Below are 115,343 nucleotides of genomic sequence, written 5' to 3'. Positions count from 1 at the left end.
AGATCACGTTCGAGAAGTTGAGCGAGCCGTCGGCCTTGAAGACGCCGGTGGCGCCGGTGAACAGCGAGTTCGTGTTGCCGGCGCCGGTCGCGACCAGGTTGAAGCCGTTGATCACCAGCGTGGCGGCCGTGCGCTCCGAGAACTGGGTCGACAGCGTCGCCGTGGTCGCGGTCAGGATGTTGAGGCCCTGGTAGGTCGTGTCCTTGACCAGCTGGGCCAGCTGCTTGGCGATGTTCTTGAACTGGGTCGTCGCGGCGACGCGCTGCGACAGAACGGCGCCGCGAGCGCCTTCGAGCACGCCTTTGAGCTGCTTCAAGAGACCGTCGACGGCCGAGGTGGCGTTGAGCGCCGCGGTCACGGCCGACACGCTCTGGTCGATGTTGCCCTTGCGGGTATCGAGCGCCGAGGTCCGGTCATAGAGCGAGGTCGAGCGGAAATAGGCGACCGCATCGTCGACGACGCCGTTGACCTTCTTGCCAGTGTTGAGCCGCTCCTGGGTCCGGTTGAACAGCTGCGACGCGTTCTGCAGCTGGAGCAGCGTGTCCTGCTGGACGGCGGTCAGAGTAATGTCAGACATGGCTCACTTCCTTTAAGGACTGCGGCCCGGCGCGTCGCTCTTTCATAGGCGCGCTCGAACCCGGTTCGACACCACACTCGGGACGTACCGTTGACGTCGCTTCCCGGGACCTTTCGCCCGGTCAGGACGGCAACGGAACGTGCCGAGCCCTTGTCGGACCAATCGGCAAGGGGTGTGCCAGAGCCTCGGAAGCAAGGCGACATGCGCCGTAACTGTCTGTAATTAAATGATTTTATAAAGAAATTTTCGGCCGTCGATGCCACGCTCGGCGGGAGATGCCAGCCGGTCGATTTGTCCCCGCCCGGCAAAATCTACCGGGACGAGCCTCGCCGGATCCGGCAGATTCTGCTGGGCGCAAAAGAAAACGGGCGGCATTTCTGCCGCCCGTCCCTGTCGCGTCGAAGGGTTTCGACGGATTACTTGGTCTTGCCGCTGCCGATTTCCTCGTCCCACTTGTGGAACGCGGCGACCATGGCGTTCGCCTCGAGCGGCGTCTCGATCTTGTTGTTCTTGATCAGGTCGTCGTATTCCGGCCGGCCGTATTCGGCGATCGCGTCCTGGCTTTCCTTGGGCGCCATGCTGAGCGGCACGTCCTTGACCGCGGGGCCTGGGTAGAAATAGCCGTCGTCATAGGCGTAGGCCTGGGCGTGCGGCGTCATCATGTAGGCGATGACGTCGAGCGCCACCGCCAGATGGTCCGGCGAGATACCCTTCGGGATCGCCAGGTACTGCGCGTCGGACACCCAGTGGAAACCCTTGAGCGTGCCGACCTTGGCGCTCTTCGGCACGGTGCCGAGCACGCGCGGATTGATGTCCCAGCCAGTGGTCGACACGATCATGTCGATCGAGCCTTCGCCCAGCTGCTTCATCGTGACGCCGGTGCCTGACGGATAGTACTCGACGTACTGGCCGAGCTCCTTCAGGTACGCCCAGGTCTTGTCCCAGCCCTTGATCGGATCCTTCGGGTCCTTGTCGCCCAGCAGATAGGGCAGGCCCATCAGGAAGGTGCGGCCTGGGCCGGAATTGGCGGGCCGAGCGTACATGAACTTGTTCGGATGCGCCTTCGCCCAGGCGAGCAGCTCCTCGGTCGACTTCGGCACGTCCTTGACCCGTTCCGGCGCGTACTCGATGAGCGGGCCCGACGGGTAATAGACGACGGTGACGCCGTAGCCCTGGCCAAGCTTGTGCATGTCGAGCGCCGCCGGCAGGTAGTTGGCGGCCAGGTTGCCTAGTTTGCCGTCGTAGTCCGGATCGAGCTTCAGCCACAGTTTCTGATCGATGCCGGCGGCCAGGCCGTCGAGCCCGGTCAGCACGATGTCGATGTCGAGGTGGTTGGCATCCTGCTGGGCCTTGATCTTGCCCGCGAGCTCGGGTGCCGGCGCCTTGGTGTAGTTGAACTTCGCGACCCGGTCGGGATGGGCCTTGCGATAGTCCTCGAAGCCTTTCTGCGTCAGCGCCAGCGCGCCGCCGACGTCGATGATGTTGATCGTCTGGGCCGATGACGGCAACGGCGGTGCGTCGGCGGCATGGGCCGGCATTGCGCCCGCAGTCAGCAGCACGCCCAGCGCCACCCCGCTGAGTGCCACTCCGCCGAGCTGCCGGCGCGTCAGTTTCATTCCCTGCTCAGCCATAGAATCCCCTCCCCACGGTTCTTCGAACGACAAATCGGCCACGACTCTCAAGGGTCGCGTGCAGTCGGACGCGACCGTTCCATCTTTCCGGCGACGGGTCAATTGGTAATGTGGTCTGGCCAATTTCGTCGCACCGCGATTGTACGATGATTTCACTTGATCTCGGCCCGCCGTCGCGACAGCGTAAAGTCAGACAAAAGAACAAAAGTTCTGATCTGCAGGGGGAAGCGACCGATGAAGAGGGGGCATGTGACGGCCTGCGCGATGATCGCGCTGGCGCTGGGTTTCGGCGGCGCTGCGGCGTCGGCCGGCGAGATCAAGATCGGCATGGTGACGCCGATCACCGGGCCCGCGGCCGAGTCCGGCAAGTACGCCCAGATCGGCGCCAAGATGGCGATCGACGAGATCAACGCCGCAGGCGGCGTCAACGGCAATACCTTGAGCCTCGTCGTCGAGGACGACCAGACGACCAATCCGGGCGCCGTCGCCGCCTTCTCGCGGCTTGCGACCCAGGCCGACATCCCGGTGTTCCTGGGCTCGATCCGCTCGACCCAGGTCGATGCCATGTCGCCCGACATCCTGAAGCTCGGCAAGCCGGTGTTCATCGGCGGCACGGCGCCGCAGCTGACCCACCAGGGCAATCCGTGGCTGTTCCGCTGCCGGCCGAACGACAGCTATTCGGCGCGCGTCATCGCCGATTTCGGCGTCGATACGCTGGGCTTGAAGAAATGGGCGATCGTGCATTCGACCGACGCCTTCGGCAGCGGCGGCATGAACGCGCTGACCGCGGCGCTCAAGTCGCACGGGCTCGAGCCGGCCCTCGTCCAGGGTTATCCGAACCAGTCGGCCGACTTCTCGGCCGTGGTCCTCGCGGTGAAATCGTCGGGCGCGGACATCATCGGCAGCTATTTCACCTTCGAGAATGACCTCGGCATCTTCGCCAAGCAGCTCCGTCAGTTCGGCGTGCAGGCGAAATGGGTGGGCTCGCCGTCGATCACGACCGCGACGGCGCTCAAGCTCGCCGGCCCAACCTTGAACGGCACCTACGGCATCGCCGACTTCGCCGCGGATTCGAGCCCGGAGGCCAAGGCGTTCAACGCGAAATACGAGTCGATCGCCAAGGTCCCGGCCGACAATTTCGGGTCCTGGACGTTCGACGCGGTGCATATCGCCGCCAAGGCGATGACTGACGCCAAATCGACCGATCCGGCCAAGGTTCGGGACGCGATCCTGGCGATCAAGGGCTACAAGGGTGCGGAGGGCACCTACAACTTCGACCAGAACGGCGACGGGCTGCACGGCTACAACATCGTGCAGAACCAGAACGGCAAGATCAGCTTCACGAAGCACGTCGACTACACCGACTGATCGGCCCGGGTGCCGCGGGGCCGGCCTGGCCGGTCCCGCTCCCGATCTCCTCCGCTTCTGACAATCGTCGAGGATGCCGATGGCGATCTTCCTGCAATTGTTGTTCACCGGCATCGGGATCGGGGCGGTCTATTCCCTGGTCGCCCTGGGCTTCGTGCTGATCTATCGCGCGACCAACGTGGTGAATTTCGCCCAGGGCGAGTTCGCCATGCTGGGGGCCTATCTGATGGTGGTTCTGACCCAGGACCTGAACCTGCCCTACTGGGCCGCGATCCTGATCAGCCTCGTCGCCATGGGCATCATCGGCGCGCTGTTCAATCTCGGCGTCTATTACCCGCTCCGGCACCGCTCGTTCCTGCCGGTCGTGATCTCGACCATCGGCGCCTCGATCCTGCTGACCAACTCCGTGCTGGTCGGCTACGGTCCGTCGCCTGAGAACCTCGCGGGCCTGTTCGACTTCCCGGGCTTCCAGTTGGGCGGCGTCTTCCTCGACAGCCAGTACCTGCTGATCATCGGCGTCACCATTCTGCTCGTCGCCTTTCAGTATTTCTTCTTCGAGCACACGCTCATCGGCAAGAAGATGCAGGCGACGTCGCAGGACAAGGAGATGGCGAGCCTGCTCGGCATTCCCGTCGCCGGCATGATCATGCTGACCTTCGTCTATTCGGCGATCCTGGGCGGCTTGGCGGGGATCCTCGTGGCGCCGATCCTGTTCGTGTCGGTCGGGCTCGGCAGCCAGGTGGCATTGAAGGCCTTCGCGGCCTCGATCATCGGCGGCTTCGGCGACGTGACCGGCGCCATCGTCGGCGGGCTCTCGCTCGGCATCATCGAGACGTTCGGCGCCGCCTACGTCTCAGTGCCTTACAAGGACGGCTTCGCCTTCCTCGTGCTCTTCGCCTTCCTCTTGATCCGCCCGCAGGGCCTCTTCGGCGAGAAGGTGGCGCAGAAGGCATGACGACCCGCTCGATCCTCGTGCCGCTCCTGCTCATCGCGGCCGCCGCCTCCGTCATCTGGCCGCTCGTGCAGCCGATGAACGGCTATCTCCTCAACCTGTTCATGCAGGCCGCCACCTATGCCATGGCGGTCTTGGGCCTGACCGTGGTCCTGGGCTATGCCGGGCAGATCTCGATCGCCCAGGCCGCCTTCTTCGGCCTCGGCGCCTATGGCGTTGCCATCGGCACGACCATGCTGCACCTGCCGTTCATGCTGGCGCTGCTCCTGGGCGTCGCGGTCGCCGCCGTGTTCGGCGCGATCCTGGGCGCCTCGACGCTCAAGCTCGGCGGCCATTACCTCGCCATGGTCACGATCAGCTTCCAGCAGATCCTGACCCTGGTGCTGACCAACTGGATCGGCCTCACCAACGGGCCGGACGGCATCCGCAACATCCCGCGCCCGGCGCTGTTCGGCATCTCGTGGCAGGACTCGGACCGCTATCTGGCCCTCTGCCTCGTCGTGCTCTACGCCGTCGGCACCTTCGTCTGGTGGCTCAAAGGCACCAAGCTCGGCCTCGGCATGCAGGCGGTGCGCGACAACGAGCTCGCTGCCGAGGTCGTCGGCGTCGACACCTATCGGGTCAAGGTCACGGCCTTCTGCCTGTCGGCCCTCCTGGGCGGGCTCGGTGGCGGCCTCTTCGCCGGCGGCTTCGGCTATATCAGCCCGGACCAGTTCAGCTTCGGCGAATCGGTCGTGTTCCTGACCATGGTGCTGTTGGGCGGCGCCGACGCGGCGGTGGGTTCCGCCGTCGGCACGGCGCTCCTGATCCTGCTGCCGGAATGGCTGCGCTTCCTCAGGGGCGCCTATCTCGCGGTCTATGGCCTCGCCGTCATTCTCATCATGGTGTTCATGCCGACCGGCCTCTGGGGCGTGCTGTCGCGCCTCTTCGGTCCGCCCAAGCGTCGCGATCATGGTGTCGTCGAGGCGCTCAGCCTCGGCGACCCGGACGGGGAAGACGGTGACCTCCTGCTCGAGATCAAGGGGCTGGCGAAGCACTTCGGCGGCCTGAAGGCGCTCGACGGCGTCGACATTGCGGTCGAGCGCGGCAAGGTGCATGCGCTCATCGGCCCGAACGGCTCGGGCAAGACGACCATGCTCAATGTGCTGAGCGGCATCTATCGGCCGACCCGCGGCGAAGTCAGGGTCGATGGCGTCAAGGTCTCGGGCCTGCCGCCGCACGAGATCGCCGCAGCCGGCGTCGGGCGGACGTTCCAGAACATCCGCCTGTTCCACAGCCTGACCGTGTTCGAGAATGTCGTGATCGGCGCGCAGCGGCCGCGCAACCCGGCAGCCGCGACGCCGGACCAGGCCCGCCGCCGGGCGCTCGCCGCCCTCGAGTTCGTCGGTATGGCGGGGCGCGCCGACATCAAGGTCGCAAGCCTGCCCTATGGTCACCAGCGCCTGGTCGAGATCGCCCGCGCGCTGGCCGGCAACCCGACGCTCCTGCTGCTCGACGAGCCGGCGGCCGGGCTCAATCTCACGGAGAAGCAGGAGCTGGTCGGCCTCCTGAAGCGGCTCGCCCACCATGGGCTGACCCTGTTCCTGATCGACCACGACATGAACCTGGTCGAGCAGATGGCCGACCGCATCACGGTCTTGAACTTCGGCAAGCGCATCGCCGAGGGCACGCCCGCCGAGGTGCTGCGCCATCCCGACGTGATCGCTGCCTATCTCGGAGAGGTGCCCGACCATGCCGCTGCTTGAACTGGCTGGGCTCTCGGCGGCCTATGGCGCGGTCCAGGCGCTCAAGGACCTGTCGCTTCACGTCGGCGAGGGCGAGATCGTGGCGCTGCTCGGCTCGAACGGCGCCGGCAAGTCGACGACGCTGCGCACGATCTCGGGCCTGATGAAGCCGAAGGCCGGCCACGTGCTGTTCGATGGCAAGGACATCTCGGGCGTGCATCCGGAGACGGTCGTGCGCCTCGGCATCGCCCATGTGCCGGAGGGGCGGCGCGTCTTTCCGGGCCTGACGGTCAAGGAGAACATCCTGCTCGGCGCCTCCAACCGCAGTGGGCTCGCGCGCCGGCAGATGGAGGCTGAGGTCGACGAGATGTTCGAGCTCTTCCCGGACATCCGCCGCTTTTCGGGCGCGCTCGGCTGGACGCTGTCGGGCGGCCAGCAGCAGATGGTGGCGGTTGCGCGCGGCCTCATGTCGAAGCCGCGTCTGCTCCTGCTCGACGAGCCGTCCCTGGGCCTGGCGCCGCTCATCGTGCAACAGGTGTTCCGCATTATCGCCCGCATCCGCGAGCGCGGCACGACCGTGCTGCTGGTCGAGCAGAACGCGCGCACGGCACTCTCTGTCGCCGACCGCGGCTATGTGCTTGAAACCGGCCGGCTCGTGACCGAGGGCAAGCCCGACGAGCTCTGGAACAACGAGGAGGTGCGCGCGGCCTATCTTGGCGGGCGCGTCGTCGAGGGCGTCTAGGCGGGGTGCCGGGCGTCGAATAGCCGCGACATCGATGGAAATGAGCGTAGAGTGTCGGGCCGGAATGGCGCGGATCAGGGGCGCCTGGATCGCTCGGGCGCCGATCCGGGGGAGGCCGACGATGATTACGGTCCTCGACGAACGGGAAAGTTATTTTCTGGTCACGAACGGCAGCCAGTTCGCTGTGGTCGAGCGGCGGGCCGGCAAGTACTACAGCCTGCATGCCGGCGTGCGCCACGGCGTGGCACTCGATGACGCGGGCGTGCTGGAGCTGATCCACGAGGCGGGCGCCCACGACGAAAAAGCGGCCCGGCGCCTGTTCGACGAAGTGTCGGAGCAGTGGCGCGACATATTCGAACATCTGCGGTGAGCCGGCGAAGCCACTGTTGTGGCTCGCCGTCGGGGCATTCGGGCACTATCCGTCCTGCAGCCCGAGCTTGATCCGCGTCAGCGCCCACAGGCTTTCGATCGTCGGCACCGGCACCTGGCGGCGCCGGCCGAGCTCGATCACCGCGGTCACGATTGGGTCGAGCTCCAGTGGGCGGCCTGCCTCGTAATCCTGCAGCATCGAGGTCTTGTGGTTGGGTGCGCTTGGCGGCTTTGCGAGCTCGGCGTCGATGTCGTCGTCGAGCTCGACGCCCCAGGCGGCCGCGACCGCCTTGCACTCCTGCATCAGGCGACGGAGCGTGCCCAGGAGCGCCGGCTCGCGGCGGATCTCGCCCATGGTGCGGCCGGTGAGCACGCTCACCGTGGCCGAGGCATTGTTGAGCAGGAGCTTCGACCAGACCTCATGGCGGATCCGGTCGGTCGCGTTGCAGGCGATGCCGGCGCGCTCGATCGATCCGGCGAGTTCCGTGAGGGCGGTCGCATGGTCGCCGGCGCGTGGCGCGCCCAGGTGCAGGCGCAGCCGGCCGGCGTGATGCGCCATGCCCGGCTCGGGGATTGACGCCGGGATGTTGATGACGCCGCCGATCGCGCGTTCCGGCCCGATCGCGCGCCAGATCGTTCCGCCCCGATCGACCGTCTCGAACGGCGTGCCGGCTTCGGGGCCGTCGGCCCCGTAGAAATACCACCAGGGCACGCCGTTCTGCGCCGAGACGACGAGCGTGTCGCGGCCGAGGAGCGGCGTCAGGGTCGGCGCGAGGGCCGCGAGTGAATGGCCCTTGACCGTGACGATCAGCGCGTCCTGCTGGCCGAGGTCGCGCGGGTCGTCGCTGGCACGCGGCCGGCTCGTGAAATGCCTGTCGTTCGAATGGACGGTGAGGCCACGCGCCTGGATCGCGGCCAGATGGGCGCCGCGCGCCAGCAGGCTGACCTCGTGCTCGCCGCGGTCGAGCAGAAAACCCGCGATGACGCTGCCGACCGCGCCGGCACCGACGATGGCGATCCGCATGCTCTTTGCCTCCCCGTTATTACAGCCGTGACAATAAAGTACAGGAAGCCCTCTCGCTGACGCTCGCCCGACTTCCCAAATGAGGTGTGTGGAGTTGCCGCAGGGAGGACCTTGCCATGTTGATGCGATCGCTCGCTACCGCCGTTCTGGCTGGGGCCATGGCTTTGGCGGCACCCGTGGCCATGGCCGATGGCGGCCACGGTGGTGGCGGTTTCCACGGTGGCGGCGGTTTCCACGGCGGCTGGGGGAACGGTGGCTGGGGTCACGGCGGTTGGGGTCGTGGCGGCTGGGATCGTGGCGGCTGGGGCCATGGGGGCTGGGGCTGGCGTGGCCATTCCTCGGTCTTCATCGGCGGCGGCTTCGGTTTCTGGCCCTGGGGCTACGGTGGCTACGGCTACGATCCCTATTACTACGCGCCATCCTATTACTATCCGGCGCCGGTCTATGCGCCGCCGCCGGTCGCCTATGCCCCGGCGCCGACCGTCGACCAGTCCTATTGCCGGCAATATCAGTCGTCGGTCGTGGTCGACGGCGTCGCCCAGCCGACGAGCGGTGTCGCCTGCCGCCAGCCGGACGGTAGCTGGCGCATCGTGCAATAGGCATTGCCCGGCACCTCGGGCGAGCCGTCGCAACCGGGCATGGCAGCCCGCGCAAGTTGAGTGGGCTAGCCGGCGGCAAAATGCTTAGGATACTCTCTATCGAGAGAGTCATCCTTGTGCCGCGCCCGCCACGGGCGCGCCGTCCCGAGTGCCCATGGTCGATCTGCCGCGCAATCCCGCCCCGCCGGTTTACCGGACCGCGACCGAGCCCAAGCTCGGGCTGCTGATCCCGCTGGTCGTCGCCTGCGCGCTGTTCATGGAAAATCTCGATTCCACGATCATCGCGACCTCGATCCCGCAGATCGCGCGCAGCCTGAACGAGCCGCCGCTGCACCTCAATCTGGCGGTGACGAGCTATCTCTTGAGCCTCGCCGTGTTCATCCCGGTGAGCGGCTGGATCGCCGACCGGTTCGGCGCGCGCAACGTCTTCTGCGGCGCCATCGTCCTGTTCACGGTCGGCTCGGCGCTGTGCGGCCTGTCGACGAGCCTCGCCATGATGGTGGCGACCCGCATCCTGCAAGGCTTCGGCGGCGCCATGATGACGCCGGTCGGGCGGCTCATCCTGCTGCGCTCCTTCCCGAAGGAAGGGCTGGTGCGCGCCATGAGCTACGTGACGATCCCGGCCTTGATCGGCCCGACCATGGGGCCGATCGTCGGCGGTTTCCTTACCACCTACGCCTCGTGGCGCTGGATTTTCTACATCAACATCCCGATCGGCCTGTTCGGCATCTTCCTGGCGCTTCGCTATTGCGAGAACTACCGGATGCCGGCGCCGCCGCGCTTCGATTTCACCGGTTTCGTCATCTGCGGCGCAGCACTCGCCTCGACCGAGCTGGTGCTGGAGAGTGCCGGCCGCCACATGGTGCCGGCCTGGGGCGAGGCGACGCTCGCGGCCGTCGCCGTCGCCGGCATGGCGCTCTATGGCCGGCATGCCCGGCGTACGCCCAGCCCGGCGGTCGATCTCAAGGTCTTCCGCCTCCGGACCTTCCGCCTGTCGGTCCTGGCCGGCGGCGTGTGCCGAATGGGGCTCGGCGCCGTGCCGTTCCTGCTGCCGCTGCAGCTGCAGCTGGGCTTTGGCCTGACGGCGATGCAGTCGGGCGCCATCACCTTCGTCAGCAGCCTCGGCGCCATCCTGATGAAGTCGGCCTCGCAGCGTATCCTCAGGCGCTTCGGCTTCCGCAACCTCCTGATCGGCAACGGTCTCCTGGTGGGATTCGTGATCACGGGGCTCGCCGCCTTCACGGCCGCGACGCCGCATGTGCTGCTCTACGCCTACCTGCTGCTGTTCGGCTTCATGCGGTCGGTCCAGTTCACCTGCTTCAACACGCTGGGCTATGCCGACGTGCCGACAGACATGATGAGCCGGGCGACCAGCGTGTCGAGCGTGGGCCAGCAGCTGTCCATGAGCTTCGGCGTCGCCCTCGGCGCGACACTGCTCGGCCTGCTGGTCGGTCCGGAGGGCACGGTGACCGCGGCCGAGTTCCACATCGTCTATCCGCTGGTCGCGGTCCTGCCGTTCATTGGATCGTTGTTCTTCTTTCAGCTGCGTCCAAGCGACGGCACGCAGGTGAGCGGCTACCGGCCGCGCGATGCGGCGCTGCCCCCGATCGCCCAGCCCCAGGTCGCGAGCGCCAAGCCCGCGGCCTCGAGTAACGCGCCCGCCCCATAGATCGGCGGATAGGTGCCGAGCGCTGCGAAGGCGCTGCTGAGCGCGAGGCCGCCCGCGGCCTGTGCCGCGCTGAAGCCGAGCGTGGCCAGGCCCCAGGCCCGGCCGTGGCGGCGGTGATCCAGGAGCTCGAGCAGCCGGGCCGACACCAGCGCCGACATGCCGGGCGAGAGCGCCCCCACCAGGAAGGCCGACAGCATCAGGGGGGCCGGCGCGGTCGCGACGATGGCGAGCACGATCGCCAAGGTCTTGACGAGCAAGGCCACGATCAGGCTGCGGCCGAACCCGAGCCGGTCCGCCAGCACGCCGACCGCGACCGGACCCGCGAGCGCGCCGGCGCCGAAGCCCAGCCAGGTGAGGCCGCCCCACGGCCCGAGGCCGAGGGCGCGTGCGACATAGTCGACCCAGAAGATCGTGTGCGGCACGAAGCCGGCGCCGTCGAAGCCATAGGCGATGACAAGCAGCAGCACGGCCGGCCCGAACCGGGGTGCAGCGGCGAGGCTGGCGTCCGGTTCGGCGCCGGGGACGCGGCCGTCGCGCCAGGCCGGCCAGGAAAGCGCGCTCGCGACGAAGGACAGGCCGGCAAGCGCCAGCCAGACGAGGCGGACGTCCCGGTCCGCGAGCGGCCCGACCGCGGCGCTGCCGAGGATCACGCCGAGGCCGACGCCGGTCATGATGATGCCGGCCGCCCGGCCACGTGCCTCGACCGCGACGCGGCCGAGCGCCGTCGAGGCGCCGACCACCATCAGCACGCCGCCGGTCACGCCGGCGACGAGCCGCCAGAAGGCGAGCCACGGGAAGCCGAGCGGGGCGGCGGAGCCAAGAAAGCTCAGGATGGTGAGGAGGAGTGCTGCGCGGATGGCACGCCCGGCGCCCAGCGCGACGCCCAGGCGATGGGCGAGCGCGGCACCCACGAAATATCCCGCGAGATTGGCGGCCCCGGCATAGCCGGCCTCGACCGGATCGATCCCGGCCTGGGCCAGGAACGGCACGATCGGCGTGTAGGCGAAGCGCCCGAGGCCGACACCGACGAACACGGCAGCGAAACCGGGCAGGGCGGCAGCAAGCCAGGAGCGCCGCGGGGCGGGGGAATGGATCTTGGAGGCTCCCGGACCGATTGTTGTCGACCGATTGTTGTCGACCGATTGTTCTTGGGTCGGGAGCCTCGGCGGCGGCACCGGGTAAAGTCAACGGCCTTTCGCGTCGAAGCCCTTGGGGCCCGTCGCCTTTGTACCCTCAGTTGGCCGGATGGCTCGCCATGACCGCGGCGATCAGCTCGCGATAGGACTCGATGGGGCGGGTCTCGAGGCCCATGACCTTGGCCCGGTCGTCCCAGCGCCGGAGTCGCACGGCGTCCTGCGCCTGCGGCAGGTTGGCGAAGGCCTCGGCCTCGTCCGGGCTGAACACGCCGCCCTGCAGCTCCAGGCTCTGCTTCGAAGCGGGCGACAGGTCCTGCCAATAACCCTTGTCGATGGCGCAGAGGTAGCGTTTGGCCGGGACATGAAGCCGCACCGGCTCGACCACGGCCGGGCCGAACAGGCGGGCGAGGTACGTGGCGCCGATCGCCTCGTGGCGGGCGTCAATGCCGCGGTCGGCGATATCTTCGCCGCCGGTATGGATCAGGTGGCCGACGTCATGCAGCAAGGCGGCCACGACGAGCGCCGGCGCGGCACCTTCATCCTCGGCGAGGGCGGCGCTCTGCAGCGCATGCTCGGCCTGGGTGACCCGTTCACCGAAATAGCCGTCGCCGCCGTGGCGGGTGAAGAGCGCCACGAGAGCGTCGGTTTCGGCGTCGATCTTGGAGGTTGTCATGGGCATGACGGGGATGGCTCCGGGCTTGTGGCGTTGACCGATCGTATAGCCGGGTGCGATGACGCTTTTCCTGCAGGGGCCCACCTGCGCGTGGGCACACTACCGCGCGCCCGGCGCATGCGATAGTCTCCGCCACCGCTCGATCCCAGGGAACTTGCCCCGTGACTGAAAAGCTCCAGCCCGCCACCCGCCCCGTCGTCCTCTGCATCCTCGACGGCTGGGGCTACCTGCCGAACGGCGCGTCCAACTCGATCACGCTCGCCCATACGCCGAATTGGAACCAGCTGACCCGGACCGCTCCGCACGGCATCATCGAGGCGAGCGAGCACAATGTCGGCCTGCCGGATGGCCAGATGGGCAATTCCGAGGTCGGCCACATGAACCTCGGCGCCGGCCGCGTGGTGATGCAGGAACTGCCGCGCATCGATGCGGCGATCAAGGACGGCACGCTCGCGAAGAACGAGGCGCTCGGCAAGTTCATCGCCACGCTCAAGGAGACCGGCGGCACTGCCCATCTGCTGGGCCTGATGTCGCCGGGCGGCGTGCATGCGCACCAGCGCCATATTGCCGCGCTGGCTCATATCCTGACGGACGCGGGCGTCAAGGTCGCGGTCCACGCCTTCCTCGACGGCCGCGACACGCCGCCCAAGAGCGCCGGCGAGTATCTCGCGACCTTCGCCAAGGACGTCGCGGGTGCGAAGGGCGCTTCGGTCGCGACCGTGATCGGCCGCTTCTACGCCATGGACCGCGACAATCGCTGGGACCGGGTCGAGGCGGCCTACCGTGCGCTCGTTTCGGCCGAGGGTGCCAAGGAGACGGAGCCCGTCGCCGCGGTCGAGGCTTCGCACAAGGCCGACGTCACCGACGAGTTCGTGAAGCCGGTCGTCATCGGCGATTACGCCGGCATGAAGGACGGCGACGGCGTGCTGATGGCGAATTTCCGCTCCGACCGGGCGCGCGAGATCCTGGCGGCGCTGCTCGATCCGAAGTTCGACAAGTTCGACCGCGGCCCGTCCGTCAAGTTCGCGGCCGCGCTCGGCATGGTCGACTATTCGACCGAGCTCAAGAAGCTCATGGCCACGATCTTCGAGCCGGACGGGCTCGAGAACACGTTCGGCGAGATCGTCGCGCGTGCCGGCTGGAAGCAGTTGCGCATCGCCGAGACCGAGAAATATGCCCACGTGACCTTCTTCTTCAACGGCGGGCGCGAAGAGGTGTTCGAGGGCGAGGAGCGCATCCTGGTGCCGTCGCCCAAGGTCGCGACCTACGACCTGAAGCCCGAGATGTCGGCCTACGAGGTGACGGACAAGCTGGTCGACGCGATCGGCACCGGCCGGTTCGACGTGGTCGTGGTCAATTACGCCAATGCCGACATGGTCGGCCATTCCGGCAATATCGAAGCGGCGAAGCAGGCGGTCGAGGCGGTCGACACCTGCCTCGGGCGCCTGGCCGACGCGGTCGCCAAGGCGGGCGGCACGCTGCTCATCACCGCCGATCACGGCAATGTCGAGCAGATGACCGACCCCGAGACCGGCCAGCCGCACACGGCGCACACGACCAACCCGGTGCCGCTGGTGCTGATCAACCCGCCGGGCTGGGTCAAGGCGGTGGCGCCCAACGGCGGCAAGCTCGCCGACATCGCGCCGACGCTGCTGGCGCTCCTGGGCCTGCCGCGGCCGAAGTCCATGACGGGCAGCTCGCTGCTCGTGCCGTCCGCGGCACCAGCTGCTGCGCGTGCCTCGGCCTGATCTCCCGGCTATCGGCGCGGCCGTGGCGCTCCTCATCTGGGGCGCCGCGGCCGCGGCTGAAACCGCGCCCGACGAGAAGCTGCAGAACGAGAAATTGAAGGCGGTCGAGCAGAAGCTCGAGGCCGGCCGGCATGAGAGCGCGCAACTCGACAAGCAGGCGGCGACACTCGTGGCCGAGCAGGCCCGGCTGCAGGATGCGTCGGTCGCGGCGGCGAAGAGCGCCCAGGACTACGAGGAGCGGCTGACCGAGCTCGAGGGCCAGCTGAAGACGCTCGATGCCGAGGCCGCGGCGAAGCAGAAGGCGCTCGCGGCCGATCAGGCGCGCGAGGCGGGCCTGCTCTCGGCCCTCGAGAAACTGTCGCAGAACCCGCCGGAGGCGATGCTGTTCGGCCCCGCCTCGCCGATCGACCAGGTACGCGGCGCCATGCTCTTGGGTGCCGCCGTGCCACAGCTCGAAGCGCAAGCGAAGGAGCTGCAGGCGACCTTGGTGGAGGTCAAGCGCCTGCAGGCCGAGATTTCGGCGAAACGCAGCGAGATGACGCAGAAGCAGGCGGCGCTCGACGCGGAGCAGACGCGGATCGGCCTGATGCTCCGCCAGAAGGCGGCGCTCGAGGGCCAGACGCGCGAGGCCCAGGGCCAGACCCAGAAGACGCTCGCGACCTTGGGCGCTCAGGCAAGCGATCTCAAAGATTTGATCCAGCGGCTGGAGCGCGAGCGGCAGGAGCGGGCGGAGGCCGAGCGTAAGCGCGCCGAGGAGGCGCGGCAAAAGGCCGAGCGCGAGGCGGCGGCGAAGGCCGAGGCCCGGCGCCGGGAGGCTGAGGCGGCGACCCGCGACACTATGTCCGGCGGCGTCGCGGGACGCGACGTTGGGCCCGGGGGCGTCGCGGGACGCGACATCGGGCCCGCGACCGCGGCCATCACGGTCGCCCCGCCGGAATCACCCAAGGGGCGCGACCCGCTGGCGCCGCGCGGTGGGGGGCGAAAGCTCGAACCCGGCCATTACGCGGCGCCGGTCGCGGGCCAGGTCATCAAGCGTTTCGGCGAGAGCGACGGGTACCAGGAAGCCAAGGGCCTGACCATCCGCACGCGCGGTGCTGCGCAGGTCGTGGCACCGTTCGACGGCCAGGTTATGTTCGCCGGTCCGTTCAAGGGCTACGGCCAAATCTTGATCATCGATCACGGCGGGGGATATCATTCACTTCTTGCTGGAATCGATCAGATCGAAGCGACGGTAGGTCAAAGGGTTGTGACGGGTGAACCGGTGGGCGTGATGAAATCCGGCGATCCCGGCCCGAGCCTCTATCTCGAATTGCGGCGACAGGGTCAGCCTATCAATCCGCTGCCGTGGCTGGCGGCACGCGATGGAAAAGTGAGTGGATGATGCGGCGAGTTTTTCTGGCGGCTGGTGCCGCGCTCTTCGTCCTGCTGGAGCCGGCCGGCGCCGCCCCGCCGACCCAGTCGGGCAACGCCGATACCTTCAAGGCGCTCAACCTGTTCGCCGAAGTGTTCGATCGCGTGCGCCAGGACTATGTCGAACCGGTCAATGACCAGGAGCTGGTCGAGAATGCCATCAACGGCATGCTGACCTCGCTCGACCCGCATTCGAGCTACATGAACGCCAAGGCCTACAAGGACATGCAGGTCGACACGCACGGCGAGTTCGGCGGGCTCGGGCTCGAGGTCGTGCAGGACCAGGGCCTGGTCAAGGTCGTCTCGCCGATCGACGACACGCCGAGCGCCAAGGCGGGCATCAAGGCCGGCGACTATATCGTGGCCCTGGACGGCGACCCGATCGTCAACATGTCGTTGAACGAAGCCGTCGAGAAGATGCGCGGCGCGCCCGGCACCACGATCAAGATCACGCTGCGCCGCGAGGGCGAGCCGAAGCCGATCGACCTCACGCTGACCCGCGCCATCATCAAGGTCGCCTCCGTGCGCGGCCACCTGGAGCGCGACACGATCGCCTATCTCAGGATCTCGAGCTTCAAGGAGCAGACGGCGACCGAGCTCGAGGACACGTACAAGAAGCTCAAGGCCCAGGCCGGCAAGCTCACCGGCGTCGTGCTCGACCTGCGCAACGATCCGGGCGGGCTCCTCGACCAGGCGGTTGCCGTGTCCGACGACTTCCTCGAGCGGGGCGAGATCGTCTCGACGCGCGGCCGGCGGCCGGAGGACGTGCAGCGCTACAACGCCCATCCGGGCGAGATCACCAACGGCCTGCCGATCGTCGTGCTGATCAACGGCGGCACCGCCTCGGCGTCCGAGATCGTGGCCGGCGCGCTGCAGGACCATCACCGGGCCGTCGTGCTCGGCACCCGGTCGTTCGGCAAGGGCTCGGTCCAGACCATCATTCCGGTGCTGGGCCAGGGCGCCATGCGGCTCACCACGGCGCGCTACTTCACGCCGTCGGGCCGGTCGATCCAGGCCAAGGGCATCGAGCCCGACATCGTCGTCGAGCCGGCCAAGATCGAGAAGATCGGCGGGCCGGAGCGGCTGCACGAGGCCGACCTCAAGGGCGCGCTCAAGAACCCGGACGATCCGGCGAAGCCGGCTGCGGCCAAGCCTTCGGCGACCAAGGACCAAAGCGCCGGGAAGGACAAGGACCAGGAGGCCCCGCCGATGCCGGGCGACGTGATCGATCCGAGCGCGTCGGCCAAGGCGGACGATTATCAGCTGAGCCGGGCGCTCGACCTCCTGAAGGGCGTGGCGCTGTTCAGCAGTCGGGCGGTCGATTGAGCTTCAGGGCCGCCTGACCCATGGCGGAGCGTCGGCCGGTGCCGGACGCGGCGGACAGGGGCGTTGCCGCGCGCCGGATGATGCCGCTCGCGTTCGCCGCCGGCAGCCTCGTCGTTGTCGTGGCGGGCGGGGCCCTCTGGCTCACGCTCAGCGGCCCGCTGCCCGACCGCGGCGTGACGGTGGCGCTGCCGACGCCGGCCACGGCGCCATTGCCGACGTCGGCGGCACCCGAGCCCTCGGCCGCGGCACCCCAGCCCGCGACTGTCAAGGCCGAACCGCCGGCGGTTGCTACGCCCGCCGCCGAAACGCCCGCCGCCGAATCGCCCGCTGCGCCGGCTCCCGCGGCAACGGCATCGAACACCCCGGCATCCAACACCCCGGCATCAGACAAACCGGTGCCGGCTGCCGACGCGCCGCAGTCCCTGTTGCCGCCGCCGTCTGCGCAGGACACGCCGCCGGCCCCGCCGCCAGGCTTCAGCCATGGGCAGGCCTTGGCGGCGGCTCCGGATGCCGATCTGATCGAGCGTGTCGCGACGGGCTATCTGCCGGTCGTCGGGCGCGACGGGCGGCTGCCGTGGCAGGTCTATGCCCGGCCGTTCGACCTGGCCGACAAGCGGCCACGCGTGGCGATGATCATCACGGCGCTCGGCATGTCGGCGACCCAGACCGACGCGGCGATCAACCGCCTGCCGGCCGCCGTCACGCTCGCCTTCCAGCCCTATGCCCGCAAGCTTGGCGAATGGATCAACCTGTCGCGGGCGGCCGGGCACGAGGTGCTGCTGACCCTGCCGATGGAGCCGCTCGACTATCCGCGCAACGATCCCGGCCCCAACCCGCTCCTGACCGCGCTCGAGCCGGCCAAGAACCTGGAGCGCTTCAATTGGGTGATGAGCCAGGGCACCGGCTATGTCGGGCTCGTGGGCTTCGAGGGCTCGCGCTACACCGCGGCGCATGACGACATGATGCCGATCCTCGACGCGATGAAGCGGCGCGGGCTGCTCTATGTCGACAATCGCGAGACGCCGCAGACGGTGGTGCCGGCCTTGGCGGGCGAGCTCAAGCTGCCGTTCGCGTCGTCCAACCGCACGATCGACCGCGACGCGACGCGCGCCGGCATCGACAAGCGGCTTGCCGAGCTCGAGGACATCGCGCGGCGCAACGGCGCTGCCGTCGGCATCGGCTCGCCCTTCCCGGTCACGTTCGAGCGCGTCGCCGTCTGGGCCCAGGGCCTCGAGGATCGCGGGCTGGTCCTGGCGCCAGTTTCGGCCGTGATCGGCAAGACCAAGGAGCAGGTGCCCCAGAAGGGTGAACAGCAGAAGGGCGAGCCGCCCGCGGCCGGCCCAGGCGCCGGCAAGGAAGGCGAGGGTGCCGCACCCGCGAACAAGGACACGCCGGCGAGCAAGGACAGTGGCAAGGACACGGCCGCTGCCGGTACCAAGCCCGCTGCAGCCGCCAAGCAGGAATAGCACGATGTCGGTGACGCTACCGTTCGTCCCGGAGCCCGGGCCGGAATACCGCCGCAATGTCGGCCTGATGCTGCTCAATGCCCGGGGCCAGGCCTGGGTCGGCCGGCGGACCGACACCGACCTCGACGCCTGGCAGATGCCGCAGGGCGGCATCGACAAGGGCGAGAGCGCGGCCGCGGCGGCACTGCGCGAGCTCGAGGAGGAGATCGGCACCGCCAAGGCCGAGATCCTGCTCGAAAGCGACGGCTGGGTCGCCTATGACCTGCCGCCGGAACTCCGGGCCAAGGTCTGGGGCGGCAAGTGGCGGGGCCAGGCGCAGCGCTGGTTTGCGCTCCGTTTCACCGGCACCGACGCCGACATAGACATCGCGACCCGGCACCCCGAATTCAGCGCCTGGCGCTGGGTCGCGCGCGCCCAGCTGCCTGCGCTCATCGTGCCGTTCAAACGCCCGGTCTACGAGGCCGTGCTGGCGGACTTCGAGCCGAAGCTGAGGGCGCTGGGGCTGTGAGATAGCTTCCCGTCGCCATCCCTTTCCTCTGTCATCCCCGGGTCAAGCCCGGTCCCATGACGGAGGGGGGGAAGGGCAGCCGTAAAACAGAAAGGCGGCCCGCCGGCCGTTCACTCTAGATCACTGGGCCACGCCCAAGGACGCCGGACTGCCCGTTTTGCGCGGGTACGCATCCTCGGGCATACTGGCCCCTCATCCCCGGTGTGGGAGGAGGGGCCATGCGGCGCGGTCTCGTCCTGATCCTGGTTTCGCTCGCCCTCGGCCTGATGCCCGGCCGCGACTGGGGCGAGGATGCGCTGCCGACACCCGCCGTCGACGTGGCGCTGGTGCTTGCGGTCGACGTGTCGTCGAGCGTCGACGAGGGACGCTTCCACTTGCAGGAGGCGGGCTATGCCGCGGCGTTCCGCAATCCCACGGTTCAGGCGGCGCTCTTGAGCGGGCCCGAGCACGCGATTGCCGTCGCCTATGTCCAATGGGCGGGCGCCCGCTCGCAGCATGTGGCGCTCGCCTGGAGGCGTGTCGACAGCGAGGCGGCGGCGCGTGATCTCGCGGACCGGATCGGGGCGATCGAACGGCTGGACGAGGGCTCGACCTCGATCAGCGGCGCCATCGATTTCGCGATGACGCTGTTCCAGGCCATGCCCTATCGGGCGGCCCGGCGCATCCTCGATGTCTCGGGCGACGGCAGCAACAACAGCGGCCGGCTCGCCTATCTCGCGCGCGACGACGCGGTCAAAGCCGGCATCACCATCAACGGCCTGCCGATCCTGACGGTCGAGCCGGAGCTCGACCACTATTACCGCGACAATGTCATCGGCGGGCCGGACGCCTTCATGGTGCCGGCGACAGGCTTCGACACGTTCGCGACCGCGATCGCCTACAAGCTCGAGCACGAGGTGGCGGCGCGCCCGGTCAAAGGCACGCCGCCCTCATGACGTCTTAACGGGCGTGACGTCTTATCGGGCCCAGCGCAGCACCAGCGCGTCCAGCCGGCGCGCCACCTCGATGAGGCCGGCGCGTGTCGCCGGGTGGAGCGGGGCCAACGGCGCGCGCGGCGCGCCGCTTTCGATGATGCCGCCCTCCAGCATCAGCGCCTTGGCGGCGAGCAGGCCGCATTGCCGGTTCTCGTAGTTGATGAGCGGCAGCCAGCGATCGTAAGCGCGCTGCGCTGCTTCGCGGTTGCCGGCGAGATAGTCGCGCACGATCGGCACGATCCCGTCCGGATAGCCGCCGCCGGTCATGGCGCCGGTCGCACCGGCGTCGAGGTCGGCCATGAGCGTGATCGCCTCCTCGCCGTCCCACGGGCCCTCGATCGCGTCGCCGCCAAGCCGGATGAGCTCGCGCAGCTTACCCGCGGCGAACGGCACCTCGATCTTGAAATAGGCGACGGCCGCCACCTCGCGCGCGAGCTTGGCGAGGAAGGCGGCGGACAGCGGCGTGCCGGCAACCGGCGCGTCCTGGATCATGATCGGGATCGAGATCGCGTCGGAGACGGCGCGGTAAAATTGCTCGATGCCGGGCTCGGCGACGCGGATCGTGGCGCCGTGATAGGGCGGCATGACCATGACCATGGCCGCACCCAGCGCCTCAGCCTCGCGCGAGCGCTCGGCGCAGATCCTGGACGAGAAATGGCTGGTCGTGACGATGACCGGCACGCGGCCCGCCACGTGCTCGAGGATGGTGCGGGTCAGCACTTGGCGTTCCTCGTCCGAGAGCACGAACTGCTCGGAGAAGTTGGCGAGGATCGCAAGCCCGTCGGATCCGGCGTCGATCATGAAATCGACTGAGCGCTTCTGGCCGGCGAGGTCGAGCGCGCCGGTTTCGGTGAAGATGGTCGGGACGACCGGGAAGACGCCGCGGAAGCGGGGGGTGGCTGGCATGCTGGGATTCTCCATCCTCTCTCGCGAGGCTCACTTAAGGGGCGGCGGCGGGCACGGCATCCTCTGCCATGTCGCCGTCGGCGGCCAACTGTAGCTCGGGTCGGATGGTGAATGCCAATGCTGCGCCGACCAGCAGCAGCACGACCGAGCCGACAAATGGCGCGGTCCAGCTGCCGGTGCGGTCGATGATGAGGCCGAACAGGATCGGCGAGGCGATGCCGGCGACGGCGGCGCCTGCGTTGATGATGCCGCTCGCGGTCCCGGCATAGGCCGGCGCTACGTCCATCGGCACGAGCCAGATCGGTGCGATCGACATCTCGATGAAGAAGAACGCGGCGCTGAGTGCCAGCGTCATGACCGGCAGATTGTCGCTCACTACCACCGGGATCAGGCAGACGGCCGAGGCGACGAAGGTCGCCGCGATCAGCGCCGAGCGGGACTTGGTGAGGCTGCCGGTGCGCCGGAAGATCCGGTCGGCGACGATGCCACCCAGCGCGTCGCCAGCGACACCAGCGAAGAAGACGCCGGAGGCGAACACGGCCGAGCTCTTGAGATTGTAGTTGTAGGCATGGAGGAAGAAGCTCGGCAGCCAGGTGAAATAGAGCCAGCCGGTCCAGCCGTAGCAGAAATAGACCGCGGCCGAGGGCGCGATGCGCTTCAAGAGCCGGCGCCACGGGATCGGGTCGCGCCGCGTCGAGCCGGGCGCCACCGCGGTCTCGGGTGGCAGCCGGTCGAGCTCGGCCTTCGTGATCGCCCGGTCCTCTCGCGGATGGTCGCGGAAACCCCCGTACCAGAAGACGAGCCAGACCGCGGTGCCGATGCCGACGATGATGAAGGAGGCGCGCCAGCTCGTGACCGTGATCAAGGCCGCGATGATCGGCGGCGCCACCGCATTGCCGAAGCGCGAGAAGGAATGGGTGACACCTTGCGCTAAGCCGCGTTTGTCGACCGGGAACCAGTTGATGATCGCGCGCGCCGCCGCCGGCAGGGCGGCACCCTCGCCGATGCCGAGGGCGAGACGGACCGCGAACAGCGAGGCGAGCGAGCCGACGAAGCCCGTCGCGATCGTCGTCACGATCCAGATCGCGACGCAGCCGATCAGCGTCCAGCGCGGGCCGAACTTGTCGGCGATGACGCCGCCGATGATCTGGGTCACGAGATAGCTGTAGGCGAAGGCGGAGAAGGCGATGCCGAGCTCGGTGTTGCTCAAGCCCAGCTCCTTCTGCACGAAGGGCGCCGCGGTCGAGAGATTCACCCGGTCGAGATAGAGCAGGAAGCTGAGGCCGCACAGCAGCGCAAAGACTCTGGTCGTCGCTCGCAAGCGAAGCATGAACCCTTCTCCCTTTCGATGCCGGCGCCCTTCGTGGGGCGCTCTCGTGTGGTTGGTCGTGTTTTGACGTGTCAGGCGGCGAGGCCGCTTTCGCGGTAAGCCACACCCATGCGGGCGGCGAGCAGGAAGGCCTGCACGATCGCTTCGGCATTGGCCTTGTTCCGTCCGACGATGTCGAACGCGGTGCCGTGCGCCGGCGTCGCGATTGGCACCGGCAGGCCGCCCTGCACCGTGACGCCGCGCTCGAAGCCCAGGAGCTTGATCGCGACCTGGCCCTGGTCGTGGTACATGGTCACGACCGCGTCGAGCTCGCCGGCGCGAGCCTTCAGGAAGATCGTGTCGGCCGGGTAGGGGCCGAGGATCGGCAGGCCCTCGGCATTGAGCTCGCGTGCCGCAGGCTCGATCACGTCGATCTCCTCGCGCCCGCACGTGCCGCCGTCGCCGCCGTGCGGGTTGAGGGCGGCGAGCCCGATGCGCGGCTGCTCGAAGCCGGCTTGCCGCAGCGTCTTCACCGTCAGCGCCGCCGCCGCCTTGATGCGCTCCTTGGTGACGAGGCCGGGCACGGCCGAAAGCGGCACGTGGCTGCTGATGCGCGAGGTCCAGAGCGTGCCGAGCGTGTTGAACTCGCAGAAATAGCCGGTGACGCCCAGATAGTCGGCGAAGAAATGCAGCTCGTCCTCGAACGCCATGCCGCCCTTCTTCAAGGCCTGCTTGTTCATCGGCGCGAAGCAGACCGCATCGACGTCGCGCCGGCTGACCGCATCGAGGCAGAGCGTCACCGCTGCGCGGGCGCCCCGGCCGGCCGCAATCGTCACCTGGCCCGGCACGATCTCGCCCTCCGCGACCGTGTCGACGACAAGGAACAGCGGCGTGTCGCCCGTGGCCGTGCGCGCGGCCGTCCAGTCGGCGATCGGTCGGACCAGCGTGCCCAGCCCGGTGATGCGCTGTGCCGCGTCCCACACCCAGGCGTCGCCGACCAGCACGATCGTCGCCGCCGCACGCACCTCTGGCCGGGCCAAGAGTTTCGCCACCAGCTCGGGCCCGATGCCCGAGACGTCGCCGAACGTCACGGCAACGATGGGTTTCATGGACGACGCCATCGGCTCTCTCCCTTGAGGTCGCATCCGTCTCGGACGCTCTTCGCTGCTTTCGTTATCGCGGCGGATCGCTGGTGCTGCTTGAGGTAGGCCGGCGATCCTCGTCAGGGCGCAGTATGGCGGGAGATTCCGGAGCGGGACCAATTGGAAGATCGCATCGACCGATCACGTTTCGTGATCGATTTCGCTCAGGGCTTCCGCGCCCACGCCCGTATTTGACAAGCGGGTGCACCGTCTGGCCGAGACCGGCGGGCCGTTTGGATCGTGGATCGGTGTGGCCGATCTCCTATCAAAGCTTTGTGTAACACTATAAGTTGCAGCCGCTGCAGATCGACTTCGAGGTGCGCGGATGCTGGCCAGGTTCTGCTATGCGCTGGTTCTGGGCCTGCTGCTCGCCTCCGCCGGATTGGGCTGCCCTGCTGGGGCGGCGGATACGTCGACAGACAATGGCGGCATTTGCGTCGCCTGCATCGGCATCCGCGTCGGGCCGCCGCGGGTCGTGCGCGGCCCGGCGGCGGATATCGCCGACAATCGCTTTACCGAAATCGAGTTGCCGAACGGCACTTTTCGCGGCTTCGACGCCCATGGCGAGACGCGCGCCATCGACGGAAAGCATGCATGGGATATGGGAGCTTCGGGGCGTGTGGTCCTGGGGCCGGGGGCGTCGGGTAGCTTCGATTCCTGTGGGCAGTGGCTGAACCATGCCGAACGCGCTGGCGCCGCCACCCTGGGGTTCATTCATGCCGAGACGGCGTGCAACTACGCGGCTGGCCAGACCCACAAGTCCATGGCGCTGGCAACATCGAACGACGACGGGCTGACCTGGCGGCCCCTGGGACAGATCATTACCGGCACCGACAGCCCGACGCCGGGAAGAAACACCGGCGAAGGCGATTGCACGGCGGTCGACGGCCATGACGGCTACTATTATGCCTATTGCTTCCGGGCCCGGGACGGCAGCCTGATCGCGGCCCGCGCGCCGGTTTCCGACCCGGCGCCCGGCAACTGGCAGAAATATCTAAACGGAAAGTGGGATCAGCCGGGGCTGGGCGGCAACGCCACCCGTCTTGCGAACGGCGCCGGTGCCAGCGTCGCCCGCTGGACGACCACTGGAGACCTGGTCTTGACCGGCTGGGTGCCGGGTGGTCTTGGCCTGTTCCTCACCCGCGATCATGTCTCCCTCAAACCCATGCCGGCGCCGCTGCTGGTTGCAGATCCGGGAAACTGGCGCCGCCCCGCCGCTTCCGAGCTCATCGCCTATCCCGTCCTGCTCAATGCCCGGGACGGCAGCAACCAGCTCTCGGATAGCTGGATGCTGGTCTATGCCTATTGGCCGCCGGGCGGTGGGCACGCCGACAAGTACCTGGTCTTTCGCGATGTGACGGTCACGACCGCGGCGGCGGCCACGGGGCCGCAAACGGGCGTGCTGCTCGCGCGCTGGTACAACCCGGCGCTCCATGACCGGTGGTCGACCACGGGGCCCGTTCCCGGCAACGACACGGCCTACCGGCTGGAGGGGCGGTCGGGGTATCTGCTGACCGCCGCGCAGGGGCCAGTGCCGACGACCGAACTGGAGGATTGCGTCAGCAACCGGCCCGGTCACCCGGACCATCTCCTGGCGGAAAAGGGCTTCTGCGAGGCTCATGCCTACCAGCGGCTGCGCACGGCGGGCTGGGTGTATACCCAGGCGGGACCGGGGATGATTTCGCTCTACCGTTGCTATAATGCGAAGGAACAATCCCACTTTGCCTCGAACGCGCCGGACTGCGAGCAGCTCGGCGAGAGGGAGCAGCTGCTTGGCTATGCGCTGAGCCAGTGAAAATCCATGAAATTGTCCGCTCGTCAGGGGAATCGCGCATGACCTGCCACGTGCTCGCGGCTCGCCAAAGGCCATTTGGCGTGTCCTGGAAGCTTTCAATCCGGTGTGCTGCTCGTTCAATCGCCTTCGGCCTGTTGCTGGCTGTTCTTCTCGCCGCGGGCGCGGCCCAGGCGCGCGATGTGCTTCGCGGCGTCGACTTCGTGCATCCGCTGCAGTTCAGCGCGGCGGATCAGGATGCGAAGCTCTCGGAGCTGCAATCCCTCGGCGTGCATGTGATCCGCTTCGGCATGTATGCCGAGGATGAGGACAAGAACGTCGACTTCATCAAGCGAGCCTATGCCCACAAGATCGCGACGGTGCTCATACTCCACGGGCTCTATGCGCCGGGTGCGCCGGAGCGCGTCTTCAAGCCTAAGGAGTTTCCCGGCATGTGGCCGGGGCCGCCACTGTCCGCCCTCGATCCCGAGCGCTCGGCGCAATATTTCCGCGAGCTCATGGGCAAGCTTGAGGCCAATGGCATCGTGCTGGCCGGGCTCGAGCTGGAGAACGAAATCAATATGGCCGGGAACAATCCCGACTTCCGTCTGCCGGGGGAGGGGCGCGTCCTTGGCCTTGCCGATCTCACGCACGATCCGGAAGGGCAGCAGGTCGCGAAAGGCTACCTGCAATATCTCAAGGTCTTGGGCGTCCTGAAAGATGTGCGGGACCATGCGAAGCTCAACGGCCATGCACCGCTGCTGCCGACGAGCCTCGTCGATATCGAGCAGGAGGGGCCGTGGCCGACGCCGAAGCCCTATGACGGCGTCAGCGTCGGGGCCACGATCGCCTTCTTCCGCGCCCATGGGCTCGACCAACTCGTCGATGCCTACAACCTGCACACCTATCCCTGGGGCGACCACCCGGGCGACAAGACTTCGGCGATCCACCGCCTGCGCCGTCTCGAGGCGCTCGTCGATCCCATCTGCGTCCCCGGTGGAAAGCCCTGCTGGATCACCGAATGGGGCTTCGCCTATGCGGGCAAGTCCTGTTCCGCGCCGGAGGACAACGCGCATGCCCTGCTCGTACAGGAGATGATCGGTGATTTCGCCCGACTGGCCGAGGAAGGCCGGCTCGCCGGCCTGATCTACTATTCCTGGACCGGCGACACGCAGTTCGACGTCGAGCGCTGCGGCAGCCTCGCCGATGCGGGGCGGCGCGCGCTGAGCCCCTTCTGAGGAGCGGTTCGATATGGGCCTGGGACCGATCTCACGGTGCTTCGTTCTCGTCGTCACCTGCTTCACCGTCGTGTGTGCGCCAGTCGGCCGGCCGGCCGCCGCCGAGCTGCAAAAGCTGACCTGGGGCAATCCCGACCAGCCGTGGGGCACCAGGCGTCCAGTGACGGCGGCGGATCGGGCGGCCATCGCGCGCTACCGCGCGGGGCATGGGAAACCCGCCTTCGCGACGGATTTCACCGATCCGGCGGCGCTCCGTGCCGATTGGCTGATGCAGTCGGACGATTATCTGAAATCGTGCCGCCGGCCGGAGAACGTCGTTGCGACGCCGGGCGGCCTGCAGCTGCAAACCCTTGCGGCCACGGGCTGCCGGGCGCAATGGTCGACCGGCTATGCCATCAGCCGGCAGCACTACGGGTACGGCTTCTATGAAGCGACCATCAAGGCCGGGGACATCGATGGTCTCAACAACGCCTTCTGGCTCGTCACGGAGGACCATTTCGAGATCGATGTCTCAGAGCTGCATTTCCCGAACATCGATCGGCTGACGCTGCACGATAACAACAAGATCGATGGGAAATGGCCGCCTGCCGTGGGGTTCGACGGCCGTTTCACCGACAATTTCTCCGAGCGCTTCCACGATATCGGCGTGTTGTGGACAGCGACGGACATCGTGTTCGAGGTGGACGGGGAGCCGGTTGCCGCGATCCGCACGAGCGGAGCGATCAAGGCTGCGGCCGACATCCGTTTTTCCACGGCGCTCATGGACTACGCGGGCAAGATCCCGGCCGATCCTGTGGGCCACCACATGTCCGTGAAATCGCTGCGGGTTTACCCGATTTCCTAGACGATCGGCCCGTGTAAGGCGGGATGAGTGAGAAGTGAACGGGCGAGCACGGGCGTCGGAGCTTCGTGCCGCTGCTACCAGGGCTGCGCCAGGCGCGCCCCCTCCGTCTGGGAGCGTATCGATGGGCTCGACAGTTTTTCCTCGCGCGCTGTTCTTGGCTGGCCTGCTCCTGAGCTGGGCCGCCGTTTCGGGTGCTTGTGCCGCGGAACCTTCGGCGGCACCGGAGATTTGGGTCACGGCCACTTCCCAACCGATCCAGATCCAGTCCCGTTGGACAGGCGTCCGGACTGACGCGGTCGACCAATGGAGGCCGGACGCCGCCTGGCCCGCCGTTGCTGCTCATGCGCGCGTCGCCAAGCTGATCGCTGGCAATATTGAGAACACGCACGAGGCGGACCTCAAGGCCGTGATCGACGAGGTGCGGCGCCGTCACCTGGCGCTCGCGCTGGAGATCGGTCCGCTGGTCCGGACACCGGAATGCGGGCCGCCCACCGAATCCTACGGCCGCGCCGGTGAGACCGAGGCGATCCTGCAGAGGATCCGCGGCGCCGGTGGCGAGCTCGACTATGTCGCGATGGACGAGCCGTTCTTTTACGGCCATGTCGATCCCGGCGGTTGCCGGCTGTCCTCCGCCGCCATCGCCCGCCAGGTCGCCACCAGCATAGCGTCAATGCGCCGGATCTTCCCGAACCTGAAGGTGGGCGACATCGAGGTGGTCGGGACCGATCAGGCTCGTCTGGCCGAGCTCGTTCAATGGGCCGACGACTACCGTGCGGCGACCGGCGAGCGGCTGGCCTTCCTGCACGCCGATGTCGCCTGGTCCGAGCTCGCCATGCGCAACCTGCCGCCCCTCGCGGCGGGGCTCCGGCAGCGGCAAGTCCCGTTCGGGATCATCTACAATGCCGATGCCGACGTCGGCAGCGACGTGGAATGGACCCGAAGCGCCGTCGATCATGTCGCCGAGATCGAGACGGCGCTGGGCATCCATCCCGATGCGGCGATTTTCCAGACATGGACACGCTATCCAACGCGTGTCTTGCCCGAGACACAGCCCGGAACGCTGATGGGCGTACCGCTGCAGTATTTGCGGCCGCCGTCGAGTCTCAGCTTGTCGCGGTCCGGCGACGGGATTTCCGGGACGCTTTCCGGCCCGGATGGCGCGCCCATGGCCGATGCCGCGATCCGGCTCACGGCGGTCGATGTGGCCGGGCGCGCCTGGCCGACATCGCGCTCGCTGTCGGGAACGGTCCCGGAGGGCGCTGCTACCGCGGTCGTGGGAATCCGGGTCGGGGTCGAGGGCGCCTGTGACTGTGCCGGTCCCACCGCCGTGATCCTGGGCGGCTTGCACTATCGCGAGCAGGGGCGGCCGGCTCAGGATGTCTCGCCGGTGACTTTGCCGGTCGCGGATGCGCCCATGAGCCTGCGCACCCTGGTTGTGGTGCCGGGGCGGACACAGGCGCCGAATCTGAAGCAGTTCCCGGTCACGCCCGGGGCATCCTTCAGCTTCGAGGCCTGGATCGCAGCACCTGAGGCCGCAGAGCGCTCTGGCTACGCCACCGTCGTCTTCCTTGATGCGCAGGGAAAGGGGTTGCTGCGCCGAAATCTCTGGTTCGAGCCTGCGGTCGGGTCCTTGGGATCCGTGGCGACGGACGCCCGAGGCCGCTTCCATCTGGCTTGGCCGGCGAGCGCGGCCCTCTCGCCTGAAGCCGAGGTCCGCGGCGTGTTCGATTCAGACCCGTCGCACCGGCCGGCGATGGCAATCCTGCCGGCCGTGGGCGCTCAGGCGGCGAACCAGCCTCCTCCCGTGCTCGAGCGAATACTGCCTGCGGGCGCATCGCCGGTGACGATCCTCGGCCCTCATTGGACCGAACTCGCCAAGCTTTACGGCGGCGGCGCACCGGAACCGGGCGTCAAGGCCCAGTGGGATCAGACGACGAAGCGGATCCAGGCGATGCGCCTGACCGGTGCTGCGATCATGGGGATGTCCGATGTTGCCTTGGCGGCCTTGGTCCGCGATCTCAAGGCCCGTCGTATCGCGCTCGGTCTCGAGGTCCTGGCCACCAACTGGTGGCATGAGCCTGCCTGCGGCGGCGGGATCGAGGGCTATGTCGACCCCGGCTCGACCAACCAAATCGTGGCGAAGTTGGTGAAGTCCGGCGCCGTGCTCGACTTCATCGCCATGGACGAGCCGTTCTGGTTCGGTCACCTCTACGGCGGCAAGAACGCCTGCCGCAGTGCCATCGCGGACCTGGCCAACCGGGTTGCGGTCAACGTCCGGATCTATATCGCCGCTTTCCCCAACCTGATCGTGGGCGACATCGAGCCCTTCCCGGCGGTCTCCAGCCAGCCGAACTGGCGCGCCGAATATGCTCAATGGGCGAACGCGTTCGCGGCTGCCACCGGGAGCCGGCTCGGCTTCCTGGACCTCGATTTCGACTGGTACGCACCACAGCTCAACACCCAGCCGGCGCCTGGGCGGACGGATCCCGCAGCGATCGCCGGCCTCGCTCGGACGGCCGCCGCAGTTGCTCGGGAGAACGGGCTCGAGATCGGCATGATCATGAACGGCGGTGGTCGCCCGACCGCCCGGTCCGACGCCGACTGGATCGCCCAGGCTCGCGAGCATATCCGTGCGCTGGATGCTTCCGGGGTGCGCTTCGATCGGGTGCTGCTGGAGACCTGGGACCAATATCCCGCGCACACCTTCTCCGAGAGCGATCCTGCCGACACGCTGGCGGGCCTGGTCGCGGAATATGTCCTGGCGCGTCGCTGAGTTTCCGTGCGGGCTGAGCATGTGTCGCGGCTGCGTCTCAGGCAGTTGGGACCAAGAGTGCGCTGCATTGGCCGGTTCGTCTGAGGTTGGATCGTTCTTGCTCGTCCAGCCCCAGGCCGTCGAAAGCCGCCATCAGCTCGCATATCCTTGTCTGATCGCGAGGCTGATGAGTTCGGCCGTGGTCGCAACGCCGAGCCTCGATTTCAGCAAGCTCAGGCTGTTGGCTACGGTCTTGTAGCTGACGCCGATCACCTCGGCCATCTCGCTCAGGCTGCGCCCCTCCGCAAGCAGCCTCAGCAGCTCGGTCTCACGGACCGACAGCGCTGGTCCCATTGCACGCTCCGGCCGCCGCACGATGCCGGAGAGCGCCAGTTCCTGGGCGATTTGCCGGTCGATATAGCGCGCGCCGCCTGCAACGCTGCGGACCGCATCGAGGATCTCGTTGGACGGCGCGATCTTGCTGACATAACCCAGCGCGCCAACGCGCAGGGCCTCCGTCGCATAGATCGGCTCGGCGTGCATGCTGAAGATCAGGGCCCGCACCGTCGGCCGCTCCGCCACCAGGCGGCGCAGCAGGTCGAGCCCGCCCATGCCCGGGAGATTGATGTCGATGATCACGACGTCCGGCTGCTCGGCCGCGAAGACGGCGAGCGCCTCGATGGCATCGGTCGCCTCGAGCGGCTCGATATCGGGTTCTCCCTGGAACAGCCGCTGCAACCCCGAGCGCACGACGGCATGGTCGTCGACGATCAAGACTTTCATGGCGGCAGCTCCGCCATTTCCGCCGACGGCGCCTTGGCGCTCTGCGGCAGGATCGCCATCACGGTGAAGCCGCCGTCCGGCCCGGTGCCCGTCGTCAGCTGCCCGCCGGCCGCTTCGACCCGATCCCTCATGCCGATCAGGCCGAAGCCCGGCTTGGCTTCCTCCGCGCCTTTGCCGTCATCGCTCACCTTCACCACGAAGCCATCGTTCCCCTCCAGGCGGAAGGCGACCCGGATGCAGGACGGCGCGCCATGGCGTAGCGCATTGATCAGCGCTTCCTGAACGATGCGGAAAACGGTGACCTCTCCCAATTCGCCCGACGGCTCGAAGCCTTCCCCCAGATCGAGCGAAAAATCGACCTCGGGATGACGTCGCTGCCAGAACAGGACCAGGTTCGCGACGGCCCGGCGCAGCCCGAACTCCGCAAGGCCGATCGGGCGCAGCCGGTTGACGATAGCGCGGAGATTTTGCTGTGCCTGGCCGATCGTTTCCCGGATCGCGCGCAGCGTCGGGTCGGCGTCCGGAGCCCGGGTTGCGATCTCCTTTTCGATCGCGGCCGCATCGATGGTGACGGCCAGCAGCAGCGGGCCGATATCGTCGTGCAGGTCACGCGCGAGATCCTTGCGCTCCGCCTCGTGGGCCGTCAGCAGCTGACGATAGAGCGCGCGATTGCGTTCGCGCACCGCGCTCAGATCTTCGGCCATACGGTTGAAGGCGGCCGCGATGACCTGCGTTTCCGGCAATCCACCGGCCGGCAGCCGGGCTTCAAACTCGCCGGCGCCCACGCTATTGAGCGCCGCCGACAGGGCCGAAAGCGGGCGCAGAACGCGGGTGGTCGACCACCAGATCAGAAGGCCTGACGAGATAACAAGAACGGCAATCGGTGCCGCCATCTCGCTGAGCTCGTTCCAGACCTCGAGCACCTCGTTGCGCGGGTCGGTCTCGATCCGCACGGTTGCGATCGGACGAGCGATCGGGGGGACTGCCAGCTCCTCGGCGTTGCCCGGCACGCCGATCAACCTGACGAACCACGATGGCATCTGCTCCCGCGCCGTTCCCAGGGTTGATTGGGTGATCGGCGCACTGCCCGATCCGAGCAAAACGGCGCGCACATGCCGGTTGCCATCGAACGCCGCTACCAGTTGCCGAAGATCGCTCGCCGGATCCGCCTGCGACGCGAGATTGTCCAGCGAGGCGTGCACGGTCTGCCGTGCGACCACCAGCGCCGAACCAAGCTCGCGGGCGACGGAGTGCCGGGCCTGCCGAATGGTCAGGGCGCCGCCCAGCGCGAGGCTCAAGATCAGCGCGAGCGCGACTGATCCCATGAGACGAACGCGCAGGGAGGGCACGGTTTTGTTCATTGCACCGAAGGATACTGGATCGGCATGGGCCGGCAAGGCCCAGCGCAAAAATCGCAGGCTTCCGGGAATATTTCCCGATCCTATCGGGAAAACGAATAAGTACTTTTGGACGAGAGGTGTCGATCGGCAACGTTGCTATAACAATACGGTTGTACTGACAAATATCCGACGGAAGCATGAACAGCCGTATCCTGCCGATTGTCGTATCCGTCGCTACGCTCTCCGCCATGCCCGGCATGGCGCCGGCGCAGGACCATGTCTCCGAGCCGCAGCTTGCGGACGCGGCGAATGTCGAAAGGATCACAGTCGTCGGCACGTCCCCCTTGCCAGGCACCGGGATCGATATCGACAAGATACCCGGCAATACCCAAAGCCTGTCCGCGTCGGATCTGACGCGCGAGGGATCGCCGAGCGTGATCACGGCGCTCACGAACCAACTCGGCAGCGTCAGCATCAACGACAATCTGGACGATCCCTTCCAGCCGGACATCCTCTATCGCGGCTTCGAAGCCTCGCCGGTGCTCGGCACGCCGCAGGGCCTCGCGGTCTACCAGAGCGGCGTGCGCATCAACGAGGCCTTCGGCGATGCCGTGAACTGGGACCTGTTCCCCGATATCGCCATCGACCGGGTCAATGTCGTCAGCTCCAATCCCGTCTACGGCTTGAACGCGCTGGGTGGCGCGGTCGTGATCAATATGAAGGACGGCTTCAACCATGAAGGCGGCGATGTCGAACTTTCCGGCGGTTCGTTCGGCCGGCGCTCCGCGGCGTTCGAATACGGCGTCAACGACGGCATCTTTGGGGCATACGTTGCCGGTCATGCCTTGGACGAGGATGGCTGGCGCCAGTCCTCTCCCAATTCGCTCCGTCAACTCTATGCCGATTTCAGTGCCCGAAGCGATCGGCTCACGCTCGATCTGAGCTTCACCGGCGCCAATAACCGCCTCTTTGGCGGATCGGCGACCCCCGTGCAGGAACTGGCGGTCAGCCGCTCGCTTCTCTTCACTTCTCCTCAGAGCAACTTCAATCAGCTCGAATTCGTCACGCTGAACGGCAGCTATAGGGTGTCGGACGCGCTGTCGGTTCAGGGCAGCGCCTATTACCGCGAATTTCGCCAGACCGTGGTGAACGGCAACACCACGAATTTCACCGCCTGCACCGCAGCGCCCAATCTGGGATCTCTCTGTCAAAGCGACGGGCTGACGCCCGCGACCACGGCTTCAGGGCAGTTCATCCCTGACCTCTCGCAGGGTGGCGCGCTTGCAATCGGTGAGAACGACTTCGAGTCGATCCGCACCGTCACCGTCGGGGGCTCGCTGCAGGCGACCGAGACGGCGCCGCTTTTTGGCCTCGAAAACCACCTGACCGTTGGCGCGACGATCGATCACGCCAGCACGGATTTCCAGTCGAGCGTTGAGCTCGGCACCATCAACAGCGCGCTGCGAGTGGGCTATTCCGGCTTCTTCGTCGCGACGCCCGAAGACACGCCATTCAACGCGACACCGGTCAGCCTCGGGGACAATGACAGCTATTACAGCGTCTATGCGACTGACACGCTGAACGTGACGCCGGCCTTGGCGGTCACCACCAGCGGCCGGTTCAATGTCGCCCAGATCGACCTGATCGACCGGCTCGGCAATGAGCTCACAGGCCAGAATCGCTATAGCCGCTTCAATCCGGCGATCGGTGCTACCGACAAGCTGACGGACAACCTGACGGCCTATTTCGGCTATTCCGAGGCGAACCGGACGCCGACGGCGAGCGAGATCGAATGCTCGAATCCTCTGCGTCCCTGCTTGCTGCCGTCATCACTGGCGAGCGATCCGCCGAACCTGAAGCAGGTGGTTTCCCATACCTATGAGGTCGGGCTGCGCGGCCGGCTTTCGCTGCCTGGACTGGCGGCCGTCGGTCTTGGCCCGGGCCGGCTCAGTTGGAACGCAAGCCTTTACCGCACGGATGTCGATGATGACATCTACGGGATCGCGACCTCGCTCAGCAGCGGCTTCTTCCAGAACATTGGCGGCACGCGGCGCCAGGGCGCCGAGGTCGGCGTCAAATACCAGGAGGACCGGCTCTCGGCCTATCTCAGCTACAGCTATGTCGACGCGACTTTTCAATCGTCACTGACACTTCCCTCGGCCTCGAACCCGTCGCAGGACGCCAACGGGAATATCCAGGTCAAACCCGGCGATCACCTTCCCGGCATTCCGCAGAACCGGATCAAGTTCGGCGCCGACTATCGCGTGCTCGATGGCTGGAACGTCGGGGCCACCGTCTCCTATGTCGGCGAGCAATTCTATCGGGGCGACGAGTCGAACCAACTGGTGCCGATCCCGGACTACGTCGTCGTCAATCTCCATTCGACCTATCAGCTCACTGAGAATCTGCAATTCTTCGTCACGGTCGACAATGCGATCAACGCGCGGTATGCGACCTTTGGCGTGCTCGGTAACCCGACGGGAATTGGCGCACCAGGCATTCCGGCGACCGCAGTCGCCAACGGCGCCGGGGTCGACAATCGGTTCCAGAGCCCGGCCGCGCCGATCGCCGCCTATGGCGGTATGAGGATCTCTTTCTGACGCAGCTTGTTGATGCGCGGAGAAGCCGGCCGCCTGCGGATTTTGGCGCCCGGCGCGCTCGTTTCGACGAACCCGCGGCCGGCTTCGACCAGCACGCTGCCCGGAAGCCCCTGGGCGCGCTATAAAAGGCGACATGGCGAACAGCACATCCGATGCCCAGCTCGACCGCCGATCGTCGCTCCTGTCGATCGTCGGTTTCTGGGCCTTCTATTTCCTGCTGAACACGCTGCGCTGGGCGATCGAAGGGGCGCCGGACCAGCTCTCCGCGATGGGCCGGCGCGCGGTGGTCAGCCTGTTCGGCATCGGCTTCACCTTCATCCTCTATCTGGTGCTGCGCCGCTTCGAGCGTAGCCGGATGCACGTCCTGGTCACGGTTGCCTTCCTGGCCTCGGTCCCGGTTTCCATTGCCTATGCCGCGGTTAATTATGCCGCCTTCTATATCGTGCGGCCCTCGGAGAAGGTGCTCCAGGAGATCGCCCGATATCCCTCGGAACATATGGGGCCGGGGGCCATGATCGGGGACTCTGCGGTCACCTGGTACTTCTTCATCGCCTCTTGGGCCGTGCTGCATGTGGCACTGATGTATGCATCCCGCGTCCGCCAAGCCGAGCGCCGCGCCGCGCGCTACCGCACCGAGGCGCAGGCGGCACAGCTGAGGGCGCTGCGCTACCAGATCAACCCGCATTTCCTGTTCAATACGCTGAACTCGCTCTCGACCCTCGTCCTGCGCGGGCGCACGGACGAAGCCGAGCGGATGATCACCAACCTCGCGGCGTTCTTCCGCGCGAGCCTGACCGCCGATCCGGCCGAGGATGTGCCGCTTGCCGAGGAAATCCGCATGCAGCAGCTCTATCTCGACATCGAGAAGGTCCGTTTCCCGGATCGGCTGCTCGCCCGTTTCGAGATTGCACCGGAGGCGGCGGGCGCCTCGGTGCCGGGGCTGATCCTGCAGCCGCTGGTCGAGAACGCGATCAAATACGGCGTCAGCCGGAGCAGCCGTCCCGTAACCGTCGCGATCCGCGCCCATGGCGAGGCCGGCCGACTGCATCTGACTGTCGAGGATGACGGCGGCACTTCCAGCGAACCGGTCGCCGCCGAGGCCGATGGCCACGGCGTCGGGCTCAGGAATGTCTGCGACCGTCTCGCCGCACGCTTCGACGGCAACGCCGAGTGCCGCTACGGCGCACGGCCCGGTGGCGGTTTCCGCGTCGATCTCGTGCTGCCGCTGAGGCCGGCATGACCGGACCGCGAGCGCTCCGGACGCTGATCGCCGATGACGAACCGCTCGCCATCGAGCGGCTGCAGATCCTGTGCGCCCGCCTGCCGGAACTACATCTGATCGGCACGGCCATGGACGGCGCCGCGGCGCTCCGTCTTGCCGAGGCGCTCTCTCCCGACCTGCTGCTGCTGGACATCGCCATGCCCGGGCTGGACGGGCTTGGCGTCGCCCGCGCGCTGGAGGGCGCCGGCACGCCCAGCGCCGTCATCTTCGTTACCGCCTTCGACCATTTCGCCGTCGATGCCTTTGACGTGGCGGCGGTTGATTATCTGCTGAAGCCGGTCGAACTCGGTCGGCTCGAACGGGCCATCGCGCGCGTACGCGCCCAGATCGAGCATCGGACCGATGCGGGCGCGGCGCCCCCCCGCCTGCCGCCTTCGCCCTGGGCACGGGAATTCTGGGTCCCTTATCGAGCCGAGATCATCCGCGTCCTGGCGGCCGACATCGAGCTCATCGAGGCCGAGCGCGACTATATGCGGCTTCATATCGGCCAGCGCTCGTACCTGCTGCACCAGACGATCGGCGAGCTCGAACGCCGGCTCGATCCCGCGGAATTCGTACGGCTGCACCGCTCGACGATTGTGCGGCGCGACCGGATCGCAGGTTTCAAGCGGGACGGTGAGGGCGGATGGCTGGTGGAGCTCAGGGACGGGCGCGTGCTGCGTGTTGGCCGGACCTATTTGCAGAATGCCCGCGCCATGGTCGAACGGTAGCCGGCCGGGCGCCGCGACTCGCCCGGCCGCCACGCCGCCGTCCAAGTCTTCAGGACGGCAGCGCGGTATTAAAGGCTGGCGCCGCCCGTAAACAGGACGGCCGTGATCAGTGTTGCCGCCGTGGCCGCGACGAATTTCACGAAATAGGCGTAGAGGCGGTAAGTCAGATGAGCGGGCATGACGTCCTCCGATGCTTGATCCGGGCGAAGGCGGGGAGCTGGCATCCGGGGCGTTCTTTTCCCGAGTGGCCGCACCGCGCTTTAATCGGCGATCAAGACCGTAGGACGCTGGCCTGGCCACGTCCTCTCCAGTTCGACGGAGCGCCATCAGCCTTCCACGGATGGCGGCGGCGTCGACAAAGAACCGGCTGGCATCGACGAAATGCCGCCGGTCTGCGTTCGGGTGACACGGGCCAGTGACACGGGCCAGTGACACGGGCCGGTGACACGGGCCAGTGACACGGGAATGTAAAGGATGGCCCCTAAGGTCGAATGCTATTGTTGAGAGGCTTCTCTCCGGAGCGAAGTTCCTTGGCGGCTTCCCGTAATACTGTCGGACGGCATTTCTGCCGGGATGCCAAGGCGTTCGGTCGCGCTTTCTTTCTGGTGACGAGCGTGTGTCTTACGGGTGCCATGCTCATGCAGGACGCGGGCGCGGCCGACATGCCGACGTCACCCGTGGCCTTCGATATTCCGGCGGAGCCGCTCGAGGCGGCGCTTGATGCCTACGGTGCCGCGAGCCGCGTGCAGGTGCTCTACGAGACGCGGATGACGGAGGGCCGGCGCTCCACGGTGGTCAAGGGGACGTACGCGCCCGAGGTTGCGCTGCGGCTGCTGCTGTCGGGCTCCGGCCTCGATTTCGACTATACCGAGGACCGGGCCTTTACGCTGGTACCCGCCGCGGCGGCAGCGCCGCCGGTCCGGAAGGTCCGGCCCGTCGCCGATTTCGATCATTTCCTGGGCAACGTCCAGGCCGGCATACTGGCCGCAATGTGCCGGCATCCCGAGACACGTCCGGGCCGGTTCCGGATGGCGATGCAGATGCGGATCGGCCCCACCGGCGCGGTCGAGCATCCGGTGCTGCTGAGCTCAACCGGAAATTCGGTCCGCGATGCGGTGATCATCGATATTCTGACACATCTCTCCTTTACTGAGGAACCTCCGGCGGACATGCCGCAGCCCGTCACCATGGTCCTGTCGCCCGATCCGTCGGGCGGGGCGGAGGATTGCGCCGGGACGGGGAACTGACGCCGAAGGAAGCCGGGGTCGCTTCCGAACATCGTGATGGGGAATGAGCCGACAGGATTCCGAGACGAGCTGGGTCTCCCTCCGGCAGTTGCTCATCGAGCAATATGATGACCTGCGGCGGCGGCTTACCCGGCGTCTCGGCTCGGCCGACGCGGCGCACGAGACGTTGCATGAGCTCTATCTCAGGATGGATCGCCCCGACGGGGTCAGTGCGCTTCGCAATCCCGCGACCTATATTCTCGCCGTGGCCGTCAACTTGGCGCGCGATCGTTGGCGGACCGAGAATCGACGGGCGGAGCGTGTCGACGAATCGGCGCTCTACGAGCTTATCGATGAGAATCCGGGGCCAGAGCAGGTGGCGGAAGGGCGCTCCTCGCTGGAGGCGCTTGTCCGCGCGCTGGACCTCCTGACGCCGCGGCAGCGCATGATCATGGTCGCCGCCCGCTTCGAGCGGCTCCCGCAAGCCGAGATCGCCAGGCGACTCAACATCTCCACCCGGCTCGTGCAGATCGAGCTGCAAAGGGCGCTCGAATTTTGCGAAGAGTTCCTTGCCAAGAATCTTTCATAAGGCGATGCGGCTTTCGCGATCTCATATCGTCTTAAGTAAAGAACGTCCCCGCGCCGCATGGCGGGGGGCGGTCGGCAAGGATATCGGGTGATGATCGAGGCGGACGACCGGCGGGAGGAGATGTTGCAGCGCGAGGCGCTGGCTTGGGTGACGCGCATCGGCCTCGGCAATGCCACCAAGGACGAACTAGCGACGCTCCGCCGTTGGCGCGACACGAGCCCGGCGCATGCGGCGGCGCTCGCCCGCGCCGGCCGGCTATGGCGTGAGCTCGGCTCGCCGGTCGAGGCGTTGGCGCGGGTCGGCACCGCGACGGCGCCGGCGCGGGCCCGCCGCCCGTCTCGCCGTGCCGTCTTGGGCGGCGCCGTCACCGTCGGGGCAGCGGCCTCTGCGGCGGTGCTGATGCTGCGCCCGCCGTTCGGCCTGTGGCCGTCCCTCGCGGAGTTGGAGGCCGACTACCGGACCGGGACGGGCGAGCGGCGGCGTCTCGCGCTGTCCGACGCCGTCTCCATCGAGATGAACACCCAGACGAGCGTCACCGTGCACCCCGCCGCCGACGGCGCCGGAGTGGAGCTGATCTCCGGCGAGGCAGCGGTCACCGTCATCCCCTCGGCCGTGGGGCCGTTTGTCGTTTCGGCCGCCGGCGGCCGCATGAGGGCGACGCAGGCGACCTTCAATGTTCGACGGACCGGTGCTGCGGTCTGTGTGACCTGCATCGACGGCGAGGTCGCGGTGGAGCAGGGCGACCAGACATTGCGCGTCGGCCCGGCGCGCCAGGTCTCCTATGGCGGGGAGAGGTTGGGTGAGATCGCCACGGCCGATCCCGCCGCGGTCGTCGCCTGGCGGGAGGGCATGCTCGTGTTCCACGACACGCCGCTCGCCGAAGTAATCGACGAGGTGAATCGCTACCGTCCGGGCCGGATCGTCCTGCTCGACGCGGCGCTGGGCCGCCGCCTCGTCACGGCCCGCTTCGAGCTCGCCCGGCTCGACACGGTGATGGGGCAGATCCGCCACGTCTTCGGAGCGTCGATCAGGACGCTGCCCGGCGGTCTGGTCCTGGTCGGCTGAGCCGTGCCGGAGGGACGTTTCCCTCTCCCTCGGAAAAATTTCGAAAAAAGATTCGTCTCGGCCTTCGCTCATGTCGTCCAGCCAGTGAAGGAGGTGTGCCGGCAGGCAGCAGCGCCTCTCCGCCCCCTCGCGCTCGGAAGGCCGTTCATGTCGTCGTACCGCACCTCGAACCTTGAAGCCCGTCTCGTTCCCCGGCACGTCCTGCGGACGGCGCTCCTGGCGAGCGTCAGCGCCCTGACGCTGCTGACGACCGGCGCCCCGGCCGAGGCGCGAAACGTCCTGGCCATTGGCGGCGGCGCTTCCTCCGCCACGGCCAGTGCGGCGGTGGCTGCGGTGACCTCCGCCCAACAGGCGGCGGCCGCGACGCAGCAATCGATGAACACGCTCGCGCGGGCGGCCGAGGCGATCCAGGCCATGCAGGCGGCGCAGAGTGCCGCCCGCAATCTCGCGCTGCAGGCGCCGAGCGCGGTCCCGGATGGTCTTGCGCCCGGCGGGCTGCAGGTTGCGCCCGGCGCCGTGCCGGGCTCGGCCCTGTGGCAGAACGCCAATGCACCCACCGAGAGCGCGAGCAACGGCCACACGACCGTCGACATCCGGCAGACGGCTCCCCAGGCCATCCTGAACTGGCAGACCTTCAACGTCTCCAAGGGCACGACGGTCCAGTTCGATCAGCAGGGCAATGCGGGCTGGGCGGTACTGAACCGCGTCACCGATCCCGGCGCCAACCCGAGCCAGCTCCTCGGCACGATCGTGGCCCCCGGGACCGTGCTGATCATGAACCACAACGGGATCATCTTTGGCGGCGGCGCGCAGGTGAATGTCGGCGCGCTGGTCGCCGCGACCCTCGACCTCACCGACGCCCAGTTCCTCAAAGGCATCGTCAATCCCAAGCCCTATGACGACCTGCACCAGAAGCCCTTCGATCCGGTCTTCGCCAACACCTCGGGCGGGACCGCCGGCGACGTGACGGTCATGCCGGGCGCCGAGATCCAGACGGCGGCGCCGTCCTCGGTCACGACCGGCGGCGGCTTCGTCTATCTGTTCGGCAGCAACGTCACGAACGGCGGCGTGATCATGACGCCCGACGGCCAGACCGTGCTCGCGGGCGGCGACGCCGTCTACATCAGCCAGAGCACCGACCCCAACGTGCGCGGGGTGGAGATCAACCTGGGGAATGGCGGCAAGGTCACCAACGCGGCGAACGGGCTCGTCAGCGCGCCGACCGGCAACGTCATGCTGGTCGGCCACGCCATCGAGCAGGACGGGCTGCTGCTGGCCTCGACCTCGATCGACGAGGCGGGCTCGATCAGCCTGCTCGCCCATGACGGGATTGACGTGCAGAACGTCAACTTTCCGGTGGTCCATTACGTGCTTCCGGCGCGGACCGGCTCGGTCATCCTGGCCCCGGGCAGCCTCACCGCGGTGCTGCCGCAGGAGGACGGCCGCACCGCGCTCGACGCCCAGCCGCAGAGCCAGTCGGCGATCAAGATCGAAGGCGCCAGCATCAGCGTGCTCGGCGGCGCGACGGTCCTGGCGCCGTCCGGCCAGGTGACGTTGCGTGCAGCGCTCGACCCGGTCGCGCTCTATGACCAGGACAACCCATCGGATCCGTCCGCCAGATACCTCCTGTCGGCCGTGCAGCCCAGCCAGGACGCAGCACCCATCTATCTCGCCGATGGGGCGGTGATCGACGTCGCGGGCCTGCAGAACGTGCCGGTCGCCGCGTCCGACGACGTGGTGCAGGTCACCGTGCGCGGCAACGAGCTGCGCGACTCGCCTCTGCAGCGCGGCGGCATCCTCAACAGCACCAACGTCTGGGTGAATATTCACGACCTGAACAGGGTGGCGAGCGACCAGATCTACACCGCCGGCGGACTGCTCGAGGTTTCCGGCTGGCTCGGCCTCATTCCCCGCACGATCGACGAGCGGCTGACGACGGGCGGATCGGTCACCATCCAAGCCGGCCAGGCGATCCTGCGGCCCGGCGCCTCGATCAACATCGCCGGCGGTTCGCTGGCGCATCAGGCCGGCCTGGTGAACGACACTCTGCTCGTCGGGGCGGATGGGCTTCTCTACGATGTCAACTCCGCGCCTGCCGACATGATGTATACGGGGATCGCCGGGCGTTTCGTCGTCGACCATTCGCGCTGGGGCGTCAGCGAGACCTACATCGCGCCGCTGTTCGGCGGGCAGATCTATCAGGCGGCCTATACGGAAGGGAAGTCGGCCGGCAGCCTGACCGTCAACGGCCGGCTTGGCACGGAGTTGGACGCCGACGTCTATGCCGACGCCGTCAACGGCGTCTACCAGCGCAGCGCCGGCTCCATGGCGCACAACGGCAGCCTCCTGATCGGCCCCTCGAGCATCGGCAACTTTATCGTGGGCGGCCAGAACGTCCTCATCGCGCCGAGCTTCGCGGCGCCGGACGATCCCTTCGCCGGCGGTCCGGCCTCGGTGGGGCAGAATGGTGCGGCCAATCCGCAGCCGTCCGACGACGAGACGATCCTCCGTCTGTCCGCCGACAAGCTCAACCAGGCCCATTACGGCAGCATCACCGTCATTGGCGGCGTCGCCGGCGGCACCGTGGTCGATCCCGGCACGGGCAAGACCTTGCCGAGCGGCATCAGCCTCGTGGACGGAGCGACGCTCAAGGCGGCGGACGGCGGCGCGATCAGCCTTCAGTCGGGCGGAACCATCACGATCGACGGGCGGCTGGTCGCCCATGCCGGCTCGGTGACGCTCACCAGCCCCAATCTCGTGCCGAGCGCCTTGCCGCCGCAAGGCGCCGCCCTGGCGGTGCTGGCTCCCGGCAGCACGATCGACGTGACGGGCTTGTGGACCAACGACCTGCTCGATCCGACCAGCACCGCACCCGCCCTCTACGACGGCGGCGCCGTCACGCTTGATGCCGTCGGGGTCCAGGTCGGGCAGGGTGCGCTCATCGACGCCTCGGGCGGCGGCTGGCTGCAGGCGAACGGCAAGCTCAAGACCGACAGCCACGGCCTGCCGCTCGGAACCGGCGGCGACATCACCATCATCACCAACAGCGGCGAGCCCGGCGGCAATCGCACGGGGCCGGCCACCTATCCGGGCGTGCTGGTCCTGGACGGAACGCTACGCTCCAACGGCTTGCATGGCGGTGGCACGCTCACGCTCGCGGCACCGGCGATCCAGGTCGGCGGCGCCGATCCGGCGGACGGCCAGACCCTGTGGCTCGATCCGGGCTTCTTCAGCCAGGGCGGCTTTGGCCAGTACAGCCTGATCGCCTACAACCATCTGACGGTCGCGCCTGGAACGGATATCGAGCTCCACGCGCGGACCCTGATCCCGAACGGCGCGCTCCTGCAAACGGCGACCGGGGCTGATATCGAAGGCGTCGTGTCGCTCGGCGCGCCGCCGCTGTTCCAGCAGGCGGCGCCGGTCAATCTGGTGCTGAGCGCCGATGACGTGTTCAGCGGCGACCTCGTGCTGGGTGCGGGATCGCAGATCAACGGCGATCCCGGTGCCAGCGTCAGCCTGCACGCGAGCGACCAGCTGACCATCGACGGCGGCATCTCCGCGCCCGGCGGGACGATCAACCTCGATCTCGCCAGCCTGAATGTCTCCGGCTACGGCTACCCGGTCCCGGCCTACAATCCGGCGCGCACGCTGTGGATCGGCGCGGATGCCCAGTTCCTTGCCCCTGGCCTGGTGCAGACCTTCACGGACGCATCCGGTTTTCCGGCTTTCCGGCTGTGGAACGGCGGCAGCGTCAACATCAACGAGCATGGCAGCGACGCGCGCTATTACCCCTATGGCGCCGCCAACTTCTTCGGCACCGCCATCAGCAATCCCAGCAGCACGTTGATGAATATCGGCCCGACCGGATCGGTGGTGGGGCTCGCCGGGTCGGTGATCGACGTCTCGGGCGTTGCCGGAGAGGTCCGTGCGGCGGCCGGAACAGGCTTTGCGCGGACCTTCCCGACCACGCCGGTGGCGACCGACGCAGGGTCGCTGACGATCAACGGCGGCCAGGGCCTCTTCCTGGACACGACGCTGCTGGCCCATGCCGGCGGGCCCTCGGCCGCGGGTGGTAGCCTGACGCTGGAGCAGAGCCTCTACGTGGCGCAGAGCTTCGGCGGCGGCAACGGCTATGCCACGCCGGTCGGTGAGCTGATCCTCAGCCAGAGCGCGCAGTCGGTGGTTCCCGCCGGCCTGAAGCCCGGCGACGCACTGCCCGCCAACCTCCAGGGCCAGATGTACGCCAGCGCCGACCAGATCATAGGCGCCGGCTTCGACGCGGTGTCGCTGAGCGCCGTCGATGCGGTTGTGTTCAACGGGAACGTCAACCTGCACGTGGCCCGCAGCCTGACCCTGAACACGGGCGCGATCAGCGCCACGCCGGGCGCCCACATCCATCTGTCGTCGACCTACGTCGACATCGGCAATGGCCGCCTCAACACCCTCGCCGCCCATCAAGGCGGCTACCTATACGGCTCTTCGCCGGTCTCGCCTCTCGCCGGCACGGCCGAGCTGACTGTCGATGCGGGCCTGATCGATTTCGAGGGTTCGATCAACAGCGGCTCGACCTACACCTATACGCCCACCGGAAGCCCGCCCAGCGTGACGGTGAATCTGCCCGGCTTCGCCGACATGAACTTCAACAGCACGGGCGACATCCGCCTCGCCTCCAGCTTTTTCAACGTCAATTCGGGCCAGATCGCCACGCTCGGCAACATCACCTTCACCTCGGCGCAGATCTATCCGATCACCAGCGCGCCCTCGAGCGGCGTCGTCGGCAATGCGCCGCAGAACGGCCTCACCGTCATCTCCGCGACCGGCCCGACCAGCGCCATCACCATCGCCCGCAACGGCGACGCCGCGCCCCCGCCGCCGCTGGCGGCCGGCGGCCAGGTCCAATTCATCGCGCCCACCATCAACCAGGGCGGCGTCCTGCGCGCGCCGATGGGCCAGATCACCTTCGGCGATCCCAACAACCCGGGCACGGCAACCACCATCAACCTGCTGCCCGGCAGCATCACCTCGGTCTCGGCGAATGGCCTGGTCATTCCCTATGGAGGCCCGCTGGGCGACGCCCAGTACATCTATGGCTACAATGGCTATGTGAATGGGACGAGCCAGCCGGCCCCGGTCACGATCGCCTCGCCGCTGCAGAAGCAGATCTCGTTCTACGGCCAGTCGGTGACCGTCGCCGGTGCCGCGGGAGGCCAGGCGGCCGCCAAGATCGACGAGTCCGGCGGCGGCGACCTGTTCGGCTTCCAGTTCGTCAGCGGCACGGGCGGCTCGGTCGACGTGCTGAACGGCGTCAACACCTTCGCCATCCTGCCGAGCCTCGGCTTGGCCTATGCGCCGCGCTCGCCTCTGATGGAATCCAGCAGTGCTACCAATCCGTCGGCGCCGCCGGTGAACCTGAAAGTGGGCGAGCAGGTTTATCTCAGCGGCTATGCCGGCCTGCCCGTGGGGTACTACACCCTGCTGCCGGGACACTACGCCTTGTTGCCCGGCGCCTACGAGCTGACGGTCTCGACCACGGGGCTGGCACCCGCGCAGATCGCGCCCAACCTGCAACTGCCGACCGGCAGCTATCTCGTCTCCGGCTACGGCGCGACGGCGAATACCCAGGTCCGCGATGCGCTGGGCTCGGAATACATCGTCACGCCGAACGCGGTCGTGCGCAGGGAGGCCCAATACAACGAGACGACGCTTACCCAGTTCTTCCAGGCTGAGGCGGCCAAGGCCGGCGTGGCCCCGCCCCGCCTGCCGATCGACGCCGGACAGCTGGTGCTTGATGCGCTGACGTCCATCGACTTCGCGGGCGAGGGCGACTTCTCGATCTCGACCGGCGGCCGCGGCGGCTTGGCCGACATCGTGGGCAACCAGATCGAAGTCCTCGGCCCCGGCGACAGCCTGACCGCGGGCTTCACGAGCATCAACGACAGCTTCATCTCCCGGGTCGGTGCGCAGAGCATCCTGATCGGCGGGGTGCGCACGATCACTCAGGCCACCAACTCGACGGCTCAAGGCTCCCTGACCATCAGCCAGGAGGCGACCGACGTCGAGATCGGCTCGCACGCGGTGCTCAGCGCCCCGGAGGTCATGCTGCGGGCGACCAGTTCGATCGTGCTGGACCCCGGTGCCGTGATCGACACCACCGGCGCCAGCGCCATCCCCGACACCTTCCCGGCGGATCCCAAGACCGGTCTCTCCTCCGGGACCATCAACCTGTCCGGCGGCGCCTTCCTGCTGGCGTCCAACGCGCCGTTGACCGTCCCGATCGCCTTGACCGGGTCGGGGCCGAGCAGCCTGTCGATCGGCGCCGGGGCGCGCGTCGACGCCGGCGGCAGCCTGGCGCTCGCCAACCAGTCGAACTTCAGCCTCGATCCCACGGCCAGCTTCGGCGCGCCCTCGATCACCATCGCCGCACCGATCCTCAACATCGGCGGGGCCGGCCCGAGCGGCATCGACCTGTCCAACGCGCTCCTGTCGGCGCTGATCCGGGGCGATGCGGCCCATGGGATTGCGCCCACTCGCTTGGTGACGCTGAGCGGCGGCCTGGCGATCAACGTCTATGGCGCGGCCCAGCTGGGCGGGGTCGATTCCTCGACCGGCATGCCCACCCTCGCCAAGCTGGCGCTGAACACGCCCTCCATCCAGGGCTTCGGTGCCGCGGGCGATGCGGCCAGCATCACGGCCGCCCAGTTGACCCTCACCGGCGGGACCGCCGCGCCGGCGCCGACGGGAACCGGCCAAGGCTCGCTATCGCTGAACGCCACGGAGCTGACGCTCGGCGCCGGCAACATGGGCTTCGGCGGCTTCTCCAACGTGGCACTGAACGCCGGCGCCCAGCTGATCGGCTCGGGCACCGGCGTCTACAGCACGACCGGCGACTTGTTGGTCTCAGCGCCGCTGGTGACTGGAGCCGCCGGGGCCGACACCACCCTGAACGCGACCGGCGCGGTCGTGTTCGGCCCTTCGCTTACGCCGCTCGCCGCCCCGCTCACCCAGGTGCAGTCCTTGGGTGCGCATCTGACCGTCAACGCCGCCAGCATCACGCAGGGCGCCGACATTTCGCTGCCGTCGGGCGTGATCAATCTGAACGGCGCCTCGGGCGTGACGCTCGCCGCGGGCTCGACGACCGACGTCTCGGGCGCCGTCACCCCCTTCTTCGACGTTGTTCGCATCGCGCCGGCTGGAACGGTCAATCTCCAGTCGCAGGCCGGCGACGTCGACATCGCGGCCGGGGCCACGGTCAATCTGAGCGGCGGCGACCTCGCCGCCCTGGACCGGACGGCCCATCCGGATGTCGACACGGCCGCCTCCGACCAGGGCGGCGACGGGGGCGCGCTCAATATCGTGGCGACTGTCGGAACGGCGCGGCTCGACGGCGTGCTCAAGACCGCGACGGTCTCGGGTTATAACGGCGCGCAGGCCTCGCTCGATCTCGGCTCGGGCGACGCGAGCGCGCTGCTGGCAGCCCTGCAAGGTTTCAGCGGCAGGCAGGCGCTGACGCTCGAGACGGGCGACATTGCCGTCGCGAACCTGACCGCGCGCGACGTGGAGCTGTCGGCCGCTACGGGCAACCTGACGGTTTCAGGCCGCATCGACGCGAGCGGCCCGGATGGCGGGACCATCCGCCTCGCGGCCGGGAATAGCGTAACGGTGGAAGGCAGCGCTTCGCTGGACGCGCACGCGTCCACAGCGGACGGCAATCCCGGCAGCGTGTTCCTCGGCATCGGCGGGCAGAGCACCGGACGGCTGACACTCGCCTCCGGCTCCAGCATCGACGTCACCGGCTCGGACGGCGGCAGGGTGTGGCTGCGCGCCCCGCGCTTGGGCGCGGACGGCGTGGCCATCACGGCCGACGGCGTGACCGTGACCGGCGCACGCGAGATCGACGCCGAGGCGGTGGCGGTCACCGACATCAGCGGCAACCCCTTCGTCGATCAGAACCTCGCCAATGCCGACGCAGCGGCCCAGGCCTATATCGCCAATGCGCCGGCCATCAAGGCCGGCATCGGCTCCCTGGCCGGCAATCCGCTGTTCCACCTCATGCCGGGCATCGAGTTCGACAGCACGGGCGACTTGACCCTGCTGCAGAGCCCGTCGAGCACCAACACCGGCATCGACCTGCACACCTACCGCTATGACGGCGAGCCGATGGTGCTGACCCTGCGCGCGGCGGGCAACATCAATATGAACGGCAGCCTGAGCGATGGCTTCAACGGGCCGGTCTCCTCGCCCGACGGCAACATCTTCGCCGTCGCCCAGATACTGCCCCAGGGCTCGCGCTCGGCGACCCTGAGGCTGACGGCCGGCGCCGATCTGGCATCCGCCGATCCGGACGCGCTGCTCCCGGCCGCTGCGCTTCCGGCGGGCGAGGGCTCGATCGTCTTCAACGATCCGCACAACGACCAGTATGGGTTCCCGATTCCGAGCGTGCTGCGCACGGGCATGGGCGATCTCGATCTCTCGGCGGCGGGCGACGTCAACCTCGTCACGCCTTTCGGCATCTACACGGCTGGAACGCCATCGAGCGCCGTCGCCAATTTCACGCCGCCAACCAGGCAGTTCATCACGTCCACGAGCGGCTTCATCAACACCTATCTCGGCGGCTTTGACCCCACTTTCAGCGGATCCGGTCCGTCCTATGACGAGAGCTATCCTACGGCGCTCTATCCCACATATCCCGAGAAGGGCGGGAACCTGACGGTCAAGGTGCGGGGCAATCTGTCCAGCAGCCCCGTGTTGGCGCCGACCGTCGATTTCGTCGGCTACGCCGGCAGCGAGCCCGTCGTCGATTGGCTGTGGACCATGGCGAGTTCGGGCTCGAGCTACGGCGCGGTCCAGAACGGGACCGCCTTCATCAATTTCGGAACCTATTATCAGGACTACGGGGGACCCTCCTTCTTCAGTGGCGATGTCCCGCCCGGCGTCGCCGCCTTTGTCGGGCTCGGCGCGCTCGGCGGCGGCAATGTCGATGTCCGCGTGGGCGGCAACCTCTCCAATGTCGATGTCGTGTCGCCGGCGACGCTGCGGGCGCCCACGACGGCGACGAGCATCAATGATGTGGTCGTCACGGGCGGCGGCGATCTGTCGCTCACGGTCGGCGGCGTCCTTGGCCAGTCGAACATCGTGGTCGGCCACGGCGTCGGGGTGGTGCGCGCGGCCGAAATCGGGACCCCGTCGGCGGACGTACGACTGATGGTCGGGGATGGGCAGGTCACCAGCATCTCCGATCGCGACGCCAATCTCCAGATCGGCGATCCGACACGCGCAACAAATCAATCGGGCATCGGCATCGCCAACGGAGTTTTTGGGACCTTTCCCATCGGGCTGGAGGGCGTGGATCCCTACTCCATCTATAACTTTGCCATTCCTTTCCCGTACGGCTTCTTCACCAGCTACACCGAGAACACCGCCTTCAACGTGCTGGCCTTGGGCGGCGACGTGCGCCTGGACGGCGACTACGTGCCGCCAATCATGAATATCGTGGCCGACACCGGCTCCATTGGAAGCTCGGCGACACTGACCGCCAGTTCCACAGCGACGGGCAACGTTGGCTTCAACGGCGGCAACCGCCTGTTCGTGGCCTTCCCGGCCCCGACGGCGCAGGTCGATCTTCTGGCCGGCAAGGATATCTCGTACACCGGCGTCAGCTTGACCGGGATCGAGCCGATGTCCTCGGCCAACGCCTTCCAGTATAACTATGCAGCGACGATCTTCACCTTCCAGGACCTGGTCAATTCGACCCAGCCGTCGAACATCGTCCAGCCTGATGATCCCCGGACCGATCACGTCTACGCCTTGGGCAGTTTGGACTATGTCACCTTGGCGACCGCCAAGCGCGCCGAGGTCCGCGCCGGCCTGGACATCCTCTCGCCGGTCTTCGAGATCCAGAACAACCACTCCACCGACGTGTCGCTCGTCCAGGCTGGACGGGACATCGTGAGCTGCGGCCCGCTCACCAGTTCCGGCGCCTGCCTCGGGTTCAACATCCGCGTGGCCGGCCCCGGCGCGCTCGAAGTCGAAGCGGGGCGCGACATCACCATCGAAGCGCTGGTTCTGTCGGGCTCGCTCGTGCCGACGGAATCGGAAGGCATCTCCAGCATCGGCAACCTCGACAATGCCCTGCTGCCGGCGACCGGCGCCTCGATCAGCGTCGGCGTGGGCTTGGGCAAGAAGGGACCGGACATCGCCGACTTCATCGCCGCCTATTTCGATCCGGCGAACGCCGGCGGCGTGCTGCAGAACTATGCCGGCACGCTGCTGGCCTACATGCAGGCCCGCGAGAGCAATCCCGGCCTGTCGATCACCCAGGCGCTGGCCGACTTCCGCGCCCTGCCGTCCCAGGACCAGCTGCCGCTCGTCGAGCAGGTCTATTTCGCCGAGGTCAAGGCGGGCGGACGCGTCGCGGCAGCCGGGCAGGGCGCCGGCGGCAAGGGCTATGACCGCGCCTACAAGGCGATCGAGACCCTGTTCCCCGGCTCGACCCCGGGCACGCCCACTACGGCCTACCAGGGCGACCTGTCGGTCTTCCAGCTCGGCCGCATCCGCACCGAGGCGGGCGGCGACATCGACATCCTGGCGCCCGGCGGCGGCGTGTCGCTCGGCATCGAGAGCCAGACGCCCGATCTCACGGGCGATGCGGACACGGCGCGCCCCGGCCTGCTGACCCTGCGCCAGGGCGACGTGAACATCTTCACCGACCAGAGCGTGATCGTGGCGCAGTCGCGCGTGTTCACCGAGCTCGGCGGCGACATCCTGATGTTCTCCGACAACGGCGACCTCAACGCCGGCAAGGGCAAGCAGACCTCGATCACCACCGCGCCGGCTCAGTTCACGGTCAGCCCCTATGGCCAGGTCACCAAGTCGCCGGTGACGCCGCAGACCGGCGCCGGCATCGCCACCCTGATCGGCGTGCCCGGGGTCAAGCCGGGCGACGTCGACCTGTTCGCGCCGCACGGCACGATCGATGCGGGCGACGCCGGCATCCGCGTCAGCGGCGACCTGCATATCGCCGCACTGCAAATTCTCAACGCCGCCAATATCGCGGTGCAGGGGGTCGCGACCGGCCTTCCGACCTCGGTCGCGCCCAATACCGGCGCGCTGACCGCCGCCTCGAACACGGCGGGCGCCGCCACCGCGATGGCGGAATCGGCCGCCAGCCAGTCGCGCAACCGCTCGCCCGTGCAGGATCTGCCCTCGATCATCACCGTCGAAGTCATCGGCTATGGCGGCGACAGGACGCCGGTTCAGGACCAGCAGCAGGAGAAATACAAGGTCCGGAAGCAGCAGAGCTACAGTCAAACCAGCCCTCTGCAAGTCATCGGCCTTGGCCCCCTGAACGACGAACAGCAGGCGAAACTGACGAAGGAGGAGAGGGGACGGCTCGAAGGTCAAACCCAGGCGGAATGAGCTTTGTGAAATAGCGAAACCGCGCGGGAAGACGGCGAGGGCGCCGGAGGGGGCTGTCGGCCTGGAGCACCCGGCGGGCTATCCTCATGGGGCCGCAAGATGGGCCCGAGGGATGGCTTCATGGACCAGAGGCTGCTTGCGTGGCCTGTGCCCGCGTCGCGCCGCCGCCTCCGTCTCCCGCTCGCTGGCGCCGGATCAGCACCTTGTAGATATGGGAAGCGCCGACCTGGAACAGCGGCGCGCACTGCCATCCCGCCGTCCGCCGCCGCCGAGGCCCGCGATCGAAGATCGGCCCAATGGCTTCGCCCTCGCCGCCATCATCGCTTTCTGGTGCTGATTAGACAGCAACGGCTCGGCCGGATTCGTAAGGTGGCCTGTGGGCCGACCGCGGAATGGCGGCTTTCAGCGCGAGACGCGGCAAAGCGGGCATCGATGATCCGCCGCTCGTCGCGTCTCGTGCCCTGTTGTCAATACCCCCGCGGTGTATCGGGCCGGAGCCGACGTCGAAAGAATATCAGGCCACCAGCGAAAAGAGCCAGAATAGGGGCGCAATTCGGCTCGGGAACCGAGGTTGTTCCCGAGGCCACGAAGCCGACGGCATAGTTGCGATACGTAACCGGGCTGGTCGTTACGTCATTGGGCCCCAGAGCGGGCACGGGGAACGCAGCTTCCGTGGCACCCTGACCGCCCGTGAGGTTGAAGGCGATGGGACCGCCGCTTCCGGGAAGATACCACCCCAGATAATCGCCGGTCGTGAGCGCGTCGGTGCCCCACACCGGAACGTAATTGAAGCTCTGATAGCCGGTCGACGTCGGCGTATCCGCTTGACCGTACCCGATGACTTGGCCGTTGGAGTTGAAGATTGTCGGCGTGGCAGCATTCGTATTGAGGGCGTAGAAATCCCAGGATAGCAGCGAATCGCCATTATATTTCGACGTCACTGGGGTGTATTCGAACAAGCAATACTTGCAAAGGTCCGATATGGCGCCCGCAGACGGGGCTGAGGCCGGCGTCAGCGGTACCTGGTTCGATGTAAAGCTGACGTAGTAAGTGCGATCGCCGATGGTGGAACTCGTGTCGATCTTGGTCGTGCCGGCTTGCAGGCCGCCGAAGCCGGTTTCTCCGATGACCTGGGGTCCGCTGCCCAGGGTGACGGCGATACTACCCCGTTGGGGATAGAAGAAGCCGACGGTATCACCCGGTGCGATGACGCTGGTGCCCTGGGTGCGGCCGAACAGGTTGGTCTGCAAGCCCGTTCCGGTCGGAGTGATCGTGGTGCCGACCCCGACGACGACCCCGGTCGAGTTGAAGATCACGGGAGTGACCGGGTTGGTGTTGAGCGCATAGAAGCTCCACGAGACGATCGCCTGGCCGGTCGCGGCAGCTGGGGTACTCTCGTAATCGAACAGGCATCCGCTGCAGCCGTCAGAGGTGGATCCGGCTGCGGGAGCGCCAGGGGCCGGAAAGCTGATCGGATCGGCGCTGGCGATGCCTGTGGACAGGCAAAACGCGGTCAGAAGGGCGACGGCCGCGGCCTTCCAGTTCCTAGAAAAATTCATCAATATTCGTGCCATAATTCACTGCCTTCGAATAAGGAACTTCGGCGAATAGCGCGCATCACTGAAATGATCGGCAGCAGCTTCACGAATGCATCGATCTGCCACCGTCAGTTGACCCAAGCTGGCAGTAGTTTGCTGGACGTTGGCCCGCGTGATCTATCCGGATTGCGAAATGGCCGGACAGATCGCGCAAATATTTATCTACGACGATCGATCGTTAACCAATTGATCCGGAGCGGTTTCGGGCTTGGCCCAATGACATCTGCAGGGAGCGTATTTGGCGTCGCGCTCCGCTCCGCCGACCCAAACGCAAAACCGCCCGAACCGTCATCAGGCGCATTCTTCAGGGCCGCGACCTTCGCGGTCGTTTCAACGTGGCCTTTGGCGACGGAATGGATTGCGCCGCAAGTCATCAGCCGGTGATATGCCGAAGGTTGCCTTGTACAGGCCCGAGAACCGCCCCGGATTGGTAAAGCCGTATTGGTGGGCGACTTCGGTGACCGAGCCCGCATCTTCGCCAAAGGCGAGGATGTCCCGCACCGCCTCGAGGCGAGCCTGACGTATCGCCGCCGTGGGCGTGGTGTTGCGAAACTGTCGGAAGCCAAGTTGCAAGCTGCGCACGCTGCAGCCAGCCGCGTCCGCGATTTCGTGCAATGCGATCGGTTGTGCAGCGCGCGAGCGGATGAATTCTTCGGCGCGGCGAATGACTCGGGGAACAACGGAACCCGCAGGCCGGCCCAACTGCGCCGAGTAGTTGTTCGGCTGGGATCGGAGCAGCGCGTAGACCAAAAGGTCCGTGAACGACCGGCAGGCGATGTCGCTCGACGCGAAGGAGTGTGGCGATGCGAGCTCTTCGGTCAGCAGCCAGAGCAGGCGCCTGATGCCCTGACCCGGGGCGGTACCCCAATCGACGAAATGATCGAAGGCTACATCCTGCTTCCCAGGTTCGCTCAACAGCGCAGTCAGCCGCTGCTCCATGCTGCGCGCCGGTATCCAGATCGCCAGCCGCTCATGGTCGTCCGTGGCGGACAGATGCGTATCGGGCAGCCCGCGGTAGATGAGTCCGACCGTCTTGTCGGAGCCGCCGGCCAACTTGGCGCCGGGTCCGCGATAGGCGAGGCCCCCTTGGGTCACGGACGTCAGGCAGTAGTCAGGCAGACCGGACTCGCCAATCGACATCACTGTCGAAAAGCGGTCCTTGATATAGGCGACGTCGAGGTCGCCGAGGCCGCTGGCGCCGCGCGTCGAAAGAACCTGTTCGTGCTTCTTGCCGACCGGGAGGCCTCGGCCCATCAGCCGGTAGGTCAGGCGTCTGAAATAAGGCTTGATGAAATACGGCTGAAGCCGGGGCCAATAGACGCCGCTTTCCAGCTCGGAAAGGTCTCGCAAATGGGCGAACCTGATTTTCGCCAGTTCGTCGTCGCTGGTCTGGGGCAGAACGATGTCTGTCACGGGCAGGTAGCCGAACACGAGCCTGTGGATCTAGAGGCTGTTCCGGCGTCGGGCTCTTGCTCTGAGAGCGCTGATGGACTGGACGCTCTCTCCGCCATCGATACCGCCCTCTCGGACAAGCTCGATGATGCCCTGCCGGCGGACGACGTGGCACTCGACGAACGGCGGTTCGCAACGGGCTCGCCTTGATGACGCGAACTTGAATGATAACGACAATCTAGCATATTGCGACTAGATCCCAACGCGCCAAGAACGGCAAGTCCGTTGCGCAGATCTCAAATGTCCCCGAGAGGAATTTGGAAGGATCGAGGAATTTGGAAGGATTTCTGGCGATTCGGGACGCCAATTCCAGTGCCGGCCGATCCTAAGCCCGATCGGCACCGTTGCGCCTCGGGCGCGAAGCGGCCGCTCGCCGTCAGGCAGATCGAGGCCAGACCCTGGGACCGATTCAGGCGCCTCATGGGTGATCGGGTAGGGACAACCGGTACTGCCGAGGTGGGATTGTCGCTTGGCACAACTCCGGATAAACTCATACCAATAGCAGCTCCTTTCATCTCCGCCGGCCGACGGCTGTCCGGGCTGCAGGCTGGGTGGATGTTCTAGACGGCTCCCGCGAGGGGGCATCCGCGCGAGAAAGCGGGAGCAAAACCCGTACGACGCGCGCAAGGGAGGAACGATGAAGCTCGCTTTCGAGAAGGCGGCCCTGATCGGGCTGCTCGGGTGCCTGTTGCCGCTCGCAGCCGGCGCCGAGACCATTCCGGTCATCGTCAAGGACACCACTTCGCAATATTGGCAGATCGTGCTTGCCGGCGCGCATGCGGCCGGCAAGGAGCTCAAGATCGACGTGCCGGCGCTGGGCGCCCAGGCCGAAAGCGACATCGCGGGGCAGATCTCGGCGCTCGAGAACGCGGTCGCCGGCAAGCCCGCCGCCGTCGTCATCGCGCCGACCCAGGCGGCCGCCCTTGCCGGACCGATCACCGAGGCGGCGAAGCAAGTCAAGATCGTCGGCATCGACAGCCGGGCCGAGACTGACGCCTTCTCGGCCTTCCTCTCGACCGACAACGTCAAGGGCGGTCGCGTTGCCGCCGACGCGCTCGGCGAGACGATGAAGGCGAAGTTCGGCGAGGCCAAGGGCGATGTGGCCTTGCTCGTGGCGCTGCCCGGCGTCGGCTCGCTCGATCAGCGCTCGCAAGGCTTCAAGGACGAGCTCAAGGCGAAATGGCCGGGCCTGAAGCTGGTTGCCGAACGGGTCGGCGACGGCCAGGCGACGAGCGGCCTCAACATCATGACCGACCTCATCACCGCCAACCCGAACCTGAAGGGCGTGTTCGCAAGCAACCTGCCGATGGCCCAGGGCGCCGGCGAGGCGCTCGCGGAGAACAAAGACGCGAAGATCGTCATGGTGGGCTTCGACAGCGACGACAAGCTGGTGAAGCTGGTGCGCGACGGCGTCATCAGCGGCCTCGTTGTGCAGGACCCCTACCGCATGGGCTACGAGGGCGTGAAGACGGCGGCGGCCCTCGCCAAGGGCCAAAAAGTCGAGAAGTCGATCGACACCGGCGTCGTGCTGATCGACCAGCAGAACATCGACACGCCGCGTTCCCAGGCGCTGCTCAACCCGAAGCTCGACTGACGGCGGTCGTGCCCCCAAAGGATGGACCAATCCTCGAGCTCTCGGGCATCGAGAAGCGGTTCCCCGGCACCCATGCGCTGAAGGGCATGGATCTCGCCTTCGACGAGGGCGAGATCCATGCCATTGCGGGCGAGAACGGCGCCGGCAAGTCGACCCTGATCAAGATCCTGACCGGCGCGCATGAGCCGACCGCCGGCAGCCTGCGCTGGCGCGGCGCCCCCGTCCGCTTCCGCACGCCCGGCGATGCGCTGGCGCTCGGCATCGATGCGGTGCATCAGGAGGTGGTCGCCTGCCCGCACCTGAACGTGGCGGCCAATCTCTTCCTCGGCGCCGAGTGGACGCGGGGCGGGTTGCTCGCCAAGCGCGCCATGGCGGCGGAGGCGCAGGCGGTGCTGGATGGCCTGGGCTTCGCTATCCGGGCCGACGCCATCCTGGGGCGCCTCACGATCGGCCAGCAGCAGCTCGTGGCCACGGCGCGCGCCGCCCATCGCGGCACGCGCTTCCTCATCTTCGACGAGCCGACCGGCTACCTCACCCGGCAGGAGACGGAGCAGCTGTTCCGCCTCATCCGCAGGCTCCATGCCGACGGCGTCACCGTCGTCTATATCAGCCACCGGCTGGAAGAAATCTTCGAGCTCGCCGACCGGGTGTCGATCCTGCGCGACGGCCGGCTGATCTCGACCCGCCGCACGGCCGACACCAACGAGCGCGAGCTCATCCGCGACATGGTCGCCCGCCCGCTCGACGACGTGCACTACAAGCGCCCGGTCGCGGCCGGCGAGCTGCTGCTCGAGACGCAGGCGCTCACGGGGCCGGGGTTCGCGGATGTGTCGGTCGAGGTGCGGCGCGGCGAGATCGTCGGGCTCTATGGCCTCATCGGCGCCGGGCGCAGCGAATTCGTGACAGCAGTCTTCGGCCGGCACCGGCCGACCGGCGGTATGGTCCGGTGGCGCGGAGAGGCCGTCGCGATCCGGCGCGAGGCCGATGCGATCCAGCTCGGCATGGCGTTGGTACCGGAGAGCCGGCGCGACCAAGGCCTGTGCCTCAACCTGCCCGTCGGCTTCAATCTGGCGCTGCCGAGCTACGAGGAGCTTGGCCGCTCAGGCCTCGTCGACCGTCGCGCCGAGCGCGGCCTGGCAGAGCGCCTGATGGCGCGGCTCAAGATCGTAGCGGCCGGCCGCGGTGCGCCGGCGCTGACGCTGTCCGGCGGCAACCAGCAGAAGATCGTCGTCGGCAAATGGCTCGAGCGCGGCGCCCAGCTCTTCATCTTCGACGAGCCGACGGTCGGCGTCGATGTCGGCACCAAGAGCGAGCTCTACCGGGTGTTCGCCGACCTGCTCGAGGCCGGCGCCGGCATCATCCTGATCTCCTCGTACCTGCCGGAGGTCTATGACCTGAGCGATCGGCTGCTGGTGTTCCGTCGCGGCCGGCATGTCGCGTCCCATGGCTGGAAGGAAGTCGACATGGAAACGATCCTGACGGAGGCGATCGGTGCCTGAGCCTCTCACAAGCAATGCCACCGACGTGCCGGGCGCAGCACGCCCGCGCCTGCGCCTGGGATTCCTGCGCAACCTGACGCTGCTCGGGCTCTTGGCGCTGCTGTGGCTCGGCCTTGCCCTCGGCACCGACAGTTTTGCCACGATCGGCAATTTCCAGAACCTGCTCAGGCAGGCGTCGATCTGGGCGATCATGGCGGTCGGCCAGACCTTCGTCGTCATCACCGCGGGCATCGATCTCTCGGCCGGCGCCGTGGTCGGCATCGCCGGCACGCTGGTCGCCCTCCTGATGAAGGCGGGCGTGCCCGTGCCGGCGGCGGTGATGGCGACGCTGGCCCTCGGCGCCGCGATCGGCTGGTGCCATGCCTTCGGCATCGTGCGCATGGGCCTGCCGCCCTTCATCATGACGCTCGCCTCGCTGACGGCATTGCGCGGCATCGGCCTGCTCATGACCAACGGCCAGACCATCGCCGGCCTGCCGACGGGCTTCAGCAGCTTCGCCCGCGGCGAGGTCGCGGGCGTGCCCAACCTGTTCCTGGCGGTCATCGCCGTCGCCGTGCCGTGCCATGTGCTGCTGCATCATTCGCGCTGGGGCCGCTATCTCTATGCCGTGGGCTCGAACCGCGAGGCGGCGCGCTTGAGCGGCGTCCGGGTCGGGCGCGTGCTCTATCTGGCCTATATCCTGTCGGCGACCCTGTCGGCGCTCGCCGGCGTGCTCACGACCGCGCGCATCGGCATCGGCGTCGCCACGACCGGCGACGGCTGGGAACTGCAGGCGATCGCGTCCTCGGTGATCGGCGGCGCCAGCCTGTTCGGCGCCGTCGGCAGCGTGCCCGGGCCGCTCTTGGGCGCCATGCTGCTCACGACCATCAACAACGGCGCCAACCTGTTGAACGTCAACCCGTTCTGGCAGCGCATCATCACCGGCGCGCTCATCGTCGCGATCGTCTATCTCGACCAGGCGCGCCGGCCGAAGCGCTGAGGGCGGTTGAGACTTCTGGTGGGTAAAATCTAACGATTGGCACCGGTGCTTAAGGTCGGCTCGGGGTGGATTTGCGACGGTCCGCTCTGCGACGGCGAGACCAAAAACCGGGCGTTCGTCTGGTGGCTCGAACGGGCCGAATCCAGTCCGTCAGGTTTGGAGCGCGATATGGGAAAAGACGACCATCGACTTTGGCTCTGACCTCTAAAATGCAAACCATCGGAACGTGCCGACCTCCTCCGCCACCTCCAGTTGGGGGACCAAGGAACGCGGAAATGGATTAGAAAATATGTGGCGTGGAGACGTCATCCGGGATGCCGAGCGGTTCGTTGCTTTCTGTAGCCTTCTGAACGAAAATGCTAACGCTTGCCCATTATAAGGTATCCCGTTGACAACGCGATCTAGTTCGAACCGAGAGCACAAATGACTAGCATTAGCGCACAGATCTTGGATCAAAGGGTACAGCGAATTGTAGCTGATACCAAAGAAGCGCTCATACAAGAAGCAGGCATTAAGGACGAAGATGGTTCCTTAAATTCGGCTGCCTTCGTGCTTCTTGTAACAAAGACGGTCCTGGCACTTACAGATGATGAAGTGATTGATTGCCTAGTTGATGGCGGCAATGATTTTGGTGTCGACGCCATATATTTTAGCCCTGTTCAAGATAACGAATTTAATATTACTCTTATCCAGGGAAAATACAAAAAAAGCCTAAATGCCGATTCTAATTTTCCAGAAAATGACGTCAAGAATATGGTTCTGGCGGTGGGCGCACTATTTGACCCCGGCCGAGAAATCACTGTTAACTCCAGACTGCGCCAAAAGCTGGAAGAGATACGTTCTTTCGTGGCCGATGGAGCACTACCCACCGTTCACGTCATCCTTTGTAATAATGGGCTAAGCTGGACCGAAGCTGCGCAGCAACATATTGATGCCGCTAAATTTGGTAGCCAAGTGACATGGCAGCACATTGGGCCAGATGATTTGGTGTCCATGCTGCGATCGACACAGCCGGTTTCTGAGACATTGCAACTCACTGGGAAATTTACCGTTGAGAATTTCGCATTCAGGCGTGTTCTTGTAGGGAGAATGGCGGTAGGGCAGTTGTCCTCGCTGCTCGATCGGCACGGGGATCGTCTTCTGGAAAGAAACATCCGACGTTACCTAGGGCTAACAGGCAATCGCGTAAATGAGGCCGTAGCAGGGACGCTTAGATCAGAAGAGCAGCGTCAGAATTTTTATTTTTACAATAACGGAATAACCATAATCTGTTCTCAATTCCGACACAACGCTTTGCTTGCCGAAAACACCGCCGTTCAGCTTGAAGGGCTTCAAATCGTAAATGGCGGCCAGACATCGAAGACTGTTCAACAAGTTGCGCGTGAACTTGGCCCATCAGTGGCAGACGCGCAGGTTCTCGTAAGAATATATGAATTGCCGCAGGACGATTCGAATTTCGTACAAAGCATTACTTATGCTACCAATAGCCAAAATCCTGTCGATCTTCGTGATCTGCGCTCAAATGATCGCAAACAGAGAGAACTCGCCCAAGCCCTCTCAGAGATGGGATACCAGTATCGAAGTCAACGAAGCGACCTGCCAGTTAGTACTCGTGAACTGACTAGCGCGGCGGTCGCTGAGGCCGTGCTCGCAGTTTGGCGGCGACGCCCCCATCAAGCTCGATTCAACGTGAGCGAGCACTTTGGAAAATTATATGACGTTATATTTTCGGAAGATTTGAATGGCGCTCAGGTCGTCGCCGCCTCCTTAATATGGCGCTATACCGAAAATCGTCGTAGACGCCCTCCTGCTGACGCCCCTGATTTTCTTCCCTATGCCACTCGTTTTATTGCGATGATGATTGGCGAAAGTTTGCTCAAAACTATGGGGATCCAGTTACGAAATTTGAATCATAGAAATTTCGCCCAAGCAGAAAAGATCATAGAGCAGTCGTCTGACCAACTCTTCCAGGACGCATCTAATAGAATTGAGCAAGAACTGAACAAGATATTTGCTCAGCAAGACCGAACCCTTCAACGGCTTTCAGCAACATTTCGTCGAGGAGACTTAATTGAAACCCTCACCGGGCAGCCTGTTACTGCACCAACGATGTTTACCTTGGACGAATTAGGGCTTTGAACCGAACAGTGTTTGCCGGGCATCAATCTCTGTAAAATAGCTGAATCGTGTCCGGTATTGGGAAGTATCAGTTGCTTGAGCAACATCTCAGATGGGCGCTGAACCGCCTACCGACCAGCCCATGCTATGACTGCCTTCCGGACGTGCTGGCCGGCTCCGGACTGACCTGCATGGGTCGTCAGCGGAGGTGGCTTCGGTGCGGCGAGGCTAAGGGCTGCGCCTGACTATTACGCAGCCGGTGCCCAAGACCCTGGGCGCGGTCAGCATTACCCTCTGGTGCCTCTTGCGAGGTGTCCGTCCCCCCGCCGCAGCGACATTCTACGTTTGCATTCTAGAACCCGCAAATCTGCCGCAAACGACCGACATGGCTCGGAACCGGGCTTTTGACGCCGGGTACCAAGCGTCAGAATTTATCCACCAGCACCACCTCCCCCTGCGCTGTTTCCCGGAGCGCCGCCATCACGCATTCGAGTGCCGGATCGATCGGCCGGTCGGCGAGCGTGATGAGGCCGCAGGGCTCGATGCCGGCCGGCAGTGCGACCGGCAGCTCGGCGAGCGTGTCGAGCGCGATGAAATAGCTGGCGATGCTGTCCGGCACGGCGCCGATCATGCTGGTCCGGGCGAGAAGGCTTGCGGTCGCCAGCATCGAGACGGTCTCGACCGAATGGTGCGGCAGGTCGAGCCCGCTCTGGGCGAAGGCCGCTTCGACCGCTTGGCGCATCGGCGTCGAGGCCGGCTGCAGCACCCAGGTTTCGCGTGCAAGGTCGGCGAGCGTCAGCCCGTCCAGGCCCAGGAGCGGATTGCCGGTGCCGACGACGATGCGGATTTCCTCGTCGACGAGCGGCTCCCACGTCAGGCTCTCGCGATCGCGCTTGCTGATCGGGCGCCCGACCACGACGTCGAGCCGCCCGGCATGAAGCTCGGCCAGGAGGCCGTCGCTCGTGTCGGTCAGGAGCGAGACGCGCAAGGTCGGATGCGCCTGGCCGAGGCGGGCCAGCGCACCCGCCACGAGCTGCGGCACCGCCGCCATCACGGCGCCCAACTGGACCGTGCCCTCGATGCCGCGCTTCAGCCCCTCCATCTCCTGCTGCAGCCGGTTGAGGTCGCGCAGCAAAAGGCGCGCATGCCGCCCCGCGGCGAGCCCATAGACCGTCGGCACCATGCCGCGCGGCTGGCGCTCGAACAGGCTGACGCCGAGGGTGCGCTCGATCTCCTGCAGCAGCTTGGTCGCGGCCGGCTGCGACAGGTTGAGGCTCTCGGCCGCGCGATGCATCGTCTTGGTCTCGATCAGCGCCAGCACCAGCGCCAATTGCCGGAGCTTCAAGCGGCTCAAGGTCGCGGACAGAAGGTTGAAGGTCGCGGGAACGCGAGTCACGGGGGAGGGGGCCGTCGGATCGTTACTGCCGACGGTACCCTACCGCGAATCTTTGTCAGCCGACTGCCTCTTGCACGCGGGCGACCGCCCGTGCTCAGAACTGGACGTCCACGCGCACGGCCGCGACTGTTTCGGCCGCTGCCGTGCGGATGTTGTTCGGGTCCTGGCGCCACAGCAGGCCGCCGGTCAAGGCGGTCTGAGCCGTCAGCGGCGCGCTCCAGGCGCTCTGCAGGTCGACCTCGCGGCCGTCGGCCTTGAGGCCGGCGCGCACGCGGCTGAACACGGCGGCACCGCTGGTATCGACAGCCGTAGGCAGCACCAGCTGGGCTTCGCCGGATGCCGCGCGCAGCGGCATGCTGGCACCCAGTACCCACTTGCCGTGCGGCGTGAGCGCGCCGGTCTCGACCAGGCCGAGGCCGGCTGCGAAGGAGGTGACGGCCGTCGTCCCCTGGATGAGCGAGCCCGTGCGGCCGGCCGTATCGGTCAGGCCGGCGTGCAGGCCGCCGGCTGCGGCCAGATGCGGCGTCAGCACGACCTCGCCGGTCAGGCCGGCGAATTCGGTGCGGCTATTGCCGACCCGCGCCGCCCCGGTACCGGTCGCACCCAGGATCGAGGCCTGCTCCTCGAGCACGCCGGCTTCGCCGCGCAGCGTGGCACTGCTGCCGACGCGATAGGCAAGCTCGACGACAGCGGCGGTCGAGCCGTTGTCGGAGGCTTGCGGGTCGAAGCCCTGGCGCTGCAGCGGCCGGCCGTTCGCGACGGCGAAGACGGCGGTGCCGCCGGCAAACGGCGTTGCAACGCCGCCGCTCCAGGCGCCGTCGATGAGCGCCAGATAGGGGTTCGAGACCGCTCCCTGGGCCAGCATTCCGCCGGCAAGGGCGGACGAGACCGGCGTGCGGCCGGACTCGAGCAGCCGGCCTGGATCGATGCCGAAGCCGACCCGTGTCTCGACGCCGGCGATGGTGGTGGTGCCGGTGAACTTGGCGCCGCCGGCATCGCCGGGCGCCGTGAGGCGCGGATCGGCCGACTGGATCAGGCTCAAGCGCAGGGACCCGTCGGTCCAGGTCACCTCGTCCGGGCGGCCGAAGGCGCCGAGCCGGCTCACGCCGTCGAAGTTGGTGACGCCAGCGGTCACGTGGCTGCCGAGCGAGGTGGCATAGCCGCGCTGGAAGGCATCCTGCGCAACCACCGGCACCTGGGCCGTGCTGTGGGCGAGACCCATGCCGAAGACGCTGCCGAGCGAGACGCTGGTGCCGGTCGCCTGGTAGGTCACGTTGCCCTGGGTCGCGACAGTCATGGCACCGACCGGCCGGGTCGCGCGCTCGATGTCGAGCAGGCCTTGGCCGTAGGTCGCCGTGTCGGCATAGATGCCGGTCTTGTTTGCCGTCTGGAGGATGATCTGCAGCGCCGTCTGCGGCGTCAGGTTGGGGAAGGCGGCCAGCAGCAGCGCCTCGGCGCCGGCGACCTGCGGCGTCGTGAAGGACGTGCCCGAACCGGTGGCATAGCCCGAGGTCTTGTAGATGAGCCCGACATTCTCGCCCGGCGCCACCAGGCACCAGGCAGCGGCGGCACCGCATTTGTTCGAGAAGCTCGACAGCACGCCGCTGGTATCGACCGAGCCCACGGCGACCCAGCCCCTCTGTAATTCCGGATAGAGCAGCGGCAGGCCGGCGAACAGGTCGACCTGGTCCTTGCTCTCGTTGCCCGCGGCCCAGATCTCGACGCCGCCGGCGCCGATGGCCCGGCGGTAGGCGGCGAGCGTCTTCGGCGCGTTGGCGCTGAACGTCGTGGCGCCAACATCCTGGGCGGAGGTGCCGGGGGCGTTCCAGGAATTGTTCGAGATCTTGATGCCCTGCGTCCTCACCCAGTCGATCGCCGCCGCCAACTGGGCGTCGCTCGTGTTGTAGGTGTCGGTCGAATCGACGATGCGCACCGGCGTGATCCTGGACAGCGGGGCGACACCCTCGACGCCGCCGTTGCCGCGCGCCGCCGCAATGACGCCGGCCACCGCGGTATCGTGCCCGTTCGCATCGAGGTCGAGCGTGCTGCCGGTCGTGCCGGCGAGCGCGTCGAAGCCGAGATCGACGCGCCCCGCCAGCTCCGGATGCAGGTCGACGCCGGTGCCATAGACGGCGACCTCCTCGTTGGCGCCGAAATAGCCGCGCTGGAACGCGTAGAGGCCGTTGTTCAGCTGCAGTTGCGTGGTTGCCAGGTCCTCGGCGGTCGGCGTCACCCCCGGCGGGGTCCAGCTCGAGACCGGCGGTGACGGCGGTGGCGATGGCGGCGGCGGCGGGGGGCTCGCGGGCGTCGAGGTGGCGACGGAAGCGCCTCCACCACCGCCGCCACCGCCGCATCCTGCGAGGCAGGCGGCCATGAGCGACAGGAGAAGCGCTGCCTGAGCGGCCGTCCTATGGGAACCAGGCTGGGTTGAGGATGGCATCGGATGGTTACCTCCGCTTGCGAGCGGTACCATCACACCACGGCAATTACTACCATGTCGTTACAACGGATTTCGGATTTTTACCGCGCCGTCGAGATGCAGCGCGAAGCCGCTGGCATCGGCACCTTCCAGGCCGGGGCGGAGCTCGCCGCTCGGGATCAGATAGTCGCCGCCGTTCTGCCGGCGGTAGGGGATGGGCAGAGTGGTCGCGAGCGTCCGCATCCGCTCGCGCAGGCGCTCGGCCACCGGTTCGAAGCCGGCCTCGTCCAGCCGGTCGGCGCTGTAGACGACGAACGGCGGCAGGACGTCGTAGCCCGGATAATAGAGGATGCCGTGATTGATCGGGAACAGCAGGTCGTCGATCGGCCCGTTGACCCCGCGGGCGGCGTAATGCGGCTGCCAGCCGCCGGCGGTCACGATCAGCATCGCGCGCTTGCCGGCGAACGTGCCCTCGCCGTAGCGGTCGCCCCATCGCCGGTCGCTGTGCTCGCCGACGCCATAGGCGAAGCCGTAGGCGAACACCCGGTCGACCCAGCCCTTGAGGATCGCCGGCATGGTGAACCACCAGAGCGGAAACTGCAGGATCAGGGCATCGGCCCACAGGAGCTTCTCGTGCTCGACCCTGACGTCGTCGGTGAGCGTGCCGGTCTCGAAATCCGCACGCGAGGCCGCCGGCACCTTCAGCCGGGCGTCGGGCGCCAGCGAGGGGAAATCGGCCCGGTCGACCGTGGATTTCCAGCCGTCGGCATAGAGGTCCGACACCCTGACCCCGTGGCCCTGGGCCTCGAGTTCCCGGACGGCGACGTCGCGGAGCGCCCCGGTGAGCGAACGGGGTTCGGGATGAGCGAAGACAAGCAGGACTTTCATCGGCAGGGCGATCCTGGGTTGGGGAGAGCAGGCCCCTTCAGGTAGCCAATGCGGCGATGATCCGCTACATATCTGCAATGGATATGATTATGCCGAAAAATGGATAAATCGGACGTTACGCTCGAGCGCATGCGCAGCTTCGTTCGCGTCGCCGAGCGCGGCAGCCTGTCGGCAGTCGCGCGCGAGCTCGGCGTCGGGCAGTCGACGGTCACACGCCATCTGCGGGAGCTCGAGGAAGCGGTCGGCGTGCCCTTGCTCAGCAGGACGACCCGGCGCGTGACGCTGACCGACGAGGGCAGTCGCTATTATGCCAACAGCGTCCAGATCCTGCGTCTCGTCGAACAGGCCGGCGACGAGGCGCGCGGCACGCGTGGCGCGCCTGCCGGCACGATCCGGATATCCTGCACGGCCGCGTTCGGGGTTTTGCACATAAGCCGGCTGATCTTCGCCTTTCAGGATCGCTATCCCGACATCGGTGTCGATCTCAGCCTCACCGACGAGCGCGTCGACCTCGTGCGCGAGGGTGTCGATATCGCGCTGCGCCTGGGCCCGCTCACCGACAGCTCCATGAAGCTCAAGGCGCTCGGTCAGTCGCGGCGCCTGCTCGTGGCGGCACCCGATTATCTGGCGGCTCGCGGCAGACCGGCCGTCCCACAGGACCTGGCCGGTCATGAAGGCGTGCGGATGTCGAACGTGGCGGGCAGCGACACGCTTATCCTGGAAGGCTCGAGCGGCGACCGGCATGCGGTGCCGATCGGCGGACGCCTCCGGATCGATCATGGGCTGGCCGCGCGCGAGGCCCTTGCCGCCGGGCGCGGCATCGGCCCCACCCATCTCTGGCTTGTCGACGATCTGCTGGCCGCCGGCCGGCTCGAGGTGATCCTGCCGGACTATTCGCCGCCACCCGTCCGGCTCAGCATGCTGATCGTGCCGGAGCGCGCGGGCATCGCCCGCGTCCGGCTGCTGGTCGACTTTCTCGCCCGGCGGATCGGCGGCATCCCCGGCATCGAGCGGCCGGAGCGTTAGCCCGCGTCCCGGCACCCCCGTGCCATGGGGCCCCACGCCACGGGACCCCACGCCACGGGACCCCACGCCATGGGACCCCACGCCACGGGACCGGTGTGACATCGTTCGGAAATGCTTGCTTCCGGCCGCGCCAAGGTGCCTTCATAAAGGGGATGTAAACCGGTCGGGCGCGATGCTTCCGGTCGGTCGAAGGTGTGGCGCAGGAGCTGAACATGCGCGGTATCGGCGGACTTATCTGGTTGATGGTCCTGGTCATGGGCGTCGTCCTGATCGCGGCTGCCCGCGGCATTGGCGAACGGGCGCTGGCACCGCTCCGCCGCAAGCGCTGAGCCCGCGGCCTAAGGCGGGCCGACCGTCTCCCTCCGAGCACATTACTCCCGCTCGTCCCGAGCTGACCGCGGCGCCCGTTGCCTGACGATCTGGTACGCACGGGCACGGGCTGTTTCCCCAATATCCACCATTTCGTGATCCATCATTTCGTCCTGGCGGCTTCCCGGGCGCCTTTGACTGTTCGGCGCCCTTGTCCGTTCGGTGGGGGTTGGCCGGGCAGCCCTGCGTCTGGTGCCGCTTCTCCGGTGCGCGATGCTTCCCATGTCCCTTGAGTAGGGATCGCGATACCGCCCTTCAGTGTTGCAATCCCGTCGAAGCGAGCGCATTCGCGCCGGATGGAGCAGAACTTGGTGGACGTGACGCGGCAGCTACTGATGCAGCGGGCATCGACGCGGCGGGGCGGGGTCCGCCCGATCCTCGCGCTGGTGCTGCTCGCTGGCGTCGTGCCCGCTGCATCAGTAGCTGTCGCGCGCGCGGCCGGGACGGAGGAGTTGCGCGTGCCCGCCGGCATGGTGCTGTGTCTTAGCCCCGAGGCGGCGGCCTCGAAGACCCATGTCGGCTGCTGGCGCGCGCGCGGCGGCCAGAAGATCGAGGTCGTGGTGCCGCTCTCGACCTATACCCAGCTGCGGCTCTGGTCGACGGACGGCAGCGAGACGACCATCGTCTATGCGGCGCCCGCCGAGGCCGAAAAGCTCGATCGGCGCTAGAGCGCGATTCAGCCTTTGCCGGTCGATTGATGACCGGAAGTCATTTTCTGCCCGCCAACGATGCCCTCCAACGATACCCGCCAACGATGCCGGCGAACACGACCGAGAGACCGTGGCTCAGCGGGCGCGGCCCGGTGGGGTATGCAGCCCTGTCGCCGGATGGATATCGGCGCAGCCGGCCAGCGGGGCGGCGCCGAGCAGGAACAGCAGGGCGAGGGTGGCGATGCGCCGGCGGGGCGTCGCCGTGCGATTGGCCGTGCGATTGGCCGTGCGGGGGGCCGATCGGGTGTCGGATTGGTTCATGCTTCGCAAATCCTTTCGGCCCCCGTGGAATTCGGCCCGTGGAATTCGACCCTTGGAACCTGGGGCATCAGGGTCGGGGTGGGTCAGGGAGTCGAAGCTGGATATCGGTCGCGGGCCTCTGCCGGCAAAGCCGGCCGGGCGACAGGAATCCGCCGGTCTGAGGCGCGATCGTCGCAGGCGTCGGACCTTGAACGCGACCCGGTCGCGCCATTAGGGCGCCGTGGATATCGCCCCGGCGCGCTGCTCAGCCCCCCGCTCAGGCCCCCCCCGCTCAGGACCCCCGCTTAGGACAGCGCCTGCAGGTCGCCGCACACGCTGATCGCCTGGCCCGAGGTGGTGCGGGCGAGAGGCGAGGCGAGGAACAGGGCCGTGTCGGCCAGCTGGCGCGGCGTGATCATCTCCTTGATCGAGGCTTGGGCCAGCGCCAGCACGCGCATCTCCTCAAGCGAGCGGTTCTGGGCCTGGGCTTTGGCGGCGAGCACGCGGTCCTGCCGGTCGCCCTCGACGATGCCGGGCAGGATCGCGTTGACGCGGATGCCGGCCTCGCCGAGCTCGATCGCCAACGACTTGGTGAATCCCACGACGGCCCATTTCGATGCGGCATAGGGCGTGCGCAGGCGGAAGCCCAGGCGGCCGGCGGCCGACGACAGGTTGATGATGCTGGGGTTGCGGCTCTCGAGCAGCAGCGGCACGGCGAGCCGGGCGCAGTTGAACTGCCCGGTGATGTTGACCGCGAGCGTGCGGTCCCAGTCCTCCGGCTCGATCTGATCGACCCGTGCCGTCGGCCCGGCGATGCCGGCATTGTTGACGAGGCAGTCGAGCCCGCCCAAGGCCGCTGTCGCCTCGTTGAACAGGCGCCGCACCGCGTCGCGGTCGGCGACGTCGCAGACCGAGGCCGTGAGGCCGGGATCGTCCGCCACCGCCGCGTCGAGCGCCGCGCGGTCGATGTCCGAGATATGGACCCGCGCACCCTCGCGCCGGAATGCGCGCGCGATTTCGCGCCCGATGCCGGCGGCGCCGGCCGTGACGATGACGCGGGCGCCGGCGAGATCGAGATCCATGGTTCCTCCCTCTTTATGTGTCCTCAGTCGGGCAGATTGCCGGTCGCCTCGATGAAGGCGGCCGAGCCATTGATGTCCTCGACCAGCGCCGCGCGCGCGCCGGCGCCGTCGCCAGCCTCGATCGCCGCCAGGAGGCGGGCGTGCAGCCGTTCCGAGGCCCCGGCGCTGAGCCGCTCGGCGGATGCGCGCAGGTCGAGGTTGATGACCGGCCCGACCTTGAGCCACAGCCCTTCGATGATCGTAAGCAGGCTCGGCGACTGGGCGGCGCGATAGACCGCGAAATGAAGGTTCATGTTCCAGCGCAGTGCCGAGACGGGGTCGGGGGCGGCGCCGCTGACCGCACGACGGAACTGCGCGTCGGCCTCGCGGATCTGAGCGAGGTCGGCCTCGCCGCGCTGCTGGGCCGCCTGTTCGGCGGCGTAGCCCTCGAGCATGACGCGGATCGCGCGCAATTCGCGGAAGCGGCGCTTCGTCATGACCGGCACGCTGATCGCGCGGTTCGGCAGCACGGTCAGTGCATCCTCGGCAACCAGCTGCGCCACCGCCTCACGCACCGGCATCATGGAGACGCCGAGGCTCGCCGCGACCGAGCGCAGCGACAGTTTCTCGCCCGGCATCAGCTTGCCGGCCATCAGGAGCTCGCGCAGCTGGCGATGCACGCGGTCGCCGAGCGTCACGCGCTCCAAGCGTCCAATCGTATCGATCGCCGATGCCATTCGTCTTCCCCATCCATCCCGGATAAGTCGCCCTAGACAAGCCGTCTCTCGTCCTGCTTATATCTGTGATCACAGATCACGGCAATCACCAGAGAGTCGGGAGGGAAAGCCATGCCGAAAGCCGCTGTCATCGGCGCCGGATTGATAGGCCGCTCCTGGGCGGTTGTCTTCGCGCGGGCCGGCTGGTCGGTCGCGATCACCGACACGGACCCGGCGGCGCTTGAGTGGGCACCGGTGCTCATGAGCGAGAGCATGGCACTCTTGGCCGAGTTCGGCCTTTGCGATGATCCGGCCGCGGCGCTCGCGCGGATCGCCCTCGTGCCCTCGCTCGAAAAGGCCGTGGTCGGCGCCGATCTGGTGCAGGAGTGCGGGCCGGAACAGCTCGCAGCCAAACAGGCGCTGTTCCAGGCGCTGGATGCGGCCGCCCCGTCCAAGGCGCTTCTCGCTTCGTCGAGCTCCGCCATCGTCGCCTCGCTCTATACGGCGGATCTGCCCGGCCGCGACCGCTGCCTGGTGGCGCATCCGGTCAACCCGCCGCATCTCGTGCCGATTGTCGAGCTGTGCGCCGCCCCCTGGGTCCCCGCCAAGACGGTCGAGCGTGCTCGCCGTCTCTACGAGCAGGCCGGCCAGGTACCGGTGACCGTGAAGCGTGAGGTCGAGGGCTTCGTCGTCAACCGCCTGCAGGGCGCGCTGCTCACCGAGGGGCTTCGCCTGGTCGGCGAGGGCATCATCAGCCCGCAGGATCTTGACAAGACGCTCGCCGACGGGCTCGGGCTCCGCTGGGCGCTGATCGGGCCATTCGCGACGATCGAGCTCAACGCGCCGGGCGGCATCCCCGATTATTGCGCCCGGTTTGGCGGCTTCTACCGCCGGCTCGCGGCCGAGCCGCCGGCGCCATCCGTGTGGGATGCCGAGAACGTCGCGCAGGTCGAGGCCGCCTGGGGGCCGCCGCCCGCGCCCAAGGAAGCGCTCCGGCGCAGCGCCGCCCGCGACCGACGCATCGCCGCCCTCGTCGCCGCCAAACGCTCCCACTGACCGAGCAGAATCACTCCGGAGGAACCACCATGGCAAACCGCAAGATCATCATCACCTGCGCCGTCACCGGGGCCATCCACACGCCCTCCATGTCGCCCTATCTGCCGGTGACGCCGGAGGAGATCGCCGAGGCGGCGATCGGCGCCGCGGATGCCGGCGCCGCGATCGTCCATCTGCATGCGCGCGATCCCAGGACCGGCAAGCCCGACCAGGCGCCGGCCGCCTTCTCACCGTTCCTGAGCGTCATCAAGCAGCGCTCGGACGTGGTCATCAACATCACGACCGGTGGGGCGCCCACCATGGGGGTCGAGGAGCGCGTCTCGCCCGCGGCCCATTTCAAGCCCGAGGTCGCCTCGCTCAACATGGGCTCGATGAACTTCGGGCTCTATCCGATGCTGAACCGGTTCAAGGAGTTCAAGCACGACTGGGAGCGGCCGTATCTCGAAGGCTCCAAGGACCGGATCTTCCGCAACACCTTCGCCGATATCGAATTCATCCTGTCGAGCTGCGCCGAGAACGGCACGCGCTTCGAGATCGAGTGCTACGACATCGGCCATCTCTACACGCTCGCCCATTTCGCCGACCGCGGCATCATCAAGCCGCCGTTCTTCGTACAGAGCGTGTTCGGCATCCTGGGCGGCATCGGCGCCCATCCGGAGGACGTGGCGCACATGAAGCGCACGGCCGACCGCCTGTTCGGCAACCAATACAGCTGGTCGGTGCTGGGCGCCGGCCGCAACCAGCTGCAGGTCGCCGCCATGGCGGTCGCCATGGGCGGCAACGTCCGCGTCGGCCTCGAGGATTCGCTGTGGATCGGCCCGGGCCAGCTTGCCAAGACCAACGCCGACCAGGTGCGTGCTGCCCGCCAGATCATCGAGGGCCTGGGCTACGAGATCGCGACGCCGGCCGAGGCACGCGAGCACCTGCAGCTCAAGGGCGGCGACCGGGTCGGGTTTTAGGGGCGCGACATCGCGATCAGGCGCTGATAGATCTCCTCGATATCCTTGGCCTCGGCCGGATTGACGTCGGACCGGCGTGGCCAATTGAAATCGCTCGCGCGCGGTTGCAGGCGCTTGCCGTCGACGATGCCGTGGCAGGGCAGCGACCGGCCATGCGCGAAGGCCGGATTGTCCGCGCCGTGTGCGGGCAGAGCCGCCACCGACGCGAACAGGAGAGCCGCGAGCGCAAGCGAAGCCCAATGCAGGCTCACCATGCCGTCGACCGGGAGGGCGCGGGTAGCGATACGGGCCATGATGACACTCCTTTGCGGGATGAGCGGCGGATGAAGTGTCATCTATGGGTGCGAGACGAGTTTTATAATGTGATATTGGCTCAATAATATGCTTATTCGTCTCGTTCTTCTGGAAGCGCTTCTAAAGCGGAAGACTCAGCGCGCCGGCCACGGCCGTCGGGTGGGGCCGCAACCGTTGCGATAGGCCGACTTCCCGGGGTACCCTGTGCCGTCGGTCAACCAGGGTGATGCAATCATGGCGACCACGACGACCAATCTCTATCGCTCGGTCATGGGCAACGCCTTCAAGAGCATCAAGGTCGGGGTCTATCCCGGCGATGGCGTGCTCGACCCGCGCTGGGAAGAAACCCAGTATTTCAACAAGCGCAGGGGGGAATGGGTCACGAGCCCAGCCGACGTGACGATCGAACAGGGGCCTAACGGCCCTGAGGTGCTGGAGGGTGGCGGGACGTCCTTGCACGACGTTTCCGGATGGTTCCCTTCGAAGGAATTCTGGATTCCTCAGGGCACCGAATATTCGGATGAGATCCATATCCGCAAGGACGCAAAGCGCAAGACCAGCCCGTACAATCAAAGCGTGTCTGGGTACCACTACCAGCTCGAACCCAAGACCCGAATGACGGTTCTCTCGTTCAAGGGCGCGCTCGACAACATGGCGCGCGCCGCCGTGGTGCGGCAGTGCGAACTCGCTCGCGTCAAGTGAGGCCCGGGACTTCCTCAATCTGGCAGGAGGGCACATGCCCGAGATCAGCCACCAGACGCTCGTCATCGCCATCCAGGCCATTGCCGCGGAGATCCGGGGGTTGCGCGAGACCGTCGCCAGTGGCGAAGCCGAGGTCGACGATTTTCAACTGCTCGAAGATCATCTGCGCGCCGCCGAGGACTTGGAGCGCGCGTACAATGTTGCAGCGCGGACGGTGCTCAACCTGCCGCCCTACGACGAACTTGTCGGCGATTGAGGTCGCACACGGCGCGTGATCGCCGCCCGGGAGGGCGACGCCCGCTCGGCCAAGGCGACCCCGGCGCGAAGCGCACGAGCACCTGCAGCGCAGGGGCGGCGACTGGGCGGGTTCCAGGCGGGGAGGGGCGTCAGCGCGCGCCGACGGTCTCTGCGATGACGGATGTCAGCGTGCCCGGATCGGTTTCCGGCAGCAGCCGGGACGGGCGCGCTTGCCAGCTCTGGAAGACCCAGTCGTCGGGCCTGATGTCCGGATTGCCGGCCACCATGCGATAGCGTTCGGTCGCGTGGCGGGTCCATTCGGTGTCGGTCTTGTCGCCGGGATCGCCGTCGATGATCACGCCGTAGGAGATGCCCGCGGCACGAAGGCGTGTCCGCCACTCCGCCAGCTGGGGCTGCCATTTGTTCTGCCAGATGAGGTCCGCCTGAAGGAAGGCGAGGCGCTCGCCGGTCTGCGCCTGGAACTGCCTGGCGAAATTCAGAATCTCGTCCAGCCGGTCCGCGGTCTGGTCGGTGACGGGCTCGATATCGCCGAATTTGACGCCGGGGAACGCCGTCTTCAGGATCTTGACGTTGGGGGTGATGTTGCGGACGAGCTCCTCGGTCGAATAGCCGCACGCAGCCCCTTTATGGGCGAAGTGTCCCCAGGTCATCGGCTCGTCGAAGGCGACAACCTCGATCTTGCCGCCCAGGCCGGTCACGCGGTTCGCCAGCTTCTGGAACACCGCCGTCGTCGTGTAGCCCGGCACGCCATTGCCGCATTTCTCCGACGTCGTCAGGATTTCCGCCTCGAGCCCGAGCGCGATGTGGCGCCGCTGCAGATCCTTGATCGCCGTCGACAGCTGCTCGTCGCTGGCGCGATGGAAGAACTGGGTCGACAGCTTCACGATCTGCACGTTCGACGCGGCCTTCGACCAGGCCGCGTCGGGGCGGAACAGGCTCATGAAATCGTTGGATGTCGGCTGCCCGGCAGCCTTGCTGCCCGCCATGCGGTCCGCCGCCACGACCGGGTCGACGCCGGACAACCAGATCTGGCCCGCCAGGCCAGGTGCCGCGTAAGCCATCGCCCCTGATATGATTACCAGGGAAAGTGCCGAGCGCATTTTATCTCCGGGTCCAGACTGGGTGCCGAGGGGCGATGCATGGCGTCGCCTGGGTGAGGGCATGTGCTGGGGCTGAATTCGCGCTTTTCGCGGGGTTCCGAAAGCTTATCCCAGATTAATTGGCTAAGCCGATAGCAATCTTGGATTAAGCGAAATCTCGGCGTGCCACACACTTCGATACAAATTCCGGCCGGTCAGGACACACGCCAGATACGTCCCGCTCGTCTCATGCGCCCATCGCGAAACCCATGCAGTTGGCCGCAGTGCGGCCCAAGGAGATGACCGATGGTCGAGAGCGCATACCCCCGCCGCCTTTTTTTCGCCTTCAGCACGCTGGTGCTGCTCCTCCCCGCGACCTCCCGTGCGGAGCCGCGCCCAGCGATTGCCGAACAGATTGCCAAGACTTACGGCCTCGATTCGTTCGAGCAGATCGACGCGATCCGTTACACCTTCCATCTGGAGGCCCGGGGAAGAGAGTTCGTCCGTTCCTGGGTCTGGCAGCCCAAGACCGGCCAGGTCTCCTACGAGGGGAAAGACAAGGACGGCAAGCCGGTCAAGGTTACCTATGATCGGTCCAAGCTCGACAGCGCGCCCGCCAATGTGCGGGACGAAATCGAGCCGCTCTTCGTCAATGACGAATATAACCTGTTCTTCCCCTTTCATGTTTATTGGGACGGCGCCGAGGTAGAAGACCTGGGCACCCAGACATTGCCTCAAGGGGAGGGTTCGGCGAAGCGCGTCGCCGTGAAGTATCCCTCAGATGGCGGTTACAACCCCGGCGATACCTGGGAGCTCTATGTCGGGTCCGACAATGTTGTCGAGGCATTCGCCTACCATCGCGGTGGAGACGTGACGCCACCGAAGAACGTCGCCGCGACTTGGGGCGGCTACAAGAAGGCTGGCCCGTTCCTGTTCTCGACGGATCGTCGCGGGACGGCGGACGGCAAGCCCGTGGAAATCGGCTTCTCGGATGTGTCCGTCAAGCTCGCGGGCTCGGACAAGTGGCTGGACGCTCAATAAGCGGAGCCACGACAGCGGCGCGGAGCTCGGCGGCACATGGTCCGCCAGAGACAGGAACGGGCGACGTGCCACGACTTCGGCCGCTTGCCTGGATGGCTGGGGCGGGAGGGATCGAACCTCCGAATGGCGGAATCAAAATCCGCTGCCTTACCGCTTGGCTACGCCCCACCGGTGCCGTTCGGGGGGCGCACCATAGCGATATTGCCCCCGGGCAGCAACAGCCGAAAACTTGGGAGGTCAGGCCGCCTTGAGGCGGGTCGCGACGGCCCACCAGCGGGGCTCCGCCGCCCTGATCGCGGATGCTGCGGCTTCAGCCGCCGCGTCGGTCGGGAAGAGCGCGAAGCAGGTGGCGCCGCTGCCGCTCATGCGGGCGAGGAGGCAGTCCTCGGTTGCTTCCAGACGCTCCAGCACCTGGCCGATTACGGGCATGAGGCCGATCGCCGGCGGGGTCAGGTCGTTGCCATAGGGCCGGAGGGCGTCCGCGAGCGCCGTCGCGTCGGCCGGGCTCGCGCTCAGCACGCCCGCGGGACCAGCGCCCGGCGAGAACGCGCCCTCGCGTGCCTGGAACACCTTAGGCGTGGCCAAGCCGACGCCGGGATTGACCAGCACGATGGGGGCTGGCGGCACGGCCGGGGCGGGGCTGATCCGCTCGCCGATGCCTTCGAGCCGGGCGGTGCGGGTGGCGAGGCAGACCGGCACGTCGGCGCCGAGCTTGAGCGCGATCCGCGCCAGATCCTCGGGCGCCGGTGAGACCTGCCAGAGCGCGGCCAGCGCCAGGAGCGTCGCGGCCGCGTCGCTCGAGCCGCCACCGATGCCGGAGGCGACGGGCAGGCGCTTGGTCAAGGTCAGCTGGGCCGCGGGCTTGATCCCAGCCTCCTCGGCCAGGAGCCGTGCAGCCTTCAGCACCAGGTTGTCGAACGCGTCGGCGATCAGGAACGGGCCGAAATCGCCGGCGAGCGTCAGGCCGAACTCGCCCGCCTCTGCCGTCGCGGCCTTGACCGTATCGCCGTATTCGGTGAAGGCGACCAGGCTGTCGAGCAGGTGATAGCCGTCGGCGCGCCGGCCGACGACTTCGAGCGTGAGGTTGAGCTTCGCGGGCGCCGCGCGGACGACTTCGGTCATGGAATGTCTTCGCTGGGTGGAAAGGGGACGGTTCAGCTGCCGCCGTGACCGGCCGGGGCGGCCTCGGTCGTGCGCTTGGCCGGCCGCGTCTGCGGCGGTGGGATATGGGCAGGCGGCTTGTCGAGCTTCGCCTCGATGGCCCGGGCGAGATCCGGCTCCGGATTGAGCCCGAGTGCGCGATGCCATTGCAGCCGCGCCTCGTCGCGCCGGCCGCCCTGCCAATAGGCGTCGCCCAGGTGGGCATTGATCTCCGGATCGGCGGGCTTGAGCTCGACCGCGTGCTCGAGCGTGGTCTCGGCGTTCTTGTAGTCGCCCATGCGGTAATAGGCCCAGCCGAGGCTGTCGACGATATAGCCGTCGTCCGGCCGGAGCGTGACGGCGCCCTTGATCAGCTGCAGCGCCTCGGACAGGCGGTCGCCGCGGTCGACCATGGAATAGCCCAGGTAATTCATGACCGACGGCTGGTTCGGCTGCAGCGCCAGCGCCTTGCGCAAGTCGCTCTCGGCCTTGGGCCAGTTGCGCGCGCGCTCGTAGGCGGTGCCGCGCGTGTAATAGAGGCCCCACCAGCCGGCCGTGTCCGGGTCCTTGATGCGGGCGAAGGCCTGGTTATAGGCGTCGATCGCGGCCGGATACTGCTTGTCGGCGCTCAGGCTGTTGCCGAGCTCGACCAGCGGCTCCGGCCGGTCCGGGTGCTGCTCGGCGAGCGCCTTGAGGTCGGTGCGAGCACCCTCGCCGTCGCCGGCCTGCTGCTTCAAGGCGGCGATCCGGAGGCGCGCGGTCCAGCCGAGCGTCGTCGCCGGATCGATGCTGGCATAGACCTCGCGCGCCAGATCCGGCCGCTTCACGCCCTCGAACGCCTGGGCCAGCACGATCCGCGCCTCGGGGAAGCCGGGCTTGAGCTCGAGCGCGAACCGGGCATTCAGCAGCGCCAGGTTGAAGGCGCCGGCGCCGTTCATGAGGTTGCTGACGTCGAACAGCGCTTCGGCGAGCCCGCTTGCGACATCGGGCACCAGCGGCGGCAGTACGGCCCCGCCCGAGGCCGGCAGGCCCAGCTCCGCCTCCGTCGCACCCAGATAGCGGGGATAGAGGGCGGCCGCCTCGTCCGGCTTGCCCGTGCGCTCGAGGAAGTTCGCGACCAGCTGGACCACGCGCACCGGGGCACCTTCGTCGAGCGCTGCGCGATAGGCGGCCTCCGCCTGGTCGCGATTGCCGGCCTGGTCGAGAATGAGTGCCCGGTGCAGGGACGCGATCTCGCCGAAGCCGCGCACGCTTTCGAGCTCCTTGAGCGCCGGCTCGGCGCCGGCGGGCCCGGCTTGGGCAAGCCAGGCGCGGGCAAGCGCGCCGGTCACGCGATAGACGTCCTGGCGCGGCAGCCGGTTGGCGGCAGCGCGCGCCTCATCGAGCCGGCCGTCCCTCACGTCCTCGATAACCGCAGTCAGGTTGACGAGCGGCGCCAACGGATTGGCCTGTTGCAGCGGCCCCGCCAGCTTCGACGCGATGTCGAAATTGCCGTTGACGATTGCCAGCACGAACAGATGGCCCGCGATCTCGCCGTTGGACGGATCCTGGGCGAGCGCCGCCTGGTAGAAGGCGAGCGCATCGGCGAAATCATGCTGGTCCTGCGCCACCAGGCCGATCAGGTAGGCGGCGTGGGCCGAGGGCAGTTCGGGGTGGCTGTCGGTCCGGATCTGGCCGACGTCGCCGCCGCTGTCGGCGAGACCGGCCGATCCGGAGAAGACACCGGACGAGGGCGTGATTTCGGCGCAGGCGCCGAGTGCCAGCAGGGCCGTCAAAGCGACGGCGCCCTTGAGCCGGGTCGGCCATTTCGGCCGTCCCGCCGTCCCGGGGAGCGCCCGCTCCCGTCTGCCGCCGATCGCTTCCATCACGCTCCCACCGCACCCGGCCCACTATACCCTGGCCGGCCGGCTGCCGGCCGGCCTCGGGTGTTCCAACGATCACATATTGGGATAATTAGGCCCACCGCCGCCTTCCGGCACCGTCCAATTGATGTTTTGGGTTGGGTCCTTAATGTCGCAGGTCTTGCAGTGCACGCAATTCTGCGCGTTGATCTGCAGCCGCGGGTTCGACCCGTCCGCGTCCTTGACGATCTCGTAAACGCCGGCTGGGCAGTAAAATTGCTCGGGCGCGCCATAGAGTTCGTAATTGATCCGGATCGCGACCGACGGGTCCTTGAGCTTCAGGTGCGCCGGCTGGTTTTCCTCGTGGTTGGTGTTCGAGATGAACACCGACGACAGCCGGTCGAAGCTCACCTTGCCGTCGGGCTTCGGATAGACGATCGGCCTGACGTCGCGCTTGGGCTTCAAGGCCTCGTGGTCGCCGTGGCGGTGGTGCAGCGTCCAGGGCGCCCTGCCACGGAAGACGACCGTGTCGATCGCCGAATAGACGAAGCCGCCCCAGAAGCCCCACTGGAACGACGGCCGGATGTTGCGCACGGCATGGAGCTCGCTCCAGAGCCAGGTCCGCTCGAGTGCCGGCTTGTAGTTGGCCGACTGGTCCTCCTCGATGCGGGCGAACACTTCCTCGGCCGCGACCATGCCCGACTTCATCGCGGTGTGCGTGCCCTTGATCTTCGGCACGTTGAGGAAGCCCGCCGTGCAGCCGATGAGGCAGCCGCCCGGGAACGACAGTTTCGGGATCGACTGGAAGCCGCCCTCATTCAAGGCGCGGGCACCATAGGCGATGCGCCGGCCGCCCTCGAAGAACGGCCGGATTGCCGGATGGGTCTTGAAGCGCTGGAATTCCTCGAACGGCGACAAGGTCGGGTTCTGGTAGTCGAGCCCGATGACGTAGCCGACGGCGATCTGGTTGTCCTCCAGGTGATAGAGGAACGAGCCGCCATAGGTCGACATGTCCATGGGCCAGCCGGCCGTGTGGATGATCAGGCCCTGGCTGTGCTTGGCCGGGTCGACCTCCCACAGCTCCTTAATGCCGATGCCGAAGGTCTGCGGGTCGGCGCCCTCACGCAGCTGGAAGCGCTCGAACAGCGTCTTGGTGAGGGAGCCGCGGCAGCCCTCGGCGAACATGGTGACCTTGCCGTGCAGCTCCATGCCCGGCTGGTGGGCGTCGGTCGGCTGGCCGTCCTTGCCGATGCCCATGTCGCCGGTGGCGACACCCTTGACGCGCCCGGTCTCGTCATAGAGCACCTCGGCCGCGGCGAAGCCCGGGTAGATCTCGACGCCCAGCTCTTCCGCCTGGGTCCCGAGCCAGCGGCAGAAATTGCCGAGGCTGATGATGTAGTTGCCGTGATTGTTCATCTGCGGCGGCGTCGGCAGGCGATAGGCCTTGGTCTCCGTCAGGAACAGGAAGCGGTCTTCCTTGGCCGGCGTGTTGAGCGGCGCGCCGCGTTCCTTCCAGTCGGGAATGAGTTCGTTCAGGCTGCGCGGCTCGAGCACCGCGCCCGACAGGATATGCGCGCCGACCTCAGACCCCTTTTCGAGCACGCAGACCGACAGCTCGCGCCCCGCCGCGGCGGCCAGTTGCTTCAGCCGGATGGCGGCACTCAGGCCCGACGGGCCGGCACCGACAATCACGACGTCATATTCCATGCTCTCGCGTTCCATCGAGCCTCCTTGCAGCCGGGCGCCGGCCTTTGTAATGCCGTTGCGCCCGAAACGTATCCCCCATAGACCTATACCGGCCGCTCAAGGTTTTATAGCGGCGGTTTCGCCGAACACCTACCCCGGAAGAGGCATGCTGCGCGAGCGATTGCTGGAAGAGCTCTTGGCCTGGACGCTCGCCATGGGTGCCGACGAGGCGATCGGCGAGCTCGCCGTCGACCGCTTCGCCGAATCCGAGCGCCGCGCCCAGGCGCTGGCGGCCGGTCGCGCAGCGCCCGCGCAATCGCCGATTGTTCGGCCGGTTGCCGCCCCAGCTGCAAAGGGCCCGGTCGCACCTGCTCCTGCCGGCGTGGCACCGCCGTCGGCGCAGAGGCCAACAGCGGCGGCGCCCCGCCCGGCGCCGGCGCTCGACGGCGGGTTGGGGGACACGATCGCGGCTGCGCGCGCCGCCGCCGCGGCGGCCCACGACCTGACGGCGCTCAGGGACGCGGTGCTGGCCTTCGAGGGCTGCGCGCTCAAGAAGACCGCGACCAACACGGTTTTCGCCGACGGCGTGCCCAGCGGCGGGCTCATGCTGATCGGCGAGGCGCCCGGCGCCGACGAGGACCGCATCGGCCGGCCGTTCGTCGGCGTGTCCGGCCAGCTGCTCGACCGGATGCTGGCGGCGATTGGCCGCTCGCGCCAGAGCAACGTCTATATCACCAACACGCTGTTCTGGCGGCCGCCGGGGAATCGCAAGCCGACCGACAGCGAGATTGCGATCTGCCGGCCGTTCGTCGAACGGCATATCGCGCTGGTGCGGCCACGACTTCTAGTATTGGTAGGCGGTACCGCTTCGGCTGCCATGCTGCCCGGAAGCCCTGGAATCACAAGGCTTCGCGGCCAGTGGCTCACGCTCGAGGTGAATGGCCTCGCCGAGCCGGTCCAAGCAATCGCAATGTATCATCCGTCCTTTCTGTTGCGCTCGCCGGAGCGCAAGCGGGAGGCCTGGGCTGATCTACTATCGATCAAGACCAGGCTAGAAGAAGCGTCAAAATAACTTCAAGAAAAGATAGACGATCCAGGAAATACTCGAGGCCTAAAAAAAGCATAAAAAATTTTATGCTTGCCGAGACTGGATTTTTCCCTTATCCATCTCGGCATGACTGGAACACATCAGCGGGTCAGTCCCAAAAGGACTTGGCCAAGGGTGATCCTTTGCGTGTTCGCAGCGGGCCTAGTTTGCGGGGCCGCGGCGATGCCGGTTGCCGGTTGGGCAGCGGGCTCGATGCAGACCGCCGCTCTCCCCGTCAATCCGCCGATCGACCCCAAGTTGGTGCAGAGCCTGCCGACGCTGCTGGGTGACGCCGATGCGGCGCGCTATGCCGCGATCTTCTCGCTGCAGGACGAGGCGAACTGGAAGGCGGCCGACCAGCATATCGCCGCCCTCGAAGACAAGTCGCTGCTCGGCACGGTGCTGGCGCAGCGCTATCTCTCGGCCAAGTACCACACGAATTTCGCCGAGGCGCGCGACTGGCTCGAGCATTATGCCGACCTGCCGGAGGCGCGCGCGATCTGGGCGCTCGCGAAGAAGCGGGCGCCGGGCAAGCCGGTGCCGGCGCCGATCCTGGCCGCCGACCAGGCTCCCCGCGACGCCGCTCCCCGGGTGGCGCGCTCGGCCGACGTGGAGCGGCTGCCGGCCGAGCCGCGCAGCATGAACATCCAGCCGCCGGCTCGGTTCGAGGCTGGGCTTGCCGCCTGGCGCGAGAAGAATTTCCGCGACGCCGCCAACGCGTTCGAGGCCGTGTCGCGCGCGACGGACGTGCCGAGCTGGTATGTCGCCGCCGGCGCCTTCTGGGCGGCGCGGGCGCACCTGATGCTGCGCGAGCCGCAGAAGGTCGACCCCCTGCTCGAGATGGCGGCGCAGCAGCCGCGCACTTTCTACGGCCTGCTTGCCCGGCGCATGCTGGGCGTCGAGCCGGACATGCGCTTCGGTGCGACGCCCTTGAACGCCGGGGAGACCGCCCAGCTCGAAGGGCTGCCCGGCGGCCGGCGGGCGCTGGCGCTGGTGCAGGTCGGCGAGACCGACCGGGCCGAGGCCGAGCTGCGCGCCTTGACCGCGCGCTCGACGGCCGGACTCGCCGACGCGATCGTGGCGCTTGCCGACCTCGCCAATATGCCGGCCCTGTGCCTGGCACTCTCGACCGGCCGCCGGGGCGCCGACGACCGTCACGACGATGCCGCCTATCCGGTGCCGCGCTGGCAGCCGCGCGACGGCTTCTCGGTCGACCGCGCCCTGCTGTTCGCGCTCATGATGCAGGAGTCGCGCTTCGACGCCGACGCCCAGAGCGGCTCGGGGGCCGCCGGGCTGATGCAGCTGATGCCGCAGACGGCGCGCGACGTGGCGCGCCGCGCCGGTATCCGCTTCCGCAGCGTCGACGATCTGGTCGACCCGGTGCTGAACCTCAGCATCGGCCAGGAATATGTGAAGCAGCTGATCGAGCACACGCAGATCAACGGCAACCTGATCCTGCTCTTGGCCGCCTACAACAGCGGGACAGCGCCCTTGACCCGCTGGCAGAACAAGCCTGAATACCAGCACGACCCGCTCCTGTTCATCGAGAGCCTCACGACCACGTCGCAGCGGCTCTATGTCGAACGCGTGCTGACCAACATGTGGATCTATCGCCAGCGGCTCGGGCAGAAGGTGCCCGATCTGGATGCGCTTGCGGCGAACGAATGGCCGACCTATGTCTCGGCCGACGCTTCGTCCCAAGGGGTCCAGCATGCCGCGGCTCGATGAATCCAGACCGTTCCTTCCCGTCCAGATCGCCCTTCTGACCGTTTCCGACACGCGCAGCCTCGCCGACGACAAGTCGGGCGGCACGCTTGCCGAGCTCGTGACGCGCGACGGCCATCACGTCGCCCGGCGCGAGATCGTCAAGGACGACCAGGCGGCGATCGAGGCGCAGCTCAGGACCTGGATCGCGGATCCGGAGATCGACGTCGTGATCTCGACCGGCGGCACGGGCGTCACCGGCCGTGATGTGACGCCCGAGGCGTTCCAGGCGGTCTATGAGAAGGAGATCCCTGGCTTCGGCGAGATCTTCCGCTGGCTCAGCTGGCAGAAGATCGGCACCTCGACGATCCAGTCGCGTGCCACCGCCGGCGTCGCCCACGGCACCTATCTCTTCGCGCTGCCCGGCTCGCCGTCGGCCTGCCGCGACGCCTGGGAAGACATCCTGAAGCACCAGCTCGACAACCGCTTCCGGCCATGCAACCTGGTCGAGCTGATGCCGCGTCTCGAAGAGCACCGACGCTAGACCCGACGCCATCTTGTTCGATCCCCACGCTCTTGCGCACCGCGCCGGCCTTGCCGACCGGCTCCGGGCCCACTGGCCGGCGCTCCGCGCGGCCGATCTCGTGCCCCTGCCGATGAAGGGCGTCGCCCACGACCATCTGGCGCTGGGCGATCTTGACCTGGTCGTGCGCGTGCCGCGCCTTTCCCAATGGTCGATGCCGGCCGAGGCGGCGCTGGCCTACCAGGCCGAGGGCTTCCGGCGTGCGGCGCCAAGCGGCGTCACCCCGGCACTGCATGCCGTGCTGCCGCCTGACGATCTCCTGCCGCGCGGCGCGCTGGTCGTTGATTTCGTCCGCGGCCGGGCCCCGCGGCTGCCGGCGGAACTGCCGGCACTGGCCCGCGCCCTGGCGGCGATCCATCGGGTGCCGACCGTGCCGCCGCGCCGCCGCCCGCCGCTCGCCGATCATGCGCCGAACCCGATCGCCGCCACGGTCGACCTGCTCGACAACCACGCCCGCTTCCTCGAGACGGCCACGGTGGCCCCGTCGGTGAAGCAGGCACTTCAGCACGAGCTCGCCTGGGCGCGCAGCTTCGCCCGCGAGGCCGAGGCCGCCCCGATCGCGGCGCCGATCGTGCTGGTCGCGACCGACACCCATCCGGGCAATTTCCTCGTCGGCGACGATGGCATCGCCCGCTTCGTCGACTTGGAAAAGACGCTCTACGGCCTGGCCGCGATCGATCTCGCCCATGCGACGCTCTATACCTCGACCCAGTGGGACCGCGAGGTCATGGCGGTGCTGACGGCTGATGATCTTCGGCACTTCCATGCGGCTTATGCCGAGGCCGTCGGACCCGATGCCTGGGCGCGGCTCGAACCCTGGATCCGGCCGGCACGCCGGCTCACCTGGCTCCGGACAACGCTCTGGGCGATCCGCTGGCAGGCGCTTGCCGCGAGCGACCCCGACTGGGCGGCCGACCGGGTCGAGCCGTCGCTGATCGCCCATATCCGCACGCGCGTCGCCGACTTCACGGCGGCTGAAACGGTCGAGCGGCTGCGGGCGGAACTGGCCGAGGAATAGGCGCCGAAAACCCCCTTCCGCACCCGCGGAAGAGGGTTCGCGATCGCCCGAGTCGGTTGCCCGGTCACTCGCCCGAGTCGGGCCGGGTTTGTTCGCTTTTATGTTGTATTATGTTCCCGTTCTGATCTGTGTCGTTCACGGGTCGATCAGCGACAGATCGCCGTCTCCATAACGGGCGCCCGCGGCACTGCCGGCCTTGTCGAGGACGGCAACGTCCTCGGTGGTGAGCTGCAGGGTGGCGGCCCCCAAGTTTTCCTCCAGATATTTCCGCCGCTTGGTGCCGGGGATCGGCACGATGTCGTCGGCGATCTGCAGCAGCCAGGCGAGCGCTACCTGGGCCGGCGTCGCCCCATGGCGCCGGGCGATGCCGGTGACGAGCGCTGCGATGCGCTGGTTCGCCTCGAAATTGGCGCCCTGCAGCCGCGGGTCGCGCGCCGCGCGGAAATCGTCGGCTGGATAATCCTCGGCCCGCTTGGCCGCACCGGTGAGGAAGCCGCGGCCCAAGGGGCTGTACGGCACGAAGCCGATGCCGAGCTCGTGCAGCACCGGGCGCACACGGTCGGCGCCCCGCTCCCAGACCGAATATTCGCTCTGCAGGGCGGAGACCGGCTGGACGGCATGGGCGCGCCGGATCGTCGGCTCGCCTGCCTCCGACAGGCCGAAATGCAGCACCTTGCCCTCGCGGATCAGGTCCTTGACCGTGCCGGCCACGTCCTCGATCGGCACGGCAGGGTCGACCCGGTGCTGGTAGAGCAGGTCGATACGGTCGGTCCCGAGGCGCCTCAGGGAGGCCTCGACCACCTCGCGGATATGGGCCGGCCGGCTGTCGACGCCGATGCGACGCGTGCCCTCCAGCTTGAAGCCGAACTTGGTGGCGATAGTCACCCGGTCGCGCCGGCCGGCCAGATGACGGCCGAGCAGCTCCTCGTTGGCGAACGGCCCATAGATCTCGGCCGTGTCGAGGAAGGTGCAGCCGAGCTCGATCGCCCGGTCCAGCGTCGCGACCGACTCCGCCTCGTCCGGCTGGCCATAGGCGAAGCTCATGCCCATGCAGCCGAGCCCGATGGCGGAGACTTCCAGGCCCTGGCGGCCGAGTTTGCGTTTTTCCAGCATGTGTCGGGTCCTTTCGCTCAGGCCACTGCCGTGCGCAGCGAGGCCATGTCGATGACGAAGCGATACTTGACGTCGTTCTTGAGCAGCCGCTCGTAGGCTTCGTTGACTGCCTGGATCGGCACGATCTCGACGTCGCTGACGATGCCGTGCTCGGCGCAGAAATCGATCATCTCCTGCGTCTCGGCCATGCCGCCGATGGCGGAACCGGCGACGCTCTTGCGGCCGAAGATCAGGCTCGTGCCGGTGAGTGGCGGTTCGATCTCGGTCAAGACGCCGACGAGCGCCATGGTCCGGTCGCGCCTCAGGAGCGCCATGTAGGGATTGAGGTCGTGGGCGACCGGGATCGTGTTGAGCAGGAAGTCGAAGCTCTGGGCGTGGGCCGCCATCGCGTCGACATCGCGCGAGATCAGCACCTCGTCCGCGCCGAGCCGGCTCGCGTCCCGGCCCTTGTCGGGCGAGGTCGTGATCATGACGACATGGGCGCCCATCGCCTTCGCGAACTTGATGCCCATGTGGCCGAGGCCGCCCAAGCCGATGACGCCGACCTTCTGGCCGGGGCCGACCTGCCAGTGGCGCAGCGGCGAATAGGTCGTGATGCCGGCGCACAAGAGCGGCGCCACTGCCTTGAGGTCGAGGCTCGCCGGGATCTTAACCACGAACCGCTCCTCGACCACGATCTGGTCGGAATAGCCGCCGAAGGTCAGCTGGTCGCTGCCGCGCTCCCGGGCGTTGTAGGTCCAGGTGGCGCCCTCCGCGCAATATTGCTCGAGGTCGTCGCGGCAGGCCTCGCACGCGCGGCACGAATCGACCATGCAGCCGACGCCGGCGAAGTCGCCGACCTTGAGCTTCGTCACATGGGCGCCGACCTTGACGACCCGGCCGACGATCTCGTGGCCGGGCACCATCGGATAGAGCGCATTGCTCCAATGGTCGCGGGCCTGATGCAGGTCGGAATGGCAGATGCCGCTGTAGAGGATATCGATCTGCACGTCGTGCGGCCCGGGCTCGCGCCGCTCGAACGTGAAGGGGACGAGCGGGGAATGGGCGTCGTGCGCGGCATAGCCGTGGACGGTGATCATGGCGACTGTCCTTCCGAAGTCGGTTTGATTAATTCGGTTGGACAATTGGGATGGGGAGGTCCGCAGGACAAACTTGAAATCCGGGATGAGTTGTTGAAGATTTCTCAACAATCATGCCGCAGCCCAACCTGTCCCATCTCGCCGTCTTCGCGGCCGTCGCCCGGCACTGCAGCTTCCAGCGCGCGGCGGCGGAGGCGGGCATGTCGACCTCTGCCGTCAGCCACGCGATCCGCGGGCTCGAGGAGCGGCTGGGCGTCTCGCTGTTCAACCGCACGACCCGCAGCGTCGCGTTGACCGAGGCCGGCCAGCGCCTGCTCGAACGGCTGCAGCCGGCCTTGCGCGACGTGGGCGACGCGCTCGAAGAGATGAACAGCTTCCGTGCGACGCCCGCCGGCACCTTGCGCATCAATACGTCGCGCATCGCCGCCCACCTGCTGCTGGCGCCGTTGATCCTGCCCTTTCTCGCGGCATATCCCGAGATCCGCTTGGAGATCGTCGAGGATGACGGTCTGGTCGATATCGTCGCCGGCGGTTTCGACGCCGGCATCCGGTTCGACGAGGACGTGCCGGAAGACATGGTCGGCGTGCGCTTCGGCGGCCCGCAGCGCTTCGCTGTCGTGGGGTCGCCCGGCTATTTCACTCGCTGGCCGCCGCCGCGGCATCCGCCGGACCTGGCCCGGCACGCCTGCATCCGCCACCGTTTTCCGAGCGGCCGGATCTTCAAATGGGAATTCCGGCAGGGCTCGGAGCGGTTCGAGCTGGAACCCGCCGGGCCGGCGACGCTCGACATGCTGGGCCTCGGCCTGCGCGCGGCGCTCGACGGCATCGGCCTGGCCTTCCTGTTCGAGCAGCTGGCGGCCGAGGCTGTGGCCGACGGGCGGCTCGTCCGCGTGCTCGACGACTGGTGCCCGAGCTACCCGGGCTTCATGCTCTATTACCCGCGGCAGCGACGTATGCCCTCGGCCTTGCGCGCCTTCATCGACATGGTGCGCAGGCCGGCCCTCTGATGCGTGTTCTTGATTTGTTCGGTTAATCATGCGATGCTCCGCCCATGGATCCGGCATCGCCACAGGGGCCTCGCAAGGGCCGCGGCAGCCTTTCGAACGCGGTCGGCCGGTTCGAGGGCTATGACCGTGTCGAGGTCGACGACGGATGGGGCAGTGCCGACGAACCGGCCCTGCCGCTTGCAACCACGCTGACCGAGGACACGACCCGCACCATCATCGCCCGCAACAAGTCGCCGGACGTGCCGTTCGACCGCTCGATCAACATGTATCGGGGGTGCGAGCATGGCTGCGTCTATTGCTTCGCCCGACCGACGCACGCCTATCTGGGGCTCTCGCCCGGCCTCGATTTCGAGAGCCGGCTGTTCTACAAGCCGCGCGCGGCGGAGCTCTTGGTCCAGGAGCTGTCGGCGGCCGGCTATCGCTGCCTGCCGATGGCGCTCGGCACCAATACGGACCCCTATCAGCCCATCGAGCGCGAGCTGCAGCTGACCCGCCACATCCTCGAGGTGCTGCGCGACTTCAACCACCCGGTCTCGATCGTGACCAAGGGCGCGCTTGTCCAGCGCGATATCGACATCCTGGGGCCGATGGCGGTGAAGCGGCAGGCCAAGGTCGCGATCTCGATCACGACGCTCGACCGCGCGCTCGCCCGACGCATGGAGCCGCGCGCCGCGACGCCGGAGCGCCGACTGGAGACGGTCCGCGCTCTCGCCGACGCCGGCATTCCGGTCGGCGTCATGGCGGCGCCGATGATCCCGGGCCTCAATGACCAGGAGCTGGAGACGATCCTCGAGGCCGCCAAGGATGCTGGCGCCGGTACCGCCGGCTACGTGTCGCTGCGCTTGCCGCTCGAGATCAAGGACCTGTTCGCCGAATGGCTTGAAGCGCAGGTGCCACTCCGGGCGAAGCATGTGCTAGCGCTGGTGCGCGACATCCGCGGCGGCAAGCTCAATTCCGCCGAGTTCGGCGACCGGATGCGCGGCGGCGGCGCCTACGCCGATCTCTTGGCCCAGCGCTTCAAGCTCGCGACCCGCCGGCTCGGCCTCAACCAGACGCGCGAGCTTGGCGGGCTCGACTGCAGCCAGTTCCGCCGGCCGCCGCGGGCGGGCGACCAGCTGAGCCTGTTTTGAACACACTCAGGTTTAAGCCGCGCTCAGGTGCCGAGCAGGGCGATCAGCGCTGCTTCGATGGCGATGCCGAGCAGGGTACTCAGCAGGATCGTTGCCGTGGCGTCGGCCGTGTAGGTGTTGTTCTTGAGCGCGAACATCGAGGCGGCGGTCGCGGTCGGCACGGCACCGGTGATGATGACCTGCCGCGCCGGGCCGCCTGAAAGCCCGAACAGGGCGACGCCGAGCGCCATCAGTCCCGGCTGTAGGAAATTCTTGATGCCGATGTTGGCCAGCACGTTCGCGTTGATGGCGAACCGCTCGCCATAGAGCATGATGCCGAGCGCGAACAGCGATGTGCCGCCCGCGGCGCGCGCGATCGTGTCGACCGAGGCGAGGACCGGGTCGGGCAGGGCAACATGGGCGAAGCTGAGTGCCACGCCCAGCAGCGGCAGCCAGACGATCGGGTTGATCGCGGCGCCGACGAGGGCGTGGCTCAGGATATGCCAGGCCTCGCCCCAGTGATGGCCGGCTTCCTTCTTGTCGGCAACGCGTGTCAGCACGATCGTGAGCGGCAGCATGAAGATGCTGGTGACGAGATTGCCGACGAGCACGGCCAGAAAGCCTTCCGGCCCGAACATCGCGGCGAGGATCGGCGCGCCGAAATAGGCCATGTCGGGAAAGCCGCAGACCAGCGCCTGCATGGTGGCGGTCTTGAGATCGTGGCGGAACAGGTAACGGCCGACGACAAGGGCCACCAGGTAGCCGCCCATGAGCCCGAACGCGAGGCAGGTGCCGAAGTCGATGTTCTCGAGCTTCTCGGGCGGCGTCTTTGCGGCGCCCAAAAATAACGCGAAGGGCAGGGCGAAGCGGATGACCAGGGTCGCGAGCACGCCGGCGCTCTCGTGCTGCAAGAGCCCGATTCGGCAGGACAGCCAGCCGAGGAAGATGACGAAGGCGACCGGCAGCAGGCCGTTCAGGATCGTCTCGATCACGGGGTCACCTCGATCCGGCGAGAGGGCTCGTCGTGCGGCGTCCAGGCCTCGGCGCGGAAGCGGGCCTCGATCGCATCGGGCGGAGCGGAGTGTCCAGGGGCAGGCAGTTGCCCGGATGCCCGTGTCGGCATCGGCGCTCTCCTCGAACGACGTGAGGGGGGAACGGCCGCGGCACGGACCATTCGGTTCCTCCCAGGCACCGATCATAGAGCGTCGAGCAAACCTGGAATTGTCTGTTTCTGCGAGGATTTGGCGAAATGCATCGTCAGATGGCACGCCGACGCATGCGGATCCGCTCAAGGCGTGACGTTGACCCAGAGCACGAGAGCGACCTCATCCGTCGGGTTGCCGAACCGGTGCGGACGGTCGCTCGCGAAGCGGAAGCTGTCGCCGGGCTCAAGCCGCCACTCGCGCCCCTCGACATGAAGCTCGAGCGCGCCTTCGAGGACGAAACCCGCCTCCTCGCCGCCATGGACATAGTCCTCCTCGCCTGTCGTGCCGCCGGGCTCGATGCGAACCATGAACAGGTTGAGCCGGCTCGCCCCGCGCGGCGCGGTCAAAAGCTCCTTGGTGATGCCGGCCTGCCAGAGGCCGAGCCGCCCGCGCTCGCTCTGGCGGACCACGATGGTGCTCGTCTCCGGCTCGGTCGCGGCAGCGGCGGGGGCGGCACCCGGGAACAGGTCGGCGAGGCCCACGCCGAACGCATCGGCGGCGCCGGCCAGGAGCTTGAGCGATGCGGTCGAGAGGCCGCGCTCGATCTGGCTCAGATGGCCGATCGACACGCCCAGCCGCCCCGCCAGCACCTGCAACGACAGCCGGTGCTGCTTCCGGAGCGCGCGCAGGCGCAGCCCGACCGAGGAATCGAGCGGGCTCGTCGGCGCGGGGGCTTCATCCCTGGTCGCCGCTCCGTCGGCCGCCTCGCCGATCGAACCCATATCGCTCATAAAATTTCACTCACATGAAACCTCTTGCTGACAGAGCTTAAATTCGTCAGCATATTTTCACCAGAATGAAAATCTGCGGGAACGGTTCGCGCCGTCCGCACGTGCAGGCAGGCCCACCAACGGGAGTCGAGGGATGATGAGGACCAGGATCTTCGCCGCCGCCGCTTTGCTGTGTGCGGGGCTGTGGGCGGGTGTCGCCGCGTTCGCGACCGGACCTGCGGCCGCGGCCGAGCCGGTGATCAAGGTCGGCTCGACCGCGACCGGCGTGCCCTTCACCTTCCTCGACACGAAGACCAACCAGATCCAAGGCATCATGGTCGATCTCATCACGGCAGTCGGCAAGGATGCCGGCTTCGCGGTCGAGATCGAGCCGATGCAGTTCTCCGCGCTGATCCCGGCCTTGACCTCGAACAAGATCGACGTGATCGCGGCCGCCATGTTCGCGACGGACGCGCGGCGCCAGGTGATCGATTTCACGGACACGGTCTACAGCTATGGCGAGGCGCTCGTCGTGCCGAAGGCCGACGGCAAGGACTATGTCTCGCTCAAGGAGCTTGAGGGCAAGAGCGCCGGCGCCCAGGTCGGCACCGCCTTCGTCGAGCCGCTGCAGAAGAGCGGCGTGTTCACCGAGGTCAAGATCTACGACACGATCCCCGACATCCTGCGCGACGTGAACACCGGACGCATCGGCGCCGGCTTCGCCGACTATCCGATCGTGGCCTACAACCTGGCGCAGGGCGGCTTTCCGGACGCGCGGCTCGTCAAGAGCTACAAGCCCAGTGTCGTGGGCTCGGTCGCGATCGGCCTGCGCAAGGGCGACCCGATGCTGGCGAAGCTCAACACCTCGCTCGCCAAGCTCGAGGCCGACGGCACGGTCAAGAAGATCCTGGCCAAGTGGGGGCTCGAGTGACCGGCCGCTGAAGCGAGAGCGCGGCCGGTTCCGATGGATCATTTCTTCGCGGATTCGGCGGAATTCCTGCCGATTCTGCTCAAGGGCGTGTGGCTGACCGTGCTCGTCAGCCTCGGCTCACTGCTGCTGTCGACGCTGCTCGGCCTCGTCTGGGCGTTCCTGCGCGTCTCCGGCCTCTGGCCGCTTGCGACGGCGAGCCGGCTGATCGTCAACCTGATCCGCGGCATCCCGATCATCGTGCAGCTGTTCTACATCTATTTTGTGCTGCCGGACCTGGGCATTGCGCTGACCGCCGTCCAGGCCGGCATCGTCGGGCTCGGCATCGCCTATTCGGCCTATCAAGCGGAGAATTTCCGCGCCGGCATCGAGGCGATCGACCATGGCCAGATCGAAGCGGCCCATTCGATCGGCATGGGCTGGTGGCTGGTCATGCGCCGGGTCGTGCTGCCGCAGGCGGTGCGCATCGTGCTGCCGTCCTACGGCAACATCGTGATCATGATGCTGAAGGATTCCTCTCAGGCCTCCACCATCACGGTCGCGGAGCTGGCGCTGCAGGGCAAGCTCATTGCGTCGTCGACCTTCAAGAACACCACGGTCTTCACGCTGGTGGCGCTCCTGTACCTGTGCATGAGCGTGCCGCTGATCCTGGCCGTCGGCCATCTCGAGCGGCGGGCGGCGCGGCGATGATCGAACTCGACGACGTCCACAAGCGCTTCGGCGACCACGAGGTGATCCGCGGCGTCTCCGCGACGGTCGCGCGCGGCGAGGTCGTATGCATCATCGGCCCGTCCGGCTCCGGCAAGTCGACGCTGCTGCGCTGCATCAACGGGCTCGAGACCTACGAGGCCGGGACGATCCGCATCGAGGGCGCCAAGGTCGATGCCCATGATCCGTCGATCCGGGCGATCCGGACCCAGGTTTCGATGGTGTTCCAGCGCTTCAACCTGTTCCCGCATCGGACCGCGCTCGAGAACGTCATCGAAGGGCCGGTCTTCGTCAAAGGCGAGCCGCGCCAAGAGGCGCTCGAGCGCGGCCGCGCGCTCCTGGCCCGCGTCGGGCTTGCCGGGCGCGAGGATGCGAAGCCCGGCCGGCTTTCGGGCGGTCAGCAGCAGCGCGTCGCGATCGCCCGGGCGCTGGCCATGCGCCCGAAGGCGATCCTGTTCGACGAGCCGACCTCGGCGCTCGACCCGGAGCTGGTCGGCGAGGTGCTGGGCGTCATGCGGGGCCTGGCCGAGGAGGGCATGACCATGGTTGTGGTCACCCACGAGATGGGCTTCGCGCGCGAGGTCGCCGACCGGGTGCTGTTCCTCGACGGCGGCGTCATCGTCGAAGCGGGACCGGCGCGCCAGCTGCTCACCGACCCGCAGCATCCGCGCACCCAGGATTTCCTGCGCCGTGTGCTGAACCCGATCTGAGGGACCGACCGATGACCGAGCCCTTTCCCCTGTCGCCCTCGCTCTGGGCCGCGACGGCCCCGCCGGCGGCTGCGACACCCCCTTTGGGCGAGGCGACTCGGGCCGACGTCTGCATCGTCGGCGGTGGCTATTGCGGGCTGAGCGCCGCGCTGCACCTGGCCGAGCAGGGCGCCGACACGGTGCTGCTCGAGGCGCGCGAGCCCGGCTGGGGCGGCTCGGGCCGGAACGGCGGCCAGGTCATTCCCGGCCTCAAATACGATCCCCTGGAGCTCGAGGCGAAGTTCGGGCCGGAGGCGGGGCCCCAGCTGGTCGCGTTCGCCGGCAGCACCGCGGACACCGTGTTCGACCTGATCGGCCGGCATGCCATGGACGTGCCCCACGTCCGTAACGGCTGGATCCAGGGCGCGCATACCGAGGCGGGCCTGGGCGAGGTCGCGCGCCGGGCCGAGCAATGGGCGGCGCGCGGCGTCGCGACCGAGCTGCTCGATCGCGACGGTGTCGCGCGCAAGCTCGGCTCGCATTCCTATCTCGGCGGCTGGATCGACAAGCGCGGCGGCGCCATCCAGCCGTTGGCCTTCGCCCGCGGCCTCGCGCGCGCCGCACTCGCCGCCGGTGCGCGCATTCATGGCGGCACGGCGGTGACCCGGCTCGAACGGCAGGGCGACCGCTGGCGGGTCGAGACCGACCGGGGCGTCGCGGTCGATGCGGCCCAAGTGCTGATGGCGACCAATGCTTATACCGGCGATGTCGTGCCCCGCTTGCGCCGCACCGTGATCGCGGTCAATTCCTTCCAGGTCGCGACCGAGCCGCTCGGCGACAATGTGCGCAAGACCATTCTGCCCGAGGGCCATGTCTCGTCGGACACGCGCAAGCTGCTGCTCTATTTCCGCCTCGACCACCAGGGCCGCCTGCTGATGGGCGGGCGCGGGCCGTTCCGCGAGCCCAGGGGTGCGGACGATTGGGCACATCTGGAACGCGTGCTGGGCAAGCTGTTCCCGCAAGCAAAGGGCACGCCGATCGCCTATCGCTGGTGCGGCCGGGTTGCCGTCACGCGCGATTACCTGCCGCATCTGCACGAGCCGGCGCCGGGCCTGCTCGTCGACATCGGCTGCATGGGCCGCGGCGTCGGGCTGCAGACGACCATGGGCCGGGCGCTCGCGCGCTACCTGGGCTCGGGTAACCAGGCCGAACTGCCGCTGCCGGTCGTGCCGATCACGCCCATCCCTGCCCATGCGCTGAACCGGCTCTATGTCTCGGCAATTGTCGCCTGGTACCGCCTGACCGACGGTGGGGTGAAGTAGGGGGAAACTCCGCTCGCGGGCGCCGCCCTCGTCCGTCGGGAGAGACGGACGAGGGCTATTTGTCCCTCGGCCGCGCGACCGGACGAGGGACGGGAGGGGGCTAGCGAGCTTCGTAGAGCGTCACTGCCGCGGCCAGGCGGCGGATATCGGCGAGCGCCTTCCATTGTGCCGCCTGGGCGCCGGCCGCCCGGACCAGCGCCTGGTAGTCGCGGCGTGCAGCGCCCGGGAACAGCTCGCCGTAGCGGCGCAAGGCGGGCGCCTGCAGGCTGGCGGCGTCCTCGAAGATCTTGTCGAGCCACATCTGGTCGAGCGCCGGGGCGTCCGAATGCACCTCGAGGCCGGTGAGTGCCAGCGCGATCTCCGTTGCCGCCTCGGGCGGAGTGACACCCTCGCGGGCGAGCCGCTCGCGGCTGATGCCGTGGATCGCCTCGGCCTCCGCATCCCAGCCGTGCCAGGTCGGCGCCGGCTTGATCAGCACATGGCCCTCGCGGCCGGTGTCGAGGATGCGCCAGGCGACCGAGACCGGCCAGCTGTCCGATCCCAGGCCCGAACTGTCGATATTGATGATCGCGCGACGGTTGCGTTTTGCAGTGACACGGCCGGCAAGTCGGGCAAAACTCCAGGTCCTGGTCGATCGGATCGCGCTCATCTCGTTCCGCCTTCGTTCTGATCTCAACGAAACGCGACCATAGAACAAAAAGAGAACATTGTCTCGGAGATTCTGCGGAGGCCCGTCTTCGGGCCCGGGACATGCCCCCGGGCCCGAAGGCGCCGCCTCAGTCCTTCGGCGGCGGCACCTGCTTCAGCCCACCGTCGGCCACGACGGATTTCAGCATCAGGCCCATGAGCGCGCCCAGCATGCCGTGGTCCGCACCGCCCGAGTCGCCCGCCGATCCGACCTGGATCTGCGGCACCAGCTGCAGCTGGCCGCGCTCGGCCGCCTCGGCGAAGCGGGTCAGCACCATCTCGGCCAGGCGGTACTGGGCGCCGCCATAGGCGTCGACCTGGGCCCGGGTCGCGCTCGCCGTCGCATCGCCGACCGCCTTGACGCGCGCGGCCTCGCCTTCGCCCTCGAGCGTCTGGCGCCGGCGCTGGGCCTCGGCGGTCAGCACCGTCTCCTCCGCCGTGCGCTTCGCCAGCTCGACCTTGGCGGAACCCTGGTTCTGCGCCACCTCGATCGCGATCTTGGACTGGGTCAAGGCCGCCTGCTGGGCGGCAATGGCACGCGTCTCGTTCAAGGCCTTCTCGCTGATCGCGGCCTCCTGCTGGCTCCTGTAGGTCTCGACCTGCTCGCGCGCCACCTCGCGCTGGCGCAGCTGGTCGAGGATGCGCTCGATGCTCTGGTCGCCCGCGAGCGAGCGCGGCGTGCCGATCATCACTTCCTGCAGCTCCAGCGAATAGCGCTCGAACTTCTCCTTCATCTCGCGCGTCGCAATGTCCTGGATCTCGGCGCGCTGCTGCAGCAGCTGCAGCAAGGTGCGCGTCTGGCCCGAGTTCTTGAAGTACGAGCTCACCATCGGGTCGAGCGTCTGCTCGACCAGCTTCTGCACGTCGCCGAAGCGCTGGATGACCTCAGGCGCCCGCGTGTAGTCGATATGGATCACGACCGAGAGCGGCAGGCCGCACTCGAACGCGTCCTTGGTGATGAGCCCGACCTCGGCCAGGTTCTCGTCGAGCTTATGGCCGCCCACCTCGCCCTTGACCCATTTCAGCATGAAGCTGGTGGTCGGCACGAGGATGACCTTGCCGGCGAAGCTGTTGAACGAGTACTTGCCGGGGTGTATTACTCGGAAACGTACTGTCCAGTGTCAAGCGACAGAACACCTTGCGTCGGCGGGCATTTTTCTCATTCAGGTGTCCAACCTGTTCGCCCATCCGACGTGCCGCCTTACCAGATAGCCTCATCACTGGCGGTGCAGATCGGCAGATTTAGGACAATGGAAGAACCGTTTCGACCCGAGGCCGGAACCTTGCCAAACTGAGCCAGTGATCCGGACGACGGTCGATTTCGCGGTCCAGATCACCAGCTCATCGCTAAGGCTCGTGCCGCCCGTCGAGAGACAAGATCTGGGGCGAACCATCACCAGGCATCGGCTTCCGTTTCCGGTTCCGATCAATCAAAACCTGCCGCGATGCGTTCAGATTCGCGACCTGATTATTCAGTTCTATCACGGCCTGTTGAAGCACGTGGATTACGGCTTGAGCATTTCGCAGCTGCTTTGATTTCAGTTTGAGTTCGCGTCGAGAATCCGCCCACTCCGACCTTACTTCGGCGAGCGCAGCTCGCTCAGCGGCTAACTCGACTTGGAGCCTCGCTGCCAAGGTCTCCACGTCCTCGTCCTTCGCTTCGGCAGCCTTCGGCGGGGTCCGAGGAGTGCCGTCGGGCGCGCCGATCAAAGCGAGGAGGTGAGAGCAGCGATCATAGAGAGTCGTACGACTGCAGTCTGCTTCACGAGCCAGCATGCTGACATTGATTGTCACCGGCTCACAATGATGATGGGCAGCCTCGAAAACACGAATGTTTTTCTCGTCGAGGGGCGCGCCGGCCCGAAGGCGGGCAAGCGCGGCCTCGACCCGCGCCTGAAGTGTGGATTGCTCGTTGACAGCCATCACGCGGCGACCTTTAGGGCATTGAGGATCTTATCCGACTGAGCGAGGCGAGCCTTTAGGACCGGAATGATGCCTGCGCCTGGTTCGAAGGCAGAAAATTCGGCGAGGCTCTTCTCTGTTTTAGCCTTCCGGTCCTGCCAGAAATCGTAATGCCGTTCGAGCATCACCAGATTGGCGCACGAGCAGCAGGTTTCAGTGTTCCTTTTCTCGAAATTCGGGCCGCAGGTGGTGCCTTCGCATCGCGACCATTCTCGACGGTAGATGCAGATTCCCCAGGGGGCGCCGAAACCACGTATGTTCGATTTCCGGAGTTCGTCCGTCATGGCGTCGATGATCTCGCTCTCCGAAAGAGACGCGAAATGGGCATCTAGGTTTTGCCTGTTCGCCACGATCGCTTCCGGGATCTTCCCTGCTGTCTGGATCTCGCCACGCCGGACGGCAGCCATAAATTGGGCAACCTCGTTGTATGCGACGTCATCTCGGTACCGTTCTAGCTCTGGGTCTGCTCCCTCCACGTAACTCGAATACGTGATCATTTCCGAGACGTGGCCGAAGTGCCTGGAAATCGCAGGCAAGAGCTGCGGGTCGATCATGTACGTCTGAAGCGCATAGGACTTACGCCATGCCGGAGTGGGAATATTGACGTCGGCAGGAACCTTGCCGTGGCGGAACAACCACGACTTCATCTGTTGCGCAAGAAGTCGTGCCAGGATGGGCGCCATGCCGTCTCGGTTGCGAGGAAACTCACGGATATACCTGAACCGAACCAGTAGTTGGTTATGGAGTGTTTGATCCGACGTCGGATCATCGGGCCGTGCAAGATCGCGCCACGGCTCAAGCAGTTGGTGAAGGCGCTTGATAGCGAGGATCGCGGGAGGAAGCTCTGTTGAGCCCGCCGACCGAAGGCCAGCGGCCCAGCGATGCTTCTGTGGGATGTGGCGCCGTTTGTAAATATGGCCGGTGATATAGAAAGCCTCGAAAAGCCCATTCAAGGTCGGCTCGATCTCGACGCAATTGGGAAGCCCGGTTTCCAAATTAAGTGAGCCGATCAGTCCGCACACCTCCGACAGCCTCATCCCGACGAGAGCTAATATCGTCAAGACGCATGCGGAGACGCCATCTACGACGACGCGTCGCAGTTGGTGACCCACCGATTTATGACGTCCCTCCATCGACTCATAGAGAACGAACCGCTCTCGCCAGGGTAAAATCTCTCCTGGCAAGCAGGCGAAGTCTTCTTTGATCAGGCGCTGCCTGATCTCGTCGTCACGATGACGGTTCCTTTTTGAGTGCGTCCTCGCCCGCGCACCATGCGGACCGTCGTCGCTTAGAAAGATACTTTGGAACCGGAGGATGTCGGGAATGATGTGATCGAGCCATGTGAGCATTACGCCCGTTGTCGCCGCGAAGATGGTACTTGGGACAACGGGGATTTGCCGCGCTAGCTTTGTCGTTAGTTTCGCAGCTTCCGCAAGCGGCGAGGAGTGGGGAAATGGGTCGTGACGAAGCAGACTCACGCCATCAGACATGACGGCATTCTGTTCGAAAAGCCGAACGGGGACTTGAAGGTAATTCTTTATGGTCTGGACTGAGTGCTCCTCGTCTTTGTTCGATCGAGCTAATTCGGTCGTGAGGAAGGGGATGAAGCTAGACTCGACAGCACCCGGGGGGACGTCGCCAAACGAGAAATAGCCCTCGGATGCAAGCCACCGGAGAAAACAGGAGATTTCTGTACGGTATTTACCAATCGAACCGCGCTTTAAGCTCGATCCTTTGGCACCGTCTTCGATTCGCGACCAAAGGAATCGTCTGACCTCGTCAAGTAGTTGACGGTATTGATCGCTTGTTAGAAATTCTGCTTCGTATTCGTCGGTTTGGGGGCGCAGAAGGATTTTGAAGTTAAACTTGGCGAGGTGCGTGACCTGGCCGGGTGTTGATATTGAGAAGATCCATTCCACGTCATGCCAGAAGCTACAATTAGATATACGTGGTCCTCTTTCATCATGTTCGATCAATTCCCTTTCGGAAAGATGATGAAAAAGATTCTCTTCTCTCTCTGTCAAAGTAGCTTTCAAGGTGGTCATCATTCAATATTGGGAAAGGTGGGGAGGCTGGGAAGGATCTGTCGCGCTGTGGCGAGCACGCCATCGCTTACGCGAGGGAGCCATTCGGATTTGAGCGCTTGGAGTTCGGGTCCAATGGTGAAGTTGTATCGCGACATATCGACCTTCGAGGCAGCGTCAACAAATGCAGCTTCTAGTCGGAGCATATAAGCGACCGATCGGGCGTTTGTTGTGGCGGCAAGACTCATCGGACAGGCTGGGCAACGACCGAAAGCTGTGCAAAGACGGCCTTTACGTTGTCCGAGGATTGGGCTGTCGTATGGATCGGCACAGCCGAAACCTGGCGTGCAGGCTACATAGTCGTTCCGTGAGTGACCGCCGGTCTCAGCAAAGCGCGTTCGCCGACCTGTCATGGCGGCAAGGCGATCGCCGTCGCGCTTGTTGTTGCTATTGGTCTGATAGGCATTCCTGGTCGTATCAGCGTTCTTGTGATTGAGAACGGCTCGTGCAGCCTCCGTATCGCCGTCGGTCATCTCATAGATCAAGTCGGTTCCAGTAATGCGGAACGTTTGTAGAGAATATTTTGGATGATTGTGGCGTTCTCTGAATTTCTTTAGAGAGTACGTCCATTTAATGTCATTGCTGATGCAGTTTGTGGACCAATATGCCCTTGGCCGCGCGGTGCCTTGCGCAGCTAGTGGAACCGAAATGAAAACATGATCGGCATCTTCTGGTGGGACATACGGACGCCACCGACGTGTTAACTGAGCCAGTTGCCTCAGGAGTTTCGCAGGATTATCCCAATCATCTGACGGTCGGAAGGAACGTGAGACGATTGAGGACGACCGCCCCTTATAGGCCATCAACACCTCCCGTCGTGCCGTCGCCGGATCCTGCCCACAATCAACCTTTCGCTGAAGCTCCCTTTGGCCCTCATCGCTGAGTTCACCGCTGAGAATTTCCCAGCAAAGATCTCCCCATAGCCAATGCTGTGAGGAGCATAGAGATTGTCTCAAGTCCAGGAGGGGGGTGGGATTGAAAAAAGTTCGGAATGCTAGAGTTAGTACAAAGGGAACAATAGTATCATTTGTTGCACCAAAATATTTTAGAACCTCTGCCCGGCCGCCGTGCTCAAGCCAGATAGCATGGGCGAGGCTTCGATTTTTTTTCAGCATCTCTCTATAGGGTGGCAGTATTCCGCCGTAATCGCGCTCGATGACAGCAAGGAGGGTCGGGAGGTGGCGAAACTCTTTTCGAGTGTAGCTCGCCTTCAGATAAGGCGTGGCTTCGTCAATCATGGATTGGCCGCGATCTAGCAAGTCCATGGTTGTCTCGATTTCAACGCGACAATCATTTAGGATCTGGGAGATCTGAAGATCTGTGAGTACTGCTTTGGGGCGAGAAGGAGCACGGTCGGTGCGTGGGCTCGGAAAGTTGACAATACGGGCTTGGGCGGTGTTGACGTTTTCTTCGTTGTCATCGTCATATTCAGCCGCCTTATTTTGCGCAAGTTCCATCGAGGAAGCGCCAATTGCGCGGAAAATTGGTCGAATGACGTCTACGGCGTTCCTTTGATAGGTCTGGCCGAAGTTTTCTTGTTTTCTAAGCCAGTTCCTAAAAGAAGAACCGAACGTATTTGGAAGTCGATCTATCGAATTAAACTCAAATAATGGATCAATTTCGTTCAGAAATTTGACAAATTTATTTGAGTACCAGACGGCAGTTCGTTTAGAGGCTGTAGAAAGGACTTCGAAATGCTCGAAGAGCTTTTGAGCGAACTGCCGTCCAAGTTCCCCGCGTGGTAGAAGCTGGTCGAAATAGCAGGGCCAAGTGCCTTCCGGCCATCCTTTTACGCGCCTTCGCGGGAATGAGAATAGCACGACGAGACGAGGTACCGACGCTTCGTCAATGAACTCATGAACGCCGGGGCCACGCAGCGGAAATGGAATCGGCAGTTCTGTTGATTCCGCTGGCGTCGAGAAGGCCCGAGAATATGGTTTGCGACCGCGCATCACGCAATACCCCGCAGGCCAGCAAACCGATTTTCGAACCTGTCGGAGATCTCGGCTTCGCAGGCGCGAGCCACATCGAGGTACCAGTTGCGCGTCGTTTCCGGCGATGCGTGCCCCAGCAAAGTTTGGACGTGTCGGATGGCCGCATCCTCAGCCGCTTTGGTTCGCCCGCCGTGGATCCATTTGCTGAGGTACTGTAGAATCGCAAAGGTATGCCGCCAGTCATGGAAGCTATAGTTTGGGACGATCTCCAGGATTGGCTCGCCACTCTCAGGATCAGGGATTGCTTCTTCCTTGAAAAGCCCCGCCCGGACCACGCATTTGGCCATAATCTTACTGAGAGCGTTGGCAGTGAATCGGCCGCCCACGTAAGCGTCAGCAGCGGCCGATCCGTTCAAGAACAACCAGCCGTGACGCCCCGTTTTGTCGAAGCATCGGCGTTGCCATTCGTCTCGACCAAGCCGTTTGCGCGCGTCTTCCAGAACAGCCGCACGCTCGACCTCGATGTACCACCAGATGGCCCACTGCAGGTCGGCCGGAACTAAGCACGTACGCTCGACCAATCGCTTGGTCCATGCAAGCCTGACAGGCACAGAAGGTTGCTCGCGCAGCCAAAACTCGAAGTCAGGATCGTAGGCCCGGTCGGGACTGAATTGGCGCGGCCTGGGAATCTGGTTCACCAGCAGATGAGTAATCTCATCGATGCGAGTCCCGCAGCTGTAGGATATTTCAGCCGTCAGCCTGTTTCGAACGGGCTTCCAATAATCGCCGACGATGCTGTTTTCGCTCAGTGTTGGTCCGAATTCGCTCAGGACACGGGCGACGTGCCTGGTCGGTATGAACCGAACCTTCTTCGAGCGTCCTTCCAGAAGACGTTGGGCGTCGGAGATCGTGGACGCCTTAAACAAGTCGCTGGGTATTCGGTTGATCCGTTTCCAATCGAACCCGACGTCGATGTGACCCTCTTCTTTGGCATGCTCGAAGAAGTTCCTTAGCCCGGCCATTCGTCTTGTCACCGTACTTTTGCGACGCTTCCGACCGTTCTGGCCGAGTGTGGTGCAAAGTGACTTCAGGTACGCGGTGAAGAGCGTGTGGGAGAAAGTCGCGTCCGCGAACTCGACACCGCCCGAGTCCATTAGCGCGAGCAGGAACTCAGCGACGTCTTCGCGATAGGCGTTTCTCGTCGATTCTGAGCGTTGATCCCGCAGGAAATGACCAACGGCAGGAATCGGAATTCCATCGTCATCGGCAATCGTTCGAAATCCGTTGGGATGGGCGACGATTTTGGCGATATCGGACGGGATGTAGTCCGGCAGGGCATCCAACACCGGAAGCGTGATGCGTTCGGGCATTCGAGGTACTAGCGCTTGGAAGCTGAGGGGAGTGTGGTTTGCCACCTATGCAGGGCGAGAGTAAGTGGGGATGCTGCTTCTTCAATGTTCTTGATTGTCAAGGTTTCGACTCCTGTAGTTTCATGGCGTCGATATGGAGGTTAACGATCTAGCGATGTCAAATAAAAAATTCATCTATACATTGTTTCCATTTTCATAACGAAATTTATTAGCAAACTGACATTTTAAATTCGAAAACTAGTTTCCGATTTAATTTGGAAACTCGCTGAATTTCTTGATAGATCCTAGTGCTTCTGAATCAAAATGATGGAAACCCGGTACGATTTTGCGTGTGGAGAGTTCCGGCTGAGGACGGGCAAAGCCGATCGTGCCGGCCGTGAGCCAGCTGCTTGCCATCCTCGTTTTGGCATACCGTGACGTCTGGGTGACGTCTGTCCCTTCGGAAACCCGCGACCTGGAAATCAGCCCGGATGGACGCCCGTGCTGAGCCGGCTGTCCGATTACTGGATGGCCGAACCGGCGGGCCAGCCTGGGATCGCATCATGGCGGTCCTGGGCACGGGAATCAGGCGTCGGTGCGCCAGGGCCGGCGATCCAGAACCGTGCGGGCAGCGTCAATGCCTGGGAGATGGCGCATAAACGGCTCAAGCAGTCGATTGCCGACGCAGGGGGCTGAGTGGCGGGGATTCGGCGATCGGGGCGGCGAATCCGTAGGATCGAGTGGCTTCGAGCCGAGGTTGCTCGGTTGGAGCAGGAGAATCCAGGCCTGACGGAGCAGTTCTTACGATGGTCGTTAGTTGCCGTTCGGGTCGGACTGCTGTTCGAACCCCTCGACGCGCCCTTGCTTGAGCCGAAGAAAGATGGCTCGAACGTGGAGGTGGTGAACAGGACATGGCTGTCCGTTTGACGGCGAGGCGTCCGCCTGAGGCGACTGACTTTATGCCGCGATCGCTTTCCTCGCGCCCCCTTCTTTCAGCGTAAATTCGAGGATCGCGTCACATGCGAATTGCATCGAATAGAGGAGGAATTATTGACCTTGGCCTTTAGCCGGCTATAAGAGTTTCTTGAAGGCAGCGTCGCAAGGCGCTCGTCAAGATTGCCATCGTGCGAGATAGCATGTTTACAGTTGCTGCTAAGGTTACAACCATATGGGGCGCTATTTGCGTAATTGCAATCGCCGTATTCTATTATAAGAAGAACAAAAACGATAATATTTATAAAATGATCAAATCGGCACGTCCCTCGGATAGGCCGGATCTGGTGAGGCAGTATATCGGAACTCTCGGTTTTGATGTTGGGAAGCTGTCCACGATTCAGACTTATAGGCTGTTAATTCGGAAGGCAGAAGCTTCTGGGCGCTTTTTTACGAGATCCATCGCCCTTTCAGTGTTGGGAGTCGGTGTGTCAATATTTGGAACATTGTTCTTTTTATCCAAATCGCATCTGGATTTAACGATCTCAACTCCGACTACTGTCGCTAATCCATCGACCTTCTCTGAATCCGTAACGCCTGGCCCGGACAAGCCTGTTCGCGCCAAAGATGATTCTACACCAAGTCTTGCTCAGGAGACGCGAGGCGGTAAGGAACCGGAAAGTAGGAATAATGTAGCTGTGTCTTTTAAGTATATTGATAGCTCTGACTTGTCAGAAAAGGATTATGACGGCGAGCTATACGTAGACGGCAGAAGTGTCAGTGGCGCCGCTGGCGCTGGATCGGGGTATTCTGCGTATCGCTTCGAACTTATAAGTGGAAGGCCTGTTGTTCTCGAACTAAGGCCGCGTGGAGAGGTGGTGCCGATCAGAAAAGAGAGGGTGGCGGCAAATTTTTTGGTCACACTCAATTGCCCAGAGCGGACACTGTATACGCCGTTTTCTCCAGAAAAAATAAATTTACCCGCCGTTAATTTGGCGAGAGAGGCGCTTGACCACGAGGCTGACTGCGCTGAGATTGATAAATCTCTGCAGATGTGGAAGTTTTACGATTCTACTCTCGATTCCAAAACGAGCAGACCCGAATGGGGAAGAGAAAAAATAGAATATTTTCCGGAAGTTGTTAAGTATAACTATGCTCGGGCGTTGTACGAATCGTGCAAAGACCTTGCTTACGAGGAAGAGTGCGAGAAGGCATTGCAGGCGTTCAGCGACCTCACGCCGGATACTCTAAAGAAGGCGGCTGTCTCTAAACACGAAAAGCCGTTCGTTAAGAGCGATATACAGGCAAGAATGGCTCAAATTTTTTACGCGAAGCTCAAGCAAAGTTATGCCGATCAGAAATGGGATGATGTGATCGCTTTGGCAAAAGAGATTATAAGTAAGTATCCGGCCGAGGGCGAAGCTTGGAGATCGGTGGGCGTGCCGATGGCGAGAATACGTGATGATGCTGTGAACGCATATCTCAGATTGGCTGAAAACCACTCTAAGGATGCCTGTATTTATCTCAGAGATGCGAAATTATATAACGGAAAAGAGCTGAATTGGCCCCAAGAGAGAGGGGCTAATGCGAGTTACATTAATGAGTTGTGGTCTGGGCATAAGTGTTCATGACGATAAATTGATAATAAGCTAGATCGGAAAGAAGCGCAGACTGTAGGAGGCAATTTGGGTAGACAAAGTGCGGCGGAACAAGCCTCCGCGAAGTGGATCGAAAGCCTATCGGCATTTGCACGAGATAAGCTATGGCGCACATGGCGCGACCCGTCTGTGCTGAAAACGCTGCTTTCTCGTCTATATGGTCTTCTCGAAACTACGCCAGCAAACCTTTTGCAGGAATTCGATCAGTTCGACGAGGGCGCACTTAGCCTTGCTGCGTTTCGGGAAACGAGTTGTTTGGGTAGGCCAGAGAGCTTTGCTTCGGCGAGGGCGGCAAAGGATGTGCTTTTTCGCGCGGCCGCAGTTTTACGTGCTCTCGACCAAGTGCTGTTCGAGGGGGCTGAGCCCAATCCGGGTGAAGCTCCTGATTGTTGGCTTACATCTGACGGTGAAAAATATGTCGTTCCGATCCCTCGCTCGGTGGTTAGCGATGGAGGGCCTAGGTCAGGTCAGAGCTTCAGTCGTCGTGGGCTCCTCCATCACCGAGTCATCCCGACGCGGATCGGGGATGTCGATATTTTGATCGAGCAGCATACCGACCTAGCCCTTGAACCGAAGCCAGCGGAACACATCTTTGGCGCCGCCCTCTTTGCAGGATTCGATCTCCGATATGAAAGAAGTGGAGCTAAGGGCTTCCTCGTCACTGCTACCGATTGTGCTGAGGGCCTTCCAGCAGCGATCGAGCGGCATTGTGCAGCGGCTCGCGCTGGTAGCTGTGACACGTTGTTGTGGCCGGAACTGACTATGAATCCTGCCTGTGTTACGCAGGTCCAGACGTTTTTTGTCGAAAATCCGCTCGAAACCCTCCTGCCGGCCGTGGTGATCGCAGGTTCATGGCATGTCCAAGGCAAGAATGGTCATTTGAATCTCGCGCCCGTATTAAATGGTCGAGGAGATCTGATGTTCGCATTCGGCAAAAATCGGCGGTTCAGCTTTGATGGGCTGACCGAGGACATCAATGTTTACGGTAAGGTCCACATTATTGCCACAGATCGCGAGTTGATCGCGCTCGCGATCTGCAAAGATTTTTGCGACAAGGCCAGGGCTGTGCCTGCGATCTCTCTTGATGTCGATCTTGTGCTGGTATTGTCGATGGGACGGCCCAATACGATGACCGCTCATCGCGACGTAGCCGATGACATGAAGGTTCGCTTCGGGACGCGAACGGTCATAGTTCAGCAGAGCTATCCGCGAGCGCCATTAGAGCCGGCCGGCTACGTCTTTAAGGCGCTGAAGGATCCAAGATCAGCGCAACTCGACGCCCTTGCGGAGTGTGCCGATTTCACTACGTTTCGGCGTGAGCTGTGACAATGTGCTCATTTGTGAGGAAATCGTAAACTGTTGTAAAATGTTCTGGGCTTACTGTAGCTTTCCATGCGAGGGGGCCGAAATGACAGACACCGCGTTTGAAACCTTAGCGCGCGACGAAATCGATGTCGGCGCAGCACGCGCAGCGATTTGGCGGGCGCTCGATACTGAGACCGGCTTTCGAGCTGCGTACGCCGCGTTATGCCGTTGGACTTGGCGGGTGATGGTAGAGCATCGTCTCGATGATGAGTTGAGATCGTGGCATCGCCTGCTTCTTGACGTTGCTGGCCGCATAGCAGCCCAGGTGCGCGATAAGGAGCACCCTGTCGCGCAGGGGCGTCTCGATTGTGCAGCCGCAGCGGAGCGCATGCGAGCGCTGGCGGATCTGGTTCGGATGTCGGTCGAAGCCGCCAGCGTCTCGATGATGAAGGATCTCACCGCCAGAGCCCATGTCATCGAAATTTTGCAGCTACTCGCTAGCAAGATGGGCTCTCACGTTGAGCGCGAGCAGATCAAAACCGAACTCGGTTTGCGTGACGCCAATCTTTCACGCGTCATGACGCTGTTGGCGGCAAATGGGCTCGTTGAGCGCGAGCCCCGAGGCAAAATTGCGGCATTTCGCGTGACTCAGCGTGGATTGGCCTTGGCTGATTCCGAGCGCAATGAGCGCCAACGCGCACGTGCGGAGATGCTCCCCGCTCCAGTTTCGGCGCCCGTACAGAGTAAGGAGGACGCATTGCGCGGAGTGTTCGAATCGCCAAATATTGTTGTGATAATGAGGCGATATGACATTCATCCGAAAAAAGATAAACTCGACTATCACTTCGCATCGGAAGATAGGATTGACAGTTCCAACTATCGACTCCTTTTGAGTGCTACCGAGAAGGAGCTTGTCCATTGAAGCGGTCCACTCGCCCAGCTGGCCCAGCTAAGCGTTTAACGACTGAGCGCAAGAAGGTCGAGGAGAACGTAGCCCTGCCTGGTGGTATCGCAACGAGTTTGACGCAGATTCGCTCGTCGAGCGTGAACCTCGTAATCACCTTTGGTCAGCGTGACGATGGTGATGATGTCCTCGTACCGCTTGTGGAATGGCAATTATTTGGCCAGAAGTCCTCAGGAGAGGGTGAGTCCGATCGGAACGACCCTCCTCCCGAACTTTCCTCTCATCTTCTTACACTCGATAACCTTGCTTTCTTGCTTCAAGATATTGGCTTTGATACGCGCAATGCTGCCCGTCTTCTTTCCGCCCAATCAAACAGTCAGGCAGGATTGATGAAAGGTCGGCTGGATTACACCTTGAGGATGCTGAGGCTGGCGTCTGAATATATTTCAGATGCTGCTGAAAAAATGGAGGAAGTGCTGCTTAGAAGCGACGATGAGCCGCCGGCAGATAACGGCTAATGTGACTGGATGCTTACTGAAGTGCCTCGTTGCGCTCACGTCATGGGTTAGATGGGCACCGATATAGACCGGTTTCGGTCCGATCGTCAGGGGCGCCCGCCGACCAACGGCAACGTGTAATCAGGGCGACACCTTGCGCAGTTCCACTACCTGAAATCCCGTGTCGGCACTTTGACGCCGCTGCCGAGGCGGAGGTCCGGACTATACATGTCTCGAGCCCTCCGGCCGCCCAGGGCCAGCTCATCTCGGGGATCAGGTCCACCGGGATGCGTCGGCTGGTCGCCGCGCCCATGCGTGATCAGGAACGCCGGGACATCCCGTCCTCCCACGCTTCGGAGCAGCGGGGTCAGGTCTTCCACTTCCTCGCAGACAACATGGATCACCTGGCCCTCTCGCTGGACCCGGCCTCGGACGCCAAGCATGCTCGCCGACAGGATGATGCGGCGCTGCTGATCGAACAGCGTCGGCCAGACGATCAGGTTGGCGATCGCCGTCTCGTCTTCGATCGTGATGAACAAGACTCCCTTGGCCGAGGCAGGCTTTTGCCTGACGAGGACGAGGCCTGCGACTCGGACGCGCCGCCCATCCTTTTGCTCAGCAAGCCGGATCGCCGGGAGAATTTCCTTTCGATCGAGATCTGCGCGGATGAACGCGACCGGATGCTGCCGCAGGCTGAGGCCGACACTACCGTAGTCCTCGACGACCTCTGCGCCGGCCGTCATCGGCGTCAGCTCGATCGGGGGTTCGACCACCTCGCGAAGCAACAGTCCGGCCCGCTCGTCGGCAGCGGCGAACAGCGGCAGAGGCTCGTCTCGAAGGGCGCGGATTGCCCAGTCGGCCTGCCGGCGGTCGAGCCGGAGGGAGGAGAAGGCGTCTGCCGCCGCAAGACGCTGAAGCGCCGCCACAGGGACCTGCGAACGGCGCCACAGCTCATCGATCGAGACGAACGGACGATCGGCTCGCGCCGCCACGATGGATGCCCCATCTTTGTTGGCTAGGCCTTTGGTCATCCGAAGTCCCAAGCGGACGGCCGAATATCGGCCACCCGTGGGTTCGAGCGTGCAGTCCCAGCGGGAACAGTTGACGTCGATCGGCCGGACCTCGATGCCGTGCTGCCGGGCGTCCCGGACGATCTGGGCCGGCGCGTAGAACCCCATCGGCTGCGCATTGAGCAGGGCCGCGCAGAACACGTCCGGATGATGGCATTTCATCCAAGCGCTAATGTACGCGATGTAGGCGAAGGACGCCGCGTGGCTCTCGGGAAAGCCGTAGCTGCCGAAGCCTTCGAGCTGCTTGAACGTCCGCTCGGCAAAGTCCTCCGCATAGCCGCGCTCGACCATGCCGGCGACGAGCTTCTCCCGGAAATGCGACACCCCGCCCGTGAACTTGAAGGTCGCCATCGCCCGGCGAAGCTGGTCCGCCTCGGAGCCTGAGAAGCCGGCGCATTCGATCGCGACTCGCATCGCCTGCTCCTGGAACAGCGGAACACCGAGCGTTTTGCCCAGGACCGCCGCCAACTCCGGACGCGGGAACTCGACCGGCTCCTTGCCCTCGCGGCGCCGGAGGTAGGGATGCACCATGTCGCCCTGGATCGGCCCAGGGCGGATGATGGCGACCTGGATGACGAGATCGTAGAAGGTCTTCGGCGCCAGGCGCGGCAGCATCGCCATCTGCGCGCGGCTTTCGATCTGGAAGGTGCCGAGCGTGTCGGCCCGCTGGCACATGGCATAGGTCGCGGCGTCTTCCTGCGGCACCGATGCCATGTCGAGCTTCACGGACTTTTCCTCTTCGAGAAGATCGAAGCAGCGTCGCAGGCAGCCGAGCATGCCAAGGCCGAGCACATCGACCTTCATCATCTTCAAGACGTCGATGTCGTCCTTATTCCATTGGATCACAGCACGATCGACCATCGCCGCCGGTTCGATCGGCACCAGCTCGTCGAGCCTATGGTCGGTGAGGACGAACCCGCCCGGATGCTGGCTCAAGTGCCTGGGTGTGCCGATGAGTTCGTGCGCCAGCTCCAGCGTCAGGCGCAGACGCCGGTCGTCGAGGTTCAGGTTCATCTCCTTGGCCTCGGCTTCTCCGACGCCGTCTTCGCTCCAGCCCCAGACCAGCCCGGCGAGGCCGGCGGTGACGTCCTCCGGCAGCCCCATGACCTTGCCGACCTCGCGGACCGCGCCCTTGGCGCGATAGCGCGTGACCGTCGCCACCAGGGCGGCGCGGTGCCGGCCATAGTTTTCGTAGATCCACTGGATGACCTCTTCCCGGCGCTCGTGCTCGAAATCGACATCGATGTCTGGGGGCTCGCGCCGCTCATTCGAGACGAAGCGCTCGAACAGGAGATCTGACTTCGAGGGATCGACCGAGGTGATGCCGAGCACATAGCAGACGGCCGAGTTCGCGGCCGATCCCCGACCCTGGCACAGGATGCCCTTCGAACGGGCGAACCGGACGATGCTGTGCACCGTCAGGAAATACGGCGCGTAGCCCAGCTCGCCGATCAGCTTGAACTCATGACGCAGGGCGTTCTCGACCTTGGTCGGCACACCGCCGGGATACCGCTCGGGTGCGGCTTCCCAGGTCAGGTGCTCCAGAGCCTGCTGCGCCGTCATGCCGGGGATCACGACCTCGGCCGGATATTGGTACTGCAGCTCGTCGAGGCTGAATTTGCAGCGCTTGACGATCTCCAGCGAGCGCTCGACGGCAGCCGGATAGCGCCTGAACAAGCGGGCGATTTCCTCGGCCCCCTTCAGATGCCGATCGGCTGTTCGTTCGAGTCGGTAACCGGCCTGGTCGATGGTGCAGCCTTCGCGGATGCAGGTCATGACCTGTTGCAGCATGCGCCGCTCGGGCGCGTGATAGAGCACGTCTCCGGTCGCGACCGTCTGGACGCCGGCCTTCGCCGCCAGCGCGGACAGCCGCTCTAGACGCATCGCATCGTTTGGACGTCGCCGGAACGTCAGAGCCAGATGCGCTCGATCGCCGAATAGCGCCCGAAACCGATCCAGATGCTCCGTCAAGGTGTCGTTCGGCTTGCCCGGCAAGAGGATGCCGATCAGCCCTTCGGACCAGCCGGCGAGATCCTGCCAGGCCAAGTGACAGGCGCCTTTGCCCGCCCGCTTGTTGCCGATCGTGAGCAGGCGGCAAAGGCGACCATAGGCACTCCTATCTGTCGGGTAGACCAAGATCGCTGGCGCGTCGGCCAGATCCAGATGGCAACCGACAACGAGTCGGACGCCGGTCGTGCGTGACGCTTCGAATGCCCGCACCATGCCGGCGAGCGAGTTCCGATCGCAGATGCCGAGCGCCGGAAGCCCAAGAACGGCAGCGGCAGCAAATAGCTCATCCGCGCCGGACGCGCCGCGCAGGAAGCTGAAATGCGTCGCAGCCTGCAGTTCGGCGTACATCAGCCGAACAGCCCGTGCAGGAACCAACGGGCGTCATTCGAGATGCCGCTCCGGAACAGCCAGAAACGTTGGCCGGCCTCATCCTCGATCCGGAAATAGTCTCGGACCGTTTCAATCTCACGATCCGACCGCCACCACTCGCCGTGAATGCGCTCGGGTCCATCTACCCGGATCGTCTTATGTCGATCGTGGCGCCAGACGAAGAAGGCGGGCGGATAGTCGGGTAGCAACGCCGTCGTCTCGACCAGTTCGGGCGGCGTCAGCAGCCGGGCCGGGCGCGGCAGGTCGGCCGGCCATGACACGCCGGTCGGCCGAGACAGCGACGGGATCGCTCGCCAGGACCGTTCGGGGACGTCGCTTTCGACGAGCGCGGCTCTGAACAGCCGGTCTTCGCCGAACCGATTGCCGAGACTGTCGATCAAGGGTGCGAGATCCCGGCCGGCCAGTTCCCGATCGACTAGGGAGGCGGATAGAGCCGCCGACAAGGGCGCCTGCATGGCGACCGCCAAGCTGATCGCGTCGATCCCGAATCCGGGGTCGATCTTCTCGATCCGCATCACCAGGAGCTTGCGCAGATGGGATGCGTCTCGTGAGGGCTGAGCCAGACCGACCCGGTGAGCCTGCCGAACGCCATCGACGCGTTCGACCACGAGGTCGAGCGCGCAGGCTCCGAGCCCTCTGCGCCGCAGATCGTCGGCGAGCTGGCGGACCAGATGATCGATTGCCGTCTCGATCGCGGGCGCCGTCGAGATCGGTTCCACAAACGACGCCCGCCGTCGTAGGCGCTCCGGTGCAAGGATCGGGTCGATCGGTTCGAAGAGCCGGCCGGTCAGCTGATCGAGGCGACGCACGGGCTCGTCGCCGAAGCGAAGAGCCATCTGGGCTCTGGGGGCGCGCATGAGCGCGCCGATCGTGTCGAAGCCCAATCGGCGTAGTCCAGCGACGGTGTCCGCCGAAAGCCTGAGCGCCGCGACTGGCAACCCGAGACATATGGCGGCCCCTTCGCCGGCAGGCACGACGCATTCCGCTTCCAGCTGGAACCTGGCCATCGCATGGGCGGCGGCAGGCGTGTCGGCGATGGCAACCCGTGCGGAGATCCCGGCCTGCCACAAGCGCTGTCGCAGGTCGGTGAGCATGGCCCGCTCGTCACGCCACAGGTGCGTGCAACCGGTGGCATCGATCCACAAGCCATCGGGCGGGTCGGGAGACGTGAGCGGTGCATAATGCTGCTGGCACCAGACGGCCAGCCGCGTCAGGCCGGCCAGATCGGCGGTTGGGTCTGCGTCGATCACGGTGAATTCCGGGACGAGCATTTGGGCGTGCGCCACCGTCAGGCCAGGTCTCAGCCCTTCGGCCTGGGCAGCCCCATTGACGGCCGCCACAATGCGACGGCGACCGTCATGAAGGGCCGTACCGATCGGCCGGTCAGCCGACGGCAAGCTGCGGTTGGTTCGGCGAACCCTGTCGATCGGCCAGGCCGGCAGGAAGACCGAGACGACCCGTCTCATCACACGCTCCAACGATAAAGCTCTTCGGCTCGCCACCCCGGCAACGGACAAGGTCGAGGCGCCACCGTGCAGGTCCGACACCCGGCACATCCGGTGACCATTCGAGTGCCGGAGGTGATGGGATCGCTGAAATCGACCATCGTGTCCGAGCGGCCGTCGGTTCTGCCGTAATGTCGTCGCCGCGACGTCGCGGCCGGCGAATCATGAGGCCGAGGCCGCCGGAGCCTTCAGCCGCGAGCTGCAGGCGGCGGCTCCCGGTGAGATCGACCTTTCCTTCGATCTCGCCCACAACTCCAGCGAGCCCGGCATATCGAAGGGCCTCCTCCATGACGAGGAGTGCACCTTTGCTATCGCCGGCCTCGACGTAGATGACGCGATCGGGGTGAAGGCCGACTCCAGCGAGGGCCGGCGCGAAAAGGTCACGTCGGCCGAAGGCCCAAATCACCGTTCCGCAGGTCCGGGCCAGGATGCCGGCGACGAAGATCACGGCCGCCGTCGCGTGCGTGAGATCGGGGCCACCGCTCAGCACCTCGTGAACTGCGCCCAACATCAGCCCGCCGGACGGTAGGACAGCATCAAGCTCCGGAACGCCGAATGGGAGCGTCGGCACCGGCCCATCCCGCCGTGCGTTCATCTCCTGGGCTCTGACGCGAGCGCGTAGCTCCGCCAGCAGGGCTTGCTGCCGAACGTCCTTCATGCCGTCTCCGACCCAAACAGGGAGACAATGTTCCTATTTTGTTCTATATGGAAGAGTCAAGATCCACATCAACGGTGGGAGGGTCCCATGGGCGTGACAGCGCGAGCTTTGCACGAGCCGCAGGGCGATCTTGAGCTGGAGCTGAGCGCACGCGACGAGCGGAAAGGCTGGGTCGTTCGCCTGCATCCACAGACCGGCGCCCGGCATCTCGACGAACTCGAATTTGGGCTGCTGCCGCACAACACGGGCAGCCCGACCACGGCGCCGCGCCCGAGAAACGCCCGCGCCGAAACCGTCGCCGAGCTTCCGATGTTCGCCGACGCCTTTCAGCGGCGCCGGGCGATCGTTCCGGTCGATGTCTATTTTCAGAGGCGGTCGATCGGCTCGCCGCCGCAGCGGTTCGCCATTTCTCGGGCGAATGGGCAGACCATGGCCTTCGCGGGTTTGTGGGAGTCGTACCGTTGGCCGAACGGGCTCATCACGCGGACCTACTGCATCATCACGACAGCCGCGAACGCCATGATCTCGGAATTCCATGACCGGATGCCGGTCATCCTGGAGAAAGCCGATTGCCCGATCTGGCTCGGTGAGCGTCCTGGCGATCCGTCGTCTCTCCTCCGTCCGGCGAGTCCAGGGCTGCTCCAGTGCCGTCAGGTCGGCGGCCGGAAGGGGCGGGCTCGATAGCTGGGGCCACGACGGGCGGACGGGTGCACGATGGCAACGCGCAGGTAGCGCCAATCTTGGAGGCGGCGCCATGACGCGCGGCCGAACGCGCCAAGACGCTCAGCGTGAGCAAGCCGAGAAGCTCGCGGTTCTGCAGTGCGAGATCGAAGCCGGCCTCGCGGGCAGAGCTGGTGGACGCTTCGTGGTCGAAAGGGTGTGATCGCGACTTCGCTTCAGCGGCCGTAATGGGTGGGGTGGTCGGTCTGCTTCTGAGCCGCGCTATTCGGAACCGGACGTTCGCCCTACGCAGCAATCGGCCTGGAAGCGAAACGGGGACGTGGCTGATGGCGTTCTTAAGGGTAGATCATTGCGTTTTTTGCGATTTAAAAACAAGTTGGGAATAGGGCATCATCGCCGAACATTCGTTCTGCGCTAAGCGGTGGAAGCGATGAGTACTCCAAAGTATGATTTATATACGTTTGTTGCTGGAGAGGCACTTGAAAGCGGAAAGCCATTTCAGCTTAGGTGCAACTGTGGCGGCACGGTCACGATATTGCCTCCAATGCAAGAAGAATCAGTCTATTGTCCATCTTGTGAGGCTCACATCAAAGCGCTTTGCTTGGAGGGCGACCCCGGTTACGTGATTGGACTGGGCACTGATGGAAAGCCAACGCTCATGGATGTGCAGGGAAGTAAGGCAACGCCATCTCATCTATTGACCGAAGAAAGGCGTCGGGAGATTTTGGCGAATATTCCTGTTAATGCGGAGCGGTAAATGTCTGTGCCGCCAAGCCAGATCATATTGGTTAATGGGGAGGGCCAGATTGTCAAGGCCGATCAACTGCGCGATCTTTTGGCCGGAGACGAATGGAGATTTATAGTTAACGACGAGATTGGCTCAATTTTATATATAGGTGACTTGAATATATATTCCGCAGAGCCGCTCGAATCAGGGAAGTATCAACTAAATAAAGTACTTGAACTTCAAATTAAGAGATTTGGAAAGAAAACCATTAGAAAGCAAATTGGCGCAAAGGTATTCAGCGTGACGGAGGACGCCATTTTTGTTGTTCGAGAAGGATCCGGTCTTCGAAAGGTATATGCGAAAAACCTAATTCCCGGATCGATTCTCGCCACCGGAGAGAAGGTATTTCGATGAAGTTCCGGAATGTATTTGAAGAAGAAGTATTCAGCGCAACGCGCAAGCACGTTCCCAACTCAATAGTGGAACACAATAAGATAGTTGTAGTAAACTCACCAAATCATCCTGCGCTGGCTTCCTTTTCTGGCCCCCCGAAGAAAGAAGTAGATGTTATAGTCGCCGATATATCGGATATAACTCTGCTAATTAGCTGCAAAGAATATACCAAGAGCGCTTCGCCGGGCGACGTGCAGGAATGGGATTCCGTTGTAAAAGCTATGAACCAATATGGCGGAGGCCGGCGTTATATTGGTATGGTAGTTTGTTCGGCAGGTTTTTCCGAGGGATGTGAACCATGGGCGTCAGCAGCTAACCTCATGCTAATGCCACCATATCGCCCGGAAGGTGATAAGTTAGATCGCAGCAAAATACTGGCAATGCTGGACAGAACACTTGGGGCACTTCATAAGAGAATAAAAATTTCGAGAGAGGGACTTTTTGATGCGCCGAATTTATATGACTTCGCCTTTAAGCTAACGGATGGATTTGAGGAACTGTTTCGCGTCAAGCAAGAGAGCCAACGGTATGAAGTTGGTGATTTCAAGTGGGTGTCTTCATTTTCAGAGTTGGTCGATCATATCATCGACAAAAAATTGATTTGCATAGAACCTACCAAGGGCGCTGTTATAATTACCCTTGATCCACCGTATTGGATCTCCATAGGTGCAGACAAAGTGCATCACTCCCCGAAAATGATAGCTCCGTCAGGGGAGCGTGAAAATATAATATTTTTAAAGAACTTAATTGCGTCAAGTCGGTGCGACTTGGCGTTTCTTCAAAAAATATGCAAAGATAAAATCATTAGTTCCGCTTGCGATTGGGGGGATTTTTTTGAGTTTGGCCTTGAAGGGCGATACAATTTACGAATATCCCCCAATACTATTTGGATTTACTCAACCGAGAATCCTCCCGAAGCGCATGCCCTGTAACGGGAAGAGGCTTCGAGTGTGGTCCGCCCAGCAGGCTGCTGAAGAAATCATTCCCGGACTGCCGGCGAGGTTAGCTTCGCGTCGGTATGTCGGCTATGGGGCTTTCGCTGAATAGTCTGCGAAGACGGACACGGGTCGATGGGCGACATCGCGTCGTTTGGGCCGCACATGCGTGATGAGTGGAAGACGTTCAGGCCGCTATCGGACGCTCACGATCGATGCCGTCGTGTCAACCGGCGCGCAATCTTGACCCCCGATCGGCGTCCAATGTTGACCCCCTGATGGCGGGTTGTCCCGGTAGTCCATAGGAGGGGCCCGAGCGCGACGCGCAGTGCCTCCACGCGCGACGGAGC

Annotated in this window: 91 protein-coding genes and 1 tRNA gene (1 of these 92 running past the window's edge); 53 read left to right on the top strand and 39 right to left on the bottom strand. The window is 65.5% G+C overall.

Annotation, left to right across the window (positions count from 1 at the left end; genetic code table 11):
• The 3 genes from IEY58_RS12835 to IEY58_RS12825 form a co-directional block, all read right to left on the bottom strand.
• Positions 1-577: the 5' portion of a flagellin N-terminal helical domain-containing protein gene (locus IEY58_RS12835; RefSeq protein WP_189046288.1), read on the bottom strand. The gene continues 383 nt to the left of window position 1, outside the view; only the first 577 of its 960 coding nucleotides appear in the window; it begins with the start codon at positions 575-577; its stop codon lies beyond the left edge, outside the window.
• Positions 578-799: 222 nt separating this feature from the next.
• Positions 800-952 carry a hypothetical protein gene (locus IEY58_RS12830; RefSeq protein WP_189046286.1) on the bottom strand — a complete coding sequence of 51 codons (153 nt, stop codon included), beginning with the start codon at positions 950-952 and terminating at the stop codon, positions 800-802.
• Positions 953-993: 41 nt separating this feature from the next.
• Positions 994-2,208, bottom strand: a complete 1,215-nt coding sequence (locus tag IEY58_RS12825) for an extracellular solute-binding protein (RefSeq protein WP_189046285.1) — start codon at positions 2,206-2,208, stop codon at positions 994-996.
• Between the two features lie 234 nt (positions 2,209-2,442).
• Here IEY58_RS12825 and IEY58_RS12820 point away from each other — a divergent pair, with 234 nt between their 5' ends.
• The 5 genes from IEY58_RS12820 (at position 2,443) to IEY58_RS12800 (ending at position 7,364) form a co-directional block, all read left to right on the top strand.
• A complete protein-coding gene (locus IEY58_RS12820; protein WP_189046283.1) occupies positions 2,443-3,576 on the top strand; it encodes an ABC transporter substrate-binding protein in 1,134 nt (377 codons plus the stop codon).
• A gap of 79 nt (positions 3,577-3,655) precedes the next feature.
• On the top strand, positions 3,656-4,531 hold the full coding sequence (locus IEY58_RS12815; RefSeq protein WP_189046281.1) for a branched-chain amino acid ABC transporter permease: 876 nt from the start codon (positions 3,656-3,658) through the stop codon (positions 4,529-4,531).
• Complete coding sequence (locus IEY58_RS12810; RefSeq protein ID WP_189046279.1) at positions 4,528-6,273, top strand: branched-chain amino acid ABC transporter ATP-binding protein/permease; 1,746 nt, start codon at positions 4,528-4,530, stop codon at positions 6,271-6,273. The genes IEY58_RS12815 and IEY58_RS12810 overlap by 4 nt, the downstream gene beginning before the upstream one ends.
• Positions 6,260-6,994, top strand: coding sequence for an ABC transporter ATP-binding protein (locus tag IEY58_RS12805; protein ID WP_189046277.1), 735 nt, complete (start codon positions 6,260-6,262; stop codon positions 6,992-6,994). Before IEY58_RS12810 ends, IEY58_RS12805 begins: the two co-directional genes overlap by 14 nt.
• Before the next feature lie 121 nt (positions 6,995-7,115).
• On the top strand, positions 7,116-7,364 hold the full coding sequence (locus tag IEY58_RS12800; RefSeq protein ID WP_189046275.1) for a hypothetical protein: 249 nt from the start codon (positions 7,116-7,118) through the stop codon (positions 7,362-7,364).
• Positions 7,365-7,409: 45 nt separating this feature from the next.
• Here IEY58_RS12800 and IEY58_RS12795 read toward each other — a convergent pair whose 3' ends face one another.
• Positions 7,410-8,387 carry a ketopantoate reductase family protein gene (locus tag IEY58_RS12795; RefSeq protein WP_189046273.1) on the bottom strand — a complete coding sequence of 326 codons (978 nt, stop codon included), beginning with the start codon at positions 8,385-8,387 and terminating at the stop codon, positions 7,410-7,412.
• A gap of 116 nt (positions 8,388-8,503) precedes the next feature.
• On the opposite strand from IEY58_RS12795, the gene IEY58_RS12790 reads away from it, so the two are divergent.
• Positions 8,504-8,986, top strand: coding sequence for a hypothetical protein (locus IEY58_RS12790; RefSeq protein ID WP_189046271.1), 483 nt, complete (start codon positions 8,504-8,506; stop codon positions 8,984-8,986).
• 154 nt (positions 8,987-9,140) lie between these two features.
• Entirely contained in the window at positions 9,141-10,655 is a 1,515-nt protein-coding gene (locus tag IEY58_RS12785; protein WP_189046269.1) for a DHA2 family efflux MFS transporter permease subunit, read from the top strand.
• Here the strand turns inward: IEY58_RS12785 and IEY58_RS12780 are convergent.
• Together IEY58_RS12780 and IEY58_RS12775 are read right to left on the bottom strand one after the other, a co-directional pair.
• Entirely contained in the window at positions 10,562-11,689 is a 1,128-nt protein-coding gene (locus IEY58_RS12780) for a YbfB/YjiJ family MFS transporter (protein ID WP_189046267.1), read from the bottom strand. The two genes, IEY58_RS12785 and IEY58_RS12780, sit on opposite strands and share 94 nt — an antisense overlap.
• Positions 11,690-11,888: 199 nt before the next feature.
• Positions 11,889-12,470 (bottom strand): phosphonate degradation HD-domain oxygenase, encoded by a 582-nt coding sequence (locus tag IEY58_RS12775; RefSeq protein WP_229743687.1) that lies wholly within the window; start codon positions 12,468-12,470, stop codon positions 11,889-11,891.
• Between the two features lie 155 nt (positions 12,471-12,625).
• Here IEY58_RS12775 and gpmI point away from each other — a divergent pair, with 155 nt between their 5' ends.
• From gpmI to IEY58_RS12745, 6 genes are all read left to right on the top strand, one after another.
• Positions 12,626-14,212: a 2,3-bisphosphoglycerate-independent phosphoglycerate mutase gene (gene gpmI / locus IEY58_RS12770; RefSeq protein ID WP_189046265.1), complete on the top strand. Its 1,587-nt coding sequence runs from the start codon at positions 12,626-12,628 to the stop codon at positions 14,210-14,212.
• Positions 14,213-14,234: 22 nt separating this feature from the next.
• Positions 14,235-15,593, top strand: coding sequence for a murein hydrolase activator EnvC family protein (locus tag IEY58_RS12765; RefSeq protein WP_189046263.1), 1,359 nt, complete (start codon positions 14,235-14,237; stop codon positions 15,591-15,593).
• Positions 15,590-16,948, top strand: a complete 1,359-nt coding sequence (locus tag IEY58_RS12760) for a S41 family peptidase (protein ID WP_189046261.1) — start codon at positions 15,590-15,592, stop codon at positions 16,946-16,948. Before IEY58_RS12765 ends, IEY58_RS12760 begins: the two co-directional genes overlap by 4 nt.
• A gap of 20 nt (positions 16,949-16,968) precedes the next feature.
• Complete coding sequence (locus IEY58_RS12755; RefSeq protein WP_189046259.1) at positions 16,969-18,414, top strand: divergent polysaccharide deacetylase family protein; 1,446 nt, start codon at positions 16,969-16,971, stop codon at positions 18,412-18,414.
• A gap of 4 nt (positions 18,415-18,418) precedes the next feature.
• Complete coding sequence (locus tag IEY58_RS12750) at positions 18,419-18,922, top strand: RNA pyrophosphohydrolase (RefSeq protein ID WP_189046257.1); 504 nt, start codon at positions 18,419-18,421, stop codon at positions 18,920-18,922.
• Positions 18,923-19,140: 218 nt separating this feature from the next.
• Positions 19,141-19,857 carry a DUF1194 domain-containing protein gene (locus tag IEY58_RS12745; RefSeq protein ID WP_229743686.1) on the top strand — a complete coding sequence of 239 codons (717 nt, stop codon included), beginning with the start codon at positions 19,141-19,143 and terminating at the stop codon, positions 19,855-19,857.
• A gap of 21 nt (positions 19,858-19,878) precedes the next feature.
• Here IEY58_RS12745 and IEY58_RS12740 read toward each other — a convergent pair whose 3' ends face one another.
• The 3 genes from IEY58_RS12740 to IEY58_RS12730 all read right to left on the bottom strand — a co-directional run bounded on the left by IEY58_RS12740 (position 19,879) and on the right by IEY58_RS12730 (position 23,220).
• Positions 19,879-20,802, bottom strand: a complete 924-nt coding sequence (locus IEY58_RS12740; RefSeq protein ID WP_189046255.1) for a dihydrodipicolinate synthase family protein — start codon at positions 20,800-20,802, stop codon at positions 19,879-19,881.
• A gap of 34 nt (positions 20,803-20,836) precedes the next feature.
• Positions 20,837-22,132, bottom strand: coding sequence for an MFS transporter (locus tag IEY58_RS12735; protein WP_189046253.1), 1,296 nt, complete (start codon positions 22,130-22,132; stop codon positions 20,837-20,839).
• A 71-nt stretch (positions 22,133-22,203) separates the two neighbouring features.
• On the bottom strand, positions 22,204-23,220 hold the full coding sequence (locus tag IEY58_RS12730; RefSeq protein WP_229743685.1) for a 4-hydroxythreonine-4-phosphate dehydrogenase PdxA: 1,017 nt from the start codon (positions 23,218-23,220) through the stop codon (positions 22,204-22,206).
• Positions 23,221-23,578: 358 nt separating this feature from the next.
• On the opposite strand from IEY58_RS12730, the gene IEY58_RS12725 reads away from it, so the two are divergent.
• The 4 genes from IEY58_RS12725 to IEY58_RS12710 all read left to right on the top strand — a co-directional run bounded on the left by IEY58_RS12725 (position 23,579) and on the right by IEY58_RS12710 (position 29,879).
• Complete coding sequence (locus IEY58_RS12725) at positions 23,579-25,048, top strand: hypothetical protein (protein WP_189046250.1); 1,470 nt, start codon at positions 23,579-23,581, stop codon at positions 25,046-25,048.
• A 134-nt stretch (positions 25,049-25,182) separates the two neighbouring features.
• On the top strand, positions 25,183-26,262 hold the full coding sequence (locus IEY58_RS12720; protein WP_189046248.1) for a hypothetical protein: 1,080 nt from the start codon (positions 25,183-25,185) through the stop codon (positions 26,260-26,262).
• A 13-nt stretch (positions 26,263-26,275) separates the two neighbouring features.
• Positions 26,276-27,106 (top strand): glycoside hydrolase family 16 protein, encoded by an 831-nt coding sequence (locus tag IEY58_RS12715; protein ID WP_189046246.1) that lies wholly within the window; start codon positions 26,276-26,278, stop codon positions 27,104-27,106.
• Between the two features lie 121 nt (positions 27,107-27,227).
• Positions 27,228-29,879, top strand: coding sequence for a hypothetical protein (locus tag IEY58_RS12710; protein WP_189046244.1), 2,652 nt, complete (start codon positions 27,228-27,230; stop codon positions 29,877-29,879).
• A gap of 132 nt (positions 29,880-30,011) precedes the next feature.
• On the opposite strand, the gene IEY58_RS12705 is transcribed toward IEY58_RS12710, so the two are convergent.
• Positions 30,012-30,641, bottom strand: a complete 630-nt coding sequence (locus IEY58_RS12705; protein WP_189046242.1) for a response regulator — start codon at positions 30,639-30,641, stop codon at positions 30,012-30,014.
• Positions 30,638-32,002 carry a histidine kinase gene (locus IEY58_RS12700; RefSeq protein ID WP_189046240.1) on the bottom strand — a complete coding sequence of 455 codons (1,365 nt, stop codon included), beginning with the start codon at positions 32,000-32,002 and terminating at the stop codon, positions 30,638-30,640. Before IEY58_RS12700 ends, IEY58_RS12705 begins: the two co-directional genes overlap by 4 nt.
• Before the next feature lie 176 nt (positions 32,003-32,178).
• On the opposite strand from IEY58_RS12700, the gene IEY58_RS12695 reads away from it, so the two are divergent.
• The 7 genes from IEY58_RS12695 (at position 32,179) to IEY58_RS12665 (ending at position 50,868) form a co-directional block, all read left to right on the top strand.
• A complete protein-coding gene (locus tag IEY58_RS12695) occupies positions 32,179-34,581 on the top strand; it encodes a TonB-dependent receptor (RefSeq protein ID WP_189046238.1) in 2,403 nt (800 codons plus the stop codon).
• Between the two features lie 133 nt (positions 34,582-34,714).
• Positions 34,715-35,821 carry a sensor histidine kinase gene (locus tag IEY58_RS12690; protein ID WP_189046236.1) on the top strand — a complete coding sequence of 369 codons (1,107 nt, stop codon included), beginning with the start codon at positions 34,715-34,717 and terminating at the stop codon, positions 35,819-35,821.
• Positions 35,818-36,573, top strand: coding sequence for a LytR/AlgR family response regulator transcription factor (locus IEY58_RS12685; protein ID WP_189046235.1), 756 nt, complete (start codon positions 35,818-35,820; stop codon positions 36,571-36,573). The genes IEY58_RS12690 and IEY58_RS12685 overlap by 4 nt, the downstream gene beginning before the upstream one ends.
• 638 nt (positions 36,574-37,211) lie before the next feature.
• Positions 37,212-37,820 carry an energy transducer TonB gene (locus IEY58_RS12680; RefSeq protein WP_189046233.1) on the top strand — a complete coding sequence of 203 codons (609 nt, stop codon included), beginning with the start codon at positions 37,212-37,214 and terminating at the stop codon, positions 37,818-37,820.
• 88 nt (positions 37,821-37,908) lie between these two features.
• Positions 37,909-38,388, top strand: coding sequence for an RNA polymerase sigma factor (locus IEY58_RS12675; RefSeq protein ID WP_229743684.1), 480 nt, complete (start codon positions 37,909-37,911; stop codon positions 38,386-38,388).
• Between the two features lie 90 nt (positions 38,389-38,478).
• A complete protein-coding gene (locus IEY58_RS12670; protein ID WP_189046229.1) occupies positions 38,479-39,453 on the top strand; it encodes a FecR family protein in 975 nt (324 codons plus the stop codon).
• Positions 39,454-39,600: 147 nt separating this feature from the next.
• A complete protein-coding gene (locus tag IEY58_RS12665) occupies positions 39,601-50,868 on the top strand; it encodes a filamentous haemagglutinin family protein (protein ID WP_189046227.1) in 11,268 nt (3,755 codons plus the stop codon).
• Between the two features lie 467 nt (positions 50,869-51,335).
• Here the strand turns inward: IEY58_RS12665 and IEY58_RS12660 are convergent, their stop codons facing one another.
• Entirely contained in the window at positions 51,336-52,427 is a 1,092-nt protein-coding gene (locus IEY58_RS12660) for a hypothetical protein (protein ID WP_189046226.1), read from the bottom strand.
• A 369-nt stretch (positions 52,428-52,796) separates the two neighbouring features.
• The gene (locus IEY58_RS12655) at positions 52,797-53,897 is read right to left on the bottom strand and encodes an AraC family transcriptional regulator (protein ID WP_189046224.1); all 1,101 of its coding nucleotides are present in this window, start codon (positions 53,895-53,897) and stop codon (positions 52,797-52,799) included.
• A gap of 658 nt (positions 53,898-54,555) precedes the next feature.
• On the opposite strand from IEY58_RS12655, the gene IEY58_RS12650 reads away from it, so the two are divergent.
• The 4 genes from IEY58_RS12650 to IEY58_RS12635 all read left to right on the top strand — a co-directional run bounded on the left by IEY58_RS12650 (position 54,556) and on the right by IEY58_RS12635 (position 60,129).
• Positions 54,556-55,512, top strand: coding sequence for an ABC transporter substrate-binding protein (locus IEY58_RS12650; protein ID WP_189046222.1), 957 nt, complete (start codon positions 54,556-54,558; stop codon positions 55,510-55,512).
• A gap of 8 nt (positions 55,513-55,520) precedes the next feature.
• Positions 55,521-57,011 carry a sugar ABC transporter ATP-binding protein gene (locus tag IEY58_RS12645; protein WP_229743683.1) on the top strand — a complete coding sequence of 497 codons (1,491 nt, stop codon included), beginning with the start codon at positions 55,521-55,523 and terminating at the stop codon, positions 57,009-57,011.
• The gene (locus IEY58_RS12640; protein WP_189046220.1) at positions 57,004-57,990 is read left to right on the top strand and encodes an ABC transporter permease; all 987 of its coding nucleotides are present in this window, start codon (positions 57,004-57,006) and stop codon (positions 57,988-57,990) included. The genes IEY58_RS12645 and IEY58_RS12640 overlap by 8 nt, the downstream gene beginning before the upstream one ends.
• Before the next feature lie 423 nt (positions 57,991-58,413).
• A complete protein-coding gene (locus IEY58_RS12635) occupies positions 58,414-60,129 on the top strand; it encodes an AIPR family protein (protein ID WP_189046218.1) in 1,716 nt (571 codons plus the stop codon).
• Between the two features lie 403 nt (positions 60,130-60,532).
• Here the strand turns inward: IEY58_RS12635 and IEY58_RS12630 are convergent, their stop codons facing one another.
• The 3 genes from IEY58_RS12630 to IEY58_RS12620 form a co-directional block, all read right to left on the bottom strand.
• Positions 60,533-61,504, bottom strand: a complete 972-nt coding sequence (locus tag IEY58_RS12630; RefSeq protein WP_189046216.1) for a LysR family transcriptional regulator — start codon at positions 61,502-61,504, stop codon at positions 60,533-60,535.
• A 94-nt stretch (positions 61,505-61,598) separates the two neighbouring features.
• A complete protein-coding gene (locus IEY58_RS12625; protein ID WP_189046214.1) occupies positions 61,599-63,737 on the bottom strand; it encodes a S8 family peptidase in 2,139 nt (712 codons plus the stop codon).
• A 267-nt stretch (positions 63,738-64,004) separates the two neighbouring features.
• A complete protein-coding gene (locus tag IEY58_RS12620) occupies positions 64,005-64,811 on the bottom strand; it encodes an NAD(P)H-dependent oxidoreductase (RefSeq protein WP_189046212.1) in 807 nt (268 codons plus the stop codon).
• Between the two features lie 99 nt (positions 64,812-64,910).
• On the opposite strand from IEY58_RS12620, the gene IEY58_RS12615 reads away from it, so the two are divergent.
• Together IEY58_RS12615 and IEY58_RS12610 are read left to right on the top strand one after the other, a co-directional pair.
• Positions 64,911-65,837, top strand: a complete 927-nt coding sequence (locus IEY58_RS12615; protein ID WP_189046210.1) for a LysR family transcriptional regulator — start codon at positions 64,911-64,913, stop codon at positions 65,835-65,837.
• 677 nt (positions 65,838-66,514) lie between these two features.
• Positions 66,515-66,874 (top strand): hypothetical protein, encoded by a 360-nt coding sequence (locus IEY58_RS12610; RefSeq protein WP_189046208.1) that lies wholly within the window; start codon positions 66,515-66,517, stop codon positions 66,872-66,874.
• Positions 66,875-66,991: 117 nt separating this feature from the next.
• Here the strand turns inward: IEY58_RS12610 and IEY58_RS12605 are convergent, their stop codons facing one another.
• The 3 genes from IEY58_RS12605 to IEY58_RS12595 all read right to left on the bottom strand — a co-directional run bounded on the left by IEY58_RS12605 (position 66,992) and on the right by IEY58_RS12595 (position 68,954).
• Positions 66,992-67,177: a hypothetical protein gene (locus tag IEY58_RS12605; protein ID WP_189046206.1), complete on the bottom strand. Its 186-nt coding sequence runs from the start codon at positions 67,175-67,177 to the stop codon at positions 66,992-66,994.
• Positions 67,178-67,461: 284 nt separating this feature from the next.
• The gene (locus tag IEY58_RS12600) at positions 67,462-68,238 is read right to left on the bottom strand and encodes an SDR family oxidoreductase (RefSeq protein WP_189046204.1); all 777 of its coding nucleotides are present in this window, start codon (positions 68,236-68,238) and stop codon (positions 67,462-67,464) included.
• A gap of 23 nt (positions 68,239-68,261) precedes the next feature.
• Positions 68,262-68,954, bottom strand: a complete 693-nt coding sequence (locus IEY58_RS12595; protein ID WP_189046202.1) for a GntR family transcriptional regulator — start codon at positions 68,952-68,954, stop codon at positions 68,262-68,264.
• A 111-nt stretch (positions 68,955-69,065) separates the two neighbouring features.
• On the opposite strand from IEY58_RS12595, the gene IEY58_RS12590 reads away from it, so the two are divergent.
• Together IEY58_RS12590 and IEY58_RS12585 are read left to right on the top strand one after the other, a co-directional pair.
• A complete protein-coding gene (locus IEY58_RS12590; protein ID WP_189046200.1) occupies positions 69,066-69,989 on the top strand; it encodes a 3-hydroxyacyl-CoA dehydrogenase in 924 nt (307 codons plus the stop codon).
• Between the two features lie 29 nt (positions 69,990-70,018).
• On the top strand, positions 70,019-70,948 hold the full coding sequence (locus IEY58_RS12585) for a BKACE family enzyme (protein ID WP_189046199.1): 930 nt from the start codon (positions 70,019-70,021) through the stop codon (positions 70,946-70,948).
• On the opposite strand, the gene IEY58_RS12580 is transcribed toward IEY58_RS12585, so the two are convergent.
• Positions 70,945-71,241 carry a hypothetical protein gene (locus tag IEY58_RS12580; RefSeq protein ID WP_189046197.1) on the bottom strand — a complete coding sequence of 99 codons (297 nt, stop codon included), beginning with the start codon at positions 71,239-71,241 and terminating at the stop codon, positions 70,945-70,947. The two genes, IEY58_RS12585 and IEY58_RS12580, sit on opposite strands and share 4 nt — an antisense overlap.
• A 235-nt stretch (positions 71,242-71,476) precedes the next feature.
• Here IEY58_RS12580 and IEY58_RS12575 point away from each other — a divergent pair, with 235 nt between their 5' ends.
• Together IEY58_RS12575 and IEY58_RS12570 are read left to right on the top strand one after the other, a co-directional pair.
• Complete coding sequence (locus IEY58_RS12575; protein WP_189046195.1) at positions 71,477-71,944, top strand: Tse2 family ADP-ribosyltransferase toxin; 468 nt, start codon at positions 71,477-71,479, stop codon at positions 71,942-71,944.
• A gap of 34 nt (positions 71,945-71,978) precedes the next feature.
• Positions 71,979-72,200: a hypothetical protein gene (locus IEY58_RS12570; protein ID WP_189046193.1), complete on the top strand. Its 222-nt coding sequence runs from the start codon at positions 71,979-71,981 to the stop codon at positions 72,198-72,200.
• A gap of 130 nt (positions 72,201-72,330) precedes the next feature.
• Here IEY58_RS12570 and IEY58_RS12565 read toward each other — a convergent pair whose 3' ends face one another.
• Positions 72,331-73,263 (bottom strand): hypothetical protein, encoded by a 933-nt coding sequence (locus tag IEY58_RS12565; RefSeq protein ID WP_189046191.1) that lies wholly within the window; start codon positions 73,261-73,263, stop codon positions 72,331-72,333.
• Positions 73,264-73,587: 324 nt separating this feature from the next.
• Between IEY58_RS12565 and IEY58_RS12560 the strand changes: the two genes are divergently transcribed.
• Entirely contained in the window at positions 73,588-74,322 is a 735-nt protein-coding gene (locus IEY58_RS12560) for a hypothetical protein (protein ID WP_189046189.1), read from the top strand.
• A 93-nt stretch (positions 74,323-74,415) separates the two neighbouring features.
• On the opposite strand, the gene IEY58_RS12555 is transcribed toward IEY58_RS12560, so the two are convergent.
• The 4 genes from IEY58_RS12555 to IEY58_RS12540 all read right to left on the bottom strand — a co-directional run bounded on the left by IEY58_RS12555 (position 74,416) and on the right by IEY58_RS12540 (position 79,025).
• Positions 74,416-74,490 (bottom strand) — tRNA-Gln (locus IEY58_RS12555).
• 69 nt (positions 74,491-74,559) lie between these two features.
• Positions 74,560-75,444 (bottom strand): 4-(cytidine 5'-diphospho)-2-C-methyl-D-erythritol kinase, encoded by an 885-nt coding sequence (locus IEY58_RS12550; protein WP_189046187.1) that lies wholly within the window; start codon positions 75,442-75,444, stop codon positions 74,560-74,562.
• A gap of 32 nt (positions 75,445-75,476) precedes the next feature.
• Positions 75,477-77,327, bottom strand: a complete 1,851-nt coding sequence (locus IEY58_RS12545) for a tetratricopeptide repeat protein (RefSeq protein WP_189046185.1) — start codon at positions 77,325-77,327, stop codon at positions 75,477-75,479.
• Positions 77,328-77,399: 72 nt separating this feature from the next.
• Positions 77,400-79,025, bottom strand: coding sequence for an electron transfer flavoprotein-ubiquinone oxidoreductase (locus IEY58_RS12540; RefSeq protein ID WP_189046183.1), 1,626 nt, complete (start codon positions 79,023-79,025; stop codon positions 77,400-77,402).
• A gap of 130 nt (positions 79,026-79,155) precedes the next feature.
• Between IEY58_RS12540 and IEY58_RS12535 the strand changes: the two genes are divergently transcribed.
• The 4 genes from IEY58_RS12535 to IEY58_RS12520 all read left to right on the top strand — a co-directional run bounded on the left by IEY58_RS12535 (position 79,156) and on the right by IEY58_RS12520 (position 83,381).
• Positions 79,156-80,061, top strand: coding sequence for a uracil-DNA glycosylase (locus tag IEY58_RS12535; protein WP_189046181.1), 906 nt, complete (start codon positions 79,156-79,158; stop codon positions 80,059-80,061).
• Between the two features lie 228 nt (positions 80,062-80,289).
• Positions 80,290-81,804: a lytic transglycosylase domain-containing protein gene (locus IEY58_RS12530; protein WP_189046179.1), complete on the top strand. Its 1,515-nt coding sequence runs from the start codon at positions 80,290-80,292 to the stop codon at positions 81,802-81,804.
• Positions 81,788-82,324 (top strand): molybdenum cofactor biosynthesis protein B, encoded by a 537-nt coding sequence (moaB, locus tag IEY58_RS12525; RefSeq protein WP_189046177.1) that lies wholly within the window; start codon positions 81,788-81,790, stop codon positions 82,322-82,324. The genes IEY58_RS12530 and moaB overlap by 17 nt, the downstream gene beginning before the upstream one ends.
• 13 nt (positions 82,325-82,337) lie before the next feature.
• Positions 82,338-83,381 carry a phosphotransferase gene (locus tag IEY58_RS12520; protein ID WP_189046175.1) on the top strand — a complete coding sequence of 348 codons (1,044 nt, stop codon included), beginning with the start codon at positions 82,338-82,340 and terminating at the stop codon, positions 83,379-83,381.
• A 135-nt stretch (positions 83,382-83,516) separates the two neighbouring features.
• On the opposite strand, the gene IEY58_RS12515 is transcribed toward IEY58_RS12520, so the two are convergent.
• Positions 83,517-84,494, bottom strand: a complete 978-nt coding sequence (locus tag IEY58_RS12515) for an aldo/keto reductase (RefSeq protein ID WP_189046173.1) — start codon at positions 84,492-84,494, stop codon at positions 83,517-83,519.
• A gap of 17 nt (positions 84,495-84,511) precedes the next feature.
• The gene (locus tag IEY58_RS12510; protein ID WP_189046171.1) at positions 84,512-85,573 is read right to left on the bottom strand and encodes an NAD(P)-dependent alcohol dehydrogenase; all 1,062 of its coding nucleotides are present in this window, start codon (positions 85,571-85,573) and stop codon (positions 84,512-84,514) included.
• A 113-nt stretch (positions 85,574-85,686) separates the two neighbouring features.
• Between IEY58_RS12510 and IEY58_RS12505 the strand changes: the two genes are divergently transcribed.
• Together IEY58_RS12505 and IEY58_RS12500 are read left to right on the top strand one after the other, a co-directional pair.
• Positions 85,687-86,580 carry a LysR family transcriptional regulator gene (locus IEY58_RS12505; protein WP_189046169.1) on the top strand — a complete coding sequence of 298 codons (894 nt, stop codon included), beginning with the start codon at positions 85,687-85,689 and terminating at the stop codon, positions 86,578-86,580.
• A gap of 44 nt (positions 86,581-86,624) precedes the next feature.
• The gene (locus IEY58_RS12500) at positions 86,625-87,710 is read left to right on the top strand and encodes a PA0069 family radical SAM protein (protein WP_189046167.1); all 1,086 of its coding nucleotides are present in this window, start codon (positions 86,625-86,627) and stop codon (positions 87,708-87,710) included.
• Positions 87,711-87,733: 23 nt separating this feature from the next.
• Here IEY58_RS12500 and IEY58_RS12495 read toward each other — a convergent pair whose 3' ends face one another.
• The 3 genes from IEY58_RS12495 to IEY58_RS12490 form a co-directional block, all read right to left on the bottom strand.
• Positions 87,734-88,681, bottom strand: a complete 948-nt coding sequence (locus IEY58_RS12495) for an AEC family transporter (protein ID WP_189046165.1) — start codon at positions 88,679-88,681, stop codon at positions 87,734-87,736.
• A complete protein-coding gene (locus IEY58_RS34610; protein ID WP_268237566.1) occupies positions 88,678-88,812 on the bottom strand; it encodes a hypothetical protein in 135 nt (44 codons plus the stop codon). The genes IEY58_RS12495 and IEY58_RS34610 overlap by 4 nt, the downstream gene beginning before the upstream one ends.
• A 165-nt stretch (positions 88,813-88,977) precedes the next feature.
• On the bottom strand, positions 88,978-89,625 hold the full coding sequence (locus tag IEY58_RS12490; RefSeq protein WP_229743682.1) for a cupin domain-containing protein: 648 nt from the start codon (positions 89,623-89,625) through the stop codon (positions 88,978-88,980).
• Between the two features lie 133 nt (positions 89,626-89,758).
• Here IEY58_RS12490 and IEY58_RS12485 point away from each other — a divergent pair, with 133 nt between their 5' ends.
• Genes IEY58_RS12485 through IEY58_RS12470 form a run of 4 tightly spaced genes read left to right on the top strand, consistent with a single transcriptional unit; the run spans position 89,759 to position 93,251 of the window.
• Positions 89,759-90,535, top strand: coding sequence for an ABC transporter substrate-binding protein (locus tag IEY58_RS12485; RefSeq protein WP_229743681.1), 777 nt, complete (start codon positions 89,759-89,761; stop codon positions 90,533-90,535).
• Positions 90,536-90,568: 33 nt separating this feature from the next.
• Entirely contained in the window at positions 90,569-91,222 is a 654-nt protein-coding gene (locus IEY58_RS12480) for an amino acid ABC transporter permease (RefSeq protein ID WP_189046164.1), read from the top strand.
• On the top strand, positions 91,219-91,950 hold the full coding sequence (locus IEY58_RS12475) for an amino acid ABC transporter ATP-binding protein (protein ID WP_189046162.1): 732 nt from the start codon (positions 91,219-91,221) through the stop codon (positions 91,948-91,950). Before IEY58_RS12480 ends, IEY58_RS12475 begins: the two co-directional genes overlap by 4 nt.
• Before the next feature lie 11 nt (positions 91,951-91,961).
• Entirely contained in the window at positions 91,962-93,251 is a 1,290-nt protein-coding gene (locus tag IEY58_RS12470; protein ID WP_189046160.1) for an NAD(P)/FAD-dependent oxidoreductase, read from the top strand.
• A 100-nt stretch (positions 93,252-93,351) separates the two neighbouring features.
• On the opposite strand, the gene IEY58_RS12465 is transcribed toward IEY58_RS12470, so the two are convergent.
• From IEY58_RS12465 to IEY58_RS12440, 6 genes are all read right to left on the bottom strand, one after another.
• Entirely contained in the window at positions 93,352-93,900 is a 549-nt protein-coding gene (locus tag IEY58_RS12465; RefSeq protein WP_189046158.1) for a 3'-5' exonuclease family protein, read from the bottom strand.
• 127 nt (positions 93,901-94,027) lie between these two features.
• The gene (locus IEY58_RS12460; protein WP_189046739.1) at positions 94,028-95,035 is read right to left on the bottom strand and encodes an SPFH domain-containing protein; all 1,008 of its coding nucleotides are present in this window, start codon (positions 95,033-95,035) and stop codon (positions 94,028-94,030) included.
• Positions 95,036-95,285: 250 nt separating this feature from the next.
• Positions 95,286-95,861 carry a hypothetical protein gene (locus tag IEY58_RS12455; protein ID WP_189046156.1) on the bottom strand — a complete coding sequence of 192 codons (576 nt, stop codon included), beginning with the start codon at positions 95,859-95,861 and terminating at the stop codon, positions 95,286-95,288.
• Positions 95,861-97,948, bottom strand: coding sequence for a hypothetical protein (locus IEY58_RS12450; protein ID WP_189046154.1), 2,088 nt, complete (start codon positions 97,946-97,948; stop codon positions 95,861-95,863). The genes IEY58_RS12455 and IEY58_RS12450 overlap by 1 nt, the downstream gene beginning before the upstream one ends.
• Positions 97,945-99,936: a hypothetical protein gene (locus tag IEY58_RS12445; protein ID WP_189046152.1), complete on the bottom strand. Its 1,992-nt coding sequence runs from the start codon at positions 99,934-99,936 to the stop codon at positions 97,945-97,947. Before IEY58_RS12445 ends, IEY58_RS12450 begins: the two co-directional genes overlap by 4 nt.
• Positions 99,936-101,288, bottom strand: a complete 1,353-nt coding sequence (locus IEY58_RS12440) for a tyrosine-type recombinase/integrase (protein ID WP_189046150.1) — start codon at positions 101,286-101,288, stop codon at positions 99,936-99,938. The genes IEY58_RS12445 and IEY58_RS12440 overlap by 1 nt, the downstream gene beginning before the upstream one ends.
• Before the next feature lie 480 nt (positions 101,289-101,768).
• On the opposite strand from IEY58_RS12440, the gene IEY58_RS12435 reads away from it, so the two are divergent.
• From IEY58_RS12435 to IEY58_RS12415, 5 genes are all read left to right on the top strand, one after another.
• Positions 101,769-101,963, top strand: a complete 195-nt coding sequence (locus IEY58_RS12435) for a hypothetical protein (protein WP_189046148.1) — start codon at positions 101,769-101,771, stop codon at positions 101,961-101,963.
• Between the two features lie 440 nt (positions 101,964-102,403).
• A complete protein-coding gene (locus IEY58_RS12430; protein WP_189046146.1) occupies positions 102,404-103,831 on the top strand; it encodes a tetratricopeptide repeat protein in 1,428 nt (475 codons plus the stop codon).
• Positions 103,832-103,987: 156 nt separating this feature from the next.
• Entirely contained in the window at positions 103,988-105,184 is a 1,197-nt protein-coding gene (locus IEY58_RS12425) for a hypothetical protein (protein ID WP_189046144.1), read from the top strand.
• A gap of 82 nt (positions 105,185-105,266) precedes the next feature.
• On the top strand, positions 105,267-106,085 hold the full coding sequence (locus IEY58_RS12420) for a hypothetical protein (protein WP_189046143.1): 819 nt from the start codon (positions 105,267-105,269) through the stop codon (positions 106,083-106,085).
• Entirely contained in the window at positions 106,082-106,585 is a 504-nt protein-coding gene (locus IEY58_RS12415; protein ID WP_189046141.1) for a hypothetical protein, read from the top strand. Before IEY58_RS12420 ends, IEY58_RS12415 begins: the two co-directional genes overlap by 4 nt.
• Positions 106,586-106,731: 146 nt before the next feature.
• On the opposite strand, the gene IEY58_RS12410 is transcribed toward IEY58_RS12415, so the two are convergent.
• The 3 genes from IEY58_RS12410 to IEY58_RS12400 are packed head-to-tail and all read right to left on the bottom strand — an operon-like array spanning position 106,732 to position 112,197.
• Positions 106,732-109,992, bottom strand: coding sequence for an error-prone DNA polymerase (locus IEY58_RS12410; protein WP_189046139.1), 3,261 nt, complete (start codon positions 109,990-109,992; stop codon positions 106,732-106,734).
• Entirely contained in the window at positions 109,992-111,374 is a 1,383-nt protein-coding gene (locus tag IEY58_RS12405) for a Y-family DNA polymerase (protein WP_229743679.1), read from the bottom strand. The genes IEY58_RS12410 and IEY58_RS12405 overlap by 1 nt, the downstream gene beginning before the upstream one ends.
• Positions 111,375-111,417: 43 nt before the next feature.
• Positions 111,418-112,197 carry an ImuA family protein gene (locus tag IEY58_RS12400; protein WP_189046137.1) on the bottom strand — a complete coding sequence of 260 codons (780 nt, stop codon included), beginning with the start codon at positions 112,195-112,197 and terminating at the stop codon, positions 111,418-111,420.
• Positions 112,198-112,284: 87 nt separating this feature from the next.
• Here IEY58_RS12400 and IEY58_RS12395 point away from each other — a divergent pair, with 87 nt between their 5' ends.
• The 3 genes from IEY58_RS12395 to IEY58_RS12385 all read left to right on the top strand — a co-directional run bounded on the left by IEY58_RS12395 (position 112,285) and on the right by IEY58_RS12385 (position 114,990).
• Complete coding sequence (locus IEY58_RS12395) at positions 112,285-112,881, top strand: SOS response-associated peptidase (protein WP_189046135.1); 597 nt, start codon at positions 112,285-112,287, stop codon at positions 112,879-112,881.
• 754 nt (positions 112,882-113,635) lie between these two features.
• Positions 113,636-114,019 (top strand): hypothetical protein, encoded by a 384-nt coding sequence (locus IEY58_RS12390; RefSeq protein WP_189046133.1) that lies wholly within the window; start codon positions 113,636-113,638, stop codon positions 114,017-114,019.
• Positions 114,016-114,990 carry a PDDEXK family nuclease gene (locus IEY58_RS12385; protein ID WP_189046130.1) on the top strand — a complete coding sequence of 325 codons (975 nt, stop codon included), beginning with the start codon at positions 114,016-114,018 and terminating at the stop codon, positions 114,988-114,990. The genes IEY58_RS12390 and IEY58_RS12385 overlap by 4 nt, the downstream gene beginning before the upstream one ends.
• Positions 114,991-115,343 lie beyond the last annotated feature (353 nt).

Origin of the sequence: Aliidongia dinghuensis, from assembly GCF_014643535.1 — a bacterium.
Taxonomy (GTDB): domain Bacteria; phylum Pseudomonadota; class Alphaproteobacteria; order ATCC43930; family CGMCC-115725; genus Aliidongia; species Aliidongia dinghuensis.
This window is presented reverse-complemented; position numbering and strand designations above follow the sequence as displayed.

What these genes read in the sequence shown, in the direction of transcription:
- IEY58_RS12670 (WP_189046229.1), top strand. Translation starts at nt 38,479, where the DNA reads ATGATCGAGGCGGACGACCGGCGGGAGGAGATGTTGCAGCGCGAGGCG.
- IEY58_RS12400 (WP_189046137.1), bottom strand. Translation starts at nt 112,197, where the DNA reads ATGAAGGACGTTCGGCAGCAAGCCCTGCTGGCGGAGCTACGCGCTCGC.
- IEY58_RS12445 (WP_189046152.1), bottom strand. Translation starts at nt 99,936, where the DNA reads ATGCGCGGTCGCAAACCATATTCTCGGGCCTTCTCGACGCCAGCGGAA.
- IEY58_RS12650 (WP_189046222.1), top strand. Translation starts at nt 54,556, where the DNA reads ATGAAGCTCGCTTTCGAGAAGGCGGCCCTGATCGGGCTGCTCGGGTGC.
- IEY58_RS12560 (WP_189046189.1), top strand. Translation starts at nt 73,588, where the DNA reads ATGGTCGAGAGCGCATACCCCCGCCGCCTTTTTTTCGCCTTCAGCACG.
- IEY58_RS12595 (WP_189046202.1), bottom strand. Translation starts at nt 68,954, where the DNA reads ATGGCATCGGCGATCGATACGATTGGACGCTTGGAGCGCGTGACGCTC.
- IEY58_RS12690 (WP_189046236.1), top strand. Translation starts at nt 34,715, where the DNA reads ATGGCGAACAGCACATCCGATGCCCAGCTCGACCGCCGATCGTCGCTC.
- IEY58_RS12600 (WP_189046204.1), bottom strand. Translation starts at nt 68,238, where the DNA reads ATGGATCTCGATCTCGCCGGCGCCCGCGTCATCGTCACGGCCGGCGCC.
- IEY58_RS12485 (WP_229743681.1), top strand. Translation starts at nt 89,759, where the DNA reads ATGATGAGGACCAGGATCTTCGCCGCCGCCGCTTTGCTGTGTGCGGGG.
- IEY58_RS12605 (WP_189046206.1), bottom strand. Translation starts at nt 67,177, where the DNA reads ATGAACCAATCCGACACCCGATCGGCCCCCCGCACGGCCAATCGCACG.
- IEY58_RS12530 (WP_189046179.1), top strand. Translation starts at nt 80,290, where the DNA reads ATGCAGACCGCCGCTCTCCCCGTCAATCCGCCGATCGACCCCAAGTTG.
- IEY58_RS12500 (WP_189046167.1), top strand. Translation starts at nt 86,625, where the DNA reads ATGGATCCGGCATCGCCACAGGGGCCTCGCAAGGGCCGCGGCAGCCTT.
- IEY58_RS12390 (WP_189046133.1), top strand. Translation starts at nt 113,636, where the DNA reads ATGTCTGTGCCGCCAAGCCAGATCATATTGGTTAATGGGGAGGGCCAG.
- IEY58_RS12735 (WP_189046253.1), bottom strand. Translation starts at nt 22,132, where the DNA reads ATGCTTCGCTTGCGAGCGACGACCAGAGTCTTTGCGCTGCTGTGCGGC.
- IEY58_RS12410 (WP_189046139.1), bottom strand. Translation starts at nt 109,992, where the DNA reads ATGTACGCCGAACTGCAGGCTGCGACGCATTTCAGCTTCCTGCGCGGC.
- IEY58_RS12725 (WP_189046250.1), top strand. Translation starts at nt 23,579, where the DNA reads ATGCTGGCCAGGTTCTGCTATGCGCTGGTTCTGGGCCTGCTGCTCGCC.
- IEY58_RS12815 (WP_189046281.1), top strand. Translation starts at nt 3,656, where the DNA reads ATGGCGATCTTCCTGCAATTGTTGTTCACCGGCATCGGGATCGGGGCG.
- IEY58_RS12660 (WP_189046226.1), bottom strand. Translation starts at nt 52,427, where the DNA reads ATGAATTTTTCTAGGAACTGGAAGGCCGCGGCCGTCGCCCTTCTGACC.
- IEY58_RS12800 (WP_189046275.1), top strand. Translation starts at nt 7,116, where the DNA reads ATGATTACGGTCCTCGACGAACGGGAAAGTTATTTTCTGGTCACGAAC.
- IEY58_RS34610 (WP_268237566.1), bottom strand. Translation starts at nt 88,812, where the DNA reads ATGCCGACACGGGCATCCGGGCAACTGCCTGCCCCTGGACACTCCGCT.
- IEY58_RS12450 (WP_189046154.1), bottom strand. Translation starts at nt 97,948, where the DNA reads ATGATGACCACCTTGAAAGCTACTTTGACAGAGAGAGAAGAGAATCTT.
- IEY58_RS12550 (WP_189046187.1), bottom strand. Translation starts at nt 75,444, where the DNA reads ATGACCGAAGTCGTCCGCGCGGCGCCCGCGAAGCTCAACCTCACGCTC.
- IEY58_RS12745 (WP_229743686.1), top strand. Translation starts at nt 19,141, where the DNA reads ATGCGGCGCGGTCTCGTCCTGATCCTGGTTTCGCTCGCCCTCGGCCTG.
- IEY58_RS12775 (WP_229743687.1), bottom strand. Translation starts at nt 12,470, where the DNA reads ATGCCCATGACAACCTCCAAGATCGACGCCGAAACCGACGCTCTCGTG.
- IEY58_RS12395 (WP_189046135.1), top strand. Translation starts at nt 112,285, where the DNA reads ATGGGCGTGACAGCGCGAGCTTTGCACGAGCCGCAGGGCGATCTTGAG.
- IEY58_RS12730 (WP_229743685.1), bottom strand. Translation starts at nt 23,220, where the DNA reads ATGAAACCCATCGTTGCCGTGACGTTCGGCGACGTCTCGGGCATCGGG.
- IEY58_RS12570 (WP_189046193.1), top strand. Translation starts at nt 71,979, where the DNA reads ATGCCCGAGATCAGCCACCAGACGCTCGTCATCGCCATCCAGGCCATT.
- IEY58_RS12805 (WP_189046277.1), top strand. Translation starts at nt 6,260, where the DNA reads ATGCCGCTGCTTGAACTGGCTGGGCTCTCGGCGGCCTATGGCGCGGTC.
- IEY58_RS12695 (WP_189046238.1), top strand. Translation starts at nt 32,179, where the DNA reads ATGAACAGCCGTATCCTGCCGATTGTCGTATCCGTCGCTACGCTCTCC.
- IEY58_RS12545 (WP_189046185.1), bottom strand. Translation starts at nt 77,327, where the DNA reads ATGGAAGCGATCGGCGGCAGACGGGAGCGGGCGCTCCCCGGGACGGCG.
- IEY58_RS12535 (WP_189046181.1), top strand. Translation starts at nt 79,156, where the DNA reads ATGCTGCGCGAGCGATTGCTGGAAGAGCTCTTGGCCTGGACGCTCGCC.
- IEY58_RS12475 (WP_189046162.1), top strand. Translation starts at nt 91,219, where the DNA reads ATGATCGAACTCGACGACGTCCACAAGCGCTTCGGCGACCACGAGGTG.
- IEY58_RS12580 (WP_189046197.1), bottom strand. Translation starts at nt 71,241, where the DNA reads ATGGCCCGTATCGCTACCCGCGCCCTCCCGGTCGACGGCATGGTGAGC.
- IEY58_RS12830 (WP_189046286.1), bottom strand. Translation starts at nt 952, where the DNA reads ATGCCGCCCGTTTTCTTTTGCGCCCAGCAGAATCTGCCGGATCCGGCG.
- IEY58_RS12430 (WP_189046146.1), top strand. Translation starts at nt 102,404, where the DNA reads ATGTTTACAGTTGCTGCTAAGGTTACAACCATATGGGGCGCTATTTGC.
- IEY58_RS12790 (WP_189046271.1), top strand. Translation starts at nt 8,504, where the DNA reads ATGTTGATGCGATCGCTCGCTACCGCCGTTCTGGCTGGGGCCATGGCT.
- IEY58_RS12510 (WP_189046171.1), bottom strand. Translation starts at nt 85,573, where the DNA reads ATGATCACCGTCCACGGCTATGCCGCGCACGACGCCCATTCCCCGCTC.
- IEY58_RS12420 (WP_189046143.1), top strand. Translation starts at nt 105,267, where the DNA reads ATGACAGACACCGCGTTTGAAACCTTAGCGCGCGACGAAATCGATGTC.
- IEY58_RS12785 (WP_189046269.1), top strand. Translation starts at nt 9,141, where the DNA reads ATGGTCGATCTGCCGCGCAATCCCGCCCCGCCGGTTTACCGGACCGCG.
- IEY58_RS12540 (WP_189046183.1), bottom strand. Translation starts at nt 79,025, where the DNA reads ATGGAACGCGAGAGCATGGAATATGACGTCGTGATTGTCGGTGCCGGC.
- IEY58_RS12820 (WP_189046283.1), top strand. Translation starts at nt 2,443, where the DNA reads ATGAAGAGGGGGCATGTGACGGCCTGCGCGATGATCGCGCTGGCGCTG.
- IEY58_RS12750 (WP_189046257.1), top strand. Translation starts at nt 18,419, where the DNA reads ATGTCGGTGACGCTACCGTTCGTCCCGGAGCCCGGGCCGGAATACCGC.
- IEY58_RS12620 (WP_189046212.1), bottom strand. Translation starts at nt 64,811, where the DNA reads ATGAAAGTCCTGCTTGTCTTCGCTCATCCCGAACCCCGTTCGCTCACC.
- IEY58_RS12755 (WP_189046259.1), top strand. Translation starts at nt 16,969, where the DNA reads ATGGCGGAGCGTCGGCCGGTGCCGGACGCGGCGGACAGGGGCGTTGCC.
- IEY58_RS12465 (WP_189046158.1), bottom strand. Translation starts at nt 93,900, where the DNA reads ATGAGCGCGATCCGATCGACCAGGACCTGGAGTTTTGCCCGACTTGCC.
- IEY58_RS12680 (WP_189046233.1), top strand. Translation starts at nt 37,212, where the DNA reads ATGCAGGACGCGGGCGCGGCCGACATGCCGACGTCACCCGTGGCCTTC.
- IEY58_RS12470 (WP_189046160.1), top strand. Translation starts at nt 91,962, where the DNA reads ATGACCGAGCCCTTTCCCCTGTCGCCCTCGCTCTGGGCCGCGACGGCC.
- IEY58_RS12455 (WP_189046156.1), bottom strand. Translation starts at nt 95,861, where the DNA reads ATGGCTGTCAACGAGCAATCCACACTTCAGGCGCGGGTCGAGGCCGCG.
- IEY58_RS12590 (WP_189046200.1), top strand. Translation starts at nt 69,066, where the DNA reads ATGCCGAAAGCCGCTGTCATCGGCGCCGGATTGATAGGCCGCTCCTGG.
- IEY58_RS12740 (WP_189046255.1), bottom strand. Translation starts at nt 20,802, where the DNA reads ATGCCAGCCACCCCCCGCTTCCGCGGCGTCTTCCCGGTCGTCCCGACC.
- IEY58_RS12715 (WP_189046246.1), top strand. Translation starts at nt 26,276, where the DNA reads ATGGGCCTGGGACCGATCTCACGGTGCTTCGTTCTCGTCGTCACCTGC.
- IEY58_RS12615 (WP_189046210.1), top strand. Translation starts at nt 64,911, where the DNA reads ATGGATAAATCGGACGTTACGCTCGAGCGCATGCGCAGCTTCGTTCGC.
- IEY58_RS12385 (WP_189046130.1), top strand. Translation starts at nt 114,016, where the DNA reads ATGAAGTTCCGGAATGTATTTGAAGAAGAAGTATTCAGCGCAACGCGC.
- IEY58_RS12705 (WP_189046242.1), bottom strand. Translation starts at nt 30,641, where the DNA reads ATGAAAGTCTTGATCGTCGACGACCATGCCGTCGTGCGCTCGGGGTTG.
- IEY58_RS12565 (WP_189046191.1), bottom strand. Translation starts at nt 73,263, where the DNA reads ATGGCTTACGCGGCACCTGGCCTGGCGGGCCAGATCTGGTTGTCCGGC.
- IEY58_RS12710 (WP_189046244.1), top strand. Translation starts at nt 27,228, where the DNA reads ATGGGCTCGACAGTTTTTCCTCGCGCGCTGTTCTTGGCTGGCCTGCTC.
- moaB (WP_189046177.1), top strand. Translation starts at nt 81,788, where the DNA reads ATGCCGCGGCTCGATGAATCCAGACCGTTCCTTCCCGTCCAGATCGCC.
- IEY58_RS12685 (WP_189046235.1), top strand. Translation starts at nt 35,818, where the DNA reads ATGACCGGACCGCGAGCGCTCCGGACGCTGATCGCCGATGACGAACCG.
- IEY58_RS12440 (WP_189046150.1), bottom strand. Translation starts at nt 101,288, where the DNA reads ATGCCCGAACGCATCACGCTTCCGGTGTTGGATGCCCTGCCGGACTAC.
- IEY58_RS12760 (WP_189046261.1), top strand. Translation starts at nt 15,590, where the DNA reads ATGATGCGGCGAGTTTTTCTGGCGGCTGGTGCCGCGCTCTTCGTCCTG.
- IEY58_RS12480 (WP_189046164.1), top strand. Translation starts at nt 90,569, where the DNA reads ATGGATCATTTCTTCGCGGATTCGGCGGAATTCCTGCCGATTCTGCTC.
- IEY58_RS12585 (WP_189046199.1), top strand. Translation starts at nt 70,019, where the DNA reads ATGGCAAACCGCAAGATCATCATCACCTGCGCCGTCACCGGGGCCATC.
- IEY58_RS12490 (WP_229743682.1), bottom strand. Translation starts at nt 89,625, where the DNA reads ATGAGCGATATGGGTTCGATCGGCGAGGCGGCCGACGGAGCGGCGACC.
- IEY58_RS12505 (WP_189046169.1), top strand. Translation starts at nt 85,687, where the DNA reads ATGCCGCAGCCCAACCTGTCCCATCTCGCCGTCTTCGCGGCCGTCGCC.
- IEY58_RS12825 (WP_189046285.1), bottom strand. Translation starts at nt 2,208, where the DNA reads ATGGCTGAGCAGGGAATGAAACTGACGCGCCGGCAGCTCGGCGGAGTG.
- IEY58_RS12810 (WP_189046279.1), top strand. Translation starts at nt 4,528, where the DNA reads ATGACGACCCGCTCGATCCTCGTGCCGCTCCTGCTCATCGCGGCCGCC.
- IEY58_RS12665 (WP_189046227.1), top strand. Translation starts at nt 39,601, where the DNA reads ATGTCGTCGTACCGCACCTCGAACCTTGAAGCCCGTCTCGTTCCCCGG.
- IEY58_RS12795 (WP_189046273.1), bottom strand. Translation starts at nt 8,387, where the DNA reads ATGCGGATCGCCATCGTCGGTGCCGGCGCGGTCGGCAGCGTCATCGCG.
- IEY58_RS12575 (WP_189046195.1), top strand. Translation starts at nt 71,477, where the DNA reads ATGGCGACCACGACGACCAATCTCTATCGCTCGGTCATGGGCAACGCC.
- IEY58_RS12515 (WP_189046173.1), bottom strand. Translation starts at nt 84,494, where the DNA reads ATGCTGGAAAAACGCAAACTCGGCCGCCAGGGCCTGGAAGTCTCCGCC.
- IEY58_RS12700 (WP_189046240.1), bottom strand. Translation starts at nt 32,002, where the DNA reads ATGAACAAAACCGTGCCCTCCCTGCGCGTTCGTCTCATGGGATCAGTC.
- IEY58_RS12635 (WP_189046218.1), top strand. Translation starts at nt 58,414, where the DNA reads ATGACTAGCATTAGCGCACAGATCTTGGATCAAAGGGTACAGCGAATT.